The 112,981-nt window shown below is 64.2% G+C and carries 111 protein-coding genes, 1 tRNA gene and 5 pseudogenes; 69 read left to right on the plus strand and 48 right to left on the minus strand.

Annotated features, from left to right (window positions below):
• From odhB to X743_RS154730, 5 genes are all read left to right on the plus strand, one after another.
• The coding region (gene odhB / locus X743_RS154750) for a 2-oxoglutarate dehydrogenase complex dihydrolipoyllysine-residue succinyltransferase (RefSeq protein WP_031257747.1) at positions 1-977 on the plus strand (977 nt) is incomplete at its 5' end.
• Positions 978-1,015: 38 nt separating this feature from the next.
• Positions 1,016-1,522, plus strand: a complete 507-nt coding sequence (locus tag X743_RS154745; RefSeq protein WP_245264219.1) for a hypothetical protein — start codon at positions 1,016-1,018, stop codon at positions 1,520-1,522.
• Entirely contained in the window at positions 1,519-2,274 is a 756-nt protein-coding gene (locus tag X743_RS154740; RefSeq protein ID WP_023765896.1) for an SDR family oxidoreductase, read from the plus strand. Before X743_RS154745 ends, X743_RS154740 begins: the two co-directional genes overlap by 4 nt.
• A 23-nt stretch (positions 2,275-2,297) precedes the next feature.
• Positions 2,298-3,704, plus strand: coding sequence for a dihydrolipoyl dehydrogenase (gene lpdA / locus X743_RS154735; RefSeq protein ID WP_023765897.1), 1,407 nt, complete (start codon positions 2,298-2,300; stop codon positions 3,702-3,704).
• 699 nt (positions 3,705-4,403) lie between these two features.
• A complete protein-coding gene (locus X743_RS154730) occupies positions 4,404-4,880 on the plus strand; it encodes a DUF2867 domain-containing protein (protein WP_023765898.1) in 477 nt (158 codons plus the stop codon).
• Positions 4,881-4,883: 3 nt separating this feature from the next.
• On the opposite strand, the gene X743_RS154725 is transcribed toward X743_RS154730, so the two are convergent.
• A complete protein-coding gene (locus X743_RS154725) occupies positions 4,884-5,954 on the minus strand; it encodes a TraB/GumN family protein (protein ID WP_023765899.1) in 1,071 nt (356 codons plus the stop codon).
• 241 nt (positions 5,955-6,195) lie between these two features.
• A pseudogene (locus X743_RS01000000168940) lies at positions 6,196-7,156 on the minus strand (tyrosine recombinase XerC).
• Positions 7,157-7,392: 236 nt separating this feature from the next.
• On the opposite strand from X743_RS01000000168940, the gene rimM reads away from it, so the two are divergent.
• Both rimM and trmD read left to right on the plus strand, forming a co-directional pair.
• A complete protein-coding gene (rimM, locus tag X743_RS154720) occupies positions 7,393-7,992 on the plus strand; it encodes a ribosome maturation factor RimM (RefSeq protein ID WP_023765900.1) in 600 nt (199 codons plus the stop codon).
• Positions 7,989-8,687, plus strand: coding sequence for a tRNA (guanosine(37)-N1)-methyltransferase TrmD (gene trmD, locus X743_RS154715; protein WP_023765901.1), 699 nt, complete (start codon positions 7,989-7,991; stop codon positions 8,685-8,687). Before rimM ends, trmD begins: the two co-directional genes overlap by 4 nt.
• Here the strand turns inward: trmD and X743_RS154710 are convergent.
• Complete coding sequence (locus X743_RS154710) at positions 8,669-9,421, minus strand: sulfite exporter TauE/SafE family protein (RefSeq protein WP_023765902.1); 753 nt, start codon at positions 9,419-9,421, stop codon at positions 8,669-8,671. The genes trmD and X743_RS154710 overlap by 19 nt on opposite strands.
• Before the next feature lie 328 nt (positions 9,422-9,749).
• On the opposite strand from X743_RS154710, the gene rplS reads away from it, so the two are divergent.
• The 6 genes from rplS (at position 9,750) to X743_RS154680 (ending at position 14,173) form a co-directional block, all read left to right on the plus strand.
• Positions 9,750-10,301 (plus strand): 50S ribosomal protein L19, encoded by a 552-nt coding sequence (gene rplS, locus X743_RS154705; protein ID WP_013892267.1) that lies wholly within the window; start codon positions 9,750-9,752, stop codon positions 10,299-10,301.
• Positions 10,302-10,458: 157 nt separating this feature from the next.
• Entirely contained in the window at positions 10,459-10,872 is a 414-nt protein-coding gene (locus X743_RS154700; protein WP_023765903.1) for an organic hydroperoxide resistance protein, read from the plus strand.
• The gene (locus tag X743_RS154695; protein ID WP_023765904.1) at positions 10,869-11,411 is read left to right on the plus strand and encodes a MarR family transcriptional regulator; all 543 of its coding nucleotides are present in this window, start codon (positions 10,869-10,871) and stop codon (positions 11,409-11,411) included. Before X743_RS154700 ends, X743_RS154695 begins: the two co-directional genes overlap by 4 nt.
• Before the next feature lie 178 nt (positions 11,412-11,589).
• A complete protein-coding gene (locus X743_RS154690) occupies positions 11,590-12,387 on the plus strand; it encodes a transporter substrate-binding domain-containing protein (protein WP_023765905.1) in 798 nt (265 codons plus the stop codon).
• 285 nt (positions 12,388-12,672) lie between these two features.
• Positions 12,673-13,482, plus strand: coding sequence for an amino acid ABC transporter permease (locus X743_RS154685; protein ID WP_023765906.1), 810 nt, complete (start codon positions 12,673-12,675; stop codon positions 13,480-13,482).
• Between the two features lie 55 nt (positions 13,483-13,537).
• Positions 13,538-14,173, plus strand: coding sequence for a class I SAM-dependent methyltransferase (locus X743_RS154680; protein ID WP_023765907.1), 636 nt, complete (start codon positions 13,538-13,540; stop codon positions 14,171-14,173).
• Between the two features lie 47 nt (positions 14,174-14,220).
• On the opposite strand, the gene X743_RS1000000172060 is transcribed toward X743_RS154680, so the two are convergent.
• Positions 14,221-14,766 (minus strand): hypothetical protein, encoded by a 546-nt coding sequence (locus X743_RS1000000172060; protein ID WP_156934425.1) that lies wholly within the window; start codon positions 14,764-14,766, stop codon positions 14,221-14,223.
• Between the two features lie 541 nt (positions 14,767-15,307).
• Here X743_RS1000000172060 and leuC point away from each other — a divergent pair.
• Positions 15,308-16,717 carry a 3-isopropylmalate dehydratase large subunit gene (gene leuC, locus X743_RS154670; RefSeq protein ID WP_013892274.1) on the plus strand — a complete coding sequence of 470 codons (1,410 nt, stop codon included), beginning with the start codon at positions 15,308-15,310 and terminating at the stop codon, positions 16,715-16,717.
• 39 nt (positions 16,718-16,756) lie between these two features.
• On the opposite strand, the gene X743_RS154665 is transcribed toward leuC, so the two are convergent.
• Positions 16,757-17,074: a hypothetical protein gene (locus X743_RS154665; RefSeq protein WP_023765910.1), complete on the minus strand. Its 318-nt coding sequence runs from the start codon at positions 17,072-17,074 to the stop codon at positions 16,757-16,759.
• Positions 17,075-17,219: 145 nt separating this feature from the next.
• Between X743_RS154665 and X743_RS154660 the strand changes: the two genes are divergently transcribed.
• Positions 17,220-18,416 (plus strand): GGDEF domain-containing protein, encoded by a 1,197-nt coding sequence (locus X743_RS154660; protein WP_023765911.1) that lies wholly within the window; start codon positions 17,220-17,222, stop codon positions 18,414-18,416.
• Positions 18,417-18,491: 75 nt separating this feature from the next.
• On the plus strand, positions 18,492-19,703 hold the full coding sequence (locus X743_RS154655) for a GGDEF domain-containing protein (RefSeq protein ID WP_023765912.1): 1,212 nt from the start codon (positions 18,492-18,494) through the stop codon (positions 19,701-19,703).
• A gap of 87 nt (positions 19,704-19,790) precedes the next feature.
• Here the strand turns inward: X743_RS154655 and X743_RS154650 are convergent, their stop codons facing one another.
• Positions 19,791-20,153: a hypothetical protein gene (locus tag X743_RS154650; RefSeq protein WP_023765913.1), complete on the minus strand. Its 363-nt coding sequence runs from the start codon at positions 20,151-20,153 to the stop codon at positions 19,791-19,793.
• A 346-nt stretch (positions 20,154-20,499) separates the two neighbouring features.
• On the opposite strand from X743_RS154650, the gene X743_RS154645 reads away from it, so the two are divergent.
• The 7 genes and pseudogenes from X743_RS154645 to X743_RS01000000168945 all read left to right on the plus strand — a co-directional run bounded on the left by X743_RS154645 (position 20,500) and on the right by X743_RS01000000168945 (position 25,984).
• Positions 20,500-20,925, plus strand: coding sequence for a hypothetical protein (locus tag X743_RS154645; RefSeq protein ID WP_023765914.1), 426 nt, complete (start codon positions 20,500-20,502; stop codon positions 20,923-20,925).
• A gap of 243 nt (positions 20,926-21,168) precedes the next feature.
• Positions 21,169-21,588 (plus strand): succinate dehydrogenase, cytochrome b556 subunit, encoded by a 420-nt coding sequence (gene sdhC / locus X743_RS154640; protein ID WP_023765915.1) that lies wholly within the window; start codon positions 21,169-21,171, stop codon positions 21,586-21,588.
• Between the two features lie 2 nt (positions 21,589-21,590).
• Complete coding sequence (sdhD, locus tag X743_RS154635; protein WP_023765916.1) at positions 21,591-21,986, plus strand: succinate dehydrogenase, hydrophobic membrane anchor protein; 396 nt, start codon at positions 21,591-21,593, stop codon at positions 21,984-21,986.
• A 1-nt stretch (position 21,987) separates the two neighbouring features.
• Positions 21,988-23,823, plus strand: coding sequence for a succinate dehydrogenase flavoprotein subunit (gene sdhA, locus X743_RS154630; protein WP_023765917.1), 1,836 nt, complete (start codon positions 21,988-21,990; stop codon positions 23,821-23,823).
• 2 nt (positions 23,824-23,825) lie between these two features.
• A complete protein-coding gene (locus tag X743_RS154625) occupies positions 23,826-24,263 on the plus strand; it encodes a DUF3052 family protein (RefSeq protein WP_023765918.1) in 438 nt (145 codons plus the stop codon).
• A complete protein-coding gene (locus X743_RS154620; protein ID WP_023765919.1) occupies positions 24,264-25,043 on the plus strand; it encodes a succinate dehydrogenase iron-sulfur subunit in 780 nt (259 codons plus the stop codon).
• Between the two features lie 238 nt (positions 25,044-25,281).
• Positions 25,282-25,984, plus strand: a pseudogene (locus X743_RS01000000168945) (DUF480 domain-containing protein).
• A gap of 81 nt (positions 25,985-26,065) precedes the next feature.
• On the opposite strand, the gene X743_RS154615 reads toward X743_RS01000000168945, so the two are convergent.
• On the minus strand, positions 26,066-26,491 hold the full coding sequence (locus tag X743_RS154615) for an OsmC family protein (RefSeq protein ID WP_023765920.1): 426 nt from the start codon (positions 26,489-26,491) through the stop codon (positions 26,066-26,068).
• Between the two features lie 224 nt (positions 26,492-26,715).
• On the opposite strand from X743_RS154615, the gene X743_RS154610 reads away from it, so the two are divergent.
• The 3 genes from X743_RS154610 (at position 26,716) to X743_RS154600 (ending at position 27,944) form a co-directional block, all read left to right on the plus strand.
• On the plus strand, positions 26,716-26,943 hold the full coding sequence (locus X743_RS154610) for a hypothetical protein (RefSeq protein ID WP_023765921.1): 228 nt from the start codon (positions 26,716-26,718) through the stop codon (positions 26,941-26,943).
• The gene (locus X743_RS154605) at positions 26,940-27,296 is read left to right on the plus strand and encodes a YciI family protein (protein ID WP_023765922.1); all 357 of its coding nucleotides are present in this window, start codon (positions 26,940-26,942) and stop codon (positions 27,294-27,296) included. Before X743_RS154610 ends, X743_RS154605 begins: the two co-directional genes overlap by 4 nt.
• A gap of 120 nt (positions 27,297-27,416) precedes the next feature.
• Positions 27,417-27,944, plus strand: a complete 528-nt coding sequence (locus X743_RS154600) for a hypothetical protein (protein ID WP_023765923.1) — start codon at positions 27,417-27,419, stop codon at positions 27,942-27,944.
• Positions 27,945-27,983: 39 nt separating this feature from the next.
• Here the strand turns inward: X743_RS154600 and X743_RS154595 are convergent, their stop codons facing one another.
• Entirely contained in the window at positions 27,984-29,243 is a 1,260-nt protein-coding gene (locus X743_RS154595; RefSeq protein WP_023765924.1) for a ubiquinone biosynthesis hydroxylase, read from the minus strand.
• 98 nt (positions 29,244-29,341) lie between these two features.
• On the opposite strand from X743_RS154595, the gene tesB reads away from it, so the two are divergent.
• From tesB to X743_RS154560, 7 genes are all read left to right on the plus strand, one after another.
• On the plus strand, positions 29,342-30,202 hold the full coding sequence (gene tesB, locus X743_RS154590) for an acyl-CoA thioesterase II (protein WP_023765925.1): 861 nt from the start codon (positions 29,342-29,344) through the stop codon (positions 30,200-30,202).
• 321 nt (positions 30,203-30,523) lie between these two features.
• Positions 30,524-30,862, plus strand: a complete 339-nt coding sequence (locus X743_RS154585) for a P-II family nitrogen regulator (RefSeq protein WP_023765926.1) — start codon at positions 30,524-30,526, stop codon at positions 30,860-30,862.
• Positions 30,863-30,893: 31 nt separating this feature from the next.
• Entirely contained in the window at positions 30,894-32,237 is a 1,344-nt protein-coding gene (locus X743_RS154580; RefSeq protein WP_023765927.1) for an ammonium transporter, read from the plus strand.
• Between the two features lie 328 nt (positions 32,238-32,565).
• Positions 32,566-32,844: a hypothetical protein gene (locus tag X743_RS154575; RefSeq protein WP_023765928.1), complete on the plus strand. Its 279-nt coding sequence runs from the start codon at positions 32,566-32,568 to the stop codon at positions 32,842-32,844.
• 211 nt (positions 32,845-33,055) lie between these two features.
• On the plus strand, positions 33,056-35,737 hold the full coding sequence (locus X743_RS154570) for a DNA translocase FtsK (RefSeq protein WP_023765929.1): 2,682 nt from the start codon (positions 33,056-33,058) through the stop codon (positions 35,735-35,737).
• A gap of 134 nt (positions 35,738-35,871) precedes the next feature.
• Positions 35,872-36,552, plus strand: coding sequence for an outer membrane lipoprotein carrier protein LolA (locus tag X743_RS154565; protein WP_013892296.1), 681 nt, complete (start codon positions 35,872-35,874; stop codon positions 36,550-36,552).
• Positions 36,553-36,954: 402 nt separating this feature from the next.
• Positions 36,955-37,761: an exodeoxyribonuclease III gene (locus X743_RS154560; RefSeq protein ID WP_023765930.1), complete on the plus strand. Its 807-nt coding sequence runs from the start codon at positions 36,955-36,957 to the stop codon at positions 37,759-37,761.
• A 1-nt stretch (position 37,762) separates the two neighbouring features.
• On the opposite strand, the gene X743_RS154555 is transcribed toward X743_RS154560, so the two are convergent.
• Complete coding sequence (locus X743_RS154555) at positions 37,763-38,218, minus strand: Crp/Fnr family transcriptional regulator (protein ID WP_023765931.1); 456 nt, start codon at positions 38,216-38,218, stop codon at positions 37,763-37,765.
• Between the two features lie 122 nt (positions 38,219-38,340).
• On the minus strand, positions 38,341-39,024 hold the full coding sequence (locus X743_RS154550) for a response regulator transcription factor (RefSeq protein WP_023765932.1): 684 nt from the start codon (positions 39,022-39,024) through the stop codon (positions 38,341-38,343).
• A gap of 144 nt (positions 39,025-39,168) precedes the next feature.
• Here X743_RS154550 and X743_RS154545 point away from each other — a divergent pair, with 144 nt between their 5' ends.
• On the plus strand, positions 39,169-39,705 hold the full coding sequence (locus tag X743_RS154545) for a L,D-transpeptidase (protein ID WP_198028439.1): 537 nt from the start codon (positions 39,169-39,171) through the stop codon (positions 39,703-39,705).
• A gap of 112 nt (positions 39,706-39,817) precedes the next feature.
• On the opposite strand, the gene X743_RS154540 is transcribed toward X743_RS154545, so the two are convergent.
• Positions 39,818-40,063, minus strand: coding sequence for a hypothetical protein (locus X743_RS154540; protein WP_023765934.1), 246 nt, complete (start codon positions 40,061-40,063; stop codon positions 39,818-39,820).
• 165 nt (positions 40,064-40,228) lie between these two features.
• On the opposite strand from X743_RS154540, the gene gcvA reads away from it, so the two are divergent.
• Entirely contained in the window at positions 40,229-41,161 is a 933-nt protein-coding gene (gene gcvA / locus X743_RS154535; RefSeq protein ID WP_023765935.1) for a transcriptional regulator GcvA, read from the plus strand.
• 15 nt (positions 41,162-41,176) lie between these two features.
• Here gcvA and X743_RS154530 read toward each other — a convergent pair whose 3' ends face one another.
• The 7 genes from X743_RS154530 to tsaD form a co-directional block, all read right to left on the minus strand.
• The gene (locus X743_RS154530) at positions 41,177-41,920 is read right to left on the minus strand and encodes a glycosyltransferase family 25 protein (protein WP_023765936.1); all 744 of its coding nucleotides are present in this window, start codon (positions 41,918-41,920) and stop codon (positions 41,177-41,179) included.
• Positions 41,921-41,935: 15 nt separating this feature from the next.
• A complete protein-coding gene (locus tag X743_RS154525) occupies positions 41,936-42,352 on the minus strand; it encodes a DUF1761 domain-containing protein (RefSeq protein ID WP_023765937.1) in 417 nt (138 codons plus the stop codon).
• A gap of 127 nt (positions 42,353-42,479) precedes the next feature.
• On the minus strand, positions 42,480-43,205 hold the full coding sequence (locus X743_RS154520) for a methyltransferase (protein WP_198028436.1): 726 nt from the start codon (positions 43,203-43,205) through the stop codon (positions 42,480-42,482).
• Complete coding sequence (locus tag X743_RS154515; protein WP_023765939.1) at positions 43,160-43,585, minus strand: EVE domain-containing protein; 426 nt, start codon at positions 43,583-43,585, stop codon at positions 43,160-43,162. The genes X743_RS154520 and X743_RS154515 overlap by 46 nt, the downstream gene beginning before the upstream one ends.
• A gap of 35 nt (positions 43,586-43,620) precedes the next feature.
• Positions 43,621-43,917, minus strand: coding sequence for a YciI-like protein (locus tag X743_RS154510; RefSeq protein WP_023765940.1), 297 nt, complete (start codon positions 43,915-43,917; stop codon positions 43,621-43,623).
• A 48-nt stretch (positions 43,918-43,965) separates the two neighbouring features.
• Positions 43,966-45,003 carry an NAD(P)H-dependent glycerol-3-phosphate dehydrogenase gene (locus tag X743_RS154505; RefSeq protein ID WP_031257751.1) on the minus strand — a complete coding sequence of 346 codons (1,038 nt, stop codon included), beginning with the start codon at positions 45,001-45,003 and terminating at the stop codon, positions 43,966-43,968.
• Between the two features lie 26 nt (positions 45,004-45,029).
• Entirely contained in the window at positions 45,030-46,115 is a 1,086-nt protein-coding gene (gene tsaD / locus X743_RS154500) for a tRNA (adenosine(37)-N6)-threonylcarbamoyltransferase complex transferase subunit TsaD (RefSeq protein WP_198028440.1), read from the minus strand.
• A gap of 155 nt (positions 46,116-46,270) precedes the next feature.
• On the opposite strand from tsaD, the pseudogene hemC reads away from it, so the two are divergent.
• From hemC to X743_RS154470, 6 genes and pseudogenes are all read left to right on the plus strand, one after another.
• A pseudogene (gene hemC, locus X743_RS154495) lies at positions 46,271-47,191 on the plus strand (hydroxymethylbilane synthase); the annotation flags it as partial.
• Positions 47,192-47,270: 79 nt separating this feature from the next.
• Positions 47,271-47,987 (plus strand): uroporphyrinogen-III synthase, encoded by a 717-nt coding sequence (locus X743_RS154490; RefSeq protein WP_023765944.1) that lies wholly within the window; start codon positions 47,271-47,273, stop codon positions 47,985-47,987.
• Positions 47,988-48,097: 110 nt separating this feature from the next.
• On the plus strand, positions 48,098-49,603 hold the full coding sequence (locus X743_RS154485) for a COG4223 family protein (protein ID WP_023765945.1): 1,506 nt from the start codon (positions 48,098-48,100) through the stop codon (positions 49,601-49,603).
• A gap of 10 nt (positions 49,604-49,613) precedes the next feature.
• Entirely contained in the window at positions 49,614-51,212 is a 1,599-nt protein-coding gene (locus X743_RS154480) for a heme biosynthesis protein HemY (RefSeq protein ID WP_023765946.1), read from the plus strand.
• Between the two features lie 30 nt (positions 51,213-51,242).
• Positions 51,243-51,722: a TerB family tellurite resistance protein gene (locus X743_RS154475; protein ID WP_023765947.1), complete on the plus strand. Its 480-nt coding sequence runs from the start codon at positions 51,243-51,245 to the stop codon at positions 51,720-51,722.
• An 18-nt stretch (positions 51,723-51,740) separates the two neighbouring features.
• Complete coding sequence (locus tag X743_RS154470; RefSeq protein ID WP_023765948.1) at positions 51,741-52,457, plus strand: glutamine amidotransferase; 717 nt, start codon at positions 51,741-51,743, stop codon at positions 52,455-52,457.
• Positions 52,458-52,518: 61 nt separating this feature from the next.
• On the opposite strand, the gene X743_RS154465 is transcribed toward X743_RS154470, so the two are convergent.
• From X743_RS154465 to X743_RS154430, 8 genes are all read right to left on the minus strand, one after another.
• The gene (locus X743_RS154465; RefSeq protein ID WP_023765949.1) at positions 52,519-52,827 is read right to left on the minus strand and encodes an NIPSNAP family protein; all 309 of its coding nucleotides are present in this window, start codon (positions 52,825-52,827) and stop codon (positions 52,519-52,521) included.
• Between the two features lie 48 nt (positions 52,828-52,875).
• Positions 52,876-54,114, minus strand: a complete 1,239-nt coding sequence (locus tag X743_RS154460; protein ID WP_013892320.1) for an MFS transporter — start codon at positions 54,112-54,114, stop codon at positions 52,876-52,878.
• 158 nt (positions 54,115-54,272) lie between these two features.
• A complete protein-coding gene (locus X743_RS154455) occupies positions 54,273-55,373 on the minus strand; it encodes an aminotransferase class I/II-fold pyridoxal phosphate-dependent enzyme (protein WP_023765950.1) in 1,101 nt (366 codons plus the stop codon).
• A gap of 121 nt (positions 55,374-55,494) precedes the next feature.
• On the minus strand, positions 55,495-55,959 hold the full coding sequence (locus X743_RS154450) for a MucR family transcriptional regulator (RefSeq protein WP_023765951.1): 465 nt from the start codon (positions 55,957-55,959) through the stop codon (positions 55,495-55,497).
• Between the two features lie 212 nt (positions 55,960-56,171).
• Positions 56,172-56,876 carry an ROK family protein gene (locus X743_RS154445; RefSeq protein WP_023765952.1) on the minus strand — a complete coding sequence of 235 codons (705 nt, stop codon included), beginning with the start codon at positions 56,874-56,876 and terminating at the stop codon, positions 56,172-56,174.
• Between the two features lie 14 nt (positions 56,877-56,890).
• Complete coding sequence (gene zwf, locus X743_RS154440) at positions 56,891-58,267, minus strand: glucose-6-phosphate dehydrogenase (RefSeq protein ID WP_023765953.1); 1,377 nt, start codon at positions 58,265-58,267, stop codon at positions 56,891-56,893.
• Positions 58,268-58,289: 22 nt separating this feature from the next.
• Complete coding sequence (gnd, locus tag X743_RS154435) at positions 58,290-59,306, minus strand: phosphogluconate dehydrogenase (NAD(+)-dependent, decarboxylating) (protein WP_023765954.1); 1,017 nt, start codon at positions 59,304-59,306, stop codon at positions 58,290-58,292.
• 48 nt (positions 59,307-59,354) lie between these two features.
• Positions 59,355-61,769 (minus strand): glucan 1,4-alpha-glucosidase, encoded by a 2,415-nt coding sequence (locus X743_RS154430; RefSeq protein WP_023765955.1) that lies wholly within the window; start codon positions 61,767-61,769, stop codon positions 59,355-59,357.
• A 208-nt stretch (positions 61,770-61,977) separates the two neighbouring features.
• On the opposite strand from X743_RS154430, the gene X743_RS154425 reads away from it, so the two are divergent.
• From X743_RS154425 to X743_RS154405, 5 genes are all read left to right on the plus strand, one after another.
• A complete protein-coding gene (locus X743_RS154425; RefSeq protein WP_023765956.1) occupies positions 61,978-62,991 on the plus strand; it encodes an ABC transporter substrate-binding protein in 1,014 nt (337 codons plus the stop codon).
• Positions 62,992-63,034: 43 nt separating this feature from the next.
• Positions 63,035-64,504 (plus strand): sugar ABC transporter ATP-binding protein, encoded by a 1,470-nt coding sequence (locus X743_RS154420; protein ID WP_023765957.1) that lies wholly within the window; start codon positions 63,035-63,037, stop codon positions 64,502-64,504.
• Position 64,505: 1 nt separating this feature from the next.
• Complete coding sequence (locus X743_RS154415) at positions 64,506-65,486, plus strand: ABC transporter permease (RefSeq protein WP_023765958.1); 981 nt, start codon at positions 64,506-64,508, stop codon at positions 65,484-65,486.
• 3 nt (positions 65,487-65,489) lie between these two features.
• Positions 65,490-66,437 (plus strand): ABC transporter permease, encoded by a 948-nt coding sequence (locus tag X743_RS154410; RefSeq protein ID WP_023765959.1) that lies wholly within the window; start codon positions 65,490-65,492, stop codon positions 66,435-66,437.
• 125 nt (positions 66,438-66,562) lie between these two features.
• Entirely contained in the window at positions 66,563-68,635 is a 2,073-nt protein-coding gene (locus X743_RS154405; RefSeq protein WP_023765960.1) for a 3-hydroxyacyl-CoA dehydrogenase NAD-binding domain-containing protein, read from the plus strand.
• Between the two features lie 115 nt (positions 68,636-68,750).
• On the opposite strand, the gene X743_RS154400 is transcribed toward X743_RS154405, so the two are convergent.
• From X743_RS154400 to X743_RS154360, 9 genes are all read right to left on the minus strand, one after another.
• Positions 68,751-70,259 (minus strand): aldehyde dehydrogenase family protein, encoded by a 1,509-nt coding sequence (locus tag X743_RS154400; RefSeq protein ID WP_023765961.1) that lies wholly within the window; start codon positions 70,257-70,259, stop codon positions 68,751-68,753.
• Positions 70,260-70,279: 20 nt separating this feature from the next.
• The gene (locus tag X743_RS154395; RefSeq protein WP_013892333.1) at positions 70,280-70,624 is read right to left on the minus strand and encodes a cupin domain-containing protein; all 345 of its coding nucleotides are present in this window, start codon (positions 70,622-70,624) and stop codon (positions 70,280-70,282) included.
• A 22-nt stretch (positions 70,625-70,646) separates the two neighbouring features.
• A complete protein-coding gene (locus X743_RS154390) occupies positions 70,647-70,988 on the minus strand; it encodes a cupin domain-containing protein (RefSeq protein WP_023765962.1) in 342 nt (113 codons plus the stop codon).
• A 79-nt stretch (positions 70,989-71,067) separates the two neighbouring features.
• Positions 71,068-71,418 (minus strand): cupin domain-containing protein, encoded by a 351-nt coding sequence (locus X743_RS154385; RefSeq protein WP_023765963.1) that lies wholly within the window; start codon positions 71,416-71,418, stop codon positions 71,068-71,070.
• A gap of 230 nt (positions 71,419-71,648) precedes the next feature.
• Positions 71,649-72,923 carry a glycosyltransferase gene (locus tag X743_RS154380; protein WP_023765964.1) on the minus strand — a complete coding sequence of 425 codons (1,275 nt, stop codon included), beginning with the start codon at positions 72,921-72,923 and terminating at the stop codon, positions 71,649-71,651.
• A gap of 13 nt (positions 72,924-72,936) precedes the next feature.
• Complete coding sequence (locus X743_RS154375) at positions 72,937-74,010, minus strand: ABC transporter ATP-binding protein (protein ID WP_023765965.1); 1,074 nt, start codon at positions 74,008-74,010, stop codon at positions 72,937-72,939.
• Positions 74,007-74,798, minus strand: coding sequence for an ABC transporter permease (locus X743_RS154370; protein ID WP_023765966.1), 792 nt, complete (start codon positions 74,796-74,798; stop codon positions 74,007-74,009). Before X743_RS154370 ends, X743_RS154375 begins: the two co-directional genes overlap by 4 nt.
• A gap of 186 nt (positions 74,799-74,984) precedes the next feature.
• A complete protein-coding gene (locus tag X743_RS154365) occupies positions 74,985-75,827 on the minus strand; it encodes an ABC transporter permease (protein WP_031257755.1) in 843 nt (280 codons plus the stop codon).
• A gap of 226 nt (positions 75,828-76,053) precedes the next feature.
• Positions 76,054-77,118, minus strand: a complete 1,065-nt coding sequence (locus X743_RS154360; protein WP_023765968.1) for a spermidine/putrescine ABC transporter substrate-binding protein — start codon at positions 77,116-77,118, stop codon at positions 76,054-76,056.
• Between the two features lie 251 nt (positions 77,119-77,369).
• Here X743_RS154360 and X743_RS154355 point away from each other — a divergent pair, with 251 nt between their 5' ends.
• From X743_RS154355 to X743_RS154340, 4 genes are read left to right on the plus strand one after another with little or no spacing between them, the layout of a single operon-like run.
• Positions 77,370-78,308, plus strand: a complete 939-nt coding sequence (locus X743_RS154355; RefSeq protein ID WP_023765969.1) for a GntR family transcriptional regulator — start codon at positions 77,370-77,372, stop codon at positions 78,306-78,308.
• 10 nt (positions 78,309-78,318) lie between these two features.
• Positions 78,319-79,602, plus strand: coding sequence for a glycosyltransferase (locus X743_RS154350; protein ID WP_023765970.1), 1,284 nt, complete (start codon positions 78,319-78,321; stop codon positions 79,600-79,602).
• Positions 79,603-79,607: 5 nt separating this feature from the next.
• Entirely contained in the window at positions 79,608-80,978 is a 1,371-nt protein-coding gene (locus tag X743_RS154345) for a glutamine synthetase family protein (RefSeq protein WP_023765971.1), read from the plus strand.
• A gap of 2 nt (positions 80,979-80,980) precedes the next feature.
• Positions 80,981-82,279 (plus strand): FAD-binding oxidoreductase, encoded by a 1,299-nt coding sequence (locus tag X743_RS154340; RefSeq protein ID WP_023765972.1) that lies wholly within the window; start codon positions 80,981-80,983, stop codon positions 82,277-82,279.
• A 216-nt stretch (positions 82,280-82,495) separates the two neighbouring features.
• Here X743_RS154340 and X743_RS154335 read toward each other — a convergent pair whose 3' ends face one another.
• Positions 82,496-83,266 carry an IclR family transcriptional regulator gene (locus X743_RS154335; protein WP_023765973.1) on the minus strand — a complete coding sequence of 257 codons (771 nt, stop codon included), beginning with the start codon at positions 83,264-83,266 and terminating at the stop codon, positions 82,496-82,498.
• A gap of 120 nt (positions 83,267-83,386) precedes the next feature.
• Here X743_RS154335 and X743_RS154330 point away from each other — a divergent pair, with 120 nt between their 5' ends.
• The 7 genes from X743_RS154330 (at position 83,387) to X743_RS154300 (ending at position 91,197) form a co-directional block, all read left to right on the plus strand.
• Positions 83,387-84,244: a CoA transferase subunit A gene (locus X743_RS154330; protein ID WP_023765974.1), complete on the plus strand. Its 858-nt coding sequence runs from the start codon at positions 83,387-83,389 to the stop codon at positions 84,242-84,244.
• A complete protein-coding gene (locus X743_RS154325) occupies positions 84,241-85,047 on the plus strand; it encodes a CoA-transferase subunit beta (protein WP_023765975.1) in 807 nt (268 codons plus the stop codon). Before X743_RS154330 ends, X743_RS154325 begins: the two co-directional genes overlap by 4 nt.
• Position 85,048: 1 nt before the next feature.
• Positions 85,049-86,254, plus strand: coding sequence for a 3-oxoadipyl-CoA thiolase (gene pcaF, locus X743_RS154320; protein WP_023765976.1), 1,206 nt, complete (start codon positions 85,049-85,051; stop codon positions 86,252-86,254).
• Between the two features lie 151 nt (positions 86,255-86,405).
• Positions 86,406-87,437, plus strand: a complete 1,032-nt coding sequence (locus tag X743_RS154315; RefSeq protein WP_023765977.1) for a BMP family protein — start codon at positions 86,406-86,408, stop codon at positions 87,435-87,437.
• A gap of 252 nt (positions 87,438-87,689) precedes the next feature.
• The gene (locus tag X743_RS154310) at positions 87,690-89,201 is read left to right on the plus strand and encodes an ABC transporter ATP-binding protein (protein WP_084555512.1); all 1,512 of its coding nucleotides are present in this window, start codon (positions 87,690-87,692) and stop codon (positions 89,199-89,201) included.
• Positions 89,201-90,256, plus strand: a complete 1,056-nt coding sequence (locus tag X743_RS154305) for an ABC transporter permease (RefSeq protein ID WP_023765979.1) — start codon at positions 89,201-89,203, stop codon at positions 90,254-90,256. Before X743_RS154310 ends, X743_RS154305 begins: the two co-directional genes overlap by 1 nt.
• The gene (locus tag X743_RS154300; RefSeq protein ID WP_023765980.1) at positions 90,253-91,197 is read left to right on the plus strand and encodes an ABC transporter permease; all 945 of its coding nucleotides are present in this window, start codon (positions 90,253-90,255) and stop codon (positions 91,195-91,197) included. The genes X743_RS154305 and X743_RS154300 overlap by 4 nt, the downstream gene beginning before the upstream one ends.
• A 63-nt stretch (positions 91,198-91,260) precedes the next feature.
• Here the strand turns inward: X743_RS154300 and X743_RS154295 are convergent, their stop codons facing one another.
• The gene (locus X743_RS154295) at positions 91,261-92,028 is read right to left on the minus strand and encodes an SDR family oxidoreductase (RefSeq protein ID WP_013892353.1); all 768 of its coding nucleotides are present in this window, start codon (positions 92,026-92,028) and stop codon (positions 91,261-91,263) included.
• Between the two features lie 288 nt (positions 92,029-92,316).
• On the opposite strand from X743_RS154295, the gene X743_RS1000000170640 reads away from it, so the two are divergent.
• On the plus strand, positions 92,317-92,472 hold the full coding sequence (locus tag X743_RS1000000170640) for a hypothetical protein (protein WP_023765981.1): 156 nt from the start codon (positions 92,317-92,319) through the stop codon (positions 92,470-92,472).
• A gap of 154 nt (positions 92,473-92,626) precedes the next feature.
• On the plus strand, positions 92,627-93,568 hold the full coding sequence (locus X743_RS154290) for an LLM class flavin-dependent oxidoreductase (RefSeq protein WP_023765982.1): 942 nt from the start codon (positions 92,627-92,629) through the stop codon (positions 93,566-93,568).
• Positions 93,569-93,677: 109 nt separating this feature from the next.
• Here the strand turns inward: X743_RS154290 and X743_RS154285 are convergent, their stop codons facing one another.
• A complete protein-coding gene (locus X743_RS154285; RefSeq protein ID WP_023765983.1) occupies positions 93,678-94,352 on the minus strand; it encodes an isochorismatase family cysteine hydrolase in 675 nt (224 codons plus the stop codon).
• A 286-nt stretch (positions 94,353-94,638) separates the two neighbouring features.
• On the opposite strand from X743_RS154285, the gene X743_RS154280 reads away from it, so the two are divergent.
• From X743_RS154280 to X743_RS1000000173295, 4 genes and pseudogenes are all read left to right on the plus strand, one after another.
• Complete coding sequence (locus X743_RS154280; protein ID WP_023765984.1) at positions 94,639-95,430, plus strand: ATP-binding cassette domain-containing protein; 792 nt, start codon at positions 94,639-94,641, stop codon at positions 95,428-95,430.
• Between the two features lie 57 nt (positions 95,431-95,487).
• Complete coding sequence (exbB, locus tag X743_RS154275) at positions 95,488-96,435, plus strand: tonB-system energizer ExbB (protein ID WP_023765985.1); 948 nt, start codon at positions 95,488-95,490, stop codon at positions 96,433-96,435.
• 12 nt (positions 96,436-96,447) lie between these two features.
• Positions 96,448-96,991: pseudogene (exbD, locus tag X743_RS1000000173290) on the plus strand (TonB system transport protein ExbD).
• Positions 96,988-97,902 carry an energy transducer TonB gene (locus tag X743_RS1000000173295; protein WP_023765986.1) on the plus strand — a complete coding sequence of 305 codons (915 nt, stop codon included), beginning with the start codon at positions 96,988-96,990 and terminating at the stop codon, positions 97,900-97,902. Before exbD ends, X743_RS1000000173295 begins: the two are co-directional and overlap by 4 nt.
• A gap of 67 nt (positions 97,903-97,969) precedes the next feature.
• Here the strand turns inward: X743_RS1000000173295 and X743_RS154265 are convergent, their stop codons facing one another.
• From X743_RS154265 to X743_RS154240, 6 genes are all read right to left on the minus strand, one after another.
• Positions 97,970-98,293, minus strand: coding sequence for a hypothetical protein (locus X743_RS154265; RefSeq protein WP_023765987.1), 324 nt, complete (start codon positions 98,291-98,293; stop codon positions 97,970-97,972).
• Between the two features lie 195 nt (positions 98,294-98,488).
• Positions 98,489-98,740: a hypothetical protein gene (locus X743_RS154260; protein ID WP_023765988.1), complete on the minus strand. Its 252-nt coding sequence runs from the start codon at positions 98,738-98,740 to the stop codon at positions 98,489-98,491.
• A gap of 26 nt (positions 98,741-98,766) precedes the next feature.
• Positions 98,767-99,825, minus strand: coding sequence for a SagB/ThcOx family dehydrogenase (locus tag X743_RS154255; RefSeq protein ID WP_245264221.1), 1,059 nt, complete (start codon positions 99,823-99,825; stop codon positions 98,767-98,769).
• Between the two features lie 408 nt (positions 99,826-100,233).
• Positions 100,234-101,004: a helix-turn-helix transcriptional regulator gene (locus tag X743_RS154250; protein ID WP_023765990.1), complete on the minus strand. Its 771-nt coding sequence runs from the start codon at positions 101,002-101,004 to the stop codon at positions 100,234-100,236.
• Positions 101,005-101,332: 328 nt separating this feature from the next.
• Positions 101,333-101,408: transfer RNA gene (locus X743_RS154245), tRNA-Ala, on the minus strand.
• A gap of 214 nt (positions 101,409-101,622) precedes the next feature.
• A complete protein-coding gene (locus X743_RS154240) occupies positions 101,623-102,135 on the minus strand; it encodes a hypothetical protein (RefSeq protein ID WP_245264222.1) in 513 nt (170 codons plus the stop codon).
• A 151-nt stretch (positions 102,136-102,286) separates the two neighbouring features.
• Here X743_RS154240 and X743_RS154235 point away from each other — a divergent pair, with 151 nt between their 5' ends.
• Both X743_RS154235 and X743_RS154230 read left to right on the plus strand, forming a co-directional pair.
• Positions 102,287-102,583 carry a YggT family protein gene (locus X743_RS154235; protein ID WP_013892367.1) on the plus strand — a complete coding sequence of 99 codons (297 nt, stop codon included), beginning with the start codon at positions 102,287-102,289 and terminating at the stop codon, positions 102,581-102,583.
• A gap of 7 nt (positions 102,584-102,590) precedes the next feature.
• Positions 102,591-102,902 (plus strand): DUF167 family protein, encoded by a 312-nt coding sequence (locus tag X743_RS154230; protein WP_023765992.1) that lies wholly within the window; start codon positions 102,591-102,593, stop codon positions 102,900-102,902.
• A 108-nt stretch (positions 102,903-103,010) separates the two neighbouring features.
• Here the strand turns inward: X743_RS154230 and X743_RS154225 are convergent, their stop codons facing one another.
• Genes X743_RS154225 through X743_RS154215 form a run of 3 tightly spaced genes read right to left on the minus strand, consistent with a single transcriptional unit; the run spans position 103,011 to position 105,767 of the window.
• Positions 103,011-103,892, minus strand: coding sequence for a MurR/RpiR family transcriptional regulator (locus X743_RS154225; RefSeq protein ID WP_023765993.1), 882 nt, complete (start codon positions 103,890-103,892; stop codon positions 103,011-103,013).
• A 31-nt stretch (positions 103,893-103,923) separates the two neighbouring features.
• Positions 103,924-104,994, minus strand: coding sequence for an ABC transporter ATP-binding protein (locus X743_RS154220; protein ID WP_023765994.1), 1,071 nt, complete (start codon positions 104,992-104,994; stop codon positions 103,924-103,926).
• Positions 104,995-104,996: 2 nt separating this feature from the next.
• Complete coding sequence (locus tag X743_RS154215; protein WP_023765995.1) at positions 104,997-105,767, minus strand: SDR family oxidoreductase; 771 nt, start codon at positions 105,765-105,767, stop codon at positions 104,997-104,999.
• 184 nt (positions 105,768-105,951) lie between these two features.
• Here X743_RS154215 and X743_RS154210 point away from each other — a divergent pair, with 184 nt between their 5' ends.
• The 4 genes and pseudogenes from X743_RS154210 to X743_RS154195 all read left to right on the plus strand — a co-directional run.
• Positions 105,952-107,184, plus strand: coding sequence for a sugar ABC transporter substrate-binding protein (locus X743_RS154210; protein ID WP_023765996.1), 1,233 nt, complete (start codon positions 105,952-105,954; stop codon positions 107,182-107,184).
• Positions 107,185-107,542: 358 nt separating this feature from the next.
• Positions 107,543-108,412 (plus strand): sugar ABC transporter permease, encoded by an 870-nt coding sequence (locus X743_RS154205; RefSeq protein WP_023765997.1) that lies wholly within the window; start codon positions 107,543-107,545, stop codon positions 108,410-108,412.
• Positions 108,409-109,233, plus strand: a complete 825-nt coding sequence (locus X743_RS154200; RefSeq protein WP_023765998.1) for a carbohydrate ABC transporter permease — start codon at positions 108,409-108,411, stop codon at positions 109,231-109,233. The genes X743_RS154205 and X743_RS154200 overlap by 4 nt, the downstream gene beginning before the upstream one ends.
• Positions 109,234-109,316: 83 nt before the next feature.
• Positions 109,317-110,783, plus strand: a pseudogene (locus X743_RS154195) (M81 family metallopeptidase); the annotation flags it as partial.
• A gap of 104 nt (positions 110,784-110,887) precedes the next feature.
• On the opposite strand, the gene X743_RS154190 reads toward X743_RS154195, so the two are convergent.
• On the minus strand, positions 110,888-112,942 hold the full coding sequence (locus tag X743_RS154190; protein WP_023766000.1) for a M3 family metallopeptidase: 2,055 nt from the start codon (positions 112,940-112,942) through the stop codon (positions 110,888-110,890).
• Positions 112,943-112,981 lie beyond the last annotated feature (39 nt).

A 112,981-nucleotide genomic window follows, 5' to 3' on the forward strand; every position in this document is an offset into this window, starting at 1 on the left:
GGACCACCAAGCAGGCCGCGGCCGAAACCGCCAAGGTTGCCGGCGATGCCGGCCCCGTCGAGCCGCGCACCATGCCGCCGGCGCCGGCCGCCGCCAAACTGATCGCCGAGAACAATCTGTCGGTCGACCAGCTTTCCGGCTCGGGCAAGCGCGGCCAGGTGCTGAAGGGCGACGTGCTCGACGCCATCTCCAAGGGCGCGCCGTCGCAGCCGGCCGAGACGCCGAAAGCGGCACCGGCACCGGTTGCCGTACGTGCGCCATCCTCCGGCGACGATGCCTCGCGCGAAGAGCGCGTGCGCATGACCAAGCTGCGCCAGACCATCGCGCGCCGGCTCAAGGAAGCGCAGTCGACCGCCGCCATGCTGACCACCTTCAACGAGGTCGACATGTCGGCGGTGATGGCGCTGAGGACCAAGTACAAGGACGTGTTCGAGAAGAAGCATGGCGTGAAGCTCGGTTTCATGGGCTTCTTCACCAAGGCCGTCACCCACGCGCTGAAGGAAATTCCCTCGGTCAACGCCGAGATCGACGGCACCGACATCATCTTCAAGAACTACGCCCATATCGGCGTTGCCGTCGGCACGGAGAAGGGCCTGGTCGTGCCGGTCGTGCGCGATGCCGACCAGATGTCGATCGCCGAGATCGAGAAGGACATCGGCCGGCTGGGCATCGCCGCGCGCGACGGCAAGCTGTCGGTGGCGGACATGCAGGGTGGCACGTTCACCATCTCCAATGGCGGCGTTTACGGGTCGCTGATGTCGACGCCGATCCTCAACGCGCCGCAGTCGGGTATCCTGGGCATGCACAAGATCCAGGACCGGCCCGTCGTGGTCGGCGGCCAGATCGTGATCCGGCCGATGATGTATCTGGCGCTCTCGTACGATCACCGCATCGTCGACGGAAAGGAAGCGGTGACCTTCCTGGTGCGGGTCAAGGAAAGCCTTGAGGATCCGGAACGGCTAGTGCTCGATCTCTGAGGTAGTCGCATGGCGGCTCGCGGCCGGGACGGCCAATGATGGCCCATTTGCTTGGGTCCTGTAAGCTGGTGACGCTGGCAACCGGCTTGGCTTTGGCTCCAGCAAATGCCCAGGCCGCCTGCCCGATCGAACTCGCCGTCTACGGCGACGCTCAAAGCGGCAGCGAAATAGACTTCACCCCGACCGGCACCTCTGCCACCGTCACCAACACATTCCGCGTGATCCTCGACAACAATGTGGTGCTGAACGGCATCGTCATGTGGAACGAAGGCGTTGCGCGGCCGAATGGCGCGCTGATGTACAAATGTCCGGAGGGCGATGCCACCGGGGATGAACTTGCCGCCTGCACGCTTTGGCACGGGGTCATCTACACGTCCGACGACAAGGGCGGCATTGGCCTGCTGCCGGCCGAGGGTGTCGAAGCGCCGAAGATGCTGATCCTGCCCGATCTTGGCCCAGCGCTGCGCCAGTCCAGCGCGTATGGCGGCGGCGGGTTTTCGAAAGTGCCGTGGGATGTGTTTGCCTTGAAGGGATGCCAGGAATGAGTGAGGCGCAAAAGGTGCTGCTGGTCACCGGCGGCAGCCGTGGCATCGGCGCCGCGATCTGCCGGCTCGGGTCCAAGGCGGGTTACCGCGTCGCGGTCAACTACGCCACGAACCGGAATGCCGCCGACGCGCTCGTTGCCGAGATCAGGGCCGCCGGCGGAGAAGCGTTTCCGGTCAAGGGCAATGTCGGCGTGGAGTCCGATGTGGTGGCCATGTTCGGCGCCGTCGACCGCGCCTATGGCCGGCTCGATGCCTTCGTCAACAATGCCGGCATCGTCGATCTCAAGGCGCGGGTCGACGAGATGTATGTCGCGCGGCTGGAACGCATGATGCGCGTCAATGTCGTCGGCGCGTTCCTGTGCGCCCGCGAGGCGGTGAAACGCATGTCGACCCGCTATGGCGGTTCGGGTGGCGCCATCGTCAACATCTCGTCGGCGGCCGCGACTTTGGGCTCGCCCGGCGAATATGTCGACTATGCCGCCTCCAAGGGTGCCGTCGACACGCTGACCATCGGGCTCGCCCGCGAGGTGGCGCTGGAAGGCATCCGCGTCAACGCGGTGCGGCCGGGCATCATCGACACCGAAATCCACGCCTCTGGCGGCCAGCCGGACCGGGTCGAGCGGTTCCGCGACATGCTGCCGATGAAACGGGCCGGCACGGCGGATGAAGTCGCGCATGCCGTTCTCTATCTCTTGTCCGACGCCGCGTCCTATACGACGGGCGCGATCCTGAATGTCAGCGGCGGCCGCTGAGCCCCAATCAAGAAGGAACCATCATGGCTTATGACGTCGTAATCATCGGATCGGGACCGGGCGGCTATGTCTGCGCCATCAAGGCGGCGCAGCTTGGGCTGAAGGTCGCGGTGGTCGAGAAGAACGCGACCTTCGGCGGCACCTGCCTCAACATCGGCTGCATCCCGTCCAAGGCGCTGCTCCATGCCTCCGAAATGTTCGCAGAGGCCGGCCATTCCTTCGATACGCTGGGCGTCGAGATACCGGCGCCGAAGCTCAACCTGAAGAAGATGATGGCGCACAAGGACACCACGGTCGCGTCCAACGTCAACGGCGTCGCCTTCCTGTTCAAGAAGAACAAGATCGATAGTTTCCGCGGCACCGGCAAGGTGGTCGCGGCCGGCAAGGTCTCGGTGACCGGCGAGGACGGCAAGGTCGAGGAGATCGAGACCACGAACATCGTCATCGCCACCGGTTCGGACGTCGCCGGCATTCCCGGCGTCAAGGTCGATTTCGACGAGAAGGTCATCGTGTCGTCGACCGGCGCGCTGTCGCTGGCGAAGGTTCCCGACCATCTGGTGGTGGTCGGCGGCGGCGTCATCGGGCTCGAGCTCGGCTCGGTCTGGGCGCGGCTTGGCGCCAAGGTCACCGTGGTCGAGTTCCTCGACACCATCCTCGGCGGCATGGACGGCGAGGTCTCCAAGCAGTTCCAGCGCCTGCTCTCCAAGCAAGGTTTCGAGTTCAAGCTCGGCGCCAAGGTCACTGGCGTCGCCAAGGCAAAGAAGGGCGTCAGCGTCACCTTCGAGCCAGTCAAAGGCGGTAATGCCGAGACGATCGATGCCGACGCGGTGCTGATCGCCACCGGCCGCCGCGCCTATTCCGACACGCTCGGCCTGAAGGAAGCGGGTGTCGAGGTCGACGAGCGCGGCCGGGTCAAGACCGACGGTCATCTCAGGACCAACGTACCCGGCATCTACGCCATCGGCGACGTCATCGCCGGGCCGATGCTGGCGCACAAGGCCGAGGACGAGGGCGTGGCGGTGGCCGAAACCATTGCCGGGCAGGCCGGCCATGTGAACTATGACGTCATTCCGAGCGTCGTCTACACCAGCCCGGAAATCGCCTCGGTCGGCAAGACCGAGGAGGAGCTGAAGAAGGCCGGCATCGACTACAAGGCCGGCAAATTCCCGTTCACAGCCAACGGCCGGGCACGCGCCATGCTGCACACCGACGGTTTCGTGAAGATCCTTGCCGACAAGACCAGCGACCGCGTGCTCGGCGTGCATATCGTCGGCTTCGGCGCCGGCGAGATGATCCACGAGGCAGCGGTGCTGATGGAGTTCGGGGGTTCGTCGGAGGATCTCGCCCGCACCTGCCACGCGCATCCGACGATGTCGGAAGCGGTCAAGGAAGCGGCGCTGGCCACGTTCTTCAAGCCGATCCATATCTAGCTAAAGGTCTTTTCGGCCGCTACCGCCAAAACAAAACGGCCCGCCTTTCGGCGGGCCGTTTGTATTCGATATCGAGCCGATTACTGAGCCGGTGCTGGCGCAGGGGCGGGCGCGGGAGCCGGAGCCGGAGCAGGTGCCGGAGCTGGCGCTGGTGCCGGAGCGGGCGCAGGCGCAGGCGCTGGTTCGGCTGGCTTCATCGGTTCAGCCGGCGCGGGCGCCGGGGCCGGTGTGCTGGCCGCTGGCGGTTCGGCGGGTGCCGGGTGTTCGCCACTTCTTCCGAAAACATAATAAGCGACAATCGCCAGGATAACCACGACCAGCGCAATCAGCCAGGGACTGCCACCGCCGCCGCCACTCGGCCTGGGAGTGTCGTTTGATGGATTCGCCATAAAAGTGTCCTCCGTGGATGAAAATGATCAATCAACAGCCATCAACGCGCAACCGTTGAATGGGTTTCACGCTAACGGAGGAAACCGCCGGAAACGCGGCGCCTGTGGCCCTCCGCTGCCGTCCGACTCAATTGACAGCGGTGACAGTATAGCCGGCTTTGCGGAAATCCTCGACCAGTCGCTCAGGACTGGAAGATGGCGCCTCCCGCCAGCTTTATTTCGAGCACTGGTGCCTCGCCGGACGGCGGCGTTTCGCCACGCAGCAAGCCAAGCCAACGGATGCTATCGTTGGTTGTTAGGGATTGCCGGTATGACGATCACTGCACAGACTATTCCCGATCCCGAACGCGCTCTTGCCGGCGCTCAGTTCGCCGACCGATACGTGCTGACAGCCGATGGTCTTGCCCTGACCGCCATTGGCGCGGCCGAACGCGTCCTGGGGCGGACACCGCGATGGGTCGACCGGCTTACGCGGCTACGCAACCTCGCCGTCAGGCCATTTGGGCTGAAAACGGGGGCAGCACCCGACGCACCGCCGGAAACCAGGATCGGCATATTTCCGCTCATCAGCCAGGCACATGGCAAGGTCGTCCTTGGCCTGGACGACCGGCATCTCGATTTCCGCATCCTGGTGGAGGTGAACGACCTCGGCGCTGGCCGGCAGGAGGTGGCGGCGTCGACGATCGTGAAGACACACAATCTGTTTGGGCGGACGTATCTCGCCATCATCATGCCGTTCCACCGCATCATCGTTCCGGCGATGCTGGCTCAGGTCTTGATCAAATAGGGCTTAAAGCCCCACGGCAGTGACGGTATAGCCAGCTTTGCGGAAATCCTCGACCAGTCCCTGCGGACCGGGGAGATGCAGGGCGCCGACCGCCATGAACGCATTGCCCTTGGCCAGGATCGGCCCGGCGTGGTCGACCATCACCTTGTTGCGGCTGGTGATCATGGTTTCCTCGAAGGCGGCATAGCCTGAGGCATCATTCTGCTCTTCCGGCATGGCGGCGCGGAACAGCGGCCAGAACATGCCGGTGTCGCCACGCTGGTAGAGCACGATCATGGTTTCGTTGATATCATTGACCTTGTCGCCCAGCTTCAGCGTGTCGACCAGGCCTTTCATGTGAAAGGCGAGCGGCAAGGATGCCATGGCGCGCAATTGGCTCTCGGCCGTTTCCAATCCCTCCACCGGCTTGCCGGCAGCCTTGGCGCCTTCGGCCAGCTTGACATCGAGCACCGGTGCGCCGCCGGACTGGCGGGCGAGCTCGCAAGCCGGAAGCGCCATCATGGCCGACAGCATCCACGGCTTCATCTTGGCGACGGTGGCCGGCGGGATGCCGCGTGCGTCGAGCGCGGCGTTCATGGCGGCCGCTTCGTCCGGCTTCAGCAGGGACGACAGCGTCGTGGAATCCGTGAACATCATCAGGTCCGGCTCCTTCAGCATCGCCGTCATCATCTTCTGCTTGTCGAGCACGTCGGTGGTTTCGATGATGATGGTGCCGGCGGCGTCAAAAGCCTTCTGCGCGGCCGGCGGCAGCGTGGTGACGCGCGGATCGGTCATGTGCATGGTGCCGAACAGGAAGGATGGCCGTTCGCCCGGCTTTTCGAGCTTCCACAGCAGGCCCTTGCCGTTCGGCGTGGCTGCGGCTTCGGCCTCGATCTTCTGGTAGGCGGCCGGGTCGGTCTTCTGCAAGGCCGACACCATGTCGGCGCCGATGCAAGTCGGGATCTCGGCATGCGCCCTGCCGGCCGCGAACAGCAGGACAGCGAGGAACGACAGGAAAAACAGGATGTTGAGCGCGACGAGCAGTTTCAGCGAGACGTGCGCTGCGCGGTCGGCGATGGCAATGACGCGTTTCATGACACTGTTGGTAAGCGCAAAAAGCGGCAAAACGGTTAACCTGTTCCGAGAAATTGTCCTCACCGGCTATCGTTCTCAGCACAGAAGCCTTGGCGAGTATGTGCCGACGTCGATGGGCCTCATCCCTCCAGCGATTAGCGGAAACGTCCATTTCTCGCCTGCTTCGCCCAGGGGTGACGAAGTTTAGAGCTCTCGGTCAATTCCGAACGATGAAATCTCAAGTCTCCGCCCGTTAAATGCGTCACGCCCTGGGATGGGCGGATTCGTAGATCTCCAGCAGCCTCGTCGTGTCGACGCCGGTGTATATCTGCGTCGTCGACAGGCTGGCGTGGCCGAGCAGTTCCTGGATGGTGCGCAAGTCGCCGCCGCGGCCGAGCAGATGCGTGGCGAAGGAATGGCGCAGCGCGTGCGGCGTCGCGGTGTCCGGCAGGTTGAGCGCCGAGCGCAACTTGGCCATGTCGCGCTGGATGATGGCCGGGTTGAGCGGGCCGCCGCGCGCACCGCGAAACAACAGCCCCTTCGGGTCGAGATGATGGGGGCAGAGTCGGCGGTATTCGGCGATTGCCCTGAGCGCCACTGGGAGCACCGGCACCAGCCGCGTCTTGCCGCCCTTGCCGGTAACACGCAGCACGGTGTCGGCTTCCGACGCCAGATCGGCGCCGGCGAGGCCAAGCGCTTCCGAAATGCGCAGGCCGGAGCCATAGAGCAGCGTCAGCACGGCGGCGTTGCGGGCGGCGATCCAGGGTTCTTCGGCCAGTTGGCCTTCCACCGACACCACATGTTTGGCGTCGCTCGCCGTCAGCGGCTTGGGCAGGGATTTGGGCTGGCGCGGCGCACGCAAGGCCGCCGCTCCGGCGGCATTGGCGAGACCGCGCCGTTCGAGGAAGCGCAGCAGCGAGCGGATGCCGGCGAGACCCCGGCCAAGCGTGCGGGCGCCGGCGCCGGCGTTGCGGCGGGCAGCGAGAAAGCCGCGCAGGTCGGCCGGGCGCAGATTGGCGATGTCGGAAATGCCGGGCGAGCCGCCGCAATGGCCGGTGAGGAAATGCAGGAATTGGCGGGGGTCGCGCCCATAGGCTTNGGGTGTCGCGCTCATAGGCTTCCACCGTCTCGGGTGACAGCCGACGTTCTCGCGCGAGCATCTTCAGCCAGCCTTCGCGCGCCGCCTGCAGATCGGGTTTTGCCGGGATGAGGAATTCCTGCATGGTGTCGTTCCGGTTCGCTGCCATTTTCGGGCACCCGGGTTAGGAAGCGGTGAAGAGGCCGTCATTGAAATCGCAGCCCTGTGGGGCTAGGAGACAGTCGATCGGTGGCAAATCCAAACCTTGGTGATTGGCTCCTGAACCGCCTTGCGTACTGGTCACCGTAACGGAATGGATCCTCGGGTCTGCGCAGTCGCTTCGCGCCTGCTCCGCCCGTGGATGACGAAGGTAAAAGCGCCATGAGCAAGCCCCAGAACCCCGTCCAGATGGCCGTGATCGGCGCCGCCCATGGCATCAAGGGCGAGCTCAGGGTGAAGACCTTCACCGGCGAGCCGATGGCGCTGGCCGACTATGGGCCGCTCTATGCCAGGGATGGCCGCGCCTTTCAGATCATCGACATCAGGCCCGCCAACACCGTCGTCGTGGTACGCTTCAAGGGTGTCGCCGACCGCAATGCCGCCGAGGCGCTTGCGGGCACCGAACTGTTCGTCGACCGTTCGATGCTGCCCGACGACGGCGAGGAGGACGAATTCTACCACGCCGACCTGATCGGGCTGGAGGTCCGCGACGATACAGGTGCTGCGCTCGGCAAGGTGGTCGCGGTGCACAATTTCGGCGGCGGCGACATTCTCGATGTGACGCTGGGCGGGCGCAAGGGCGTGCTGATCCCGTTCACCCAGGCCGCCGTGCCGCAGGTGTCGATCGCCGAGGGTTTTGTCCGCGTCGACCCGGCGGCGGCCGGGCTTGTCGAGGATGAGGATGGCGAAGCGCCGCGCGAGGAGGATTTCGACCCGAAGGGCAGGCCGCGCGGGCCGCGCGATGCCGGGGGCAACCGGTGACGTTCAAGGCTTCGGTGCTGACGCTCTATCCCGAAATGTTTCCGGGCGCGCTCGGCCTGTCGCTGGCCGGGCGGGCGCTCGAGGCTGGCACCTGGTCGCTGGAAGCAATCCAGATCCGCGACTTCGCCACCGACAAGCATCGCACCGTCGACGACACGCCGGCCGGCGGCGGCGCCGGCATGGTGATGCGCGCCGATGTCCTGGCCAAAGCGATCGACCATGCCTCTCCTGAAGGCGATTTGCGGCCACGACTGCTGATGAGCCCGCGCGGCAAACCGCTGACGCAGGCGCGCGTGCGCGAACTCGCCTCCGGGCCGGGCGCCGTCATCCTGTGCGGCCGCTTCGAAGGTGTCGACCAGCGGGTGATCGACGCGCGGGAACTGGAGGAAGTCTCGATCGGCGATTTCATTCTCTCAGGCGGCGAGCCGGCGGCGCTCGTGCTGCTCGACGCCGTGGTGCGGCTTTTGCCCGGGGTCATGGGCAATGCGGTGTCGGGCGAAGAAGAGAGTTTTGAGAACGGCCTTCTCGAACACCCGCATTACACGCGGCCCCAGGAATTCGAGGGTCGGGAGATTCCCGAAGTGCTGATTTCGGGCAATCACAAGAAGATCGCCGCCTGGCGGCGGGCGGAGTCCGAGAAACTGACGAAAGAGCGCCGGCCCGATCTGCTCGGCGTTCAGTCTTTGCTGAAATAGTAGAAGGCGAGGAACAGGCCGACGGCGATGACGAAGCCGCGCACCACGTTCTGCGGCACGCGCTTGGCGATCCACACGCCGGCATAGCCGCCGAGCGCCCCGCCCGGGATCATGACGATCGCCTGCGGCCAGGCGACGACGCCACCCGAGACGAAGACGACGATGGCGACAGCCGCGATGACCACGGCCAGCATGTTCTTCAGCGCGTTCAGCCGGTGGTAGTCGCCGGCCTGGGTCAGGCCGAGCGTCGCCAGCATCATGACGCCCATGCCGGCGCCGAAGAAGCCGCCATAAATGGCGGTGGCGAACTGCGCCAGCGAACCGGCAAGTGACCCCACGGACGCCTCATGCCCTGGTTTCGGCGCCGGCTTCAGCCAGGGTCCGGCGGCGAAAAGCGCCGTCGCCGCCAGCAGCAGCCACGGCACCATGGCGCGGAAGGACGGGTTGGACAGCGCCAGGAGGATGAAGGCCCCGGCCAGTGCGCCGGCCGCCGAGATCAGGCACAGCAGCAGGGCGCCGCGCCAGAAATGCTTGATGTCGGTCCAATAGGCGAGCGTCGAAGTGATGTAGCCCGGAAATTGCGTGACCGAGGAGGTCGCGTTGGCGACGATCGGCGGCACGCCGACCAATGTCATGGCGCCGAAGGTGATGAAGGTGCCGCCGCCGGCGACCGCGTTGGCGGCGCCTGACAGGAAGCCCGCCAGGAAAAGCAGGGTGGCGTCGAGAACAGACATGGAATGCCGCCGTGGAAAACTGTGTTATGTCAGGCTTAGAAAGCCCCGGTGACCAGCGCAACCCGGCACGGCCGGTATTACAATGGGGCCATGCCGGCAAAAAAGTCTCTGGCGCGGGCGTGACAAAGTGCTGAAATAGCTGTATGTGCCCGCCCGTACCGGCAAGAAAAATCTGCCGGGCCCGTCAACAATGACGGTGTAGTCGCCCCTGTCCGATGTCTGAAGATGGATGTCTTCTCGACAAAGGACATAGCCGAGCGGTCATTGGAACTGCAAGGCGAGTGTCGGACGCTCTGACTGTCGGAAGAACAAGAAGTGGATTATTGAGATGGATCTCATCCGTCAGCTCGAGGCCGAACAGGCCGCCAAGATCGAAGCCAAGCGCAAGCTTCCCGAATTCCAGCCCGGCGACACCGTGCGCGTCCAGGTCCGCGTGACCGAAGGTACCCGCACCCGCGTCCAGGCCTATGAGGGCGTCGTCATCGCCCGCGCCGGTTCCGGCTTCCAGGAAAATTTCACCGTCCGCAAGATCTCCTACGGCGAAGGCGTCGAGCGCGTGTTCCCGGTCTACTCGCCGATGGTCGAGGGCGTCGAGATCGTGCGTCGCGGCAAGGTGCGTCGCGCCAAGCTCTATTACCTGCGCGACCGTCGCGGCAAGTCGGCCCGTATTTCGGAAAACACCGGCGTGCGCGCCCGCAAGCTCAACGATGAGGAGCGCGATGCGCTGAACGCCGAGAAGGCCCGCATCGAGGCCGAGAAGGTCGCCGCTGCCCAGGCGCTGGCCGCCGAGACGGCCGCCAAGGAAGCCGCCGAGAAGAAGGCAGCCGCCGAGGCCGAAGCAGCAGCCAAGGCCGCCGCGGAAGCGACCCCGGCCGAATAAGGGTTTCGAAAAGTACATTCGAAAAGGCGGCTTCGGCCGCCTTTTTTCGTTTCACCAGACCGTGAACGCTTTCGGCCCCGGAAATCGGATGCGGGGCGTTGACGGCATATTATCTTGTGTACTAAACAATCGTGCACAAGATAATTGGAGATTTGATATGGCACTCTATACGACACAGGCTCACGTCACCGGCGGCCGCGCCGGCCATGGCGAGACCAGCGACGGCCTGCTCAAGGTCGATCTGGCAATGCCCAAGGAGCTCGGCGGGCCGGGAGGCGCCACCAATCCCGAACAGCTTTTCGCCGTTGGCTACGCCGCCTGCTTCGAAAGCGCCGTCCGCTTCATCGCGCGCAAGCAGAAGCTGCCGCTCGAGGATGCCGCGATAACCTCTACCGTCAGCCTTCTTCCCAATGGCGAAGGCTTCAAGCTCGGCGTCGCGCTCGCGGTGGAGACGAAAGGCCTTGATCAGGCGGCGGCGGAAGCGCTTGTATCAGAGGCGCATAATGTTTGCCCCTATTCGAACGCCATCAGGGGCAACATCGACGTAGCGCTTTCGGTAAGGGCGGCATGACGGCAAAGACCACAAAGAGCGCGAGCGACGTCCCGGCGGCAGCCGCCGGGACGATCCCTGTTCCACGGCTCGACCAGCAGCTCTGCTTCGCGCTCTATTCGGCGAGTGGGCTGATGACCAAGGTCTATCGGCCGCTGCTCGAGCCGCTCGGTCTCACCTATCCGCAATATCTGGTGATGCTGGCGCTGTGGGAGCGCACGCCAAGCACGGTTGGCGAGCTGGGCGTGGCGCTGGGCCTGGATTCCGCCACGCTGACGCCGCTGATCAAGCGGATGGAAGCAGGCGGCCTCGTTACCCGCCGGCGCGATGCCGCGGACGAGCGCCGCGTGCTGGTGGAACCGACGGCCAAGGGCCAGGCGTTGCGCGCGCGCATGAAGGACGTGTCCACCGCATTGGCTTGCGCCGTGCCGCTGGAGCCGGGCGACGTGAAAGCCTTGCACGCGACACTCACCCGCCTCGTTTCAAGCATGCGTGGCGCCATGGCCGATGACCGGCCGGCGGACGCGGAAGCGGAAGCGTTGACCTCTGCCTTGGTGTAACCAGATCATCCCGAAATTCCTGGCCCGAAATTCATCGATTGAGGGCATCGGAATCCCTTTTCGCCTGCACTGACGCAGCGGATCGTCTTGCATGGCGCTTGCGGCAAGCTAAAGTCGGCGCGAATTTTCCTGCAAGCCCGGCCGATGTCCGGGCGCTTTCAATTTTCGGGAGTGTGTCATGACCAAATCGAAACTGCTGCTGGCCGGCCTGCTTGCCCTGATCCTGACACCCGTTGCCGCTTTCGCGCAGGCGCTGCCCGATCTCGGCGGCAAGAAGGTAGTGGTGGTGACCGAGAACGCCTATCCGCCGCTGCAGTTCATCGATGCCAAGACCGGCAAGCAGATCGGCTGGGAATATGACGCGATGGACGAAATCGCCAAGCGGCTCAATTTCAAGGTCGAGTACCAGAACACCTCCTGGGACGCGATGATCCAGGCGGTTTCCGACAACCAGTACAACATCGGCATGACCGGCATCACCATCAAGGACGACCGCAAGGCGAAGGTCGATTTCTCCGACCCCTATATGCGCTCGGAGCAGTTCATGCTGGTGCGTGGCGATGAGAGCCGCTTCACCGATGCCAAGACCTTCGGCGCCTTCAAGGACGGGCTGATCGGCGCGCAGGCCGGCACCACGCCCTTCTACACCGCCGTCTACAGCGTGCTCGATGGCAATGAGCAGAACCCGCGCATCAAACTGTTCGAGACCTTCGGCGCCACGGTGCAGGCGTTGAAGTCCGGCGACGTCGACGTGGTGCTGACCGACGGCACCGCCGGCAAGGGCTATGTCGATGCTTCCGAGGGCAAGCTGAAGCTGATCGGCGGCCCGCTCGGCACCGAGGATTTCGGCTTCATCTTCCCGAAGGGGTCGGACCTGGTGAAGCCGGTCAACGCGGCGATCGCGGCGCTGAAGGCGGATGGCACGTTCGATGCGCTCAACAAGAAGTGGTTCCTTGATTACAAGATGGGGCAGTGATTTCCCGCTGACTTTGCGCTTGAACGCCCCCCTCTGCCCTGCCGGACGTTCGTCGTTCGGAAAGCCAAGCAATTGGCTTTCCGTCCGCTCCGCGGACCACTTCCTCAACCCCCGCAAGGGGGGAGATCGGATGTCTTTTCCGATTTCGCTAATCAGCAATGTTGTAAGAAGAGTGCCGCCGACGAGGCTGCCAATCTCCCCCCTTGAGGGGGAGATGTCCGGCAGGACAGAGGGGGGCGCCTTGGCGCCTGACCTTCGCGATATCTGCCTTGTCAGCATCGCCTGATGGCACCTCTGTCCTCCTCCAAGCCCGACTTCCCCTGGTGGCTTGCGGTCGCCGCCGTCCTGGCTCTGGCGGCCGCCATGTTCATCGCCACCAGCAACCTTTATGCCCAGGTCTTCGCCACGGTCGCCAAGGGCATCGGCGTCACCATCTTCGTCACCGTGGTCGCCTTCGCGCTAGCGTCCGCCATCGGTCTCGGTATTGCGCTGATGGGATTGTCGGGCTCGCGCTGGCTACGCCAGATCGCCCGTTTCTACGTCGAGATCATCCGCGGCGTACCTATCCTGGTGCTTCTGTTCTGGATCGCCTTCGCCGGCGCGCCGGCCTTCGTCGCGGCCTGGAACGCGCTGACCGCGCCGCTGCAGAATGCTGGCCTGTTCGGCGAGCTTCTGGTGCGCGACGTGTCGCTTTTGTGGCGCGCAGTCATGGCGCTGACCATCGGCTACTCGGCTTTTATCTCGGAGGTTTTCCGCGCCGGTATCCAGGCTGTCGAAAAAGGCCAGATCGAGGCGGCGAAGGCGCTCGGGCTGAGCCGCGCGCAACGCTTCCGGCTGATCGTGTTCCCGCAGGCGATCCGCACCATCCTGCCGCCACTCGGCAATGATTTCGTCGCCCTGGTCAAGGATTCCTCACTGGTCTCGGTGCTCGGCGTCGCCGACATCACCCAGATGGGCAAGGTCTATGCCGCCGGCTCCTTTCGCTTCTTCGAGACCTATTCGATAACAGCCTACATCTACCTCATCCTGACCGTCGGCCTGTCGCTGGCGCTGAGGGCGCTGGAACGGCGGCTGCGCCGCCAGCACGAGGAATAGTTTTTGGGCAAGGACGGCGTTACGATCATCCCGACATATCTGGTTGGGAGGTTTCATGATCGTCGACAAGGCCAATGCCGCGCTGGATTCCGTCTACGGCGCCGACACGCCGGAAGCGCTTGAAGAGGCCTACGCCGCATGGGCCGCGACCTATGACAGCGAGACCGCCTCGCTCGGCTACCTGCTGCCGTTCCTGATCACCGCCTGGGTGGCGCGCCACGTCCCGGCTGATGAAGGGCCGCTGCTCGACGCCGGCTGCGGCACCGGCCTGTCGGGGCCGTCGCTGAAGGCGTTGGGTTACGGCGACATTGCCGGGCTGGATCTGTCGGACGACATGCTGAAGATCGCCGGCAGCCGCAATGCCTATGGCGAGCTGAAGCAGGCGATGCTGGGCGGTCCGCTGCCATGGCCGGATGGCCATTTCCGCGCCTTCTTCTCGACTGGCGTCTTCACGATCAGCCACGCGCCGGCCTCGGGCCTGCACGAGCTGGTGCGTATCACCAGAAAGGGCGGCCACGCCATCTTCACCGTGCGCGACCAGGTGTTCGAAAACGGCGGTTTTCAGGCGGTGTTCGATGAACTGGAGCGGGCGAGGAAATGGCGGCCTGTGGAGCAAAGCCCGTGGTTTCGCTGTTATGCGATCGCCGAGCCGGATGCATTGGTGAAGACGTTTGTGTTCGAGGTTTTGTGAGTACCGTCTTCAAGAGGGCGGCGCTACGCGAGACGACAACAAACAAGTCATTTTGCTGCCGCTTCGGGGGGTAGATTCAAATCCTTTGCAAGCTTCCGGTACTCGAGGGGAATTTTGACCTTCTCATACTCAGTCCGCCATTCTTCATAGCGCAAGGTGCTTTGTTCCTTAAAGCTGCGAATTGATCCGCCCCACATGGCTCCCATTCCGGACGAGATCATCAATCCCAGAATGGAAGCGACTACGAAATTCCGCTTGAATGTCGGAGACTCGACCTCTTCGGTGGTCGCAGCGATCGCCCGCAATGTCTGCTCTTTTGGCAATATGTATACGAGCAGACCAGACAACAGCGTTATTATTGCTGGTAAGAACGCATTGGCCGAGGGCTCACGACTTGAGCCGAGGAGCAATCCCAGCACGCTTCCGCTTACCGAAAATACCAATGATACTTTGACAACGCTGCGGCTACGGACAAGTAAAAATACGAACAAGCAAGAAATTAGCGAGACAATAATAACGGGAACAAGCGCAAGAAAGAAAGCGTTGAGGAAATGAATCCACGTCGCTGCTAAAAAATTAAGGACATGTTTCACGCGTTCCCCCAATTATGCGTTACGGTGAAATCAAATAATAGCTAGTCCGCTTTCGTGTTGGCATGATCTGTCGTTAAGCCGCCGTCCCCGTCCCCAGAATCAGGAGGAGGATCACACGAAAAATTGTCGCCTACCTTTCTACATTCTGCGTGCGCAAAGTTGGCGACTAGGAGAAATATTGCCAACCCTGAAGCCCACAAATAATCTTTGGCGCGCATTTCGAAGCTCCACCATTCTTTAGCAAGCGCTCAATCTTATATTTAAGCCCAAAAGATCGCAAGCCAGGCGTCGCACCCCGGGGGATTATTGCCGTTCAGCCAAAACATTGATATGAGCCACGCCATGGAAGAGCTTTTTGGCGATCCGGCCTACACAGGGTTCGTGCTGCAGGACAGAAAACGCCTGCCGTCGCGCTTTTCCGCGCGCGTCAGCGGCGCGCTGACCAGCCGACTTAGCTAGGCCGACCTGTCCAGGTCGTTGCGCCGGACCCGACCTGCCGGCATCTGCTCCTTTCCATTCTCATATCGACGGATTTACGCACATGAGCGCACCGCGCACCCTCTACGACAAGATCTTCGACGACCATGTGGTCGACCGCCAGGACGACGGCACCTGCCTGCTCTACATCGATCGCCACCTCGTCCACGAAGTGACGAGCCCGCAGGCCTTCGAAGGCCTGCGCCTGAGCGGCCGAAAGGTCCGGCATCCGGAAAAGACACTGGCCGTGGTCGATCACAATGTCTCGACCTCGCCCGAGCGCAAGTTCGGCATCAAGAACGAGGAAAGCCGCATCCAGGTCGAGGCGCTGGCCAAGAACGCCAGGGATTTCGGCGTCGAATATTATTCCGAGAACGATATCCGCCAGGGCATCGTCCACATCATCGGTCCCGAGCAGGGCTTTACCTTGCCCGGCATGACGATCGTCTGCGGCGACAGCCACACCTCGACGCACGGTGCTTTTGGCGCATTGGCGCACGGCATCGGCACCTCCGAGGTCGAGCATGTGCTGGCGACGCAGACGCTGATCCAGCGCAAGGCCAAGAACATGCTGGTGCGTGTCGACGGCGTGCTGCCGGAAGGCGTCACCGCCAAGGACATCATCCTGGCCATCATCGGCGAGATCGGCACCGCCGGAGGCACCGGCTATGTCATCGAATATGCCGGCGAGGCGATCCGCTCGCTGTCGATGGAAGGGCGCATGACGATCTGCAACATGTCGATCGAAGGCGGCGCGCGTGCCGGCCTGATCGCCGCCGACGAGACGACCTTCGCCTATGTCAAGGACAAGCCGCGCGCGCCGAAGGGCGCGGCCTGGGATGCGGCACTCGAATACTGGAAGACGCTGCAGTCGGACGAAGGCGCGCATTTCGACAAGGTGATCGTGCTCGACGCGGCCAAGCTGCCGCCGATCGTCTCCTGGGGTTCGTCGCCCGAGGATGTCGTCTCGGTGCAAGGTATCGTGCCGAACCCGGCCGACATCACCGATGAGAACAAGCGCACCTCCAAGCAGCGCGCGCTCGACTATATGGGCCTGACGCCGGGGACGAAAATCACCGACATCGCGCTCGACCGCGTCTTCATCGGCTCCTGCACCAATGGCCGTATCGAGGATCTGCGCGCCGTCGCCAAGGTGGTCGAAGGCAAAACGGTCAGTGCGCATGTCGATGCGATGATCGTGCCGGGCTCCGGCCTGGTGAAGGAACAGGCGGAAGCCGAGGGTCTCGACAAGATCTTCCTCGCCGCCGGCTTCGACTGGCGCGAGCCGGGCTGCTCGATGTGCCTGGCCATGAACGACGACCGGCTGAAGCCGCATGAGCGCTGCGCCTCGACCTCGAACCGCAATTTCGAGGGCCGGCAGGGCTTCAAAGGCCGCACCCATCTGGTGTCGCCGGCGATGGCGGCGGCGGCGGCGATCGCCGGCCACTTCGTCGACATCCGCGATTGGAAATAATCCCAACTTCAACAGAACCCGAGCCGCACGGGCTCGGGTTCAGGGTTTTCCGTCGCGGCGGACGAGCTCGTGGAACTCCTCCCGGCGTCCCGGCTGGTCGGCAGCGACCACAAGCGCCAACTGCTGCTCTTCGAAGAGCCTGAACCATTCGTCCCATTCGACGAGTTCATAGCCTCCGGCATTGATCGGCCGTTCCGGCTGGTCTTGATCCTGGTAGGCATGCTGGCCAAAGACCAGCCTCAACATGGGCTGTGTTCCCGCTTCGGGCGATATGTCGACGATCGCGGGAAAACCGGCTCGTCCGGCAGCCCACGAGCGGATTGCTTCGTGGTCGGTCAGTGTAATCATGTCGGCCATGGGCTGCTCCCGATTGTGACCTCAGAACGCTGGCCGCGGGTTGGGGTTCCCTGACAATATGTCGAGACTTGGCTCGGCTTAACCGCTTGTTTGGGCTTGCGCTCTAAGCTCTTCCCCGACGTCAGCGAGGGGAAGTCACCGTCTTTTGGACACCGGTCTGTTTATAGCGCTGCTCAATCCGACGATCGCGCTGGCCCTCGGCGCGGCGTTCCTCGTGCTATGGACCTATCAGCGCCATCGTCCCTATCTGGCCGTGCTGGCGCTCAGTTACTGCGTCTCGGCGCCGGGCTTTCTGTTCCAGTATTTCACCTTGCCAATCGGCATGGTGCTGACCAAGCTGGTGTCCAACATCTGCTTCGCCATTGCCGGTTGCTGCCTGTCCAGCGCCATTGTCGCCCGCTACGGCCGCAAGGTGCCTTATGTCGGGATCGGCGTGCTGGCGCTTGGCGGGCTGGTGTCCTTCTGTTGGTTCCTGTTCGTGGCGCCGGATCTCACCTGGCGTATCCTGGCGATGAATTTCGCCTTCGGAGGCATCAGTCTCCTGGTCGCCGCCGAACTCAGGCCGGTGCGCAACCACGGCCCGACGGAAAAAATCCTGTTCGTGTTGTCGCTGCTGTCGGGCCTCAATTTCTTCGTCCGCACCCTCGTCGTGGTCATCGCGCACGGCCCGTTTGCCAGCTATGACGGGTTCTATGGTTCGTCCTACTGGACGACCGCGCTGCTGTCGCACGCGCTTTTGTCGCTGCTGATCGCGCTCTGCCTGTTCACCGCCGCCGCACTCGACGTGATGAAGGCGCTGAAGACCGAGACGTTTACCGATCCGCTGTCGGGCCTGCTCAACCGCCGCGGTTTCGAGGAGCGCGCCGCGATGCTGCTGGAGACTTGCGCCAGGGCAAAATTCCCGGTGGCCCTGGTGCTGGCCGATCTCGACCACTTCAAGGCGCTCAACGATGTGCATGGCCATGCGGCGGGCGACCGCGTGATCGCCGACTTCGCCGCCAAGCTTCGGGCGGCGGCCGGGACGAGGGGTGCCGCGGGGCGCATCGGCGGCGAGGAGTTCGCCGTACTCCTGCCGCTCAGCGATCTCGCGTCGGCGCGATTGTTCGCCGAGGCCGTGCGCACGCTTTATTCGGCCGGCAGCGTCGACGGGCTTCCTCCGGGCACCAAGGTCACCGCCAGTTTCGGCGTGGCGGCGCGCAGCGGCGGCGAGGCGCTGGAGCCCCTGATGCGCCGCGCGGACGAGGCGCTCTACAAGGCCAAGAAGAACGGCCGCGACAGTGTGCGCCTGTCTTACGAGCGACCGGAAACGGTGTTCGTGGCGGAGCCGCTCAAGGCGAGCTGATCACGCGCGCCCGGCCTCGCGTTAACGTCTTTTTCGCCCGTCGATGCTTAGGTGGGGCTCGGGGTTTGAAAGAAAATGAGCGGCGCCAACTTCATCCTGTTGATCAATCTGTCGGTTGCCGGCCTGCTGGCGGCAGCCTTCATGGCGGTCGCATTGCATGATGCCGGCCGCGCGCCGGCGCGCTGGTTTGCCTTCGGCTACCTGCTGGGCATGGTCTATTCGGCCATCGAATTCAGCATTCCTGCCTTCAGCGATGCGCGGCTCCCGGTGGTCGCCGCCTTCGCGGTTTTCCTTGCCGCCACCATCGCCTTCAATGGCGGGCTGGCCCGCAAATACGGCGTGGCGCCGCCATGGTCGCCGATGCTGGTCTTCCTGTTCGCCGCCACCGTCGCCGTCTATTTCGTGCAGGACCTGCCGCGCCAATCGCTGGTCCGCATGATGGCCTACCAGCTTCCCTATGCCGTCATGCAGTTCGTCGGGCTGGCCATCGTCTGGTCGTCAAGACAAAGGCGTGGCCGGCTCGATCTCATATTGATGGGGGTGCTCGCGGCCAGTGGCCTGCAGTTCGCCTCCAAGCCGTTCATCGCCCATGCGCTGGGCGGCTGGGGCGCCAATCCGCAGGCCTACCTGCAAAGCAGCTACGCGCTGGTGTCGCAGTCGCTCGGCACCGTCTTCGCGCTGGCGCTGGCGCTGCTGACGCTGGCGATACTCGCTCGCGATGTGCTGGCCGAAGTGATCTCGAAGTCGGAGATGGATATGCTGTCGGGGTTGCTCAATCGCGGGGGCTTCACGCGCCAGGCCGAGCTGGCGGTGCTTGGCGCCGTGCGGCAAGGCGTGCCGGTCGCCTTGGTGATTGCCGATCTCGATCATTTCAAGAGCATAAACGACGGTTTCGGCCATGCGTCCGGCGACCGGGTGATCGAGACCTTCGCCGGCCTGCTGCGGGAGGCCGCCGCCGGCCACCACGCCGCGGGCCGGATCGGTGGCGAGGAGTTCGCCATCATCCTGACGGGAACCAACCTTGCCGGCGCCCGGCTGTTCGCCGAGGGCACGCGCAGCGCGTTCGGCACGCTGCCCATCGACGGGCTGCCGGCCGACAATCGCTGCACGGCGAGCTTCGGGGTTGCCGAACTTCATCCGGGCGAAACCATTGCCGATCTCATGCGGCGTGCCGACGAGGCGCTTTATCTGGCGAAGAATGCCGGACGCGACTGCGTGCGTGTCTCAGCCGGACCGGGAGGCGAGTGGCCGGCTAATGCAATGGTCGTGAGTTCCAGATCAGGGTGACGTTTGGTTGGACCGTCATCCTGATCCAACTCTTTTCTGGAGCATGATCTCTTCCGAAAACCGGTTCCCACTTTTCGGAATCACGCTCTAGCGGCAGGGGCTGAGTTCGGGCATCTCGCCTTCGGAAAGCCCGTACATGTAGCTTCTGCCCTTGACGAAGACCGGCGGCCGGTAGCAATCGCTGCCGCCCGATATCTCATCGGCTTCGTCCTGGTAGATCACCTTGGGCTGGCCGGCGCTGGTGTAGTCGGACAGTCGCTTGGCGAGCTTGCCTTCGCCAACGATGATGCGCTTGTAGCCGGCTGAGCTGTCGATGACGAGATTGCCGAGGGAATCGGCGTAGACGCGATCCTGGTGGCGAGCCCCCGCAAGTGCGGGTGTCGCCAGGCCGGCGACCAAGGCGGCCACGATGAGCGCCGCGAGGCGCGATCTGCCAGAGTTGGAACGCATGACGTCCTCCTGATGGTTAGAGGCCCCTGATGGGTAGAGGCCAAAGCGCGTCGCGACGCGCCTTAATCCTTGTTTGGATGCATGCCGTTGTCCCAAAACCGCTGACGCGTTCTTGGACGACATGCATTGGCTCCTCGAATCAGAAATTAACCTTTTCTTAACCTTTGTTAAGAGGCCGGCGCGTTTGCCGGCGATGTCTCGTCAAACATGGTTAATTTCCGACTTGAGGGAAAACCCCGTGGCCATCATTCGGCCATGCTTGACCGCACCATCGCCGCCAGCCATCGGGTCGACCTTGATCTTGGCAAAAGCATCGCGGCTAGCTTGCCGCAGGGGAGGACAGCATATGGCGTTGCGGCGGACGGTTTGGGTGTCCTTTCTCCCGTTGCTCGCCATCGTTGCCGCCTGTGTGCCGCAGGATAACGCGCCGAAGGCGGCCAACACCGTCTCGCCCGCGCCGGCTCAGCAATCCATGGCAGCCGTGGCGCCTCCGACATCGCCAACCAAGATCACCACCGACCTTACCGCGCCGCGATCCGCAGTGGGTACGGCAACCTATGGATGCGGCAATGGCAGCGCGATCACCATTCAGAATCTCGGCTCGTCGTTGCGTGTGATCGGGCCGGACGGCGGGACCGAAGAATTCGTGGCGTCGCCCGCCAACCAGTCCAGCCGCTATCAGGAAGCCGCCACGCATAACGCAATCGTGATCGACGGGCGCGAGGCGCTGGTGATGAAGAGGGGCTCGACGCCGCGGACCTGCAGGCGATAGACCGCACGGCTAACGAGTTGTGTATGCTGCACTGCAGCGACATCGAGCGCGGCGCGGGCCACCAGCCCCTAATCGATTGAAGCCCGAGCCTGCCGTTTTGTCAGACTAAATGACGTTTCCAAAACGATTTTCTGGCTTTGACGCGGTGCAAAAAGAGCATTAGAAACCCGCTGTCCGAAGTCATACATAAGGGGGGCAAATGCCGCTTTCCATCGCGGCTCCGGACGTCGAACTGGGGGAGCCATGAGCAGATCACCAGCCACCCGCGCCAATGCCAGACGTGAACGGCCGCTGTCGCCGCATCTGACGGTCTACCGGCCGCCGATCACCATGATGATGTCGATCATCCATCGCATCACCGGCGGTGCGCTCTATTTCGGCACGCTGCTGGTCGCGATCTGGCTGATGGCGGCGGCAAGCTCGCAAGGCGCCTTCGACTGGGTCAACTGGGCCTTCGGCACCTGGCTCGGCCGGCTCATCCTGTTCGGCTACACCTGGGCGCTGATGCACCACATGCTGGGCGGTGTGCGCCACCTTGTCTGGGACACCGGCGCCGGTCTCGAAAAGCACACGGCGTCGAAGATCGCCTGGGCGACGCTGGCCGGCTCGATCCTGCTCACATTGCTGATCTGGGTCGCCGGCTACATGGCGCGGGGAGCCTGATCATGAGCACTGGCAAGACCGACATGCGCACGCCGCTGGCCAGGGTCCGCGGCCTGGGTTCCGCCCGCGAAGGCACCGGGCATTTCTGGCGCCAGCGGCTGACGGCGATCGCCAACATTCCGCTGATCCTGTTTTTCACCGGCTTCCTGATTGCGCTCAACGGCGCCAGCTATGCTGAGGTGCGCGCAGCGCTCGCCAATCCACTGGTGGCCCTGGTGATGGCACTGGTGCTCATTTCTCCCCTTTATCACATGCGTATCGGCATGCAGGTGATCATCGAGGATTACGTGCATGCCGAAGGCATGAAGCTGGCGCTCATCGCGCTCAATACTTTTTTCACGGTAGTGGTCGGCGTCGCCTCGATCTTCGCCCTGCTCAAGCTGGCATTCGGAGGCTGATTTGGCCAAGGACGCGAAATCGGCCAATACGGCAGGTTACACTTTCGTCGACCACAAATTCGATGTGGTGGTCGTCGGCGCCGGAGGGGCTGGCCTGCGCGCCACGCTCGGCATGGCCGAACAGGGCCTGCGCACGGCGTGCATCACCAAGGTGTTCCCGACCCGCTCGCATACGGTGGCCGCGCAAGGCGGCATTGCCGCTTCGCTCGCCAATATGGGCCCGGACAACTGGCAATGGCATCTCTTCGATACCGTCAAGGGGTCGGACTGGCTGGGCGACATCGACGCGCAGGAGTACATGGTCCAGCAGGCGCCCGCCGCCGTCTACGAACTCGAGCATTACGGTGTGCCGTTCTCGCGCACCGAAGAAGGCAAGATCTATCAGCGGCCGTTCGGCGGCATGATGATGAATTTCGGCGAAGGCCCGCCCGTGCAGCGCACCTGCGCCGCCGCCGACCGAACCGGCCATGCCATGCTGCACACGCTCTATGGCCAGTCGCTGAAGCACAACGCGCAGTTCTTCATCGAGTATTTCGCGCTCGACCTGATCATGGAGCCGGACGGCACCTGCACCGGCGTCGTCGCGTGGAATCTCGACGACGGCACCATCCACCGGTTCTCGGCCAAGATGGTGGTGCTGGCGACCGGCGGCTATGGCCGCGCCTATTTCTCGGCGACGTCGGCACACACATGCACCGGCGACGGCGGCGGCATGGCAGCCAGGGCCGGCTTCCCGCTGCAGGACATGGAGTTCGTGCAGTTCCACCCGACCGGAATCTACGGTGCCGGCTGCCTGATCACCGAAGGCGCGCGCGGCGAGGGCGGCTACCTCGTCAATTCCGAAGGCGAACGCTTCATGGAGCGCTACGCGCCGTCGGCCAAAGACCTTGCCTCACGCGACGTGGTGTCGCGCTGCATGACGCTGGAAATCCGCGAGGGCCGCGGCGTCGGCCCGAAGAAGGACCATATCTTCCTGCATCTCGACCATCTCGACCCGGCCGTCCTGCATGAGCGGCTGCCCGGCATTTCGGAATCGGCCAAGATCTTCGCGGGCGTCGATCTGACCAAGGAGCCGATCCCCGTGCTGCCGACGGTGCACTACAATATGGGTGGCGTGCCGACCAACTATTGGGGCGAAGTGCTGAGCCCGACGGCGGAGAACCCGGACCGGGTGTCGCCCGGGCTGATGGCCGTCGGCGAGGCGGGCTGCGCCTCGGTGCACGGCGCCAACCGGCTGGGCTCGAACTCGCTGATCGATCTGGTCGTGTTCGGCCGCGCGGCGGCGATCCGGGCCGGCCAGGTCATCGACCGCAATTCGGCTATCCCTTCGCCCAACGAAGCCTCTGTCGAAAAGATCATGGACCGCTTCGACCGGCTGCGCCACGCCAATGGCTCGACGCCGACGGCGGTGCTGCGGGAGAAGATGCAGAAGGCGATGCAGGAGGACGCGGCGGTGTTCCGCACCCAGGAATCGCTGGACAATGGCTGCAAGCGCGTCTCGCAGATCTGGGGCGAGCTCAAGGACATAAAAGTGTCCGACCGCTCGATGATCTGGAACTCCGACCTGGTCGAGACGCTTGAGCTGGAAAATTTGATGGCCAATGCCATCACCACGGTCTATGGCGCCGCGGCGCGCAAGGAGAGCCGTGGCGCACACGCCCGCGAGGATTTTTCGGCGCGCGACGACGTGACCTGGCGCAAGCATACGCTGGCGCGGCTCAACGAAGCCGGCGAGGTGACGCTCAGCTATCGGCCGGTGCACACCGAATTGCAGCGCAAGGAAGCCGACGGCGGTATCAACCCGGCCAAGATCGCGCCCAAGGCCAGGGTGTATTGACCATGGCGCTGGCGGCAGCGGGATATTCCGGCACGCCCCTTCCGGCCAAGCTCGGCCTGAAGGACGGTATGACCGCCGCCTTCATCGCGCTGCCTGTGGAACTCGATGCGTTGGCCGGCGCCGTCGATTTTGCCGAGGTCGACCGGCTTGCCGAATGGTCCGACATTTCAGGCAGCCATCAAAGATACGACGCCGTCCATGCCTTCACCCGGCAGCGCGCCGAGATCGAGGATCGCCTGGGCGATGTCGAAGCGGCGATCAAGCGCGACGGCATGGTCTGGGTGTCCTGGCCGAAAAAGGCGTCGAAGGTGCCGACCGACGTCACCGAAGGCGTTGTCCGCACTGAAGCGCTGAAGCTCGACCTTGTCGATGTGAAGGTCGCCGCCGTCAATGAAATCTGGTCCGGGCTGAAGCTCGTCATCCGAAAGGACCTGAGGTAAATGGTCGAACTGACGCTCCCCAAGAACTCGAAGATCCAGCAGGGCAAGACCTGGCCGAAGCCGGAGGGCGCCACCAATCTGCGGGAATACCGCATCTACCGCTGGTCGCCCGACGATGATGAGAATCCGCGCATCGACACCTATTTCGTCGACATGGACGATTGCGGGCCGATGGTGCTCGACGCGCTGCTGTGGATCAAGAACAAGATCGACCCGACGCTGGCCTTGCGCCGCTCCTGCCGCGAAGGCATTTGCGGCTCCTGCGCCATGAACATCGACGGCTCCAACACGCTGGCCTGCACCAAGGGCTGCGACGACATTTCCGGCGCCGTGAAAGTCTACCCGCTGCCGCACATGCAGGTGGTGAAGGATCTGGTGCCCGACCTCACCAATTTCTACGCCCAGCACGCCTCCATCGAGCCGTGGCTGAAGACGGTGTCGCCGGAGCCGGCCAAGGAATGGCTGCAGAGCCATGAGGACCGCGAGAAGCTCGACGGGCTCTACGAATGCATATTGTGCGCCTGCTGCTCGACCTCGTGCCCGAGCTACTGGTGGAACGGCGACCGCTATCTCGGCCCCGCAACCCTGCTGCAAGCCTATCGCTGGCTGATCGACAGCCGCGACGAAGCCAAGGGCGAGCGCCTCGACAATCTCGAGGACCCGTTCCGTCTCTATCGCTGCCACACCATCATGAACTGCGCCCAGACCTGCCCCAAGGGGCTGAACCCGGCCAAGGCAATCGCCGAGATCAAGAAGATGATGGTGGAGAGACGGGTTTAGGCGGAGGTTAGTCTCGACGAAATTGTCGTCTGTAGCGATCCGTCACACCCCCCTCTGTCCTGCCGGACATCTCCCCCGCAAGGGGGGAGATTGGCCGTCATCTCGACTTTCGCTACTTTCCACCGTTGCAAGAGTGGATCGACAGCGCTGAAGCTGTTGATCTCCCCCCTTGCGGGGGAGATGTCCGGCAGGACAGAGGGGGGTGCTGTCCCTCGACCTCAAAAAGGATACTCATCCAATGAGCGAAGACCTTCCCATCCTTTCCCCCGTCGAAGCCCGCGTGCTCGGCTGCCTGATCGAGAAGAAGGAGCTGACGCCGGATGTCTATCCGCTGACGCTCAATGCAGCCCTTGCCGCCGCCAACCAGAAGACGGCGCGCGAACCTGTGATGGCGCTGGAGCAGACAGAGGTGCACCGGGCATTGAAGCTGCTTGAGCAGAANGACGGCGCGCGAACCTGTGATGGCGCTGGAGCAGACAGAGGTGCACCGGGCATTGAAGCTGCTTGAGCAGAAGGGGCTGGTGCGGCAGATGTTCGGCTCTCGCGTGGAGCGCTATGAGCATCAGATGGCGCAGCGCTTCTCGCTGACGACGCCGCAGACCGCCTTGCTCGGCCTGCTCCTGTTGCGCGGGCCGCAAACGGCGCATGAACTCCTGGCGCGCGCCGAGCGCATGGCGCGGTTTTCGTCGATCGAGGCGCTGCGGGGTGAACTCGATATGCTGATCGGCCGTCGCCCGCCGCTGATCCAGGAAATCCCGCGCGGGCCAGGCCAACGCGAGGACCGCTACGTGCATCTCCTCGCCGGCCCGGTGGACATTGCTGCCCTTTCGGCGCAGCGGAGCGCGCCAGCCATGCCTGCCTCCGACCTGGAGGCGAGATTGGAGGCGCTGGAGCAGGAAGTCGCCGCACTACGCGCCCGGCTTGACGCGCTGGGCGGTTGAGGGTTCGCCGCTCAGGGCGCCGGCGCCCATAACGAAAACGCCGGCTCTCAGGCCGGCGTTCGTCACTTCCGGTCGGCCTGCTCAACCAAGCCGGGCGTCGAGCGATACGTTGATGGCGCCGAGCGCCTTCGAGACCGGGCATTCGGCCTTGGCTTTCTCGGCCAATTCCTTGAATTTAGCCGCGTCGATGCCGGGCACCTTGCCGACCAGCGTGATGGCGCTGCCGGTGATGCCGGTGCCGGGAACCAACGTCACCACGGCCTTGGCGTCGAGTTCGGCGGCGGGCGTGCCATTCTCGGCCAGGAAGTGCGAAAGCTGCATGGCGTAGCAGCCGGCGTGAGCCGCCGCGATCAGCTCTTCCGGATTGGTGCCGGATTTGCCGCTCTCGTCCTCGAAGCGCGCCTTGAACGAATAGGGCGTGCCCTTGAGCGTCCCGCTCTGCGTGTCGAGCGTGCCCTGGCCCTCTTTCAGATTGCCTTTCCAGACGGCGTTTGCAGTGCGGTCCATGAAGTCCTCCTTGGTCGTCGTGAATTTGTCCTGGGTGAGCCCAGCGTCCGGCCAACTATAGCGCGGGTGTGTGCGAAGACCACTCCCGCTGTTTGGACATTTGCGCGCTGTTGGCTGCGGCGGGTTCGAACTTTTTGGAAAAAAGTGCGTGCAAAAATGTCGACTTCCATCCGGCCCGACCGTCCTGCGGGCGGCCACGGAGTTGTGGCCGGATGGAGGTTCACATGGATAATCTGTTTTTCGCGCTGTGGAACAACCCGGGCCACAAGGCTCAGCGACGGCAGGACTTCTGGCTGGATCCGCCGGCGTCCGGTTTCGGCAGGCTGCTGGCGGCTGTCGCCATCATCGCGGTCGCGGCGTGTTTGCTCGACCATGCGGCAGCGGTCGACGGCAAGGCTGACACGCTCGTGGCGGCATCCTATGATTCATCCCAGCACGGGAGTTCGAAATGAAATATGTCTGCCTGGTCTATGGTGAGGAGAAAGACCTCTATGCGCTGACCCCGGAGGGGATGGCCAAGCTCGATGCCGATTCGCTGGCCTATGACAGGTCCCTGGATCAAGCGGGCAAGCTGATCATCGCGCAGGCGCTGCAATCGGTGAGGACGTCGAAGTCGGTGCGACGGCGAGAGGGCAAGCGCCTGATCACCGACGGCCCTTTCGCCGAAACCAAGGAGCAGCTGCTCGGTTTCGTGATGATCGAAGCCGACAATCTCGAGCAGGCGCTGGACATCGCCGGCGACATTCCGCTGGCTGAACTGGGCACCATCGAGGTGCGCGCGATCTACAATGTGCCGGGATCATAGGCAGGATTGTTTGCCTGCGGCCCAACGGAATAGGTGCCTGGCTGAGCGGCCGAGATTTCTTCGCCGTTGAAGCAAGCCGAGAGTTCTCCTATCGTCGCCGGGATCTTGGGGGAATCCGACATGCCTTTCCTGATTGCCGTTCTCGGCGTGCTCGGAGCGGCGGCGCTCTGGTGGTACCGGATGAAGGCCATGAACGAAGCCGCGCGTGACGTTGCCGATGTGATCGGCCGGGTCCAGGGCTCCGTGCGTCGCAAGAAACTGCGCAAGCAGGCGGCCCTGTCGCCGCTGACGGCGATCGACGACCCGGTGGTGGCGGCGGCAACGCTCATCACCGCGATCGTCTCCGAGGACGGGCCGGTGCTGCCGCAGCGCGAGGCCGTCATCCGGTCGGTGATCTCGGAAATCGCCGACAAGAAGAAGACCGACGAGGCGGTGATCTACGCCAAATGGGCGGTCTCGCAGATCGACGACACGACGATCGTCATCGACAAACTGGCGCCGTTCCTGCGCGAGCGTCTTGACGTGTCGGAACGCAACGATCTCCTGCAGATGGTCAACCGCGCCGCCCAGGGCGGCGAGAAGCGCCTCGAGATCGCCGACCAACGCATTTTGCGGCTGCGGCAGAAGCTCGGTTTCGAGGTCAATTAGGCTTGACCGCACACCCTGGTGTGTCCGCCCGTGAGACGGTCAGATCGCTTCGCCCTTCAACAGGCGCGGCGTGCCGGCGGACAGTCCCGACGCCTGGCGGATGAAGAAATCCTTCAGGCGCGGCATGCGTTCGACGAGGCCGAGGCCGATGTCGCGGACGGTGCGCAGCGGGGCGATGTCGTTGGAAAACAGCCGGTTCAGCACATCCGTCGTGACGCCCATCTGCACCGTGTCGAAACGGCGCCATTGCTGGTAGCGCTCGAGCACGTCGAGCGCGCCGATGTCCTGGCCGAGCCGGTCCGCCTCGACAATCACCTCGGCGAGCGCCGCCACATCCTTGAAGCCGAGATTGAGCCCCTGGCCGGCGATCGGGTGGATGCCGTGGGCTGCGTCGCCGGCAAGCGCGATACGCGGGGCGACGAAGGCACGTGCGATGGTGAGGCCGAGCGGCCAGGCGCGCGGTTTGTCGGCGACGCGGATTTCGCCGAGCTTCAGGCCGAAGCGCAGTTCGAGTTCGTGCTCGAAGACGAGATCGTCGCCTTCGACGAGCGCCTTGGCATCCTCCGCGCGTTCGACCCAGACGATCGACGAGCGGTTGGTGCCGTCCTCGTCGGGTTTCAGCGGCAAGGTGGCGAAGGGGCCGGCCGGTAAAAAGTGCTCTTCGGCGCGGCCATTGTGCGGACGTTCATGCGCCACGGTGCAGACGATGCCCGACTGGCCATAGTCCCACTTCACGGTCTTGATGCCGGCCATGTCGCGCAGCTTCGAATTGACGCCGTCGGCGGCAACCAAAAGCCGTGCCGTCAGCGCGGCACCGTCGGCCAGATGCACAGACATGCCGGCGCTATTGGTTTCGAAGCCTTGCACGGCAACGCCTTCGATGATGTCGATGCCGAGCTTTTCGGCCCTGGCCCGCAAGGCGCCGTTCAGCGCCCGGTTGGCGACCATATGCGCGAAAGGCTCGCCAGGGGCCACTTCGCCGCCGAAGGTCAGGAAGATCGGGCGCACCGGATCGGCGCTGCGCGAATCGGTGATGATCATCTCGGTGATCGCCTGCGCCTGCGGCGCGATCTCGGCCCAGACGCCGAGCTGGTCGAGCATGCGGCAGGCGGCCGCGGCGATCGCCGAGGCGCGGCCATCCCTTTGCCAGGCGCCGGCGGGCGCGGCATCGACCAGCGCCACGGCAAGGCCCGGGCGGGCCTGCTTCAGCGAGACGGCGGTGGCCAGGCCGACATAGCCGGCGCCGGCCACGAGGACATCGAGCCCGGATCTGGTCTTGGCGTCCGCCTTGCGTTCCATGTCTTGGCTCCTTGCGCTTCGACCGGGGCTTGCGCCCTTGACGGCTCGTTCTTCCTGTCGGAAACCGCCATAGCAATTTTGAGGCGAGGTCACAAAACATGACGGCGGCCATGGACGAGCTTCTCGGCATTCTCGACCTCGAGAGGCTGGAACACAATCTGTATCGTGGTCGCAGCCCCCAGGTGGAGTGGCAGCGCGTGTTCGGCGGCCAGACCATCGCCCAGGCCCTGGTGGCGGCGCAGCGTACGGTGGAGCCGGACCGCTTCGTGCATTCGCTGCACGGCTATTTCATGCGGCCTGGCGACATCAAGGTGCCGATCATCTACGAGGTCGACCGCATTCGCGACGGCGGCTCCTTCACCACCCGCCGCGTGCTGGCGATTCAGCACGGACAGGCGATCTTTTCGCTGGAAGCCTCGTTCCAGGTCGACGAGAAGGGGCTCGAACACCAATTCGCGCTGCCCGACGACGTGCCGCCGCCGGAAGGTCTGCAGACGCAGCGTCAGCTGCTCGAAAAAGCCGAGCGCGTGCCGGACGCGGTGCGCCGCTTCTGGGCGCGCGAGCGGCCGCTGGAGCTCAGGCCGGTCAATCTCCAGCACTATGAAAGCCGCGACAAGCTGCCGCCCCGCCAGAATGTCTGGATCCGCCTTGCCGGGCCGGTTCCCGACGACCGGGCGCTGCAATCGGTGTTGCTCGCCTATCTCTCCGATATGACGCTGCTCGACACCTCTACCTTCGCGCATGGGCGCGGCCTGTTCGATCCCGATATCCAGGCGGCGAGCCTCGACCATTCCATGTGGTTCCACCGGCCGCACGCGCTCGACGGCTGGCTGCTCTATGCGCAGGACAGCCCGTCGAGCTCGGGATCGCGCGGCTTCAGCCGCGGTACGCTCTATGCACGCGACGGCACGCTGATCGCCTCGATGGCCCAGGAAGGCTTGATCCGGCTCAAGCGTTGAGCACTGCGAGTCTTGTTTGAGCAGGATCTCTGGACAAACGAAAACCGTTTGTCCGCGAAAACCGGCTCCGTGTTTCGGTCCCATGCACAAAGCCGGCGAAATAGGCAATTTCGAAAAATTGCACATTTTTTGTGCATACGCTTAGGCGTGCCTGTGTGCACGAGGCGGCCGACAGCCTCTCAATCCTTTTGTTTACAACGGGTTAATGTTCTGCCTCCGCAATTGGCATGAAGCTTGAATCCTTGTTGGCACTCTCCGGCTCTTTGGGATCGGTGAAGTCGTGCAAACGCGGGTCACCGCAACAGCAAAGGGTGAAACCTTATGAAAATCGTGATGGCAATCATCAAGCCGTTCAAGCTCGACGAGGTACGCGAAGCGCTGACCGCCGTCGGCATCCAGGGCCTGACCGTCACCGAAGTCAAAGGCTACGGGCGTCAGAAGGGGCATACGGAAATCTATCGCGGTGCGGAATACGCGGTCAGTTTCCTGCCGAAGATCAAGATCGAGGTCGCAGTCAGTGGCGACATGGTCGACAAGGCCGTCGAAGCCATCACGGCGGCGGCCAAGACCGGCCAGATCGGCGACGGCAAGATCTTCGTTTTCGGCATCGATCAGGCGGTGCGCATCCGCACCGGCGAAACAGACACCGACGCGCTCTGAGCGGCGAACACGTATTCCAATGGAGAGTTCAATGAATATTTCTTCTACCTTGAAGACGACGGGACGCGCCGCCCTTTTGGGCTCGCTCGCTCTCGCAGCGTTGGGCAGCGTCGCCGCCTTCGCGCAGGAAGCGGCTCCGGCCGCCGCGGCCGCCGCGCCAACGCCAGTGCTCGACACCGGCAACACCGCCTGGATGCTGACCTCGACGGCGCTGGTGCTGATGATGACCATCCCCGGCCTGGCGCTGTTCTACGGCGGCATGGTGCGCAAGAAGAACGTGCTTGCCACCATCATGCAGAGCTTTGCCATCACCTGCCTGGTGACGGTGCTGTGGTTCATGTTCGGCTATTCGCTGGCCTTCTCCGACGGCGGCGGCATGAACAGCTATATTGGCGGCGCCTCGAAATTCTTCCACCACGGCATCACGACCTCGTCGTTGTGGCTGCCGGGGGTTGCGAACATTCCCGAGTTCGTCTTCTCGATGTTCCAGATGACCTTTGCCATCATCACCCCGGCGCTGATTGCCGGCGCCTTCGCCGAACGGTTCAAATTCTCGGCACTGCTGATCTTCATGGCGCTCTGGCTGCTCATCGTCTACGTGCCGATCGCGCATTGGGTCTGGGGCGGCGGCTTCCTCGGCTCAGCTGGCGTGCTCGACTTCGCCGGCGGCACGGTCGTCCACATCAATGCCGGTGTCGCGGGCTTGGTCTGCGCGCTGGTCCTGGGCAAGCGCGAAGGCTACGGCACCACCAACATGGCGCCGCACAACCTGGTCTATTCGGTGATCGGCGCCTCGCTGCTGTGGGTCGGCTGGTTCGGCTTCAACGCCGGTTCGGAACTGGCGGCTGACGGCCTTGCCGGTGCGGCCATGCTCAACACCCAGGTTGCCACCGCCGCGGCGGCGCTGGCCTGGATGTTCGCCGAATGGATCGTCGCCAAGAAGCCTTCGGTGCTCGGCATCATCTCGGGTGCCGTCGCCGGCCTCGTCGCGGTGACGCCGGCTTCCGGCTTCGTCAACCCGACCGGCGCCTTCATCGTCGGCATCCTTGCCGGTGTCATCTGCTACATCTCGGCGGTCAAGGTGAAGCACATGTTCGGCTATGACGACTCGCTGGACGCCTTCGGCGTGCACGGCGTCGGCGGCGTGGTCGGCGCCCTGCTCACCGGCGTGCTGGCCGATCCCGCGATCAACAGCCTGTCGTCGGGCGCTTCGCTCGGCAAGCAGATCTACGGCGTCGCGGTCACCATCGTGTGGACGGCCGTCGCCACCTTCGTGATCCTCTACGTCGTCAAGGCACTGGTTGGGCTGCGCCCGACGACCCAGGAAGAGGTCGAGGGTCTCGACATCTCCCAGCATGGCGAAGTCGTGCCGTAAGGCCGGCTTGGCCAACGGGACCGGCGGATCCTCCTCCCGCCGGTCCCCTGCCTGTTCCACGCAATCGCGGGCGGCAATGCACTTGCACCCTGCAATTGCCTCGAAGAAGATCCCGTCGTGACACTCCCGAAAGGAGTTCACGCCTTGAGGCCCGGATCGTATCCGGGCCTCTTTTTTTGGTGCAGGCATTCTGCCGCTGCCGGGATTCATGCAATCACGTTCGCGTGAACAAGTTTTTCGAAGAAACATCGACCGCCCAGGCCCCGAACTGTGGGGACGAATCGCCGTTCCGACGATCGCTTTTCAAACACAGGGAAGGAATTTTCTCATGAACTTCAAGAATATCTGCCTCGGGGCACTCGCGCTTTCCATGGTCAGTGGCGTGGCAGTTGCCGGTGCTCTCGACGAACCGGACAACATGGCGCCGTTCTTCACCGATTCCAGCATGAAAACCATGAAGCCGATGGAAGAATTCAAGGCCGCCTTCATGGCCATGCCGAAGGAGAAGCAGGACGCCATGATGAAGGAATGCCAGGACGCGGCGATGAGCAAGGCGCATGCCGAGTTCTGCGCCAATGTGAAGGCGCTTGGCGGGGCCAACAAGTAACGCGCTGCCCGATCCCAAAACGAATGGATGGCGGGCCAACGCGCCCGCCATTTTCATGCGGGTGGGTTGGCCGGAAGATTTTCATGCAATGGGAGTGGCTCCACCGGTCTTATAGTTAATGCAGCCTTAACCTTCCCACGCCTAGTCTGGTCTCCGAATCTGCCGGAGTGCGTCATGCGCTCGGGCCGGGCAATCACTGACGGGGAAGAGCATGCGTTCAGGGGCTTCAGCACCGCTCGCGATGGCCGATACGGGGCACGGCATCCAGGCTTTCGCGCGACGCCAGGTCGGCCGGCTTGTCGGCGTCGGCCTGTTCCTGACTGTTGCCTTCGGGATCGCCAGCCTCGCCACCTGGAACGTTGCCGATCCAAGCTTCTCGCACGCGACGAACAACATCGTCACCAACGCCATGGGCTATGCCGGCGCGGTGTTCTCCGACCTTGCCATGCAGTTTTTCGGCCTCGCCGCGGTTGCCGCGCTGGTTCCGGCGGTGATCTGGGGCTACCTCCTGTTTTCGGCGCGCGGCGTCGACAGGCTGCCCAAGCGCGGTCTGTACTGGTTCGGCTTCGCGCTGCTTTGCGCCGCGATCGCCGGCTGCATCGTCCCGCCCAAGACCTGGCCGCTGCCGACCGGCCTCGGCGGCGTGTTCGGCGACATGGTGCTCAAGATTCCCGGTGTCCTCATCGGCGGCTATCCGACCGGGCTGATCGCCAGCGTGCTTGCCGTGCTTTTGGCCGCGCCGGCGCTCTGGCTGTTCGCCTACGGCGCGGCGCTGACCGGACGCAAGAACGGCTTCGCCGTCATGGAAGAGCCGGCCGCCGCTGACCCGCGCGAGGACGAGCTTTTGTTCGACAATGACGAGGATGAGGGCGACGAGGGCATATTGGCGCTCGGTGCGATCACCCATTGGTGGCTCTCGTTGCGTGCATGGATGCACCGCCGCGCCGTGCGCCGCCAGCGCGAGCGGGACGAGTACGAGCCGGAGATGGAGCCGCGCGCCAGCGCCTGGCGCCGTGCCGCCGAACGGGTCGAATCGGCCGAGTTCGCGGAGCAGCGCATGAGCCAGGACGGCCGCGCCCGCGTCGAGCCTGAATTCTTCGCCGCCATGGTCAATGACCGCAGCGTTTCCGTCGATCCCGACGATGACGACATCTTCGACCGCGACGACCGGGACATGGATTTCGACGACGAGCCCGTCGCGCCGCGCCGCGCCGCGCCCACGGCCAAGGTGCAGCAGTTCCGTTCCGATGCCGCCACCCGCGTCGAGGCGCCGGCGNCCCGCGTCGAGGCGCCGGCGCCGCGCCCGGCCCCGGGCGCTCGCGTCCAGCGCGAGGCGCAGACATCGATGATCGGCTCGGACACGTTCGAGATGCCGTCGCTGCATTTCCTGTCCGAACCGAAGAACGTTGCGCGAGACCCAAGTCTCTCCAAGGATGCGCTGGAACAGAATGCGCGCCTGCTCGAAGGCGTTCTGGAAGATTTCGGCGTCAAGGGCGAGATCATCGCCGTCCGCCCGGGTCCCGTCGTGACGCTCTACGAGCTCGAACCGGCGCCGGGCATCAAATCGTCGCGCGTCATCGGCCTTTCCGACGACATCGCCCGCTCGATGAGCGCGATCGCCTGCCGCGTCGCCGTGGTGCCTGGCCGCAACGCCATCGGCATCGAACTGCCGAACGCCAAGCGCGAGACGGTGTATCTCCGGGAAATCATGGCCAGCCGTGATTTCGAGACCACCAAGGCCAAGCTGGCGCTGGCGCTGGGCAAGACCATCAATGGCGAGGCGGTCATCGTCGACATCGCCAAGATGCCGCACGTGCTGGTCGCCGGCACCACCGGCTCGGGCAAGTCGGTCGCCATCAACACCATGATCCTGTCGCTGCTCTACCGGCTGACGCCGCAGGAATGCCGGCTGATCATGATCGACCCGAAGATGCTGGAACTCTCCGTCTATGACGGCATCCCGCATCTGCTCACGCCGGTCGTCACCGATCCGAAGAAGGCGGTCGTGGCGCTGAAATGGACCGTGCGCGAGATGGAGGACCGCTACCGCAAGATGTCCAAGGTCGGTGTGCGCAACATCGACGGTTTCAACGCACGCGTCCAACAGGCCGAGAAGAAGGGCGAGAAGATTTCGCGTACGGTGCAGACCGGCTTCGACCGCCAGACGGGCGAGGCGATCTACGAGACCGAGGATCTCGATCTCGAGCCGATGCCCTATATCGTCGTCATCATCGACGAAATGGCCGACCTGATGATGGTCGCCGGCAAGGATATCGAAGGTGCTGTGCAGCGCCTGGCGCAGATGGCGCGTGCGGCCGGCATCCACGTCATCATGGCGACGCAGCGTCCGTCGGTCGACGTCATCACCGGCACCATCAAGGCCAACTTCCCGACCCGCATCTCCTTCCAGGTGACGTCGAAGATCGACAGCCGCACCATCCTTGGGGAGCAGGGCGCCGAACAGCTGCTCGGCATGGGTGACATGCTCTACATGGCCGGCGGCGGCCGCATCCAGCGCGTGCACGGCCCCTTCGTCGCCGACGAGGAGGTGGAGAAGATCGTTGCGCATCTGAAGCTGCAGGGCGTGCCGGAATATCTCGACGCCATCACCGAGGATGACGACGAGGATGATGACGAACCGTCCGGCAAGGGCGGATCGGGCGGCGGTGGCGGCGGCAATTTCGAGGATTCCGACGACCCCTACGACCAAGCGGTCGCCGTGGTGCTGCGCGACGGCAAGGCGTCGACCAGCTATATCCAGCGCCGTCTCGGCATCGGCTACAACCGCGCCGCCTCGATCATCGAGAAGATGGAAAAGGAAGGCATTGTCGGACCGGCCAACCATGCGGGAAAACGCGAAATCCTGGTGCCGACCGAAGACGACAAATTCTGACAAAGGGGCGTTCGCGGCAACTTTGAACTTTCTGGCGCGTTCATGGCACGAAGCAGCGTTCGCCCGGTCAAACTTAAGCCCAACTGGGGGTCCACCACAGCCACCAAATCAGGAATCAGACGAGAGTGACCGATATGAAAAATGATCTTTCAGTGCTCAGCGATCTTGCCCCGACACGCCGCCAGCTGCTCGGCCTTGGCCTTGCCTTCGCGGGTGCAGCGGCCATCAATTTGGTGCCCGGGTTCCAGCTGCTGGCCTCGGCGCAGGCGGCCGTGCCGGCGGCCGCGCAGAAGATCGCCGACCATTTTTCCGCGGTCAAATCGATGAGTGGCGAATTCGTCCAGTTCGGCCCCAAGGGCGAGCAGACCGGCGGCAAGTTCTTCCTGGAACGGCCGGGCAAGATCCGCTTCAACTATGACGGCTCGTCGAATTTCAAGGTGATTTCCGACGGCAAGTCGGTGGTCATCCTCAACAAGAAAATGAACACGTCCGATCTCTATCCGCTGTCGAAAACGCCACTGAAGCTTTTGCTCGACGACCGCATCGACCTATCCGGCGACCGCGTCAAAAGCGTCAAGCAAGAGGATGATCTCACCACCATCCAGCTTTCCGACAAGTCGGTGTTCGGCAATGCGCGCATCACCATGATGTTCGATCCAAAAACCTATGATTTGCGCCAGTGGACGATCACCGATGCGCAGGGCAAGGACACCACGGTGATGATCTTCAACACCAAGGAAGGCGTCAGCTTCGCCCCGGATACCTTTGCCATCGACTATACGGCGAACCGCGAGCTGAATACGAAGACAAGATAAGTTCTCTTTGGGCGCTAGCGCTGCCCCTCATCTGGCTGCCGCCATCTTCTCCCCGTGAACGGGGAGAAGGACGCTGGACCGCCGATTTCGCCAATNGCCCCTCATCTGGCTGCCGCCATCTTCTCCCCGTGAACGGGGAGAAGGACGCTGGACCGCCGATTTCGCCAATTGCAAGCGTTGAAAGAAGGCGCCGCGGCCCGGCCAGCTTCTTTCTCCCCGTTTACGGGGAGAAATGCCCGGCAGGGCAATGAGGGGCGGCGCTGAGATTGGCGGTTAGCACCCGCTTGTTTTTATATCGCGCGGCTGGCAGTAGTTCGGGAACCAACTTCATAGGGCACAATGTCCTGTCCGGCCGTCCTAGAGCTGGCGGGGCTTGCTCCGCCCCGGACTGGATTCCCGCGCATGCCCTTTTCCATCGCCACCTGGAACATCAACTCCGTGCGCCTGCGGATGCCGATCGTCGAGCGCTTGCTGGTCGAGCAGGCCCCCGATGTGCTCTGCCTGCAGGAAACGAAAGTTCCTGATGAGCTGTTTCCCGAAAAGGCGTTCCGCAAGCTCGGCTACGAGCACATCGCCTTCCACGGCCAGAAGGGCTACCACGGCGTGGCGACGGTGGCGCGGCGGCCGATCGCGGTGGTCGAGAAGCGCCGTTTTTGCGAGATCGAGGACAGCCGGCACCTTTCGGTGACGGTGCGGGCCGGCGGCAAGACGATCCTGGTGCACAATTTCTACGTTCCGGCGGGCGGCGACGAACCAAACCCCGAGATCAACAAGAAATTCAAGCACAAGCTCGATTTCGTCGCCGAAATGAACGCCATCCGCGCCGAGCATGACGAGGTGTCGGCTTCGGTCCTGGTCGGCGACCTCAACATCGCGCCGCTCGAACATGATGTCTGGTCGCACAAGCAATTGCTCAACGTGGTCAGTCACACGCCGGTCGAGACCGAGAACTTCGAAGCGATGCGGCTGGCCGGCAATTGGGTCGACCTGATGCGGCTCAACGTACCATCAGAACAGAAGCTCTACACCTGGTGGAGCTATCGCGCGCAGGACTGGGAAGCGTCGAACCGGGGCCGTCGGCTCGACCATGTCTGGTCGTCGCCGAACCTGGTGCCAAGTTTCACCGGCTACGAAATCCTGCGCCTGGCGCGCGGTTGGGAACGCCCGTCGGACCACGTGCCGGTGATTGCGCGGTTCGATCTGGACTAGCTCACTCCGAAAAGCGCGGCGCCAGTTTCTCGATGCGGCGGATCATCGCCTGGAATTCCTCGGATATGCGCTCATGCAGCTTCACCGCGACTTCCGGATATTCTTCCAGGATGCGGCGGAACATCTTGCGGCTGAGCCGGATCACTTCCGAGTCGATCTCGGCCGACGCGCTGGTCAGCCGGTTGGTGTCGGCGATCAATGCCAGTTCACTCAGGATGGTGCCGGGGCCGGCCGTGCCGATCGGGATGCGCGCGCCATTCTGCTCGCGGTAGAGCACGATGCGCCCGCTGACCACGATATAGGCTGAATCGGCCTCGTCGTCCTCGCGGTAAAGCTTGTGGTTGGCTTGCAGCACGGTGTTCTCGGCGCCGAAGGCGAGCAGGCGCAACTGTTCCTGCGTGAAGCCCTCGAAGAGCCTCACGGCGGACAGGATGCGGATGTCGTCATCCAACGCCATCTCTAGCTGCGTCCCCGAACGGTCAGTCCAATCCCTCCTTCACGAGCAGACCCTGAATCCCCTCCGACAGGATCGCACCCGAAAGCGGTCCCGCCCAGACCGCTCATTGGATAATGAAATGTTTAAGGAACCAGCTTGTAGCCACCGCTTTCTGTCACAAGAATTTCCGCATTGGAAGGATCGCGCTCGATCTTCTGGCGCAACCGGTAGACATGGGTTTCCAGCGTGTGCGTGGTGACGCCGGAATTGTAGCCCCAGACCTCCTCGAGCAGCACGTCGCGCGTCACCACCTTCTGGTCGGCGCGATAGAGATATTTGATGATCGAGGCTTCCTTTTCCGTCAGCCGCACCTTGGCGCCGCGCGGGTCGATAAGCAGCTTCTGGCTGGGTTTGAAGGTGTAGGGGCCGACCGAGAAAGTGGCGTCCTCGCTCTGCTCATGCTGGCGCAGCTGCGCGCGGATGCGTGCCAGAAGCACCGCGAAGCGGAACGGCTTCGTCACATAGTCGTTGGCGCCGGCCTCGAGACCGAGAATCGTGTCCGAATCGGTGTCGTGGCCGGTCAGCATGATGATGGGCGCCTTGTAGCCGCCCTTGCGCAGGATCTTCACCGCCTCGCGGCCGTCCATGTCGGGGAGGCCGACATCCATGATGAGCAGATCGATGAGGCCGCCGCGCGCCGTGTTGACGCCTTTTGCCGCAGTCGCTTCCTGCAGCACGTCGAATTCCTCGTAGAGGGACAATTGCTCGACCAGTGTGCCGCGCAGGTCGTCATCGTCGTCGACGATCAGGATGGTGCGTGAAGTCATGGATCAATCCGTTGTTTTGAAAAGTGAATTCAGTTGACCGCTGCGTATTTATGCGGAAGCTGGCCGGCACAACAGCCGATCACAGTGATTTGTTCCGTGGCACGATCATACAAGAAAAAACGCGATCGCAATGCAGCCGGCGCAATTTTGGTAAAACGGCTGCGTGTGCTGACCGTGCGGGCGAGGCCCGGGCACCCAACCCAGGGCCTGCTGCAGGCCGGAAACACGGTGTTTGCCTGCGCGCTGGGGCGTAGCGGCATCTCGGCCGACAAGCGTGAGGGCGATGGCGCCACGCCGCTCGGCTCGATGCGGGTGCTGTCAGGCTATTTCCGGGGCGATCAGTTTGCCGGCGCGCGCCGGACCCGGCTGGCGATGACGCCGATCGGGCCCGATCTCGGCTGGTGCGAGGTGCCTGATGACCGCAACTACAACCGTCCGGTCAAGATTCCCTATGGCGCCAGCCATGAACGCATGCGGCGCGACGACCGGCTGTATGACGCCTGCCTGGTGCTCGACTGGAACATCGCGCCGCGCCGCCGCGGGCGCGGCAGCGCGATCTTCTTCCACCTGGCGCGGCCAGGCTTCACGCCGACGCAAGGCTGCGTCGCGGTGACGGCGCGGACCATGGCGCGGCTTCTGCCACTGCTGTCGGACAGGACGGTGGTCAGGGTGGTGAGGTAGGCAGTAGGCAGTAGGCAGTAGGCAGTAGGCAGTAGGCAGTAGGCAGTAGGGTTACGTGTCGATGCCGTCTAATTTCCCTACTCCCTACTCCCTACTCCCTCCTCCCTACTCCCTACTCCTTTCGCCTGGGCTGTTGCCAGCCGATGTCGAGAAGGCCCAGCCGGCCCATCTCGCGGTCCATTGCCCGGGCGATGTCCTTGCGGCCGGCGCCGATATCGCGCAGTTGGCGATCGGACAGGTCCTCGACGTTCTGGTGCGGAAGATTGATCGCGACCCTGGCTTGACGCAGCCAGGCACGGATCGCCGCCAGCCGGGCCGGGCGGGCGGCATATGCAGGATGAAAAGCGGCGTGAGACATGATGGCATCCGTTCGTCCGGACATCAAATCCGGTTTGATGGTGTTTCGATGATCACATCATGCCCGATTGAAATCTTGGGAGGAAACGAGTAGTTTTTGCTCGATCATCAAGTTTTCTTTGAGGATTGAGAGCGCCATGGACCGCTTCGCCGAGATCCCCCGCTGATGGCGACCCTGCTGCCGGGAACGCGGGCGCTGAGGACGCTGGAGGCGGCGGCCAGGCACCTCAATTTCACCCGTGCCGCCGACGAGCTTGGCCTGACGCCGGCCGCGGTCAGCCATCAGATCAAGGAAATCGAGGATCAGCTCGGCATCGTGCTTTTCACGCGCACCAGCCGCACGATCCGGCTGACGGAGGCCGGCACGGTGCTGTTCGAGGCCGCGACCGATGCGCTCGACCTGCTTGGCCGGGCCGCCATGCGGGCGCGCAAGATAGCGCGGGGGACGGAATTTCTGAAGGTGACGCTGGACGCCCAGTTCGCGACAAAATGGCTGATGCGGCGGGTCGAGGATTTTCGCAAGCAGCGGCCGGGCATCGAGCTCCGGTTCGACATCGCCTACGGGCTGCGCGATTTCGATCTCGACGATGTCGATGTCGGCATCCGTTTCGGCGCCGGCAAATATCCGGGTCTGTGCGCGCACCGCCTGTTCGACAACGTCATCATTCCGGTGTGCAGCCCGGGCCTTCTGGCGTCCGGGCCGCCCTTGCGCGAGCCGCGCGATCTCTTCCACCACACGCTTGCCCATATCGAGTGGGCGCGCCAAGGCGTGACATGGCCGAACTGGCGCATGTGGATGGCGGCGGCCGGTGTCGACGATTTCGACAACAGCCGGACAATCGTCTTCGTCAATTCCTCGGATGCCATCCAGGCGGCGATCGACGGCAACGCCGTCGCCCTCGCCGATTTCGCCATGGTGGCCAACGACCTGTCCGAGGGCCGGCTGGTGCGGCCTTTCGAGCTCGGCATCAAGGTCGCGCCCGAATTCGCCTATTTCCTGGTCTATCCCCAGGCCATGGCCGACGACCCGCGCATCGTCGCCTTTCGCGACTGGATCCTGGAGGAAGTGGCCAGGACGCGCACGACGGACAGGGTATAGGCCGTCAACTCCCGCTCACGACCGGGCGTTGTGGCCGAAGATCATGCGGGTGTATTTCTTCCACTTCCATTTCACGCTTTTGTACAGGCGCGGATAGTTTTTCCCCGAAATAGACGTCTGAAAAGCTCCGTTCTCGCTGCCTTGTTCGACAATCGGCCGTTCGAACCACAGCATTTCAACGCCGAGTTGGTCGTCCATCCGTTCGACCTGGTGATCGATCGACGTGGATATCTTGTTTTGGTTGATCCAGGCACAGCGGGCTTCGGCGACCGGGCGGGTGATGAGATAGGAATCGGTGCATCTGGCATGCAGCGCGGGGTAGAGCCTTTGGCCCTTCCGCAGGTTCCAGCTCGGCGTGTAGTAGTTGCTGCCATTGCCGAGATAGATGACGGCCTTGCGGTCGGGGCTGCCGAGTTCGGCCAGTCCCTGGCGGAACTTGGCGACAAAGTCGCGAGCGAGGAAAACGTCGTCCTCGAACACCAGGCAATAGGGCAGGTCGGTCTCGAGGAAATCGCGCCAGATGCCGACATGCTTCAGCGCCAGCGAGACGGCAGGCGGGTGGACAAAGCCGGGCGCGACCAATTCGGCGCGGATCTCCGGGGTGACGTCCGGGCGGTCCCATTCGGTGTAGAAGTAGACCGGCACGCCGCGCCGCTCGAACTCGCGCACGATATGCCGGCGCCGGTCGTCATAGCCTTGCTTGACGTGACAGACGCGGGTGAACACCAGGTCGCGCGGAAATCCGGACTCATCCGCCATCGTCAACCCGCCGTCTCAGCTTGCCACGGCGCCGAACCAGCCGATCACCGCACCGATGATCAGCAAGACACCCAGCCAATGGCCGCCGTCGATGAGGGTCAGGTCCCAGCCGAAATTCTCATAGCGATGGTTGACCGAAAGTGTCGTCGCGACGAACCCCAGCCAAAGCACGAAGCCGAAGACGAGGCCGGCAAGCCATGTCGGCTCACCACCGGTCATCGCGCCGACAACCAGGGCCATGATCGTGGCCATGACCAGTTCGGCGATGAAGCTGACGACGAAGGGCAGCGGCGATTTCTTAATCGTCGCCGGATCGAGCTTGGCGGCTTTGAGCCACGGCTTGCTCAACGTCATGTACCATGCCGCGCCGAACAACCAGGCGACGATAGCGGCCACGATCACCGCCAGCCAGTTCACTGCCGAAAAATCCATCAGCTTCCCCCTCCAGAGCGTTTCACCGTTTCATGGAAACGGCGAACCGCTCCAACTCTTTATTTTGGACGCAATTCCAGACGGAAAAACCGCTCACACTTTTCCTGGAATTGCTCCAGATACAAATTCATGGAAACGCCTGTTCGGCGACGGCGTCAAGCAGTCGCCAGACGGTGGTGCGCTTTACCTCGGCGTCCTCGAGTGCCCGTGTCACCGGGACCTCGTAGAACGCCAACGGCTCCAGCCCCGATCGCGGCAAATAGGAGCGGCCGGGATCGCCGATCAGGATATCGGCCCCACGCCGTTTGAGAGCCGAGAACCAAGGCATCAGCCGGTCGGCGAAAGGCTTGTCGTAGAAGACATCGCCGGCGAGGATCACGTCCCAGCCCGCATCGGTGCCGACGCAGTCCGTGCCGAGGAATTGGACCTGGACATCATTGGCCTCGCTGTTGAGACGGATCGCCGTGGCGCAGAACGGATCGATGTCGGTGGCCATCACCCCGGCGGCGCCCACCTTGGCGGCGGCGATGGCGACGAGGCCGGAGCCCGAGGCAAAGTCGAGCACGCGCTTGCCCCGCACGGTACCGGGATTGTCGATGACATGGCGGGCGAGGCCCTGGCCGCCGGCCCAGGCAAATGCCCAGAAGGGCGGCGGCAGGCCGATCTCGACCAGTTCGTCCTCGGTCCGCTGCCAGAGGTCGTGCGCCTCGTCGGCGAGGTGCAGAAGAACCTCCGGCACATGCGGCGGCGCCATTAGTGCCGTGTTGTCGAGGATGAATTTTTGCGCGCTGTTTGGCGTGAGTACCGTCACGGAGCGGGCGTCAGGCCGCCCATGCGGCAGACTTCCTTCCATTCGGCCGGGGTCACCGGCTGCACGGAAAGCCGTCCGAGCCGCACCAGCGCCATGTCGGCGAGTTTGGGATTGGCCTTGATCTCTCCCAGCGTCGGCGGGTTGGGCACCTCCTTGAAGGCGCGGATGTCGACGCACTCCCAGCGCGGGTCGTCGGTGGTGCTGTCGGGATGGGCGAGCGCGCAGACCTCGGCGATGCCGACCACGTTCAACCCCTCATTGGAGTGGTAGAAGAAGCCGAGGTCGCCGATCTGCATGGCCTTCATATTGTTGCGGGCGGCATAGTTGCGCACGCCGTCCCATTGCGTGCCGGCCTTGCCCTTGGCCTTCAACGCCTCGAAGGAGAAGACCGAGGGTTCGGATTTGAACAGCCAGTAGTTCATTCTTTTTGCTCCTCCTTGCGCACCAGCGAGCAGGATTACCTAGCCGCCGGCTTGTTGAAGGTCCAGTTCCACTGGCGGATTTCGACGCTTTCGAACAGGCCGGCCTTGGCGTAGGGATCGGCTGCCGACAAAGCCTGAGCGGCCGCGATATCCGGAGCCTCGATTACGGCGAGAGTGCCGTTCGGCTTGCCGTCGGCGTCAAGAAAAGGACCGGCGAAGGCGAGCTTCCCTTCACCGTTCAGGCCTTCGATGAAGACGACGTGGGCGGGCCGCGTGTCAAGGCGCACCTGCAGGCTGCCGGGCTTGTCCTTGCAAATCAACGCAAACAGCATGGTTTTCTCCTGGTCTCGGGATCAAGGTTGGGGAATCAAGGTTGGGGATCAATCGTTGGTTTCGGTCTTTAGCGGCCGGGTCATCAGCGCCGTTACGGCTTGCCGCACGGTGATGGTGCCGTCCAGTATGGCGGCGACGGCGGCGATAATCGGCGCATCGATGTTGCGCTCGGCGGCGATGCGCGCGGCGATGGCCGCCGTCGGCACGCCCTCGGCCAGCGGCAGTCCGGAAAGTTCCTTGCCTTGCCCAAGCGCCAGCCCATAGGCGAAGTTGCGCGACTGGGCGGACGCGCAGGTGAGCAGCAGGTCGCCGAGACCGGAAAGCCCCATCAAGGTCTCGGGCCGGGCGCCGAAGGCGGCACCGATCCGGCGCAGTTCGACAAAGCCGCGCGTCACCATGGCGGCCTGGGCGCTGGCGCCGAGCCCGGCGCCGGTGACGGCACCCGCGGCGATGGCAAAGACGTTCTTCAAGGCGCCGCCGATCTCGACGCCGATCAGGTCATCGTTCGAATAGCAGCGCAGGTTCTCGGCCGAGAAGCGGGCGGCAAGGTCGGCTGCCAGCGCCTCGTCGCGTGCCGCCACCACCACCGCCGTCGGCAGGCCGCGGGCAACGTCGGTGGCGAAGCTCGGGCCCGACAGAACCGCGACGGGGTTTCCAGGGAGTATCTCCTCGACAATCGCCGACAGCAAGGCGCCGGTGTCGCGCTCGATGCCCTTGGCGCAGAGAACAAGCGGAATGCCGGCCGGCATGTTCGGCCTGGCGGCTGTCAGCATGGCACGAAGCGATTGCGCTGGCGTCACCGCCAGCACGCAATCGGCACCGTCGAGTGCCGCTTGGATGTTGCTCGTCGCCACGATGCCGGCCTGGAGCGCGATGCCCGGCAGATAGCGTGGATTTTCGCCGCGATCGATCGCGGTGACGGTCTCCGGGTCGCGTGCATAGAGGCGGACGAAATGGCCGGCGCGCAGCATGGCCAGCGCCAAAGCGGTGCCCCAGGCCCCGCCGCCGAGCACGGCAACGCGCCAGCCACTTGGCACTGGGTCGCCGCCGCTCACGCCCCTCTCGGTCAGGTCCGTCTCGGTCATGCCCCTCTTGGTCATGCCCCTCTTGATCATGCCTTGGCTCCCCGCCGGCCGGAGCCGACCATCGGCGCCGAGATGCTGTCCAGCGGCCAGCGCGAACGGGGTACGAAATCGAAGCCGTTCTCCTGCGCCATGCCTTCGCGCAGCCGCTCGATACCGGCCCAGGCGATCATCGCCGCATTGTCGGTGCAAAGCTTCAGCGGCGGCGCGACGAAGGTGAAACCGGCTTGAGAGCACAGCCGTTCCAGCGTCGTCTTGATGGTGCGGTTGGCGGCGACGCCGCCGGCGACCACCAGCGCGGGCGTGTTCGTGCCCGGAAATGTCTCGCTGAACCGTGCCAGCGCGCGCGAAACGCGGTCGGCGAGCGCATCGGCGACCGCGGCCTGGAACGAGGCGCAGATGTCGGCGACGTCCTGGTCGCTCAGCGGCTCGATGGCGGTCGCCGCCTGGCGCACGGCGGTCTTGAGGCCGGAGAAGGAGAAATCAGGCTGCGCCGACCCCTTCATCGGACGGGGAAAGGCAAAGCGGGCCGCATTGCCGGCCTGCGCCGCCTTCTCGACGTTCGGGCCGCCGGGATAGGGCAGGCCGAGCATCTTGGCGGTCTTGTCGAAGGCTTCGCCGAGCGCATCGTCGATGGTGGTCGCCCAACGCTGGTAGTCGCCAACGCCGCGCACGGCCAGGATCTGCGTGTGGCCGCCGGAAACCAGCAGCAGCAGATAGGGGAAATCGAGCCCGTCGGTCAGCCGCGCCGTCAAGGCATGGCCTTCGAGGTGGTTTACGGCGATCAGCGGCTTGCCCGCCGCCGCGGCGATCGCCTTGGCCGTCATCAAGCCGACGATCAGGCCGCCGACGAGACCGGGACCGGCGGTGGCGGCGATGGCGTCGATATCGGCCAGCGCCACACCCGAATCGGCAAGGGCGGCCTCGACGATGCCGTCCAGCGCCTCGACATGGGCGCGCGCGGCGATCTCGGGCACGACACCGCCGAAGGCGGCATGCTCCTCGATCTGGCTGAGCACGATGTTGGACAGGATTTTCGGCGCGTCATAGCCTTCAAGCGCCACGACGCTGGCGGCGGTCTCATCGCAACTCGTCTCAATGCCCAGAACGCGGATCAATTCGTCGCTATCCCAAGAGTTGTTTATCAGGCCTTTCCCCGTTAGGAGAAAGCCCGAAAGGCCTCGGTCATTCCAACTGCATTTCTGCGACGCCAAGTGGCTCCACTTGGCTGCAAAATGCTCTGGCCGGGGGTTATCACGGACCGCGCGCCATGCAAACAACCTTGAAAATCGGAACACGCGGCAGCCCGCTGGCGCTGGCCCAGGCCCATGAAACGCAGGCGCGGCTGATGGCCGCGCATGGCTTGCCGGCGGAAGCGTTCGAGGTGGTCGTCATCTCGACCAGCGGCGACCGCATCCAGGACCGGCCGTTGTCGGAGGCCGGCGGCAAGGGCCTGTTCACCAAGGAGATCGAGGAGGCGCTGCTGGCGGGCGCCATCGACATCGCCGTGCATTCGTCGAAGGACATGCCGACGCAACTGCCCGGCGGCCTGGAACTCTCGGCCTTCCTGCCGCGCGAGGACGCGCGCGACGCCTATGTCGGCAAGGCGGCGAAGACGATCGCCGACCTGCCGCGCGGCGCGACAGTCGGCTCGTCGTCGCTCAGGCGGCAGGCGCTGATCCGCCGTATGCGGCCGGATCTCGACGTGGTGATGTTCCGCGGCAATGTGCAGACGCGGCTGCGCAAGCTGGATGAAGGGGCCGCCGCCGGCACCATCCTTGCCTATGCCGGGCTGAAGCGGCTCGGGCTCGACCATGTCGTCACCGACCTGATCCCGCTCGACGTCTTTCCGCCGGCGCCGGGCCAGGGTGCGATCGGCATCGAGACCCGCATCGGCGATCGCGCTGTCGAAAAGATGCTGGTGGCGATCCATGACGTGCCGACCGGACAGGCGCTCGCCTGCGAGCGCGCCTTCCTGGCGGCGCTCGACGGCTCCTGCCGCACGCCGATCGCCGGCTACGCGGCGATCGAGGGTGGGAAGCTCTCTTTCGCCGGCCTGATCATCTCGCCCGACGGCACGCAGTCGCACATGATCGAGCTGCAGGGGCCAGCGCAGGATGCCGCCCGCATCGGCACGGAAGCCGCCGGGACGGTGCGGGCCAAGGCCGGTGAAAAGTTCTTCGACGGCTGGNCGCCCGCATCGGCACGGAAGCCGCCGGGACGGTGCGGGCCAAGGCCGGTGAAAAGTTCTTCGACGGCTGGCTCTGAAAATGCCTGGCGTCCTGGTGACCAGGCCGGAACCGGGGGCTTCGCGTACGGCGCGGCGGGTCCTGGAGGCGGGTTTCCAGCCGATTCTCCTGCCTTTGACCGAAACGGCGGCTTTGCCTACCGATGCCGGTCAGGTTCCGGCTGATGCTCTCGCCGTTGCCGTCACCAGCGCCAACGCCGTGCGCCATGCTTCGGAAGAAATCATCGCGGCGCTCGCGGCCTTGCCTTGCCATGCCGTTGGAAAGCGGACAGCCGAAGCCGCGCGCGACGCAGGGTTCCTGTCGGTGCGCGAGGGTGCGGGCGATGCCGAGGCGCTGGCCGAAAACATGGGCGATACCTTTTCCGGCAAGACGATCGTCTATCTCTGCGGACGCGTGCGGTTCCCGGTGTTCGAACAGCGGCTGGAAGCCGCTGGCGTCCAGGTCCACGCCGTCGAGACGTACGACACTTCGGCGGTGCGATGTTCCGACAAGGACGTCCTTGCGCTGACGTCAGGCCAACCGGTCGATGCGGTGCTGCTCTATTCCGCCAAGGCGGCTGCCGCGATGCAGGATTTGGCTGCAAGGCCCGCCTTGAAACTACTGTTTGAAAAAACACGGTTTTTGGCGCTTTCCCAGCGCATCGCCGCTGCTCTTGACTATAGCGCCGGCAAAGCAATCGAGATTGCCGCGACGCCCGACGAAGACGCGCTGCTGGCACTTTTGCGGGCGCCCCGCTGACCCGCGTCATCACACCGCCCCTTTTCACCGCTTGGTGATGTGCTAGACCCTTTCTGAACCATCACGCGCCGCCAGGCGTTGAGACGAAGCGAATTTTGCGGAGCCCAGGCATGGTCAAGACGCCGAAGATGCGACACTCGAAAGGACGCCGCGACCCGGTGACCATCGATCTCGAGCCGGGTGCCGTCTCGCGCATCGTCGACGAGGATGCCGGCAAGGACGCAGCAGTCGGGGACGCAGAAGCCGGGAATGCGGCCCAGACCGACGAGGCGAAGGCGGAGGAAGCCGCGAACGCCTCGCAGCCGGAGGCGCCCGAAGAGCCGGTGCATGCCGACCAGGTCGATCTCGAACCCTGGGAGCATGCCGATGCCGCCGCGGGACAGTCCGGGGCGGATACGGCGGCAAGGGTCAAGGCCGCCGAGCCGGAAATGCCTTATCCCGGCTCGGACACGCCATCCGACCGTGGCAACCCTTCTTCCGACTACAACTTTGAGGACGCAACCACCAAGACTGGTGAAACCAAGGCAGCCGGGGGAAAACCCGACGCAAGGAGCGGACCAATGGCAGCGCAGCCGAAGCGTGGCGGCCTCAACGGCCTCGCCGCCGGCATCATCGGCGGTGTCATCGCGCTGGTCGGCGCCGGCGGCCTGCAATTCGCCGGTCTGCTCGGCGCGCCGGGTTCCGGCGCCGGCGTCTCGCTCGATGGCGTCAACAGCGACATCGCCTCGCTGAAGAGCGAAATCACCGGCCTGAAAGAAGCCGGCGGCAACAACGATGCAGCGGCCAAGCTGGTCGGGCTTTCTTCGGGCCTGGAGCAGGTTAAGGCCGATGTCGCGGCGCTGAAATCGGCGGTTGAATCCGGCGGCGCCGGCGACAATGCCGGGCTCGCCGCGCTCGGCGACAAGGTCAAGCAGATCGAAACCGCGGTCGCGGCTCTCGGCAAGGCCGGCAGCGCGGCGCCGGTCGATCTCGGCCCGCTCAACGAAAAGCTGGCCGATCTCGATGCGCTGGTGAAATCGACAAGCGAAGCGGCGAAGACCCAGGACGGACGGCTCGCCGCGCTCGAACAGTCGGTGTCGCAGCTCTCCGGCAAGGTCGACGCCCAGGCTTCGCAGCCGAAGATCGCGCTCGCCATCGCCGCTTCGGCGCTGAAGGCGGCGCTCGACCGTGGCGCGCCGTTCTCGGCCGAACTCGATACGCTGGCCGCGATTTCGCCCAACGCGCCTGAACTCGCGACCTTGCGACCCTATGCCGAAAAGGGCGTCCCGACCCGAGCCGAGATCGCATCGCAGGTGGATGCTGCCGCCAATGCCATGGTCGCCGCCGCAACGCCGGTCGATCAGAATGCCGGCTTCCTCGACAATTTGATGTCGAGCGCCGAATCGCTGGTCAAGGTCCGGCCGATTGGCGCCGTCGAAGGGGCCGGCGCGCCGGAAACGGTCGCGCGCATGGAGATGGCGGTCAACCAGGGCGACTACGCCAAGGCGCTCAGCGAATACGACACGCTGCCGGCAGCGGTGAAGACCGCCGGCGCTGACTTTGCCGGCAAACTGAAGGCCCGCGTCGAGGTCGAAACCCAGGTCGACGCGCTGATCTCCAGCGCGATGAAGGCATGAGGGCAACACAATGATCCGCCTGTTCGCCTTCCTCGTCGTCGTCTTCGCGCTCGGGCTGGGCTTTGCCTGGCTGGCCGACCGGCCGGGCGACATGGTCATCACCTTCAACGGCTACCAGTACCAGGTCAGCCTTATGGTCGCGGCGGTGGCCGTCGTGGCGGTCGTGGCCGCGGTGATGATCGCGTGGTGGCTCGTCAAGTCGCTGTGGAACAGCCCCTACACCATCTCGCGCTATTTCCGCGTGCGCCGCCGCGACCGCGGCTATCAGGCGCTGTCGACCGGCATGATCGCCGCCGGCGCCGGCGACGGTGCGCTGGCGCGCAAGAAGACCAAGGAAGCGGCCAAGCTGATCCGCTCCGACCAGGAACCGCTGATCCATCTCCTGGAGGCGCAAGCGTCGCTGCTCGAAGGCGACCATGAAGGCGCGCGGCAGAAATTCGAGAGCATGCTGGACGATCCCGAGATGCGGCTGCTTGGCCTGCGTGGCCTCTATCTGGAAGCCGAACGCCTGGGCGACCGCAACGCGGCGCGCCATTATGCCGGTCGTGCCGCGGTGATGGCGCCGCAGCTCGCCTGGGCCGCCGAATCGACGCTGGAGGAGTTGACCGCGCGCGGCGACTGGGACGGCGCCCTGAAGTTGGTCGATGCGCAGAAGTCGACACGGCAGATCGAACGCGACGCCGCCAACCGCCGTCGTGCCGTGCTGCTGACCGCCAAGGCGCAGTCGCTCGCCGACAGTGACCCCAACGCGGCAAGGACAGCGGCGCTGGAGGCCAACAAGCTGCGGCCGGACTTCGCCCCCGCCGCCGTCGCCGCCGCCGCCGCGCTGTTCAAGCAGAACGACGTGCGCAAGGGCTCGAAGATCCTGGAGACGGCATGGAAGGCCGAGCCGCATCCGGAGGTCGCCGAGCTCTATATCCATGCAAGGCCGGGCGACGCCGTGCTCGACCGCCTCAACCGGGCGAAGAAGCTGCAGGAGATGAAGAAGAACCACGCCGAATCGTCGATGACGGTGGCGCGCGCCGCGCTCGACGCGCAGGATTTTTCGACCGCCCGCCGCGAGGCCGAGGCAGCGATCCGGATGGACCGCCGCGAGGGCGCGTATCTGCTGCTCGCCGACGTGGAGGAGGCCGAGACCGGCGACCAGGGCAAGGTCAGGCAACTGCTCTCCAAGGCGGTACGGGCGCCGCGCGATCCGGCCTGGGTCGCCGACGGCGTCGTTTCAGAACGGTGGGCGCCGGTATCGCCGGTCACCGGCCGGCTCGATGCCTTCGAGTGGCGTGCGCCGATGGAGCGGCTTGGCCAGCTCATAGATAGCCGTGATGAGGCTCCGGACACCGTGCCGGTCATCGAGGCCCTGTCCAAGCCGGTCAGCGAAACGCCGGTCGACGCGATCGAACCTGCCACCACGGGCAGCGAGGCGACGGACAAGGCGGCCGAAAGCCGCGAAGACCACGTCACGCCGGTTACGGCCGCGGCGTTCGCGGCGGTGCCGGCCGATGCCGAGGGCGTGGAGCCGGCGGAAGAATTGACGCGCTTGCCGGACGATCCCGGCGTCGATCCGGACGACGAGGCAGAGAAGTCGCCGCGCCGCTTCCGGCTGTTTTGATTTGGCCATCGGGCGGTTGGGAATGAATTGATGTTCGAACGTGTTCTGTCGTTTCTCAGGGACTTGCCGGCCAGTTCCGGCACGCATGCCAGCACGGACGATCCGCGCGTCGCCGCCTCGGCGCTGCTCTACCATGTGATGAATGCCGACGGCGTGCGGCAGGATGTCGAATGGGAGCGGTTCAAGGCGGTGCTGGCGCAGAGCTACTCGATCAGCGGCGCCGAACTCGAGGCGCTCGCCGCCGCCGGCGAGCGTGCCGACAACGAGGCGATCGACCTCTATGCCTTCACCAGCGTTCTCAAGCGCCACCTCGACGCGGACGGGCGCAAGGCCTTCATCGGCCTGATGTGGGAGATCGTCTATGCCGATGGCGAGCTGCATGAACTCGAGGACAACACGGTGTGGCGCGTCGCCGAACTGATCGGCGTCGAGCGCCACGACCGGGTCGAGGCGCGCCGCAAGGCGGCGGCGCAAGCGCCCGGCGCGCGCGGAACCTCCAGCGACGAATAGACGGGATCCCGCCTGCCGATGCCGCGCCAGACGAGCCCGAAGCCAAAAATCCTGATTGTGCTGCACCAGGAGAATTCGAGCCCCGGACGCGTCGGCCACATGCTCATCGAAGAGGGTTTCGACCTCGATATCCGCCGGCCGCCGCTTGGCGACGCCTTGCCGGAGACGCTGGATGGCCATGCTGGCGCCGTGGTGTTCGGCGGACCGATGAGCGCCAATGACGAGGACGAGTTCGTCCGCCGCGAGACCAGCTGGCTGGACATTCCGCTCAAGGAAAACCGGCCGCTGCTCGGCATCTGCCTTGGCGCGCAGATGCTGGTCAATCATCTCGGCGGCAAGGTCGAGGGTCACGGCGAAGGGCTGGTCGAGATCGGCTGGTATCCGCTCAAGGCGACCGAAGCCGGCAAGAAGCTGATGCACTGGCCCGAGATGGTCTACCAGTTCCATCGCGAAGGCTTTTCGCTGCCGAGCGACGCGATCTTGCTGGCGACGGCGGAGACCTACCCCAACCAGGCCTTCCGCTATGGCGACAATGCCTGGGGCATCCAGTTCCACGGCGAACTGACCAGGGTGATGATGCAGCGCTGGGTGGTGCGCGGCGCGCATCGCTTCGAGCTGCCCGGCGCGCAGCCGGGCCGCGATCATTTGGGGGGCCGGCTGATCTGGGATTTACATCTGAAGCGCTGGCTGGACGAGTTCCTGCGCATGGTGTTCGGCAGGCCAGCGGTACGGTAGCTCGGTTTTCTTGCAATTCCGGACGAGGACGGTTTTCGCGTTTTCCGAAACATCCACTTTTCTAGGCTTCGAGCACCGGCCGCATGAAGCTGCGCTCATAGCTGAGAATGCTGCGATTGCGTTTTTCCGTTTCGAACACTTCCTGGCATTCCGGATCGGCAGCCATCCGTTTGCGGTAGTCCTCGTAGTCGGCAAGGCTCGGAAAGCTGAACATGGCATAGGCGATATTGCTCGCCCCTTCGCTTGGTAGGAAATAGCCGTGATGGTTTCCACCGAGACGATTGACCAGACCGATCCAGCGACGGCCATATTCTTCAAACTCGGCAAGCTTGTAAGGATCGATGACATATTTCAGGTAACAAGTGATCATGGGAGTTCCTGTGACAGGGTGACGAATCTTGCCGACGGTTAGCGCGCGTCAGTTTCGCCCGTTGAGGTGGCGAACCCTGCGCAGTTGCGGGAACAGATACGCCCACAGGCCGGCGACCGCGATGGCGCCGACGCCGCCGATCACTACCGCCGGAACCGTGCCGATCAATGCCGCCATGGTGCCGGCACGGAATTCGCCGACTTCGTTGGAGGCGCCGACGAAGACCTGGTTGACGGCGTTGACGCGGCCGCGCACTTCGTCCGGCGTCCACAACTGGATCAGCGTTTCCCTGATGTAGACGCTGAACATGTCGGTGGCGCCCAGCAAGGCAAGGGCGACGATGGACAGCCAGGTGATGGTCGACAGGCCGAACAGCACGGTGCAGGCGCCGAATGCGGCGACGAAGCCGAGCATGATCTTGCCGGCATTGTCGCGAAGTGGGTGCCCGGCCAGCCAGACCGCCACGCAGATGGCGCCGATGCCGGGCGCCGAGCGCAACAGGCCGAGGCCCCAGGGGCCGAGTTCAAGAATATCGCGCGCATAGACCGGCAGCAGCGCCGAGGCGCCGGACAGGAGCACGGCGAAGAGGTCGAGCGAGATCGCGCCGAGCACGATCTTCTCGCTCCAGATGTAGCGGAAGCCGGCAAACAGCGTTTCCATCGTCGGCTTGTCGGTTGCGGTCTGCTGGGCGGGCTTGGGAATGGTGAAGATCAGCAGGCCCGCCACCAGCATCAGCGCGGAGGCGACAGCGTAGGCGGCTTCCGGCGAGACGCCATAGAGCAGGCCGCCGGCGACCGGGCCAACGATCGTTGCCGTCTGCCAGGCGGACGAGTTCCACGCAATCGCGTTGCCGAAATCTTCCGGAGGCACCAGATTGGCGAACAGCGACGAGGAGGCCGGTCCGTAAAAGGCGCGCGCCATGCCGAACAGCGCCAGAACGACGAAGATCGGCAGCGGACTGACGAGGCCGCGCAGCGTGAAGTACAGGAGAACGAGCGCACAGCTTGCCTCGACCACCGTTGCCAAGGCCATGATCAGGCGGCGGCCGAAGCGATCCGCGACGACGCCGGTGACCAGCACCAAAAGCAGCGACGGCAGGAACTGGACGATACCGACAATGCCGAGATCGAAGGGATCGCGCGTCAAATCATAGATCTGCCAGCCGACGGCGACGGACACGATCATGGTGGCGAAGGTGGTGAGGAAGCGCGCCGTCCAATAGCTGAGGAAGGCTTTGTGCCGGAACGCGGCGTAACGCTGCTCCGGGGAAGTTTGTAGGGATGTCATCGAGTGAGGCCCCGTTGCTATGACATTGACCGGCGGGGCACTTCCCGGATGGGCGCTGTTCCGATCAATGAAACTTATCAAAGTTCGGCGGGCATATGCGTTAAAATCAGGCCTGGATCAAGGGACTTTCGCCTTGGCCGATCCATCGCACAAGGAAGTTACTGTCGCAGCGCGGCCGAAATGGCATCGAGCCCACCCCTCAGTTCGGCCTCGGTCGGCCAGCCGAAACCAACGCGAAAGAAGCGCTTCGGCATCTCGAACCAGTGACCGGGCCCGACATAGGTGCCGTGGTTTTCCAGCAGGTTCACATAGAACCGGTCGAGGTCGAAGCCGGGGTCGACATTGAGGCGCGGGAAGCCGACGACACCGCCTTCGGGCCTGATCCAGTCTACCAGCGGCTCGCGGTCGATCCAGGCCTGGACGATGTCGCGTCGCCCTGCCATCTCGGGCAGCAGCGTCGCCAGGAAGGCGTCCCGGCGCTCCAGCATGCCGCGTGCGATACCTTCGTCGATGACGCTGCCGCAAATGCCGATCTGCTCCTTGGCGGCAAGGAACGTCTCCTGAAGGGCCGCATCCCTGGTGATCAGCCAGCCGATGCGGATGCCGGGAATGCCGAAGGCCTTCGACAGCGACGAGACGCTGATGGCCTTGCGGCTCAGCGAGGCCGCCGACGGCAGCCGCTTGCCGTAGGAGAGATCGCGATAGGTCTCGTCGACCAGCAAATGGCAGTTGCTGGCTTCGGCTAAAACCACCAGAGCGTCGAGTTCGGCGCGGCGCATCATCGTGCCGGTCGGATTGTGCGGGCAGGTGACGCTGATCAGCTTCGTGTTCGGCCGGATCGCCGCCTTGACGGCCTCGACATCGATGGCAAAGCTGTTCTCGAACGCGAGGTCGACAAAGCCGATGGCGCAGCCGATCGCCCTCGGGGTCTCGATGTTGGTGGCATAGTTGGGCCTGACGACGACGAGGTGATCGTCCGCCGACAGAAGCGAGGTAGAGATGATGAACAGTGCGCCGGCGGCGCCGGCGGTGACCAGCACATCGTCGGGCGAAACGCCGGCATCCTGCGCCGCAATCAGCGCACGCAAGTCCTTATCGCCGCGATGCTCGCCATAGAAGAGCGTCAGGTCGGGCAGCGACAGGCCGATGTCGGAGAGCTTCTGGTCGGCGATCGAACTTTCGGAGAGATTGTAGCGGATACGGTCGTAGCCGTACTCTTCCGGCGCCTCTTTCTCGATCACCATCCTGGTGTAGTTCATGGCTTCCCCCAGATCACCCTGTCTAGCCTATCCAAGCCACAAAAACATGAAGCCTGCCAAGGCGAATTCGCCGGCAGGCTTCTGTTCCAGTCGTCCTAACGATTGGCTCAGGATGAAGGGGTCAGGCCGAGACCTTGGCCTTCCGAGCTTTGCCCTTGACGGGTACCACTACGGCCGCCTTGCGGCCAAGGCCGATCGACTTCGCCAGCAGCGAACGCGAGGCGGCGTAGTTGGGGGCGACCATCGGGTAGTCCGACGGCAGGCCCCATTTGGCGCGATAGGCGTCCGGGCTCAGGCCGAAATGCACGCCGAGATGGCGCTTCAGCGATTTGAACTTCTTGCCGTCCTCGAGGCAGATGATGAAATCCGGCATCACCGACTTCTTGGGGTTGACCGCGGGGACCAGGGGCGCCGCCACCGTAACCGCCGGCTTGCCGAGGCTGCTGATCGAGGCGGCGACACTGGCAATGAGGTCGGCCAGGCCGGAGGCGGGCAAGCGGTTCTTCTCGACGTAGGCGGACACAATATGAGCGGTCAGCTCGAGAAGGTCGATGTCTTTGCGAGCGTCGTTGCTATCGTCGGTCAATCTTTCCTCCGTCTATGGCGCGCAGCCTCGAAAATCGGGCTCGTTTTCGAAAGGACAGTGCGCAAACCCTAAGTGCTGAAGCGACTTTCGTGGACCCCTTGGTCGCGCCGCAGTGTAGTTCGGCGAAACTCCTAGTCGGCAAATCTGCTTAATGCAATGACTGACGTGGCGTCACACGTGATTTTGAACAACTATACTAAAACGTAATAATATCAGACGATCAAGGCCTCGTCTCGCCACAGACGAAACCCGCCTTCGAAAGCGCGTGTGTTGTCGCCGCGCCTGCTGTCGGTGGGCAGCTCGTCGAGCTTGTCGACATTGCCGCCGCCGATGACGATATAGTCGGGCTGCAAGGCGGCGCGGAGCCGGCCGACGACGTCGAACACATATTTGCGCCACTTCTTCTTGCCGTGCTTTTCCAGGCCGCGTTCGCCGACATAGTCCTCGAAGCTCCTGCCTTTCCTGTAAGGAAGATGGGCGAGTTCCATCGGCTGGCCGACATTGTCGAGGACCATCGCCGCGCCAAGGCCGGTGCCGAGGCCCAGGAACAGCATGCGCCCGCCTTCATAGCTGCCGATGGCCTGCATGAGCGCATCATTGACCACCTTGACCGGCTTGCCGAACTGCGCGGCGAAATCGAGGCCTGCCCAACCCTTGCCGAGGTTCATGGGGTCGAGCACCGGCTTGTTGTGACGCACCGGGCCTGGATAGCCCATCGAGATGACGTCGTAGGACAGGCCCTCGGCGAGCTTTTTCACCACGTCGATCATCTGTCGTGGTGTCAGGTCCGGGCCCGAATCGGCCAGGCGTTCCGCTCCGCCGGCGCTGGTCAGGATCTTGACGTGCGAGCCTCCGATATCGATCGAAAGCACGATCTTGCCGGTGTCCGCAGCCTTCTGCTTTGCCGCCTTGGCCATCGCTTCCCCTCCGCTCATGCTACCGGGTCGATCCAGCCATTTGGCGGACCGAAGTCGGCCATGGCGTCCGCCGGTCCCCATGTCCTGGGATCGTAAAGGTGCGGCGGGGTGGTGTCGCCGAGCACCGGGCCGACGATGCGCCAGGCGAGCTCGGCCGCGTCCTGGCGCGTGAACAGCTGGCCATTGCCGTTCATGGCGTCGCCGATCAGCCGTTCGTAAGGCGGCATGTCGCCCTTGCTGTCGTCGAGCGCGGTGAGTTCCACCTGCTCGCCGACCATGTCGTCGCCGGGCGCCTTGCGCTGGGCGCCGATGGCGATCACCACCTGCGGGTCGATGCGGAAGCGCACGTAGTTCTGGTCGGCGGGCTTGATCGGGTCGAAGACGTCGAGCGGCGGCCGCTTCAGCCGCACCACCACCTCGGTGACATGCACCGGCATGTTCTTGCCGGCGCGGATGAAGAACGGCACGTCCTGCCAGCGCCAGGTGTCGACGAAAAAGCGCACCGCCGCGAAAGTCTCGACCGGCGAATTCGGCGCCACGCCGGGCTCGGCCAGATAGCCGGTGAACTGGCCGCGCACGACGTCGTCCTTCGTCAGCGTCCTGATCGCCCGCAGCACCTGCACCTTCTCGTCGATCAGGTCGTCGGCCGAGCGGCCGACGGGCGGCTCCATGGCCAGCAGCAAGAGAATGTTGAGCAGATGGTTCTCGATGACGTCCCTGATGCAGCCGACGTCGTCATAGAAGCGGCCGCGCCCTTCGACGCCGAAATCCTCGGCCATGGTGATCTGCACGCTTTCGACGTAGTTGCGGTTCCAGATCGGCTCGAGCAGCGAATTGGCGAAGCGGAAATAGAGCAGGTTCTGGATCGCTTCCTTGCCGAGATAGTGGTCGATGCGGAAGATCGACTGTTCGTCGAACACCAGGTGCAGGACCCGGTTCAGCCAGCGCGCCGACTGCAAATCGTGGCCGAAGGGTTTTTCCACCATCAGCCGCGCGCCGTGCGCCGTGCCCGACTGCTCCAGCCCTTGCACGACGGTCTCGAACATGGTCGGCGGCACCGCCATGTAGTGCAGCGGCCGCTGGGCGCTGCCGAGCGCGCTCTTCAGCTTTTCGAAGGTCGCGCCGTCGCGGTAGTCGCCGCTGACATAGCGCAGCAAATTGGCGAATTTGGCGAAGATCTTTTCGTCGATCTTGCCGAGCGCGTTGACGATGCCGTCGCGGGCGCGGGCCTGCAACTGCTTCAAATCCCAGGCGTCGAATGCCACGCCGATCACCGGTTCGGTGAGCGTGCCCTTGGCGACCATCTGGTAAAGCGCTGGAAATATCTTCTTGTGGGCGAGGTCGCCGGTCGCCCCGAAGAGCACCAGTGTGTCGGACCGTTCCTGGCTCATGCCTGTGTCTCCCCTGCCGCCGTCACTTGCCGGCCTTCGGCTTCTCGACATGGCCGCCGAAGGCATAGCGCATGGCGGACAACAATTTGTCGGAGAACTCGGATTCGCCTTGCGAGGAGAAGCGGTCGAACAGCGCCGAGGACAGCACCGGCGCCGGCACGCCGGTGTCGATCGCCGCCTTCAGCGTCCAGCGTCCCTCGCCGGAATCCGAGACCCGGCCGCCGAACTGCGCCAGGCCCGGATCGCTCTTCAGCGCGCCGGCGGTGAGATCGAGCAGCCAGGAGCCGATGACGCTGCCATGGCGCCAGACCTCGGCGACCTGGGGAAGGTCGATGTCGAACTGGTAGTATTGCGGGTTTTCCAGCGGGCTGGTCTCGGCGTCGGCGGTGCGCTGCCGCTTGCCGGCATTGGCCGATTTCAGGATGTTCATGCCTTCGGCATAAGCGGCCATGACGCCATATTCGATGCCGTTGTGCACCATCTTGACGAAGTGGCCGGCGCCGCTCGGCCCGCAATGCAGGTAACCGAACGGCGCCGTGCCGGCAGCCTTGTCCGGTGAAGGCGCGCCGGCATCGGCGCCCGGCGCCAGCGTGGCGAAGACCGAATCGAGGTGCTGCACCGCGACGTCGGGACCGCCGATCATCAGACAGTAGCCACGCTCCAGGCCCCAGACACCGCCGCTGGTGCCGACATCGACGAGATGGATACCCTTGGCGGCCAGTTTCGCGGCCTGGTCGACGGCGTCATGATAGTAGGAATTGCCGCCGTCGATGACGATGTCGCCGGGCTCCATCAGGGCCGCGACCTGATCGATGATCTTGCCGGTGATGGCGGCCGGCAGCATCAGCCAGACGCAGCGCGGCTTGGCGAGCTTGCCGACGAATTCCGCCATCGAGGCGGCCCCAAGGGCGCCGTCGCCGACCAGGGCCGCGACGCTGGCGGGGTTGATGTCGTAGACGACGCATTCATGGCCGTCGCGCATCAGGCGGCGGACCATATTGGCGCCCATCCGGCCCAGTCCCATCATTCCGATCTGCATGGTTTCGTCCCTGTTTGCTGGAGATTTGGGGTTTGTCGAGGAAGGATTTTAGCGGCTATCCTGCTCGCCTGATGTGACGGAGAAGTCGACATTCTCCCAATCGCCGGTCCCGGGCCAGAAAAAAGTGAAGGTCAGCGTGCTTCCGCTGGGCAGGGCGACGGGCAGATCGACAAGGTGGATGCCGAAAGCATTCTCTTCGGTCTTGCTGTCCTGGGCGGTCGTCCAGTTGTCGATGCTCCAATGGACCGTGGCCGGAGCCAGCAGCTCGACACGCAACGTCTTGCCCCCAGGCAGCGCACGGATCTTGTTGTTGAAGCGCCATGTCCTGAACGGCGATACGGTCCTGTCCTCGATGTAGCGCTTCACGCCTTGCGGCGGCATGTCGAAGACCGCGCCGTCGCGCAGCGAGCGCAACAGCTTGATGTGCTCCGAATGGGCCCAGACCAGCGGCATGGCGCTGTCCGATGGCCTGCCGCGCAGCAGTTCGCGCTCGGGCATGTCGGGGCCGTCCCAGACCTGCTCCGGCAACAGGCCACCCGTTCCGGCGGATCGTTCCAGCGTGTCGAGCAGGCCGGCGGCCTTGTCCTTGCGGCCCGCCGCCAGTTCGTAGTGAGCGCGCTCGCCGGCGAGCAGCGGCCATGGCCGGCCCTGGCCGGTGCCGTCGAAGGGCGAGCCATCTTCGTGCTCGCCATAGCCGTCGCCATTGTAGCGGTACCAGAGCGGCCCTTGCGGCAATGCGCAGCGCAATTGCGCGTCGATGACCTTGACGGTGTCGATGATGCGCGGATCGTCGGCGGCCCGGAGGCCAAAGCGGACCAGCGCCAGCGCATCCGGGCTGACGATCTCTTGCGCCGGCCGATCGGTATCGCCAGGTGGCCGGTTCTTGATCGGGACAAAGCCGTCCTTCGGCGAGCCGGCCTCGGCGCTGTCGGGTGGCGCGATGCGGACATAGTAGCCGTCGACGCCGGCCACCTCGCTGGTGGCCGTGGCGGTGACATAGGTCCAGCGCTCGACCTGGTCATTCCAGACGTCCGCGGTCTCGCGCAGATAGGTTGCCGCGTCCGCCTCGCCGCAGGCGTCGAGCAGGTCGGCGGCGGCAAGCAATGCGGCGATCTCGACGGCGAGCGTGAACGGGCTGTAGCCGGCGTCTTCTTCCCAGCGGTCCTCGCCGGTGACGGGTCCGTTGCGCACGACATAGGTTGCGGCGCGTTCGATCATCGGCTGGAAGGTGGCGAGCCTGGTACGTGGCAGGTGCCCGGCGCGGTGCAAGGCATCGGCCAGCAGCAGCGGAAAGGCGCATTCGTCCATCTGGATGCCGGGCCAATAGGCGGATCCGTCGAGCCAGGCGTTCTGCGGCCAATGACCGTCCGGCTGCTGGATGGAGGCGAGATAGTCGAGGATGTGCAGCGCCGAGGCGGCATCGCCTGCCGCGAGAAATCCGCCCGCCGTCTCGACAAGGTCGCGCGGCCAGACCAGATGATAGCCGCCGAGGTCGTCGTCACCCTTGTTGAAGCCCCAGGGGATGGACAGGCTGGCGACCGCCGCGCCCGGCAGGGCGATCGAGCGGTGCGTCGCCAGGACAGCGGTGCTGGTTCGATAGCTGTTGACCCCGGACGCCGCTCGCCGGTCCAGAGGCAGCAGCCCGGCCTGCCATTTGCGCCAGTTCTGGACATAAGACTTTGCTGCCGGCTCAAAACCTCGCTTCAGGCTGGCGAAGGCGTTTTCCGCAGCCTCATCCGGCGTCGCGCCAAAACCCAGCGCCAGCACGGCCTTTGTCTTGGCCGATGTAAAGCCGATCTCGCCGGTCAGCGCGACATTGCCGTTCTCGGCGCGCTGGCAGGCCGGATCGAGCCTGCCGGCATGGTTCAGTTGCTGCCAGCCGTCGGAGAAGCCGACATAGCCGGCCGAACAGTCTCGCCAGGACAGCGACGAAGCCAATGCCAGGCAAGAGCCGCGCCCCGAGGCGAACAGCACCGGTTTTCCCTTGTGGGCGCCGATCCAGGCGGTGTTGCCCATGCCGGCATTGACCAGATGCGGCGCCAGCAAGGCGTAAACGCGGTAGTCGCCAGGCGCGCCCTTGAGCGGCGTGTAGGTGATTTCCTGCAGCAGTGCGGGGCGCGCCGGGTCGGCAAGGATGCGCTTTTCGATGCGGTAGGCGCCATCGGTGGCGGTGTTGACCAGCCTGTAGGCCGGCACGCCGTCCTCGAACGGCTCGATGGCGTGCGCGGCATCGCGCTTTTCCTCCGAGAAATAGCCGTCGGGACCGGTGACGAGCAGGCCGAGGTCGCGGGTGCAGGCGCTGTCGAGCCGCGGACAGTAGATTTCGTTGAGGATGCCGTGGCTGATGGTGAACCAGATCTGGCCGGCCGGCGAAAGCGAAGTGCCGACGCCACTCTTGGCGCTTGACGTCCAGCGCGCCGGAATTCCCGGGGCGCCCTGGGCAATTTTTGGCGTCACTGGCATTCTGTTTCGGTCTCCTGACCCACTCCCTAGACAGGACCCGGAGCCATTTCAATCATTGCACCGCAAGTTGATCGGCACGCCCCGCTGATTGCAGTTGACAGCCCGCCGGCCTTCTGCACTTTTGTCTGACAATAGATAAAAAACAGGTACGCAAGCGCGACAGTCACCAACAGCCCTCAAGACCAGCAACTCTCGGGAGGAGTATGACATGAAGAAGCTATTTGTCCTCGGCACGCTCGCAGCGGTGCTCACCGCCGGCACGGCACTTGCCGACACCAGCGGCAAGAAGATCGCATTCTCCAACAATTATGCCGGCAATTCATGGCGGCAGGCGATGCTCGACAGCTATGGCATCGTCACCAAGAAGGCGGTCGACGACAAGGTCGTCGGCGCGGCCGACATCTTCACCACCGCCGACAAGGAAGTGCCGACGCAGGCAGCCCAGGTGCAGAACCTGATCCTGCAGGGCTACGACGCCATCGTCATCAACGCGGCTTCGCCCGACGCGCTCAACGGCGCCATCAAGCAGGCCTGCGACGCCGGCATCGTCGTCGTCTCCTTCGACGGCATCGTCACCGAGCCTTGCGCCTACCGCGTCGTGGTCGACTTCAAGGACATGGGCAAGCAGGAAGTCGAGCAGATGGCCAAGTTCCAGCCCAAGGGCGGCAATTTGCTGGAAATCCGCGGCCTGGCCGGCACGTCGATCGACGATGCCATCCATGCCGGCATCCTCGAAGGCGTCGCCGCCCATCCCGAGTTCAAGATCGTCGGCTCGGTGACCGGCGACTGGGACCAGACGACGGCGCAGAAGGCGGTGGCGACCATCCTGCCGTCGTTGCCCGATGTCGTCGGCATCGTCGACCAGGGCGGTGACGGCTATGGCGCCGCGCAAGCCTTCGCCGCCGCCAACAAGCCGCGCCCGACCATCATCATGGGCAACCGGCAGGACGAGCTGAAGTGGTGGAAGGAACAGAAGGAGAAGGACGGCTATCAGACCTGGTCGGCTTCGATCGCGCCGGGCGTGTCGACGCTCGCCTTCTGGGTGGCGCAGCAGGTGCTCGACGGCCGCAAGGATATTCCGCACGATCTCCTGGTGCCCTATCTGGCCTTCACCCAGGACGATTTCGAGGCAGCCCTGCCGAAGATCAAGGAGGGCGGCGTCGCCACCCACGAATACACGCAGGAAGAAGCGGCGGCGGCCATCAAAGCCAACATCAAGTGAATGCGGCGTTGGCGTCCATACTGGCGAGCGGATATTGTTGAGCATGCCTGAAGGGAACGCCGATATCATCAGACTGAACGGCGCCGAAAAACAATTCGGCGCCGTTCGCGCGCTGGGCGGGGTGGATTTCCACGTCGGGCCTGGCGAGTGCGTTGGCCTGGTCGGCCACAATGGCGCCGGTAAATCGACCCTCATGCACATGGTGGCGGGCACGTTGACGCCCGACAGCGGCAAGATCGGCGTGCATGGCGCCGTCGAGGACAATTACTCGGTGTCGCGCGCGCAGCAGCTCGGCATACGCTGCGTGTTCCAGGAACTGTCGCTGTGTCCCAATCTCAGCGTCGCCGAAAACACGCGCATCAACCACGCTTCGCTCACCGGCTTCGGCTGGCGGCGCAAGGCGGCCGAGCTGATCTCCGCCAAGCTCGACGAGATTTTTCCCGGCCACAGCATTTCGGCATCGGATATCGTTGCCGACCTGTCGATCGGCCGGCGCCAGATGGTCGAGGTCGCCCGTGCCTTCACGGTCACGCAAGACCGGCTCGACCTCGTCATCCTCGACGAACCGACATCCTCGCTCGACGCGCATACGGCCGGCCAGCTGCTCGCCTTCGTGCGGCGTTTCGTGGCCAGCGGCAAAAGCTGCATCCTGATCTCGCATGTTCTGGGCGAGGTGCTGCGCAATGCCGACCGCATCGTGGTGATGCGCGACGGCAAGGTGGTGGCGTCGGACGCGGCGGATGCCTTCGATCGCGACCGGCTGGTGACGGTGATGGGCGGGGCGGAGGCGCGCCGCAAGATCGCGGCGCAAGCCGCTGCCGCAAAGCCCGAAGCCAGTCCGCTGCGGGTGCAGGCGCGGCCCGCCGCGCAGAAGGACGGCACCGACCTTGTCGCCCGTGCCGGCGAAATCATCGGCCTTGCCGGGCTGGCCGGACACGGGCAGACCGACCTGCTGCTGTCGATCTTCAGTGCGGCCTCACGCGCCAAGAAGGGCATCGAAGTGACGGCGCCGGTGGCGCTGGTGGCCGGCGACCGCCAGTCGGACGGCATTTTTTCGCAGTGGTCGATCGCTGAGAATATCGGCATCGGTTCGCTTGCACGCCTGCGCAACGGGCTTTTGATTTCGCCGCAACGCGAGGCCGAACTGGCGCGGTCCTGGCAAAAGAAGATCGGCATTCGCACGCCGGACATGAACAACAACATCTTTTCGCTGTCGGGCGGCAACCAGCAGAAGGCGCTGTTTGCCCGCGCTCTCGGCTCGGATGCGCAGATCGTGCTGATGGACGACCCGATGCGCGGCGTGGACATCGGCACCAAGCTCGAAGTCTATGACCTCGTGCGCGAAGAGGCCGGCCGCGGCCGCACCTTTCTCTGGTACACGACCGAAACCGAAGAGCTCGACAATTGCGATCACATCTACGTCTTCAAGAACGGCCGCATCGTCGCCAATCTGCGTCGCGACGAGTTGACCGAAGAGAAGATCATCCAGTCCTCCTTCGGCGATGCGGCCTGAGATGACGGCGGCGACACTCGAAAACGGTCTCAAGGCGTCCGCGGCGCGCGGCAGCGCGGCACGCGCGCGCCTGCTGCGCGGGTTGCTGCCGGCGCTGTCGCTGGCGCTGGTGCTCATCGCCATCGCCTGGCTCAACCCGCGCGCCATCAGCTATTTCGGCTTCAGCCTGATGCTGAACCTGGCGATCCCGATCGCGCTGGCGACGATCGCGCAGATGTTCGTCATCGCGGGCAACGAACTCGACCTGTCGATCGGCACCTTCGTCGGTTTCGTCGGCTGCGTCACCGCGACCTGGCTGAAGGACGCTCCGCTGATCGGCGTCGCCATACTGCTCGGCTCGATCGGCATCTATGCGCTGCTCGGGGCGCTGATCCATCTGCGCAATTTGCCGTCGATCGTGGTGACGCTCGGCATGAGCTTCGTCTGGCAGGGGCTGGCCATTCTCGTGCTGCCCAAGCCGGGCGGCAAGGCGCCGGACTGGCTGCTGGCGATCATGTCCTTCAAGCCGCCTTTCGTGCCGTTTCCGATCATCGCGGCGCTGCTGATCGGGCTCATCGTCCATTTCGGCCTGATGCGGACCTCCTATGGCGTGATCCTGCGCGGCTCCGGCGGCAATCCGGCCGCGCTCAAGCGCGCCGGCTGGTCGCTGCTCAAGACCAAGATCGTGCTGTTCGCGCTGGCCGGCCTGTTCGGCGTGCTGTCCGGCATGGCGCTGATCGGCATCACCACCTCGGCCGATGCCAATATCGGCAATGGCTACACGCTGCTGGCGATCGCCGGCGTCATCCTCGGCGGCGGCGAGTTCGTCGGCGGCCGGGTGTCGCCGATCGGCGCGGTGATCGGCGCGCTGACGCTGGCGCTGGCCGCTTCGCCGCTGCTCACCTTCATGCACATTCCGCCCGACTGGCAGGTTGCCGCCAACGGCGCCATCCTCATCATCGTGCTGGCGGCGCGGGTGCTGATCAGCCGCAGGGAGAGGTAAGCGATGGCATGGGTGAAATCGCTGGCCGGCAAACCGTGGATCTGGTCGTTCGTCGGCGCGCTCGTGGTGTGGCTGGCGACGATCGCCTTCACCGGCGGCTATGGCGGCGGCGGCATGGTCACGGCGGCGCTGTCGCTCGCCGTGTTCACGGTCATCGTCGGTGTCGGCCAGATGTTCGTCATCACGCTCGGCCCGGGCAATGTCGACCTGTCGCTGCCGGCCAATATCGGTCTTGCCAGCGCGGTCGCGATGAAGGTGATGGGCGGCAGCGATTCCATGATCGTGGTCGGCCTGCTGGCGGCGCTCGCCTGCGGGGCGGCGATCGGCGCGGCCAACTACCTGCTGATCTGGGCGCTGCGCATCCCACCGATCATCGCCACGCTGTCGGCGAGCTTCATCATCCAGTCGATCGATATCAGCTATGGGCGCGGGCTACAGATCAAGCCGCCGCCGGGCTTCGCCAATTTCGCCAACTGGCAGATCCTGGGCGTTCCGGTGCTGGCGATCCTCACCGTGCTGTTTACCATCGGTGCGGCCATCGCGTTGCAGCGCATGATCTATGGCCGCTCGGTGTTGGCGATCGGCCAGAACATCCGCGCCGCCTGGCTCGCCGGCGTCAATGTCGGCCGCATCCGCTTCCTCACCTACACGCTGTCGGGCGCGCTCGGCGGCATCGACGGCGCGCTGCTCGCCGGCTATTTCCGCGGCGCCAATGTCGATATCGGCAATGAATATCTGCTGGCCTCGATTGCCGTGGTGGTCATCGGCGGCACGTCGGTCGCCGGCGGCAAGGCCAATGTGCCGGGCGTCTGGGGCGCGGCGCTGTTTTTGGTACTTCTGCTGACCATGCTCAACACCTTTGGGGTCAGTGCCGGCGTGCGGCTGCTGCTGACGGGGCTGATTATCGTTGGCGTGATCACGGCGGCGGGTGGGGAGAGGGCGGTTCGGTAGTATTTTGCGCCTTCGCCGCGCTACAGCCCTTCCGGACAAGCATTGTGCCAGTGCGACGCGCGGTTCCCATTCGCGGCGCGGCCTAGTAAACCCTCCCGATCGCAGCCGGTCTCGGGAGGTTCAGCTTGTCCAGTTTTGTCAGTGTCACCAGGGACAATGATGTCGCCGTCGTCACCATCGAAAATCCGCCGGTCAACGCGCTGAGTTTTCATGTCCGTGAGCCACTGATGCAGGCGCTGGTTGCCCTGCGCGACGATGCTTCGGTCGCGGCAATCGTCATCGCCTGCGCCGGCCGGACGTTCGTCGCCGGCGCCGACATCACGGAGTTCGGCAAGCCGATGCAGCCGCCGGAGTTGCGTGCCATCGTCGCCATGCTGGAAACCATCGCCAAGCCGACCGTTGCCGCCATCCACGGCACCGCGCTCGGCGGCGGCCTGGAACTGGCGCTCGGCTGTCATTTCCGTGTCGCTGACGCGCACGCCAGGCTTGGCCTTCCCGAAGTGAAGCTCGGGCTCTTGCCGGGTGGCGGTGGCACAGTGCGGCTGCCGCGCCTGGTCGGCCCGGTGAAGGCATTGAAGATGATCGTTTCGGGCACGCCGATCGGTGCGGAGGAGGCGCATGCCGCCGGTCTCATCGATGCCATTTTCGAAGGCGATCTGCCCACACATACCGTGAACTTCGCCAGGGAGTTGGCCCGCAAGGGTGGTCCCTTCACGCCGGTGCGTGATCGCGATGACCGCCTCAAGGAAACCGACCTGGCGGCCTTCGATGCCGAAGTGGCCGATCTTGCCAGGAAGGCGCGCGGCCTCGAGGCGCCGATCGCCTGCGCGCAAGCGGTGCGCAATGCCGTCACGCTGCCCTTCGACGAAGCGCTGGCGGCGGAACGGGCGCTGTTCGCTGGACTGGTCGCCAGCGATCAGTCGCGCGCGCAGCGGCACCTGTTCTTCGCCGAACGTGAGGCGGCAAAGGTTCCCGGCAAGGACATCGTCAAGCGCAGGATCGCGCGTGTCGGCGTCATCGGCGCCGGCACGATGGGCGGCGGCATCGCCATGGCCTTCGCCAATGGCGGTTTTTCGGTCACCTTGCTGGAGACCAGCGAGGAAGCGCTGCAACGCGGGCTGGCTACGATCGAGAAGAACTATGCCGTCTCCGTTTCGCGCGGCTCCCTGGCCGAGGACGCCAAGCGTCAGCGGCTCGCCCAGTTCAAGGGTGCCACAGACTATGCCGATCTCGCCGACTGCGACCTGATCGTCGAGGCGGTGTTCGAGGACATGGCGGTGAAGAAGGAGGTGTTCGGCAAGCTCGATGCGGTGGCCAGGCCGGGCGCGATCCTTGCCACCAACACCTCCTATCTCGACATCAACGAAATCGCCGCCTCGGTCTCGCGGCCGCAGGACGTGGTCGGCCTGCATTTCTTTTCGCCGGCCAATGTCATGAAGCTGCTGGAAATCGTGCGGGCCGACAAGACCGCGCCGGATGCGCTGGCGACCGTCGTCGACCTGGCGCGGCGGATCGGCAAGGTGGCCGTCGTCGTCGGCGTCTGCCACGGCTTCGTCGGCAACCGCATGCTGGCGGCACGGGGTTCGGAGTCGGAAGAGCTTCTCCTGGAGGGTGCGACACCCAGCCAGATCGACAAGGCCTTCACCGATTTCGGCTGGCCGATGGGGCCGTTCCAGATGGGCGATCTCGCCGGCCTCGACATTGGCTGGCGCAACCGCAAGGCGCGCGGCCAGACGGCCGTCATCGCCGACACGCTGTGCGAGCAAGGGCGCTTCGGCCAGAAGACCGGCCGAGGCTTCTATCTCTACGAGGCCGGCGCGCGGTCAGGCATTCCCGATCCCGAGGTGGAGGCGCTGATCCGCGACAAGGCGGCCGAGCGCGGCATCGAACCGCGCGCGATCGGTGCGGACGAAATCATCGAGCGCACGCTTTATCCGTTGGTCAACGAGGGCGCGAAGATTCTCGAGGAAGGCATAGCTGCCCGTGCATCCGACATCGATGTTGTCTGGGTCAATGGCTACGGTTTTCCAATCGGCAAGGGCGGCCCGATGTTCTGGGCCGGCCTCGAAGGCGCGGCCAGGATCGTCGAGCGGCTCGAGCATTGGCACCAACAGACCGGCAAGGATGTGTTCAAGCCGGCCCCGCGGCTTAAAGCGATGGCTGAGACCGGCTCCTGGGAGGCCGGCGCGACGGGCTGATCACACGGCGGTCGATGAGCGATTTCGTCCGCACGACTGCCGTGGTCTCACGGGGTATTGGTCGAAGCGATCGAAGCGTAAATGCGCTTGGCGCGCCCTTGCCACGCCGTAGCTTTCACACGTGCTTGCGGCCGCCGGCCTCGCGGAACCAACTGTCGGGGTAGGGATACCACCATTCCTGGATCACCGGCTTGTGGTCGATGATGACCATCTTGGAGCGGCGGAAGGCATCGAGCCCCTGGCGGCCGAGTTCTCGGCCGAGGCCGGAAGCCTTCCAGCCGCCGAAGGGCAGGGCGTCATTGTCGATCAGCGGGTTGTTGACCCAGACCATGCCGGCCTCGAGCCGTTCGGCGGCCTCATGCGCCTCGGCGAGATCAGTGGTGAAGACGGAAGCGCCAAGCCCGAACGGGCTGTCATTGGCAAGCCGTATCGCCTCGTCGAAATTTTTCACCCGGCAGATCGCGGCGACCGGGCCAAAGCATTCTTCGCGCACGATCGCCATCTCCGGGGTGACGCCGGTCAGGATCGTCGGTTCGTAGAACCAGCCGGTGTTGTGCGCCGGCGGGATGCGCCCGCCGGTGACTGCGGTGGCGCCGTTGCGGATGGCATCGTCGACCAGCCGCATGACCTTGGTGCGAGCGGCCTCGCTGACCAGCGGGCCGATCTCGGTCTTGTCCATGCCGTTGCCGATGCGCAGCGCACGCGCCCGTTCAGCGAAAAGCGCGACGAAGCGATCATGAACGGCGTCGACGACGAAGAAGCGCTCTGCCGAGGTGCAGACCTGGCCGGTGAGATGGAAGGCGGCGGTGACGCTGCCGGCCGCCGCAACCTCCAGCGGCGCGTGCTCGCTGATGATCAGCGGATCGCTGCCGCCGGCCTCGATGACGCAAGGCTTCATGCGCTCGGCGCAGGCGACCGCGACGGCCTTGCCGGCGGCGACCGAGCCGGTGAAGGCAACGGCATGGGTGCGGTCGGAGGCAATCAGCGCCTGCGCCGTGGCCGCTCCGCCGGGCAGGCAGGAGACCAGACCTTCGGGCAGCGAGCGGAACACGGTCATGTAGTCCAGCGTCGACAGCGTCGTCGCCTCGGCCGGCTTGATGATGCAGGCGTTGCCGGCGGCGAGCGAAGCCGCCACCGTCCAGCACATCAGCAGGATCGGGAAATTGTAGGGCATGATGTGGACGGACACGCCGTAAGGTTCGTATCGCGCATACTGGAACGAACCAGCCTGCGTTGTGCCGGCGATCTTGCCGGCATCGTCGCGCGCCATCTCGGCATAGTAGCGGAAGATCGGCGCGCAATTGGCGATCTCGCCGATGGCTTCCGGATAGGGCTTGCCCATCTCGCGCACCATCAGTTCCGCGCAACGCGTGAAGTCGGCCGCCTCGATGGCGTTGGCGACGGCGTGCAGGTGCTTGGCCCTGCTTTTGGCGTCGAGCTTCTTCCAGGCGGCCTGCGCCTTGGTCGCGGCGGTTAGCGCGGCGTCGATCTCGCCGTCGCTGGCCGCGGCGATCGCGCCGACGGTTTCCAGCGTCGCGGGGTCGATCACCGGTTTTGCCGCGGCAGTCATCGGCCGGTAGTCCGGATTGACGAAGAAGGTCGGCCGGTCAGGGGAGAAGTTCATGGACATCCTCTCGGATCCGATCAGCGGATCATGTAGACCTTCTTGATCGTCTCATGGACGGTGCAGACGCCCTTCCAGTCCTGCGGGAAGAAGGCGGCCGTGTCCGGCTCGATCTCGATGACCTCGCCGGATTCATGCACATAGGTGCAGCTTCCTTCGAGGAAGTGGCAGAATTCGTCGCGGGTCACATGGCAGTGCCATTTGCCTGGTGTGCAGACCCATAGACCGCATTCGGAGCGGCCTTCCGGCCCTTTGTAGAGCAGCTTGCCCGAGGTGTGGGATTGCCCCTCGATCATGGTCGGGATGACGCCCCAGTCGACGAGGTCGGTGACGGCGAGCGGCGATTGCATGATTGGCGTGGTCATAGGGATGTCCTCGAAAGAGTGCTCAGCGGCACATGAAAGCCTTGGTCAACGTTTGGGTGATGATGGAAATGCCGGCCCAGCCGGAGGGAAAGAACACCAGTGTGCCGGCCTCGACCGGAATCTGTTCGCCGTTCTCATGGACGTAGGTGCCGTGCCCCGACAGGAAGTGGCAGAACTCGTCCGACGCAAAGGTCACCTTGCGGGTGCCCGGCGTGCACGACCACAGGCCGCATTCGCTCGAACCGTCCGGGTTTTGCGACAGGATCCTGCCCGACGCGCGTGGCGCGCCGGCAAGCGTGTTGGTGCCCGCGCCCCAATCCTCCAGTTCCACGGTCGAGGCCTTCGGCCAATGCGGTGTCGGCATGTCTTGCTCCTGTGCAGCGGATTCTTGCTTGAGCATGATCTTGTCCGAAAACCGGTTCCCACTTTTCGGGATCATGCTTTCACGCCAGCATGTAGACGTTGCGCATGGTCTCATGCACCGTGCATTCGCCCGTCCAGCCGGCGGGGAACATGACCACGGTCCCGGCCGAGACTTCTATCATTTCGCCGACATCCGAGCGGTAGGTCGCGTGGCCGGCGACGAAATGGCACAATTCGTCGCGCGGGATCGAGAGCCGCCAGCGGCCAGGCGTGCACACCCAGATGCCGGATTCCGGCTGGTTGTTGGGCCCCTTGTGCAGGAGTTTGCCGGTGGAGTGCGAAGTGCCTGCCAGCGCATCCGACTGAATGCCCCAGTCGACGAGGTCGGTCCGGGTGGAGGCTTGGTGGAGGTGCGGGGCGGAGGAGGTCATGGCTGTGCTCCATAATCAAACGCGATCCGTTGCCGCTCTACGAGGCCCCCCTCTGTCCTGCCGGACATCTCCCCCCTCAAGGGGGGAGATTGGCAGTTTCTGCGGCGGCGCATTCCTTACGACCTTCGTGATTGGCGAAACCAATGGTGACAGCCGATCTCCCCCCTTGAGGGGGAGATGGCCGGCAGGCCAGAGGGGGGCGCCTTGGCTCGGCATATCAATCATCTCGATCACAGCAGCGCCTCCAGCAACCCCGCCGCCTTCTCAGGCCCGTTCTGCGCGTGCATCTGCGTGGATGTTTTCGCCAGCTTCGCTTTCATGGCCGGATCGGTCAGGCAAGCCTCGATCTTTGCGACCAGCTCCGCATGGGTCCAGTCGTAGCGCGGCATGCCGAAGCCGTGGCCGGTTTCCTCGACGCGGGTGGCGTTGTCGTGGCCGTCCCAGACATAAGGCATGATGATCGCCGGTCTGCCGAAATAGAGGCACTCGGTGAACGAGTTGTTGCCGCCATGGTGAATAACGGCATCGACCTGCGGGATGACCGAGGGCTGCGGAAACCAGCTGTCGACGATGACGTTGCCGGGCACGTCCGTGTACTGGTCCTTGTAGCCGCCGACATTGACCAGCGCGCGGTAGCGTGTGTTGCCCAGCGTCGCGATGATGCGCTTCAACAGCTCGACATCGCCGGCGCCGAGGCTGCCGAAGGAGACGTAGAGCAGCGGCCCGTCATTGTTCTTCGCGAAGGTCGGCACCGTATAGGGCTTCTCCTGGCGCACGCAGCCTTCGAGATACTGGAATTTCACCGGGTCGAGCGGATGGCGGCGCCTGAACTTGGCCGCCTCGGGATAAAGCAGCAGGTTCAGATGGGGCGAGGCCTCGAAGAACTGGCCGATCGGATAGGGCGCCTCGTTGTTGGCGGTGAGGAAGGCGTTGAAGTCGTCATGGATCGGCTTGATCACCGCGTTGAAATGATCGCGGTAGCGCTGGTGTCCGGCATGGTCGTTCTCGCCGCAGCCTGAGAGATGGGGCGGGATGTCCTCGTCCTCGATCTCGTTTTCCGAACAGGAGATGACCCGCACCCACGGCCTGCCGTACTGCTTGATCGCCGGGAACAGGATGACGTTGTCGACGCAGATGACATCAGGCTTGATCTCAGCCAGGACGCGCGGCAGGTCCTTCTGCGCCCATTTGGCGCTGTCGACGATCGCGGTCCAGCAATCCTTGACGTAATTGTCGACCTGGTCGTAGGGCGATTTGCGGAAATTCGGGATGTGGCCGTTGATGAAATCCTCCCAGAATTTCGCCATCTGCTCTGGCGGCATCGGCTCGGACAGGTTCACCGGATGCGCCTCGAAGCCGTAGCCCTTGTAGACGTCGACGAAGCCGGGATCGGACAGGAACACGGCTCTGTGGCCGCGCGCCTCGACGGCTTGCGCGATGCCGACGGAATTGAGCGCCGGGCCGTAGGCGGCTTCTGGAAAAAACGCGATCGTCTTCTGCGCCATCAGGCTTCTCCTGTTATTCTGCAAAAATTCTGACGTCGGCGGCGTCCCAGCCGAGTTCGACCTGGTCGCCTGACGAAACCGGCCGGCGATCGGCGGCGTCTGCGGTGACACGCACCAGGAACGGTTTGGACGACAGCGGCGTGCGGACATGCAGCTGCAAGTCGAGCCCTTGATAGGCCAGCGCCTCGACCGTTCCGGTGGTGCGGTTGGCGGTGTCTGCTGACGGGAACAGTCGGATGCGTTCGGGCCGCACCGAGGCCACCGCCGATGCACCGGTCGAAAGCGCTGCCGGAAGTTTGCCGGCGATGCGCGAACCATTCGCGGCCATCACGCCGTCGGCGGCGGCCTTGCCCGGCACGAAATTCATCACGCCGATGAAATCGGCGACGAAGCGATCCGCCGGATGCTCGTAGATCGTATGCGGCGTGTCGCATTGCAGCAGCTTGCCGTCCTTCAGCACCGCCATGCGGTCGGCCATGACAAGCGATTCCTCCTGGTCGTGGGTGACGATGACGAAAGTGATGCCGACCTCGTGCTGCAGGCGCTTCAATTCCAATTGCATGGCGCCGCGCAGCTTCTTGTCGAGCGCGCCGAGCGGCTCGTCGAGCAGCAGCAGCCTTGGCCGCTTGACCAGGGCACGGGCGAGCGCGACGCGCTGCTTCTGGCCGCCGGACAATTGCTCCGGCTTGCGGTCGGCGAAGGGGACGAGTTCGGTGGTTGCCAGAATGGCGTCGACCCGGGAGCGGATTTCTCCAGCCGGCAAACGCTCCATCTCCAGGCCATAGGACACATTGGCCCGAACACTCATGTGCGGGAACAGCGCGTAGGACTGGAACATCAGGTTGACCGGCCGCTTGTTGGGTGGGGTGCGGACAATGTCGCGGCCGTCGAGCAGGATACGGCCGCCATTTGGCGTCTCGAAGCCGGCCAGCATGCGTAGCAGCGTGGTCTTGCCGCAGCCGGAGGGCCCGAGCAGCGCGAAGAACTCGTTCTCGCGGATATCGAGCGAGATGCCATCGACGGCGGTGACGCGGCCAAAATTCTTCGACACATGATCGATGGCCAACAGCGTGCGCGGTTCGCTCATTGGCCGATAATCCCACGGTTGAGCCGCTGCGACAGGGTGAGCGCGGTGATCGAGACCGCCATGACGATGGTGGCCAGCGCGTTGATCTCCGGCGTGATGCCGAAGCGAATCATGGCGTAGATCTGCATTGGCAATGTCGTCGAGGCGCGTCCGGCTCCGGCGGTGAAGAAGGCGATGATGAACTCGTCGACCGACAGCGTGAAGGCAAGCAGGGCTCCGGCGACCACCGCCGGCAGGATGACCGGCAAGGTCACGCGCCGGAAGGTGGTGAGCGCGGAGGCCCCGAGGTCGGCTGAGGCTTCGACGATCGACCAGTCGAAACTCTTCAGTCTTGCCCGTACCACGGAGCAGACGAAGGCGAGGTTGAAGACGACATGGGCGAGGATGATGGTGTGCAGGCCCATGGTCAGGTTGAGCATGGAAAAGAACGACAGCAGCGCGATCGCGAGCACGATGTCGGGGATGATCATCGGTGCGAAGATCAGCGCTTCGAGCCCCTTGCCATATTGCCGGCGCATCTCGACGCCGATCGCCAGCAGCGTGCCGAGCAAGGTGGCGATGGCTGTCGAGACCAGCGCCACGATCAGCGTGTTGAGCGCGGCGGACAGGATCGCGGAATTGCCGGACAGCGAGACATACCATTTCAGCGAAAAGCCCGACCATGCCGTCGGCAGACCGCCCTCGTTGAAGGACAGCGCTACCAGGACGGCGATCGGGATGTAGAGGAAGGCGAAGACGAGAACGAGGACCGTCCGCATGCTGAGAGTGCGAGTAAAGGATTGATTCATCTCGTACCTCCGGTTGCTTGGAGTCGAGTGAACGAGCTGCGTCCTTCTCCCCGTTCACGGGGAGAAGATGCCGGCAGGCAGATGAGGGGCAGCGCTGAGCATGGCAAAGACTGGCGCCACCCCTCATCCGCCCCTTCGGGGCACCTTCTCCCCGTAAACGGGGAGAAGGCAAGGATTGCGCCGCGCTCAGCCATCGGAATTGCCTTTCGCCTCAGCCGCACGCCCCGAAGCGCGATTGGCAGCGATCGCTTGCACCATCAGCACCAGCAGCATGATGGCGATCAGCGCCATGGCCAACGCCGCGCCGAAGGGCCAGTCATTGGCGGTCAGGAACTGGTCGTAGACGAGGTTGCCGATCATCTGGAAGCGGCCGCCGCCGAGCAGAGCCGGGGTGACGAAATTGCCGATCGAAAGCACGAAGACGAAGACCGCGCCGGCGGCGATGCCGGGCAAGGTCAGCGGCAGGATGACACGGCGGAATGTGGTCATGGCGGAAGCGCCAAGATCGCGCGAGGCCTCGGCGAGTTCCGGGTTGAGGCGCGACAGCGGCGCGTAGCAGGCGAGGATGACGAAGGGCAAATAGTTGTAGACCAGGCCGGCGATGACGGCGCCTTCGGTGTAGAGCATCGATGGCGGCTCGCCGGTGTAGCCGAACCAGCGCAAGAGCTGCGTGATCAACCCTTCGCGGTTGAGCAGGACGATCCAGGCATAGGTGCGGATCAGATAGTTGGACCAGAACGGCAGCACGGCGAAGAACAGGAACACTGGCTGCCACCGGCGCGGCGCGGCCGCGATCGCGTAGGCGGCGGCATAGCCGATCACCACCGCGATGAGGGTCGCGGTCCCGGCGATGCGCGCCGATTTGAGGAAGATGCCGGCATAGAGCGGGTCGAAGACCAGCCCGAAATTCTCCAGCGTGAAAGTGTAGTCGATGCCGCCATAGATACCGCGCCGGAAGAAGGCGAGCGCCAGCACCAGCGCGCAGGGAATCACCATCAGCGCGGTCAGCCAGACCAGCGCCGGCGTCATCAGGAGGGCGCTGCGGGAGGGGAGGTGTTTCACGAAGCGCCCCCCTCTGCCCTGCCGGGCATCTCCCCCTCAAGGGGGGAGATTGGCTGTGGCATCGCCTTCGTCAATCTCCAATGCTTAAGGGCGAGCGGAACATCAGAACTGCTGATCTCCCCCCTTGAGGGGGAGATGGCCGGCAGGCCAGAGGGGGGCGCCACGGAACGCACGCTTAATTCAAGACTAACGCCTACTGCGCGGCCTTGATCTCGCTGACGATCTTGGAATAGTCGCGCTGGGCTTCGCCGACGTCACGCAGCTGCTCGAACTTGACGAGGTCGGCCACCGGCATCGCCATGTTCGGGAACTTCGCCAGGAAGTCGGCCGGCAGGCTCTCCATCGCCGGCTTGTTCGGCACCTTGTAGTCGATGTTCTGCGCCGCCCAGGCGTGGTTCTTGGCGTCGAGCATGAAGTTGATGAACTGGAAGGCGGCGTCCTTGTTGGCGGAAGCCTTCATCACCACCATCGTGTCGACCCAGAGGTCCGAGCCTTCCTTGGGAATGACGTATTTGATCTCGGGCTTGTCGGCGATGCCGTAGTTGCACCAGCCGTCCCAGGCCTGCACCATCAAGGCCTCGCCGGACACCAGCTTGGAATAGAAGGTGGTGTCGTCATAGGCGAGCAGGGTCTTCTTGGCCGAGATCAAGAGGTCCTTGACCTCGGCCATCTTGGCCGGGTCGGTCTCGTTGACGGAAAACCCCTTGTCGAGCTGGCCGGCGGCGAGCAGCCAACGATCGGTCGCCAGCATGGTGGTCTTGCCCTTCAAAGCATCGGAGGGCGCCAACAGGTCGCTCCAGCTCGTGGGCGCGGTCTTCACCAGGTCGGAGCGGTAGCAAAGGCCCGTGGTGCCCCAGGTGTAAGGCACGGAGAAAGTGTTGCCGACATCGTGCGGCAGCTTGGTCGCTTCCGGGTAGAGGTTGGCGAGGTTGGGGATCTTGGCATGGTCCATCGGCTCGGTCAGGCCAAGCTTGTTCAGCACTTCGGCGAAGGGCGAGGAGACGAAGACCACGTCATAGCCCTTGCCGCCGGCGGCAATCAGCTTGCCCATGATTTCTTCATTGGTGGCGTGCACCACCACTTCGCCGGAAACGCCGGTCGCGGTCTTGAAGGCGGCCATGGCATCGGGCGCCATGTAGCCGTCCCAGTTGGAAATGACGAGGTCGGCGGCGACAGCCGGCGCCGACAGCGCCATGGCGAGGCCGAGAGCGATTGAAGAGACCTTGAGCGCACGGCGCCGCGGGCTGGTAGCGGTCATGGCAGACTCCCATTCGGGTTGATCGTCGAATTCTGTGTTGGACCCGGCGCGATCTGTCTCGCGGCTCCGATCCTGTTCCCTCGGTCTTTTTCCTGCCGATTGTCCGCACAGTACTATTGCAGAAAAAAGTACGTCAATCCATAATTTGACAAGTGACCGAGGAATCTGGGCGACCGAGCAATCCAGCCGATTGCGTCCGGGAAGCCGATCGGTCAAATCATGCAAGTCACGTCCGCCCAACGAGAACTGTCATGCAAGCCGCAGCCCGACGACCTCGCACCAACCATCTCGACCTGGCGCAGCGCATCCTGGATGTGGCGCGCCAGCGCGGCTTTGGGCCGGGCGCCCGCCTGCCCGAGCAGCAGATCGCCTCGCTGTGCAATGTCTCGCGCACGCCGGTAAGGGCGGCGCTCAGCCTGCTCGCGGAGCGGGGTGTCGTGCGCTGGGAGGCGGATACAGGCTATCATCTGGCCGTAGACCTCGCCGCGCAGCCGGCCATATCGGCCGAACTGCCCATTACCGAGGAAGACGAACTCGCCGAGGCGATCCTGCGCGACCGGTCAGCGCGCAGGCTGGACCAGACGGTGACCGCCGCCGGGTTGATGCGACGGTACAGCGCCGAGAGAAAGACGGTACTAAAAGCGCTTAATAAACTGACGGAAGAGAATCTGCTCGATCGTGCGCCGGGCCAGTCCTGGCTTTTCCGCCGCACGCCTGATGATCCGGAGGCGCAAGGCGAAAGCTACGAGTTCCGCTTGCTGCTGGAGCCGGCGGCGATCCTGACGCCCGGCTTTCGGCTGGATGGCGCGCGGGCGGCGGCGTTACGCCAAGGCATGGACGCGCTGTCGGCGCTGCCGGATGCCACGTTCGATACGCGCGAGTTCCAGCGGCTGGACATCGATTTCCATGGCATGATCGCCGAGGGCAGCGCCAACCGCTTCGTCGCCGATGCACTGGCCGATCATCTCAGGCTGCGCCGGCTGCCCGGCATCTATGCCGGCGTCAACGTGTTCAGGCTGCGGCAATCGCTGCTGGAACATTTGAACATACTCGACCATCTCGAAAGCCGGCAGTATGAGGTGGCTGCCGATCTGCTTCGCATTCACCTGCGGCTTTCCCGCAACCAGCGACCGCAAGCGGCCAGCCGCGGGGCGCCCGCGCTGTTCGGCATGATCAGCCGGCCGGAATGACGAGGATTAATTGACGCGTAAAGCCAGCCCGACCATCGCGCTGTTTCCCGAAGCAAGCTTCGGCGCGGCATTGAATTGCGTCGGTATCGCGCAGGCGTTGCGCGCCAAGGGTGCCCGGCCCGTCTTTATCTGCCATGCCGGCTTCTCCGGCGTCTTTGCCGACTATGGTTTCCAGGAATACCAGCTGCCGACCGACGAGCCGCTGAGCGACAGCGAGCGCCAGAGCTACTGGCAGGCTTTCGTGCGCCGGCACCTGCCGCATTTCCGGCTGAGCCCGATCGACCAGCTCGAAACCTATGTCGCGCCGACATGGCAGGCGATCGTCGACACCGCTGTCAATGCCGAGGCGCCTTTGCGCCAATTGCTGGGGCGGCTGAAGCCGGATGCGATCGTGCTCGACAATGTCATCATGTTCCCGGCCATTGCCGCCCCCGGTTGTCCATGGGTGCGTGTCGTCTCCTGCGCCGAGACGGAACTGCCGGACGCTGAAGTGCCGCCCTACCTTTCGGGAATGGGTGCCGATGACCCGCAACGCGCGGCGTTCGAGGCTCGCTATCTCGCCGCCTCGGCGCCGGCGCATGATCGGTTCAACCGTTTTCGCGTGGATGCCGGCCTGGCGCCGCTGCCGAAAGGCCTGTTCCTGGAGACGTCGCCCGACCTCAATCTGCTGCTAACGCCGGCAATCGTGCGCCGCGAGCGCGCCGCGCCGCTCGATCCGGAGCGCTTCGTCTATCTCGAAGGTTGCGTGCGTTCGGAAGGGCCGTTCGAGGTGCCGGTGTTCCCGCGCAACAAGGGGCCGCTGGTCTATGTCAGCTTCGGCAGCCTCGGCGCCATGGATGTCGGGCTGATCGAGCGGATGCTCGCCGTGTTCGACAGGCTGCCGACGCGCTTCATCGTCAATGTCGGCGGGTTGCGCGACGCCTATCGCGCGGTGCCGGACAATGTCTATCTCGACGCCTGGTTTCCGCAGCCCTCGGTGGTGGCGAAGTCCGACCTGTTCATCCACCACGGCGGCAACAACAGCTTTTGCGAGGCGCTGCGCTTCGGCGTGCCGTCGCTGATCATGCCCTATTGCTGGGACGGACACGACAATGCGCGCCGCGCCGAGGAGACCGGCACCGGCGACCATATAGGCCGTGACGGCTGGACCGAAGGAGTATTGGAGAAAGCCATTCTCGGCCTGCTGGCCGATGACGCCATGCGCGCCCGCCTGAAGGGGAATGCAGCCCAGATGGCCCTGAAACCCGGAACGGACGTGGCCGCGCAAGCCATACTCTCCCTGATACGGACATGAACGAAATGCCTGACAAGAACACGAATACCGCGACAAACGATCCCAAGGCCTGGCTGGCCCAGCACGGCATCAATGAGGTCGAATGCCTGGTGCCCGACATGAACGGCGTGCTGCGCGGCAAGGCCCTGCCGACTGCGAAGTTCCTCAAGGCGTTGGAAGACCGCGCTCTCTATCTGCCGAGCAGCGCCTTTCTGGTCAGCATCGACGGCCGCTATTCCGGCTCGATCGACGAGGGTTTTGCCTATTCGGACCCGGACATGCGCATGGTGCCCGACGTCTCGACGCTCAGCCTGGCGCCCGGCGCCGCCGCGGGAAAGGCCTATGTTTTCGCCGATGCCTTCCACATGGACGGCAGGCCATGGATGGCCTCGCCGCGCCATGTCCTGCGCGCCGTTATCGACCTCTACCGCCAGCGCGGCTGGCGCGCGGTGGTGGCGCCGGAGCTTGAATTCTATCTCACCGCGCCCAACCCCGATCCGGACAAGCCGCTGACCGCCCCGATCGGCAGCAATGGCCGCGCGGAGGGCGTGCAGCATCCCTATGACATGGCCGCGCTCGAGGAGTTCGAGCCGGTGATCCGCCGCATCTACGATCATGCGGCGGCCGCCGGACTGCCGCTCGACACGCTGATCCATGAATCGGGCACGGCACAGCTGGAGATCAACTTCCTGCATGGCGACGCACTGCCGCTGGCCGACAAGGTGCTTTTGTTCAAGCGGCTGACGCGCCAGGCGGCGCAGCAATGCGGCATGCACGCCACCTTCATGGCCAAGCCGATCGCGGCGCAGGCGGGCAGCTCGATGCATCTGCACATGTCCGTCATCGCCGAGGCCGGCAACACGCTGTTTGCCGGCAATGACGATGCCGATACCGAGATGTTCGGCCATTTCATCGGTGGGCTGCAGAGATACGTGCCGGAGATCATGCCGCTGTTTGCGCCCAACGTGAATTCATTCCGCCGCATAAGGCCAAACCACAGCGCGCCGGCCAACATCGAGTGGTCGCACGACAACCGCTCCTGCGGCCTACGCGTGCCGGCCGGCGGGCGCGCGGCGCGGCGGGTGGAGAACCGCTTGCCGGGTGCCGATTCCAATCCCTATCTTGCGATCGCCGGTTCGCTGCTTGCCGGCTATCTCGGCATCGAACAGAAACTGGCGCGCTCGGCCGAAGCGTCGGGCAATGCCTACAAGATCAAAAGTACCCTGCCGAAGACCATGGAGGAGGCGCTGGATCGTTTCGAGGCCTGTGAGCCGGTGCGGAAATTGCTCGGCGAGGATTTCTTCCAGACCTATCTGCGCGTCAAGAGTGTCGAGCTCGACCTGTTCCAGGGCGTGGTGACGAGCTGGGAACGCGACCACCTGCTGCTGAAGGTGTGATCATGGCATCTTCAACGGGTTTCAATTCCGGCCTCGATATCGGCCAATCCTATTATGTCGCCACCGCCAATCCGGCGCCGGACCATCCGGCTCTGGTCGGCGATGTCGAAGCCGATCTGGTGGTCGTCGGCGGCGGCTGCACGGGCCTGTCGGCGGCCCTTCACGCCGCCGAGCGCGGCCTGAAGGTGGTGCTGCTCGAAGGCGGCAAGATCGGCTGGGGCGCGTCTGGCCGCAATGGCGGCCAGATGATTCCGGGCCTGCGCAAGGGTGCCAAGGGGCTGGTCAAGCTCTACGGGGCTGAGCGGGCAAAGGTGCTGTTCGATCTCGCCTTCGAGGCGCGCGGCCTGGTGCTCGACATAATCGAGCGCCATGCCATCGACTGCGATCTCAGGCTGACCGGCCATCTGGTCGGCGCGGTCAACGGTTCCGACCTCAGGGATCTGGAAGAAGAAGCCAAGTGCCTCGACAGTGTGATGAAGTTCCGCGACGTCGAGATCCTGTCGGCTGCGGAGGCCCGGGCCAAGGTCGACACGCCCTATCACGGCGCGATGTACGAGCCGCTCGGCGGCCACATGCATCCGCTGAACTACACGCTCGGCCTTGCCCGCGCAGCCCTGGCCGCCGGCGTCGTCATCCATGAGAATTCGGTGGCCGTGAAGCTGGAGCGCGAACCTTCGATCCGGGTCTCGACATCGAAGGGATCGGTGCGGGCCAAGCATGTCGTGCTGGCGGGCGATGCGCTGCTCAACGGGCTGGAGCCGCGCGTCAACAGCCGCATCATGCCTGTCGGAAACTACATCGTCGCCACCGAGCCGCTGGAAGGCGCGCGCAACGTCATCCCGGCCAATGTCGCGGTGTCCGACACGCGCTTCGTCGTCAACTACTACCGCATGTCGGCGGATGGGCGGTTGCTGTTCGGCGGCGGCGAGCGCTACACGCCATCGCCGCCGGCCGATATTGCCGGCTTCGTACGGCCGCACATGGAAGCCACGTTCCCGCAGCTCAAGGACGTTCGCATCGATCATGCCTGGGGCGGGCTGGTGTCGGTGACCACATCGCGACTGCCGCATGTCGGGCACTATGGCGAGGTCTATTTCGCCCACGGCTATTCCGGCAAGGGCGTCATCTTGTCGACGCTGTCGGGCAAGCTGCTCGCCGAAGCGATCACCGGCGACGTGTCACGGCTCGATTTGTTCTCGACGCTGACCCCGATGCCGTTCCCCGGCGGCACGGCGCTGCGCGGGCCGCTCTATGTGCTGGGCATGCTGTGGTACGCGATGCGGGACCGTATCAAGCATTGAGGGTTGTGAAATGTCGGCGGGCCAGCACCCCCCTCTGTCCTGCCGGACATCTCCCCCGCAAAGGGGGAGATTGGCAGGTTCGGCGCTGCGCTCACCTTACAACAGTGTAGATTGGCGAAACCCGAGATAACAACTGATCTCCCTCCTTGCCGAGGAGATGGCCGGCAGGCCAGAGGGGGGTGCTGTCCCGCCGACGTTGAAGGTTGGCAAGTCCTCTTAAACGACGAAAAAATCCTCAATCCGCTTTCTGGCCTCAAGCAGCGCCGGCAGGATTTCCCGCTCCATCTCCGCGACAGAAAACCGCGCCGATTGCGTCGAGACGTTGATCGCCGCGACCGTGCTCCCTGAGCGGTCGCGGATCGGCACGGCTATCGAGCGCAGGCCGAGTTCCAGTTCCTCGTCGACGATGGCAAAGCCCTCGGCCTTCGCCTTGCCGATGGCCTCGACCAGCAATTTCTTGTCGGTGATCGTCTTCGGCGTGCGTCTCTCGACGGTCGCCTGGCGGAGGAACGCGTCCAATTCCCCTGGTGTCAGGCCGCCCAGCAGGATGCGTCCCATCGAGGTGCAATAGGCCGGCAGCCTGGTGCCGACATCGAGCGACACGCTGAGGATGCGGCGGCCGGGAATGCGGGCGACATAGACGACGTCCGGGCCCGACAGGATCGCCGCCGAGCAGGCCTCGTTCAGCTGTGTCGCAACAGCGCGCATGATGGGCGCGGCGAAGCTCCACAGCGAGCCGCCGCCGAGCCAGGTGCGGGCGACGGTCAGCAGGCGCGGCGACAGCGAGAACACGCGGCCATCCTGGGTGGCGTAGCCGGTCGCAACCAGCGTCAGCAGGAAGCGGCGGGCGCCGGCACGGGTCAGGCCGGCCTCCTCCGCCATTTCGGTCAGCGTCATGCCCTGGGGGTGACGCGCCAGGATTTCCATGACGGCGAGGCCGCGCTCGAGCGAGCCGACATGGTCACGGGAAACGGTCTCTTCGTCCATCGGGCCTCCATGGAAGGGTACCGCTGCCGGGATTGACTCCGCGTCTTCGACCAGCTTAAAAAGTATCACATATTAAACATATGTTCGCAATACGAACTTTTTGTACGTGGAGCCGATGCGATGGTCAAGTTCCTGCCGCTCAAACGGGCCATTGCGGAGAACCTCAACAATGGCGACTCCGTCGCCTTCGAGGGCTTCACCCATCTGATCCCGACGGCGGCGGCGCATGAGGCGATCCGCCAGGGTTTTTCCGACCTGACCCTGATCCGCATGACGCCGGACCTGATCTACGACCAGATGATCGGCATGGGCATGGCCAAGAAGATCATCTTCTCCTATGTCGGCAATCCCGGCGTCGGCCTGCTGCGGCGCGTACGCGATGCCATCGAGAATGGTTTTCCGAGACCCATCGAGGTCGAGGAGCACAGTCATGCCGGCATGGCCAATGCCTATGAGGCGGGTGCTGCCGGTCTGCCCTGCGCGATGTTCCGCGGCTATCGCGGCGCGGGCCTTGCGGAGGTCAACCCGAACATCAAATCCGTCACGTGCCCGTTCACAGGTGAGGTGCTGGCCGCCGTTCCCTCGATCCGGCCCGACGTCACCTTCATCCATGCGCAGAAGGCCGACCGGAAAGGCAATGTGCTGGTCGAAGGCATCATCGGCATCCAGAAGGAAGCCGTGCTGGCAGCCAGGCGTGCGGTTGTAACGGTGGAGGAGGTGGTCGACAATTTCGACGACCTGCACCCCAATCTGACCGTGCTGCCGCGCTGGACCATCGCGGCGATATCGGTCGTGCCGGGCGGCTCGCATCCGTCCTACGCGCATGGCTATTATGGGCGCGACAATGCCGCCTATCTCGAATGGGACGAGATCGCCGCCGACCGGGAAAAGTTCCAGGCCTGGATGCAGGCGAACGTCATCGAAAAGAGCGCCGACGATTTTGCTGGACGTGTCGAGCATCTGAGGAAAGCGGCATGAGCGACACTCCATTGGCCTTGGGCTTCACCCCCAACGAGATGATGACCATTGCCGCCAGCCGTGCGCTCACAAATGACGATGTCTGCTTCGTCGGCATCGGTGCGCCGTCCGCCGCCTGCAATGTGGCGCGGCTGACGCATGCGCCCGACATCACGCTGATCTACGAAAGCGGCACGATCGGCACCGCGCCGGATGTGCTGCCGCTGTCGATCGGCGATGGCGAATTGTGCGAGACCGCGGTCACTACCGTCGCGGTGCCGGAAATGTTCCGCTACTGGCTGCAGGGCGGCCGCATCTCGATCGGCTTCCTCGGTGCGGCGCAGCTCGACAAGTTCGGCAACATCAACACCACCGTCATCGGCGATTATTTCCACCCGAAGACCCGGCTGCCTGGCGGCGGCGGGGCACCGGAGATCGCGACCTCGTCGAAGGAGATCTACATCACCATGGCGCAGAGCAAGCGCGGCATGGTCGAAAAGATCGACTTCTTCACCTCCTTCGGCCATGGCGAGGGCGGCGATCATCGCAGGCGTCTCGGCATCGACACGGCTGGGCCAACCTTGCTGATCACCGATCTCGCGATCTGGAAGCCCGATCCGGTGACCAAGGAGTTCACCGTCGTTTCGCTGCATCCGGGTGTCTCGCGCCAGCAGGTGCAGGAGAGCTGTGGCTGGGTGGTTAAGTTCGCCGAGGCGCTTGACGAAACGCCACCGCCAAGTGAACTCGAACTCAAGACATTGCGCGACCTGCAGGCCCGCACCAAGGCGGCGCATGAAGGAACCGGAAAAACAAGGACTGCATGACATGGCCGAGGCCTATATCTGCGATTACATCCGCACGCCGATCGGCCGCTTCGGCGGTTCGCTGTCCTCGGTGCGATCAGACGATCTCGGCGCCATCCCGCTGAAGGCGCTGGTCGAGCGTAACGCCGGCATCGACTGGCAGGCGATGGACGACGTCGTCTACGGCTGTGCCAACCAGGCCGGCGAGGATAACCGCAACGTGGCGCGCATGGCGCTGCTCTTGGCCGGCCTGCCGAAGGAAATCCCGGGCTCGACCGTCAACCGGCTGTGCGGCTCCGGCATGGATGCGCTGACCATCGCCGCACGCGCGATCAAGGCCGGCGAGGCGGAGCTGATGATCGCCGGCGGTGTCGAATCGATGAGCCGCGCACCCTTCGTCATGCCGAAGGCCGACACGGCGTTTTCGCGCAATGCCGAGATTTACGACACCACGATCGGCTGGCGCTTCGTCAACCCGCTGATGAAGAAGCAATATGGCGTCGATTCCATGCCGGAAACCGGCGAGAATGTGGCGGAAGACTTCGCCGTCTCCCGCGCCGACCAGGACGCCTTTGCCGTGCGCAGCCAGGACAAGGCAGTCGCCGCACAGGCCAATGGCCGGTTGGCGAAGGAGATCAGGGAGGTAACCATCCCGCAGCGCAAGGGCGATGCGGTGGTCGTCTCGAAGGATGAGCATCCCCGCGCCGGCACCACGGTGGAGACGCTGGCCAAATTGCCGACGCCGTTCCGGCAAGGCGGCACGGTGACGGCCGGCAATGCGTCCGGCGTCAATGACGGGGCGGCAGCGCTGATCGTCGCCTCCGAGGCCGCCGTGAAGAAATACGGCCTGACGCCGATCGCCCGCATCCTTGGCGGGGCCGCCGCTGGTGTGGCACCACGCATCATGGGCATCGGCCCGGCGCCAGCAACGCAGAAGCTTTGCGCGCGGCTCGGCCTGACGCCGCAACAGTTCGATGTCATCGAGCTCAACGAAGCCTTTGCCTCGCAAGGCATCGCCGTATTGCGCCAGCTCGGCATCGCCGAGGATGCACCGCACGTCAACCCGAATGGCGGCGCCATCGCGCTCGGCCATCCCCTGGGCATGTCGGGCGCCCGCATCTCCGGCACCGCTGCGCTGGAGCTGCGGGAACGCGGCGGACGCTACGGCCTGGCCACCATGTGCATCGGCGTCGGCCAGGGCATCGCCATCGCGCTCGAACGGGCCTGATCGCAGGTTTCTTGGCCGGCCAGAATCAAGACCGGATTGGGCGCGCCATCAAATTTGACCATGTGGACAAAAGTCCGGACCCGTTCCATAGTTGCCCGTCTGATTTTTAGAACGGCCGGCTCGACACGGTTGTCGAACAGAGGGGACTGCAATGGATAACCGGAAGAACAAATCTCATTCCGCCCGCGAAGGTCTGTCGCGACGCAATGTGCTTGAGCTCGGCGCGCTTGGCCTGGCCGCGGTCATGCTGCCGGGTGCCGCCTTCGCCAAGGACAAGAAACTGAAGGTGGCGGCGATCTTCGCCACGCCGATCGAGGAGCCATGGGACAACCAGATCCATGTCGCCTTGCAGAAGGCCGAGAAGGAACTCGGCATCGAATACAAATGGTCCGAGAAAGTGCAGACCGCCGATTTTAGCCGCGTCATGCGCGAATATGCGCAAGGCGGCTATCAGCTGGTGCTGGGCGATGCCTTCGCCGCCGAGCGTGAATCGCGGCGCACCGCCAAGCAGTTCCCGAAGACCGCCTGGCTGTTCGGCTCGGGCGCCGGCCCCGCCGATCCCAATTTCGGCGTCTTCGACAACTGGATCCACGAGCCGGCCTATCTGTCAGGCATGATCGCCGGCAAGATGTCGAAGTCGGGCACCATCGGCGCCGTCGCGGCGATGGGCATCCCGGAGGTGAACCGGCTGGTCAACGCCTTCTTCGCCGGGGCCAAGGAGGTCAATCCGAACATCAAGAAGAAGGTCGCCTTCATCGGTTCCTTCTTCGACCCGCCGAAGGCCAAGGAAGCCGCTGTCGCGCAGATCGATGCCGGCGCCGACGTCATCTACGCCGAGCGCTTCGGCGTCATCGAAGCGGCTGTGGAAAAGAAGGTGTTCGCCATCTCCAACATGTCCGACCAGTCGAGCCTTGGCCCGGACACGGTCATCACCGGCCCGGTCTGGGACATGTATCCGACGGTCGAACAGGCGATCAAGCTGGTCAAGGCCGGCGTCTTCACCGCGCAGGACTATGGTGACTTCTCGCGCATGGCCAAGGGCGGATCGTTCCTGGCGCCGTATCACAAGTTCGACAAGACGCTGCCGGCCGACGTGAAGGATCTGGTCGAGAAGAAGAAGGCCGAGATTCTGGAGGGCAATTTCCGGGTGGATGTGGACGAGAACACGCCGGTTTCGGATTGAGTTCTGGTCTTTAGGGGTTGGTGCTAGGCGCCCCCCTCTGTCCTGCCGGACATCTCCCCCTCAAGGGGGGAGATTGGCAGCTTTGTCGGCGGCACCCTTATTCGGCGTGGAAAATTGGCGAAAGCCGAAAGTGACATCCGATCTCCGCCCTTGAGGGGGAGATGGCCGGCAGGCCAGAGGGGGGCGCCTCGCGCATCCCCATCAATCAAAGCTGGATCACAAAGCCAAGTCTGATCAGGAGTATCCTTGTCCTTGCCCGCCCCACTCATCGAAATGCGCGGCATCACCAAGCGCTTCGGCGCCGTCAAGGCGAACGAGGCTGTCGACTTGAGTGTCGCGCCTGGTGAAATCCTCGGGCTGCTGGGCGAGAACGGCGCCGGCAAGACGACGCTGATGAATGTGCTGTTCGGCGCCTATGCGCCCGACGCCGGCGAGATCCTAATCCAGGGCCGGCCGGTGCGCATCACCAGTTCGGCCGATGCGCTGGCTTCAGGCATCGGCATGGTGCATCAGCATTTTCACCTCGCGCCACGGCTGACGGTGCTGGAAAACCTGCTGATCGGCATTCCCGGCAAGGCGGGGCGGACCGACCGCGCCGGCGGGCTGGCGCGGCTCGCCGAAATCGGCCGCCAGCATGGGCTGACGCTCAATCCCGACCTGCCGGTCTCGGCGCTGTCGGTCGGCGAGCAGCAGCGGCTCGAAATCGTCAAGGCGCTGTTTCGCGGCGCCAGGCTTTTGATCCTCGACGAACCGACGGCGGTGCTGGCGCCCAGCGAGGTCGACGGGCTGTTTTCGGCGCTGCGCTCGATGGCGGCGCAAGGGCTCGGCATCATCTTCATCTCGCACAAGCTCAACGAGGTGCGCGCGCTCACTCACCGCTGCACGGTGCTGCGGCATGGCCGTGTCGCCGGGCGCGTCGACGATCCCGCCAACATAACGTCGGCCGCCATGGCGCAACTGATGTGCGGCCACGAGATCGTGCCGCCGGCGCGGGGGCCATCGACGCCTGGTGCTGCGGTGCTGACGCTCGACGGTATTTCCACCGCGCGGCATTCGGGCACGGCGCTGCGCGACGTGTCGCTTGCTGTGCGCGCTGGCGAGATCCTCGGCATCGCCGGCGTGTCGGGCAATGGCCAGCGGGCGCTGGCCGAGGTGATTTCGGGCGTGCGCGCGCCCGACGCCGGCCGGATGACGATCGCCGGCAGCGAGGTCACGCGGTTCTCGCCGCGCGAGGTGCAGGCTTTCGGTCTCGGCCGCATCCCGGAAGACCGCATGACCACCGGGTTGGTCACCAATTTGCCGCTCGCCGATTCCATGGTGCTGCCGCGCATCGGCACGGCGGCGTTCAGCAGCAAGGGCCTGCTCAAGCCGGATGCGATCCGCGCCTTCGCCGAAGCCCAGATCAAGGCCTATGATATCAGGTGTCCTGGGCCGATGACGCGCGCCGGGGCGCTGTCTGGCGGCAATTTGCAGAAGGCGCTTTTGGCGCGCGAGCTCGCCTTCGACCCGAAGGTCTTGATCGTTTCGCAGCCGACACGCGGCCTCGACATCGGTGCGGCTCGTTTCATCCACGAAAAGTTCCTCGACATGCGGGCCAAGGGCTGCGGCATCATCGTCATCGGCGAGGATCTCGAGGAACTGCTGGTGCTCTGCGACCGTATCGCGGTGATGTATGAGGGCCGCATCGCCGGCACGCTCGACAGCGCCGATGCAACGATCGCGCGGCTTGGGCTGATGATGACCGGGGCGGAGGGGCATAGCTGATGTTTCGCCTGGAAGTCCGGACCTCGACGCCCGCATGGTTCAACCTCGCCTTGCCGCTGCTGGCGATCGGCGCGACGTTCATCCTGTGCAGCGGCCTGATCGCGCTGGCCGGTGCCGGCGTGATCGAGGCCTATGGCGTGATGTTCACCGCCTCGCTCGGCGACAGCTATGCGATCACCGAAACCATGGTGCGCGCGGCGCCGATGATCTTCACCGGGCTGGCTGTGGCCGTCGCCTTCCGGGCCAAATTCTGGAACATCGGCGCCGAGGGGCAATTGCTCGCCGGCGCGGTCGCCAGCTGCTTCGTCGGCGCGATCCCGATGCCGGGGCCACTCGCCATGGTCTTGATGGCGGTGGCGGGCGCTGCCGCAGGTGCTGCGGTCGCGCTGGTGCCGGCGACGCTGCGGGTCAAATTCAAGGTCGACGATGTCGTCTCCTCGCTGCTGCTCAACTCGGTCATCTATTACGCGCTGATGGCGCTTATCGAAGGGCCGTGGAAGGATAGTTTCAGCGGCTATCCGATCTCGCCGCCGATCGAGGATTCGGCTAACTTTCCGGTGCTGATAGAGGGCACGCGGCTGCATCTCGGCGTCATCGTGGCGCTGATCGCCGCGCCTTTGATCTGGTTCCTGATCGTGCGCACGACGCTCGGCTTCCGCATCCGGGTCACCGGCGAAAACCCCGAAGCGGCCCGCTACGGCGGCATCCATGTCGAGCGGGTACTGATCTCGACAGCGCTGCTGTCGGGTGCGCTGGCCGGGCTCGCCGGCGTCGGCGAGGTTGGCGGCGTGCATTTCCAGGTGATGAGCGACATCTCGCCGGGCTACGGCTATTCCGGCATCGTCGTTGCCATGCTGGCGCGGCTCAACCCGCTCGGCGTCGCGCCGGCGGCGATCTTCCTGGCCGCCGTGATGACCGGGGCCGAGGCGATGTCGCGCGCGACCGGCGTGCCGGCCTTCCTCAGCGATGTCATCCAGGGCACCGCGCTGCTGGCCATGCTGGTGGCGCTGCTGTTCACCGCCTACCGCATCCGCCGCGTCGGAGTTGTCCGATGAGCGCGGTGTTCGAACAGATTTTTCAGGTCGGCTTCCTGGCCGCGATCATCCGCATTGCCACGCCTTTGGCGTTTGCGACGCTCGGCGAAATGTTCTCCGAGCGGGCCGGCGTGCTCAATCTCGGCATCGAGGGCATCATGCTGCTTTGCGCGATGACCGGCTTCACCGCCACCAGCTTCAGCGGCAGCCTGTGGCTCGGCGTGCTGGTGGCGGTGCTGACGGGCATGCTGATGGGCGCGCTGCACGCGCTGTTCACTGTGGCGCTGGGCTTGAGCCAGCATGTCTGTGGCATCGGCGTCACGCTGTTCTCGTCTGGCCTTGCCTATTTCCTCTACCGGCTGATCTTCGGCCAGCAATCGGTACCGCCCAGCATCAAGGGTTTCCAGACGCTGCCGATCCCGCTGCTGTCGGATGTACCGGTTCTTGGCCCGGCGGTGTTCAACCAGTTCGCGCTGGTCTACATGGCGATCTTGGCCATCCCGCTCGCCGCCTTCGTGCTCCACCGTACGCCATGGGGCCTGTCAGTTCGCATGGTCGGCGAGAACCCGCGTGCCGCCGATTCGGCCGGCGTCAGTGTCATTGCCACCCGCTTCCAGGCGGTCATTCTCGGCGGGGCGCTGATGGGACTGGCCGGCGTCTTCCTGTCGATGGCGCAGTTCAACGCCTTCACCTTCGGCGTCGTCTCCGGACGCGGCTGGGTTGCGATCGCGTTGGTCGTCTTCGGCCGCTGGGATCCGTGGCGCTCGGCGGGCGCGGCGCTGCTGTTCGCCTTCGTCGATGCCTTGCAACTGCGCATGCAGGCGAGCGGCCTCGGGCACATCCCCTACGAAGCGTTCCTGATGCTGCCCTTCATCTTCACCATCGTTGCCATGGCCGTGATGTCACGCAACGCGGTGGCGCCATCGGCGCTGTTGAAGCCGTTTCGCAGGGAGGAGCGTTAGACGAGTAGGGGGTCCTTTCCTCTCCCTCCGGAGGGGGGAGAGGAAGGGCGCCAGGCTGTCGCCTCACATCGCCGTAAAACCATTGTCGACGAACAGATGCGTGCCGTTGACGAAGCTCGATTCGTCGCTGGCGAGGTACAGCGCTGCCTTGGCGACCTCTTCCGGCTCGCCGATCCGGCCCTGCTGCGCGGCCAGGGCGGCGTCGGAGACATCGATGCCGAGCCTGCCGAGATCGGCGACCTCGCGCAGGCCGTGCGGCGTGCGGATGAAGCCGGGGCAGACGGCGTTGCAGCGGATGTTGCGGTCGCGGAATTCGACGGCGATGGCGCGGGCGAACATGTGGCAGGCGCCCTTGGTGGTGTCGTAGAGCACCTCCATCGGCGTCGCGGCCACCGCCGAGATCGACGAGGTGCAGACAATCGAGCCGCCGCCGGCCGCGATCATGCCGGGCAGCACAGCGCGCGTCATCAGGAACATCGAGCGGACATTGACGGCGTGCAGCCAGTCCCATTCCTGGACCGTTGTCTCCAGGAAGGGTTTGATGACGATGGTGCCGGCGTGGTTGAACAGCACGGTGACGGGGCCGAGCTTTTCGGTCGCCCCTTTCACCGCGGCCTCGACCTGCGCTTCGTCGGACACGTCGGCGACGAAATGCTCGGCTATGTGTCCCCGCGCACGTATCGCGGCCGCTGTGGCGGCTGCCGCCTCGCGATTGCGGTCGATGATCGCGACCTTGGCGCCTTCGGCGGCAAATAGTTCCGAGGCCGCTCCGCCCATTCCCGTGGCGCCGCCCGAAATGATGGCGACCTTGCCGGCCAGTCTCGTGCCCATTTTTCAGTTCCCCATGGTTGATGGTCTTCGTGTGCTCGGGCGATGCTACCGTGCGCGCAGCGGGCGGCCAATGGACGAATTGGGCACAGCGGGAACAAGGACATAGGTCCGTTCGGTCGCTTCGCGGCAATGCGAACGCCCCGCCGATCCATCGCGCTGACGAGCGCTCTCAGCAATCCGCAACCAATCTGTCGTCCGAAATAGGAAAATAATTCTGCTTTTGGCCAAAAAATAGCAATCGACAAAGTCTACAAGTTTTATAGATTAACCGGCGAGACGGAGGTCGATATGTCCTATATCCAGAACGCTCAGACTGACAGCAGCGGCCAGAGAGTGGCCAATGCCCAGACCTTTCGCCCGGCCTATGCCGGCGCTTTCGCCTATCTCGTCTTTGCCCTTGCGTTCGTGTTCACTGGGGCGGTCGTTCTCGGCCTTATTCCCTGAGCTTCAGGCTGGCCCCGAGACATTAGACTGACGGGGCTAGTTGCCCCATATTTTCAGGCAATCGGAGTTGAATGAACCGGATTCCCGGCGCGCTTGCGCGCGGCCGGGATTCGAACTTCACCGCATCCATGATTCCAGAGATGGAGGAGATGAAATGCCGATCGAATTCACGCATGTACCCGGCAAGACCGCCGATGCCACGGCGCCCTTCTTCTATGATTTCGCCGAGACGGCGACCAAGCTCGGGCTGATCGAGGACAGCGGCTTCCGCAGGATCGTCGTCGACGATTCGGCGGGGCTGCTGACCAATATGGACCTTGCTTCCCAGGTGCTTAACCGCACCGCTTCGCTGGAAGTGGTGCTCACCCACTGGGCCGGCGTGATCGAACCGACGGTGGCGGCCCGCCAGCTGGCATCGATCGACAGGGAAAGCGGTGGACGGCTGGCGCTCAGGATGATCAGCGAGCCGTTGAACGATGACGATGCCGAGGCACGTCCGGTCGGACATGGCGTCGTCTGGCAGCGCATCGACGAATATCTGGTGCTCTTGAAGCGGCTGTGGTCGAACGACCGGCCCATCGACCACGAAGGCGCCTTCTACAGCATCAAGGGCGGCTATGTGCCGCGCAAGGGCCCTCACGGCGCCGACCTCGTCATCCGCATGGGCGGACAATCCGGAACGGCGCTCAAGGTGGCCGGCCGGCATGCCGATGTCTTCGAACTGGCGCCGGGCTCGATCGATGAAATCAGGCAATTGATGGAGCGGGCGCGCGGTGCTGCCGCCGAACATGGCCGCGCCGGCAAGCTGCGCTTCGCGCTTCCGGTCCGGATTCACCGGGGTGCGTCCGCCACGGGCCACAAGGCGGTCGACCTGTCCGGGCCACCGGCTCAGGTCGCGCTGTCGCTGCTTGCCTATGCGGCTCTCGGGATTGATGAGTTCATGATCGTTGGCGTGGACACGCCGCGCGAGATCGCGACGGTCGGCCGGGAAACGCTCGCCTTGCTGCGCAATTCACTGGCGCGTCGCGAAGATGATGCGTTCCAGCCCGGCGCGTATGCGTCTCGCAGTGGTCCGGAGACCCGTGCCGCGGGGTGAAACATCCTGTGGAATCAAAGCCATTCCGCGGCGTCGCGATCCTTCACACCCCCCTCTGACCGGCAGGCCAGAGGGGGGTGCTGTCCCGCAGGCATCGATCTTAAATGCTCTAACTTACCTTGCTGGATAATTGCGACAGGCCGTCGATGATAGCGGCTGAATCCGCCAGCGCGCCGAAGACGCCGTCCTCGACCGTCACCATGTGAAGCGCCGCCTCGTGCGCTTGCCGGTCACCACTGGCGCAGGCGTCCGAGATCGTCAGGCACTGAAAATTGCGGTCGCAGGCCTCGCGCAGCGTGGTGTGGACGCAGACATCGGTCGTGCATCCGGAAAACATCAGGTGCGTGATGCCTTGGGCGCGCAGCACCAGCTCGAAATCCGTGTAGGTGAAGGCGCTGTTGCAGGTCTTGTCGGCGATGATGTCGTCAGGCGCGACATCGATCTCCGGAACGATCTGGAACCCCGGACCCGAGCGCAGCAGGATGTCGGTGCCGTCGAGACCGGAGCGCTTGCGGCGCCATTTCTCGTAGGGCGTCATGTCGGCCATGTCGGCGCGGTATCCTTGCCTGGTGTGGATGATGGTGATGCCGGCTCTGCGCGCGGCTGATATCAGCCGGTTCACGGTCGGCAGGATCGCCCGCAGCGGTGAAGGGTCATATCCCTGCCTGGCGAAATAGCCCGTCGTCGACAGGAAATCCTGCTGCAGGTCGATGACGACGAGCGCGGTGTTTTCGGCGACGAGCATGCCGTCATAGGGGAAGTCGAAGGGCGTTGCCTTGATCATCGGTGGCTCCCTGTTTTCGACCAACCATAATGGTTCAATGCGCCGACACCAGACGCTGGGCTTCATTGCGCGTGTTTGCGCCTCTCCCGCTTGGTCTGCGTCCGCTGATCATCCGGTGCACCTCCTGTTTTCTGAGGATCCGTTCGCGATATCGGCTGTCACGACGATTTGTTGACCGTTGTAGTCATCTTCAATCTTGACTAGTAATGTCATGTTTCATAGTCAACCGGCACCTGCCTGCCGCGGCCAGAAATTGGACGTCCGGCGGCCGCACTGGAGAAGAGCCATGACGGTGGCTGGAGCCGAGACTGCCTTTCAGATCGACGCGGTGCGTTTTGCCGTCGGCGAGCGGACGTTGCTCGGCCCGGTTTCGCTCGAACTGCAGCGCTCGCGCGTCTATGGGCTGATCGGCCACAACGGCTCTGGCAAATCGACGCTGATCAAGCTTCTGGCACGCCAGCAGCCGGCAAGTTCCGGCGCCATCACCTTCGCCAAACGGCCGCTGCCGCAATGGGGCGCGCGTGAGTTCGCCCGTGCACTTGCATACCTGCCGCAGACGACGCCGGCGGCGACCGGCCTCACCGTGCGCGAGCTGGCGACGCTGGGGCGCTATCCCTGGCATGGCGCGCTCGGCCGCTTCGGTTCCGAGGACAGGCGGCATGTCGAGGAAGCGCTTGGCCTGACCGACATGGACGGTTTCGCCGACCGGCTGGTGGATGAATTGTCGGGCGGCGAGCGCCAGCGCGCCTGGCTTGCCATGCTGGTGGCGCAGAATGCAGGCGTCATGCTGCTCGACGAGCCGATCTCGGCGCTCGACATCGCCCATCAGGTCGAGGTGCTGGGGCTGGTCCGGGAGCTCAGCCGCAAGCGCGACCTCTGCGTCGTCGTGGTGCTGCACGATCCCAATATGGCGGCGCGCTATTGCGACGAACTGATCGCCTTGAAGGACGGCAAGCTGCTGACGCGCGGCACCCCCGGCGAAATCATGCGGGGCGACGTGCTGAAAGGCATTCTTGGCGTGGAGATGGGCGTGTTCGCGCACCCCGTCACCGGCCAACCCGTCGGCTACGTGCAGTAGGCCGAGGCGGCGGGAAACAGGAAGCGGCTCGCCGCTGTGAAAACAAGGAAGAAGCTCTTGTCGAGAAATGGTTTGTTGGCGGCGTTGGTCGCAGTCATCCTGTCGGCTGCCAGTGCAGCGGCCCAGGAGCAACCGGCCGGCACCGCCCCCACTGTCGAGGCGCCTGCTGCCGCAGCACCCGTTGCAACAGCCGCGCCCACCTCACCGGCTGCCGCACCGGCCATGATGGCACCCGCGCAACAGCAGCCAGCTGGCGCGCCGAATGCGACAGCCGGATCTTCGGCGGCAATGGAGTTGACCTTGCCGCACGACCTGTCGCCATGGGGCATGTTCATGGCCGCCGACATTATCGTGAAAGGGGTGATGATCGGACTGGCCTTCGCGTCCCTCGTCACCTGGACGATATGGCTGGCGAAATCGCTGGAGATTCTTGGCGGCAAGCTGCGCATCAGCCGCGCCGTCCGCGCGATCGGTGATGCCGCAACGTTGAAGCAGGCGAGCCGCGCGCTCGATCGCAGTGGCGGTCCCGGCGCGCTCCTGGTGCGGGCGGCGGAGGAAGAGGCCGCGCTCTCGGCCGGCGCGCTCGACCATGTCTCGGGCGATGGGCTGAAGGAGCGGGTCACCTCGCGCCTGTCGCGCATCGAGGCGGCGGCATCGCGGCGCATGTCGCGCGGCACCGGCGTGCTGGCAACGATCGGCTCGACCGCGCCTTTCGTGGGTCTGTTCGGGACCGTCTGGGGCATCATGAATGCCTTCATCGGCATATCGCAGGCGCAGACCACCAATCTCGCCGTGGTCGCACCCGGCATCGCCGAAGCGCTGCTGGCCACCGCGATGGGGCTCGTCGCGGCGATACCGGCGGTCGTCATCTACAACGTCTTCGCGCGCTCGATAGCCGGCTACCGGCAGATCCTGGCCGATGCGTCGGCGGGCGTCGAACGGCTGGTCAGCCGCGACCTGGATTTCCGCACTGTCGCGCCCGCGACGGCGATGGCGGCGGAGTAGCGGGAGCATAGGATGGGAACCAGAATCCGCCAGACCATGGATGACGATCTCGAGGAAAGCCATGAGATCAACGTCACGCCGTTCATCGATGTCATCCTGGTGCTCCTGATCATCTTCATGGTCGCCGCACCGCTGGCGACGGTGGATGTCAATGTCGACCTGCCGGGATCGACCGCAACGCCCGCGCCACGGCCGGAAACGCCGCTGTTCCTGACCTTGAAGGATGACCTGACACTGGCGATCGGCAACGACACCGTGCCGCGCCCGGTCTTCGCCGCGACGCTGGACGGCAAGACCAAGGGGGACAAGCAGACGCGCATCTTCCTGCGCGCCGGCAAGGCGGTCGCCTATGGCGAGCTGATGGAAGCGATGAACCTGTTGCGCGGCGCCGGNCATCTTCCTGCGCGCCGGCAAGGCGGTCGCCTATGGCGAGCTGATGGAAGCGATGAACCTGTTGCGCGGCGCCGGTTATCTGAAGATCGCGCTGGTCGGCCTGGAGACCGTGCCCGCGGCCGATGCGCCGGCACCCGCCGCCACCGGAGCGGCAGCGCCATGACACAAGCGGCCGCCATGCCCACGGCTGAGCTGTCGCGCCTTCGTTGGCGCGACCTTGGCTTGTGGGCAGGCGCAGCCGCGCTGGTGCTCGGTGCTCATGTCGCGGTCGCCTATGCGGTGCAGAGCTTCAGTCCGATCGAGACGGATGGCGGGCCGCCGCCGGCGCTGATGATAGAGATGTCGCCGATGGTGATCACGCCTGCGGAACAGGCCGCGATGCTGGATGCGGCGGTACCCGACCAGGCCGAGCCGGTCGAGGAGACCGAAAAGGCCGTCGAAGCCGAACCCGAGAAGGCGGCCGAGCAGCCGCAAACGCCGCCACCCGACGCAACCGAGCCGGCCCAGCCGGAGCCCGTCGGCCAGCCGCCGTTGGAAGAGGTCGTTCCCGACGTTATCGAGACGGTCGCGCCGGAGGTCGTCGTTCCGCTGCCGCAGCCAAAGCCGCTCGAGCAGCCCAAGGAAAAGAAACCGGTCTCAGTCAAAGCGAAAAAGCCGGTCGAAAAGCCCAAGCCACGGCCAAGGAAGGAAAAGGCGGAGCCGGCAAGGACGGTGGCCGCCGCAAGCGCGAACAGCAGGCCGGCGGCCAAGGCAGCCGCGCCAAAGTCGTCGGCCGGGTTTTCAGGTATCACCCCGGCCAAGTGGGAGACGCGGCTGACGGCATGGATCAATCGGCACAAGCGCTATCCGAGCGCCGCGAAATCGAGGGGCTCGCAAGGCAATACCAACGTAACCTTCACCGTGGACGGGTCCGGCCGCGTGATATCGGCACGTGTCGTGCGCTCGTCCGGCGACGCCGAACTCGATCGGGCCGCGCTTGCCGTACTGCAGGGGGCCACCGTTCCGGCGCCACCACCGGAGCTCGGCTCGCGCGTCAGCCGCACGGCGCCTTTCGTGTTCAGTCTTCGGAACTGAAGCAATCCGGGAACTGAAGCAATTCCGGGAAACTGATGCAATTCCGGGAAAAACCGGAGCCGGCTCTCTACCGAAGGCTCATCGACCGGCACAGCGCTTCGACCTGCTCCAGGTAGAAGCGGCATTTCGTGCGCAGGGTCGCGAGGTTCGGATCGCCGGGGCCATTGATCTCGACGGTCTGCATCATGAAGTCGAAATGGGCATGGAAAGCGTCCGCCGCGCCCCAGAGGCTGTCGGCTTGCCAGGTGTCGGCCACTGCCATGGAAATCAGTTGACGGGCTTCGCCGCGCGCGGCATCCGGCGATGCCGGCCGGCTGGAAATCAGGGCATGGAGCCGGCCGAAGACGCTTTCGCTGGCGTCGGCGGCCCTGATGGCGGCGATCATGTTCATTTGCGGGTCCCCTCAATTGTCTGCGTATGTTGGCAGTCTCGGCCTCGGCTTGCTCGAACCAGTAGACTATTCCGGCATGGTCAAAGTCGGCGGCGGCCGTCTCAGGAGCGGCAGCAGGCCTTGCAGCGCACAAAGTGTCTCCCACCGGTTCGGCGACGAGCCCGCCGGTGCGCACAGGGCTGGCGAGTGCATCCGCTACGCTCTCCTTGGCTGCGCGTGGTTTTCCTTTGCACGCGGGGTGGGATGCATCGGGTTGCCGCTGAGTTGCGCATGCCTTGCCGGCCGCGCGCCGCGCAGGACATCGAAGGCCTCGGCATAGGCCATGCCCAGCAGATAAGAGATCATGGGAAAACGGCTTGCTTCGGCCATCTGCACCAGCTCATTGGTCATCGACGCGATATATTGCAGGCTATCGATCTCCGACTGACGTAGGGACTGATTTGCCACGTGGTGCTCCTGTCATATTGAGGCGGCTAATTAATTGACCGACCCGCCGAATGCGGGCCTGGTTCCGGGGTCGAGAGGGTCAAGGCATAGATCGGTGCGTCGGTGAGGCGGTCGAGGCCAAGAAGACGCTTGATCGCCGTATGGCTGAGCGCGGCCGTGGGGCAGGCCGACAAACCGTGCCTGGTTGCCGCCAACATCATGTTCTGGCCGATATGGCCGGCTTCGATCAGCACGACGCGATAGGCGTTGGCATCCTCATATTTCCACATGGTGCGCTCGAGGCTGGCGCAAAGCAGGATGAGGCAAGGCATGGCATCCGCCCATTCCTGCCCGCCGACCAGTTCGGAGATCTTCGGCAGATGATTGGCCGAGATCCTGCCGAGATCGTGATCGGCGGCGGAATAGTGATAGACGCCAGGCTCCAGGCCCTCGACGCCCAGCGCGATCACATAGGCTTCATAGGGGTTTCGCGCGCCGCCAGAAGGGGTCATGCCCAGCGGCAGGGCGCCAACGCAATTGCTGGTTTCGCCGGTGATGCCCATGCCCGCGAACAGGCAGTCGGAAAGCTGTTTTGCAGTGATGGTGGGCGCGGCCGCCGTGCGATTGGTGCGGCGCTGCGCCATCAAGGCCAGGAGTTCATTGTCATCCAGCGCGCTCGGCAGCGCAATGGCGCCTGCGGCGTTCTTGAGCAGGAGATCGGGCTGTGCGACGTGACCGGCGCGTTCGATCTGTCTAGCCTCGGCCTGTTCGATGGTCATGAACTCCGAGTCCTGGACGCAGAAATGCATCAGCGCGGTCGGGAGCCCCCAGTTCCATTGCCCGGAGAACTGTGTCTCCTGCTCGGCCAGCGGCGAGCCGGCGGGGACTAGGGCGGAAAAATCAAGCAGTTGCGGGACGACGGCATTCAGCTCGGCCTTCGACCATCCGTGGGCACGCGCGATCTCCGCCGTGGAGGCCCACTCGTCCCAGGACGCGAGGAGGCCGATCACCTCGGGGCTGCATTCGAAGACACTTCTGGTCAGGAAATTGCAGGCCGTGACCTTGTTGGTCCCGGGGTAGAAGACAAGCGTTTTTGAAGAGCGCATTTTCATGATGCTGAATGCCGTTTGTGGAAGCGAGGCACTTTGTGGAAGCAAGGCACCGACAGGCCGACGGCCCGTCGGACACCGAGCGACTTCAGCGCTTGTTGTAGTGCATGCCCTGCGAGAAGAAGACCGTCTGCGTGCCTGCGGCGACCGTCAGCTTCGGGGCATTGTTCACTTTCTTGGCCATTTTCGTCCCTTTCCCGACCCCAATGGGATCTGATGAGAGATCCCCACGACGGGATCCGCGAGAAGAAAGGTAAGGTCGAAAGAGTTAACAGTTTGTTAAAATTATAGTAAAGCCAATGTTGTCTGAAATATCTTTCTTGCCCGTAAAGTCTAAAAAATCGATTTTTCTCGGATATGGAGTAGCCTGTCGGCAACATACGCTTTTTCGGGGTATCCTTATTCTTATTTAGCGTAACCAGGAGACTGGTCTTGCCAGTCGCGGGCAAGGCTGACGACCAGCTGATCGATGGCCGGATCGTCAAACCCGACGACATGCGCCATGCGGATCGCATGCCGTGCCGGGATGCCGGACAAATCCTGCCGCATGATGACCGATACGAACGCCGGTCCGGCCTCGGTCAGAAGCATGGCCTTGCCGATCAGCACCGGTTCGGAGATGGGAGCCCATTGCACGGAGATCAGCGACGGTTCGCCGGTCTGGCGGCGGTTGACGCCGCTGAAATAGATCCAGTTCAGGCGCGAGATGGCCACGCCATAGTGGTTGCCGCGCGCCCGCGCCCAAGTCGAGCCACGGCGCTCCGACCATCCGGTGACCCTGCGGAACGTGACCAGTTCGGCCTCGCGGCGTACGAAGGTCACCGACCGCATCAACAGATCGGGACGGGCCGGAATCGAAAAATAGGTGAAATAGGTGCCTCCCGCGATCGATGGGGCGGGCGGGCGGATCATCTGTTTGAACAGGATTTCGGAAATCGGCGGCAGGCCGGCTACCGTGGGTTCGGGCGTACCCGGATCCCGGTACAGTTCGGGTTCGTTGATGCGGAAGTAGTCGCAAATCAGCTTGGCAGTGGCCTTGTTCGGAACGGTCTGCCCCTGCAGGTAACGTTCGAACTGTGTGCGGTTGATACCTAACTCACGGCATACCGCGCTAACGGAGGCATGATCCTTGCAGAGCCGTCTGAGATTTGCAGCGAGATTCTCGCGAATGGACACGTCTTTGCTTTCGCAGGCGAATTCTTCATTTCGATTCGGATTCCATATAGCGTCTTCGGGTCGCCACCACCGAAACGCCTTCTCACAACACACAGAAAAAACTGATTTGAAAACGTCAGTCTAATGGGGCGGCTTGCAAAAAAAATAGCGCCGATCCCGCAGCGGCCATCGCCATAAGTCCAATTGACAATCGTCTTGCCTTGGAAACCGCGGCAAATTGCCCATGGCCTTTTTTGGGGGCATCGGCGCCGAGGCGCCGCATCGCGATACATGGGATGCTGCTGGCGCCTTGGTGGCGCAGCAAAAGGGGGAAAACCGATTATTCCGCTGGTGGAGCTGAGGAGGATCGAACTCCTGACCTCGTCATTGCGAACGACGCGCTCTCCCAGCTGAGCTACAGCCCCGTCCAACGGATGGCGCATTTATCGGGCGTGGCGGTTTTCTGTCAAGGCGGCGTTTTGCCGAAATTACCGGCCGCTCGACATCAGGTCGCCGCCGGTGGAACGCCGCCTTGCTGGTTTCGCGTATTCGCCCATTCGTCGGCACGCAACAAGCGGCCATCCGCCGCTTCCGGCTCACCTCGGCGGCGGTGAAGGAGAAGCCACTTGGCGCCGCCGGTCACTTCACGGAAAAATCGACCGTTTCCTTCACCGTGCCGTCGACAGCGATCTGCACCTGATAGGTACCGACCGGCCAGCCGGCATCCGGCTTGGTCATCGAGGAGTCGACGTGGTTGTCGATCGTGCCGATTTCGAAGTTGACTTCGTCGATCTTGTAGTTCGCCGGCGCAACACCGCCGGAATCGACCGAAATCCAGCTCACGGTGAGCTTCGATCCCGAAGCCACCTCGTCCGTCAGGTCGGCGGAGAGGAAAATCTTCGCCGTATCCGGTGAAAATGTCGCCTGGGTCTGCTCCGCATGCTCGGTGGCCGACAGCACGATGTTTTGGAATCCTTCGGCCTGGGCCGGCAAGGCGAATGCCCCAACCGCCACCAAGGCGGCTGTTCCCAACCCTATAGCCATCGACCGAATGCGCATGCATTTTCCTTTGAAACAAACCGGGGTCTGCGCCGACTCATGTCGCGCGTGCCCTCGGCCGCTTTGTAGAATTCGAGGACCGGGTTTGTCCATGAAGCCTCGGTGCCGTGACCGGACCATTTTTGACACACCGGCATCGAGCCGAGCGAAAAACGGTTATGGTTCGGCATTGGCGCCCATGCAAAGCCAGCCCTTGCCCGTATCGCATGCAATGGCTACATGTCGGCAACAATTGGAGACCGGCATGCTCGCCCTCATTCAAACAATCGTCATGGCGCTCGACCTCTACTGGTGGGTCATCATCGCCTCGGCGATCTTTTCCTGGCTCTACGCCTTCAACGTCGTCAACTCACGCAACCAGTTCGTCGGCAGCATCGGCAACATGCTCTACCGGCTGACCGAGCCGGCGCTGCGGCCGATCCGCCGCTTCATGCCGGACCTTGGCGGCATCGACATCTCGCCGATCATCCTGCTGCTGATCCTGTTCTTCCTCAGGCAGTTCATCCTCACCACGGTGGCGCCGCTGCTGCTGGGCGCCTGACGACCGCATGAGCGCGCCGTTCCGCACCCGCGACAACGGCATCGATCTGTTCGTGCGGCTGACGCCGAAATCTTCCGTGGACAGGCTCGAAGGCGTCGAAACGGCGGCGGACGGGCGAAGCCACGTGAAGGCGCGGGTCCGCGCCGTGCCGGAAAACGGCGCCGCCAATCAAGCGCTGGAAAGACTGGCCGCCAAGACGCTGGGCGTGCCTGTTTCGGCCGTTTCGGTTGTCGCTGGCGGTACGGCCAGGCTGAAGACGCTGCGAATCTCAGGCGATCCCGAGGCGCTGTCACGGAGCATTGAAGCGCTCGGCGGCTGATCCAAGATCCACCGCTTGCGCGGCATGGAGACCCTTGATCTGTCTGCGGGACAGCGCCCCCTCTGTCCTGCCGGACATTCCCCCACGACGGAGGAGATCGGCAGGCTCTCAATCGCCGAGCGGCAAACGCGGGTCGTCGACCTTCAGCGTGTTCACGCTCTGCTTGATGCGGCGCAAATTCTCCAGCACCTTCGGGCCGCGCGTCTCGGCCACCGACGTCACGATCATGTCGACGATCGCCAGCAGCGCATAGCGCGACGATGTCGGCTTGTAGATGTTGCCGTCCTCGAGCGGCTGCAGATGGATGACCGTGTCGGCGACCTTGGCCAGGGCGGAGTCCGGCGCGGTGATGGCGATGGTGGTGGCGCCATATTGCTGGGCGACCTGTACCGCTTCGATGACCGAACGCGCATAGCCTGAGACGGAAAAGGCAACCAGCGTGGTTTCGGGCGTGGCAACGGCGGCGTACATGCGCTGCAGCTGGCCGTCGATCTGCGCCAGTACCGGTAGGCCGAGCCGGAACAAGCGGTTCTGCATCTCGGTCGCCATCATCGAGGAGATGCCGCCGGAGCCGATGCACAGAACGTTGCCCGACGTCGCAAGCCGTTCGGCGACGGCGACCAGCGTCGTCATGTCGAGGTTCTCGCTGGCGCGTTGGATGGCTGAGATCGCCGCTTCGGTGATGGCGGAAGCGATGCGCTGCTCGCGCGCGTCGCGGCTCAGCGGCTCGGGCGAAAGATACTGGCCGCCGATGGCGATCGCCTGCGCCAGGTAGAACTTGAAATCGCGCAGGCCTTCGCAGCCGAGATTGCGGCAGAAGCGGGTCACCGTCGGCTCGCTGACGCCGACGCGCCCGGCGATCTCCGAAATCGCCGCCTTGGAGGCGAAGTCGAGATCGGACAGCACCAGGCCTGCCAGACGGCGGTCCGACTTGGTGCCGTCCTGCGATATCAGCTGCAGCCGCGTGATGATGTCGGCCGGCGTCTTCATGCGCGTGTCTTCGTCATTGACGCTTCCGTCGTCATCTCAGCGGCAGGCCCGTCGCGGTGTCGAACAGATGGATTTTGCCGGGATCGACGGAGACCGGCAGCAGATCGCCAGGCCTGACCGGCACCCTGTCGCGGAACACGGCACGCACCGTGTCAACACCAATGGAACCATAGACATGGGTCTCGGAGCCGGTCGGCTCGACGACATCCACCTTCAGCGTCATGGCGTCCGCCGTTTCACCGATCATGAAGTGCTCGGGCCGGATGCCAGCCTCGACCGCGCTGCCGGCCGGCAGCGGGTTGCCGGCAAGCGCAAGCCGGCCGCCGCCGATCGACTCGAACCAGGTCCTCTCAGGCGTCGTCTTGAGAGCCCCGGAGACAAAGCTCATCGACGGGGAGCCAAGGAAGCCGGCGACGAACTTGTTGGCCGGCCTGTCGTAGAGTTCGAGCGGCGCCCCGACCTGCTGGATCCGGCCGCGGTCCATCACGACGATGCGGTCGGCCATGGTCATGGCCTCGATCTGGTCGTGGGTGACGTAGACGATGGTCGATTTCAGCCGCTGGTGCAGAGCCTTGATCTCGACGCGCATCTGCACGCGCAACTGCGCATCGAGATTGGACAGCGGTTCGTCGAACAGAAACACCGACGGCTCGCGCACGATGGCGCGTCCCATGGCGACGCGCTGGCGCTGGCCGCCCGACAATTGCCGGGGGTAGCGGTCGAGGTAGGAGAACAGGTTGAGGACGCCGGAGGCCTTCTTGACCTTGTCGTCGATGGCCGTGCGCGTCTCGCCGCGGATCTTCGGGCCGAAGCCGATGTTGTCGGAGGCCTTGAGATGCGGAAACAGCGCGTAGGACTGGAACACCATGGCGATGTTGCGCTGCTGCGGCGGCAAGTCGTTGGCACGCACGCCGCCGATCAAAAGGTCACCGGAGGTGATCGTCTCCAGGCCGGCCAGCATGCGCAGCAAGGTCGACTTGCCGCAGCCGGATGGGCCGACCAGCACCACGAACTCGCCGCTCTTGATATCGAGGCTGATGTTCTCGAGGATCTTGTGCTGGCCAAAGGATTTCGACAGGTCGCGAAACTCGACGTCGGTCATGGTCACGCTCCCAGTATGTCGTCGATGAAGGGCAGGCAGCCGGCGGTCAGTCCGGCATCCACGGGCATCACCACGCCTGTTATGCCCGATGCGCGGTCCGAGGCAAGGAAGGCCACCGCCTCGGCTACTTCCGAAGCGTTGACGATGCGGCCGAGCGGGTAGAGCCGCTGCAATTTGCCGAGGATCTCCGCATCCTTGGCAAGGCGATGGTCCCAGGCGGCGGTACGGATCGATCCCGGGCAGACGACATTGGCGCGCACGCCGCTGCGGCCAAGCTCGACTGCGATCGATTTGGCATAAGCGTTGATGCCGGCCTTGGCGGCGGCATAGGCGGGATTGCCGAAATGCGCGATGGCGTTGACGGAGGAGATGAAGACGACACTGCCCGAACCGCGCGCGGCCATAGCCTTGGCAATGGGGTCGGCGAACATCATGACCCCGGTCAGGTTGAGGTCGAGCTCGTGCTCGATCTTGTCCGCCGTCAGCGCTTTCAGCGTTTCGGCACGTGTCCAACCGGCATTGTTGATCAGGATGTCGGGCACGCCATCCTTGTCGAGCACGGCAGCAATGGCCTTCTCCACCGACGCCCGGTCGAGAAGGTTGAAAACATGGCGCGAGGCAAGGTTCGGGCTGGCCAGCGCCTCGTCGGACTGGTCGCAGCCGACCACCCGCGCGCCCCGCTCGGCCAGCAGTGCGACGATCGCCGAGCCAAGGCCACCGCCGGCGCCCGTGACAACGACAGTGCGGCCCTCGAATTCGGCTTTCGAAACCACGGCGCTTGCTCCTCCCGCAGGTCAGGCAGATGTCGGCAGGCTAATGAAGGGAATGTAATTAAGCAACATATTAATCCTCTTGCATGCGGCCTATTCATCGATAATGTAGGAAAGTCACATAAATCTTGCGCCAGCGATCAGTCTCAAGGAGCGCATAGGCGCGGACAAAAATGGGAGAGATCAGATGAACGTTGCGAAATGGACTGTCGGCCTGATGGCCGGAATGAGCATGCTGGCCTTCGCGGCGCAGGCGAATGCGGGTGAAGTGCGGGTCACCGTCGCCGAATACAGCGCCAAGACCGGCCCCTATTTCGAGGAAGTGAAGAAGGAATTCGAGGCGAAGAATCCCGGCATCACCGTCAAGTTCGAGGTCGTGCCGTGGGATGTGCTGCTGCAGAAGCTGACCACCGACATCACCGCCGGCACAAACGCCGATCTGTCGATCATCGGCACGCGCTGGCTGATCGACTTCGTCCAGCAGGACGTCGCCGAGCCGCTCGACGGCTACATCACGCCCGAATTCAAGGACCGCTTCATCGATACGTTCCTGTCGCCCTCGATCATGAACGGCAAGACCTACGGCCTGCCGATCGCAGCCTCGGCGCGCGCCATGTATTACAACAAGGAACTGTTCGAGAAGGCCGGCATCGCCAAGCCGCCGGCAACCTGGACCGAGCTGCAGGAAGACGCCCGCAAGATCAAGGCGCTGGGGACCGGCGCCTTCGGGTTCGGCCTGCAGGGCAAGGAGATCGAGACCGACGTCTATTACTACTACGCGATGTGGTCTCAAGGCACCGAGATACTCAACAAGGACGGCACGTCGGGCCTTGGCACGCCGGGCGCGCTCGAAGCCGCCAAGCTCTACAAGTCGATGATCGACGAGGGGCTGACGGAACCGGGCGTCACCTCCAACAACCGCGAGGACGTGCAGAACCTGTTCAAGCAAGGCAAGGTCGGCATGATGATCACCGCGCCCTTCCTGTCCAACCAGATCAAGGACGAGGCGCCGACGCTGAAATACGGCGTCGCCGCCATTCCGGCTGGTCCGACCGGCGCACGCGGCACCTATGGCGTCACCGATTCCATGATCATGTTCAAGAACTCCAAGAACAAGGACGAGGCCTGGAAGCTGATGGACTTCCTGTTCACCACGGAGCAGCGCGCCAAGTTCACGCAAGGCGAGGGCTTCCTGCCGGTGAACAAGGAAGAGGCCAAGATGGATTACTACGTCAACAACGCCGACCTGGCCGCCTTCACCGCGCTCCTGCCCGACGCCCGCTTCGCGCCGGTCATCCCGGGTTGGGAAGAAGTCGCCCAGATCACGTCGGACGCCATGCAGAAGATCTATCTCGGCGGCGACCCCGAGGCAGGCCTGAAGGACGCGGCGGCGAAGGCCAATGCGGTGTTGAAGAAATAGGGGCAGTGCTGAAGAAGTAGGGGCAGTGCTGAAGAAATAGGGGCTGCTGAAGGAATAGGGCGTATCTCCCTGCGCCCGTGGCGCGCCCCAGACTCAGGCGGGGCGCGCCACTCAATCTTCAGCAGAAAAATCGTCTACGTCGGCGCCGCCCCAGCCAGGCTCCTTCGCTCTCCCCCGGTCGACGGGGAGAGGAAGAGCCCCTTCCGCAACTGTCGCGGAGGACGGGCAGGCAGATGAGGGCGACGCTTACGATTGCAAGCAATTCTGAAGCGGTGTCCTGAAAAGAACGAGGCCGGACCAAGTCAATCTGTTAAGCCAGCGAAATCCAATCTCCCGCAACGCGGTACAAAGCCAACCGATGCAAAATCGCTTCCTGCCCTATCTCCTGACCTTGCCCAGCCTGTTCCTGGCGGCGGTCGTCATCTTCTGGCCGGTCTGGGACCTGATCCAGATCTCGACGCATGACGTCAGCCGCTTTGGCCAGTTGCGCGATTTCTCGGGCCTGACCAATTTTGCCGCGCTCACGGCCGATCCCGATTTCATCGCCGCGCTCTGGCGCACGGGGCTGTGGACCGTGCTGGTGGTCGGCGGCGCGCTGTTGCTGTCGGTTCCGGTGGCGATGATCCTCAATACCGATTTTTATGGCCGCGGCATTGCCCGCGTCATCATCATGCTGCCCTGGGCGGTATCGCTGACCATGACGGCGGTGGTCTGGCGCTGGGCGCTGAGCGGTGAAAGCGGCATGCTGAATTCGGCGCTGATAGGGCTCGGCCTGATCGACCACAACATCCAGTGGCTGGCGCAGGCCGAGACAGCCTTTCCGATGCAGGTGCTGATCGGCATACTGGTGACCGTGCCGTTCACCACGACGATCTTCCTCGGCGGGCTGTCGTCGATATCAGACGATCTCTACGAGGCGGCGGCTCTCGAAGGGGCGACACCCCTTCAGCAGTTCCGCGAGATCACCTTTCCGCTGTTGAAGCCATTCATCAACATCGCCATCGTGCTCAACACCATCTATGTCTTCAATTCCTTCCCGATCATCTGGGTGATGACGCAAGGCGGGCCAGCCAACTCGACCGACATCCTGGTCACCCATCTCTACAAACTTGCGTTCCGCATCGGCAAGCTGGGCGAGGCCTCCGCCGTGTCGCTGGTGATGTTCGCCATATTGCTCATCTTCACCATGATCTATGTGCGGCTGGCCATGCGGGAGCAGCGCGCATGACGAGTAAACTCAAACGCACCGTCATTGCATGGCTGCTGCTGGCGCCCTTGATCGTGGTGACGATCTTTCCCTTCGCGGTGATGTTCCTGACCGCGGTCAAGCCGCGGCAGGAGGTGCTGTCGCCGACATGGTGGCCGAGCGAGTTCCGCTGGTCGAATTTCTCCGACATGTGGGTAGCGACCGGCTTCGGCCAGGCGCTGGCCAATTCGCTCTACGTCTCGGTCATCGCCACGGTCGGCGCGATCCTGATCTCGGTGCCGGCGGCCTATGCCATGTCGCGCTTCCGCTTTGCCGGTTACGGCGCCTTCCGTCAGTTCCTGCTGATCTCGCAGATGATCTCGCCGATCGTGCTGGTGCTCGGCCTGTTCCGGCTGATGGCCGCCTGGGGGCTGGTAGAATCGACGACGGCGCTCGGCTTCATCTACATGGCCTTCAACGTCGCCTTCACGGTGTGGATGCTGCAGAGCTATTTCGACACGATTCCGCGCGATCTCGAGGAGGCGGCCTGGATGGAGGGTGCCAGCCGCTGGCTGACGCTGCGCAAAGTGTTCTTGCCGCTCTGCCTGCCGGCAATCGCGGTGACAGCCATCTTCACCTTCATCAACGCCTGGAATGAGTTCGTCGTCGCGCTCACCATGCTGCGCAGCCAGGAAAGCTATACGCTGCCGATCCAGGTGTTCTCGCTGGTCGCCGGCCGCTACACGATCGAGTGGCATCACGTCATGGCCGCCACGCTGCTGGCGACGCTGCCGGTGGCGATCCTGTTCATCTGGCTGCAGCGCTACCTGGTCCGGGGTTTGGCGCTCGGGGCCGTCAAATAGCAATCCCAGCAATTCCAGGAAAAGTGTGCAGCGGTTTTCCGTCCGGAATTGCGAAAAACAAAAAAGTCTACCCTGGAGCTTCCATGCGCATCTTCACCGCTTCGCTGGCGACGGAAACCAACACCTTCTCGCCGGTGCCGACAGACCGGGCCTCGTTCGAGATGGCCTTCTATGCCGGGCCGGGCAAGCATCCGGAGACGCCGACGCTGTGCTCATCGCCGATCGTCGCCTTGCGCCGGCGCGCGGCCTCCGAGGGGCTGACGGTGATCGAAGGCACCGCCACCTGGGCCGAGCCCGGCGGCCTGGTGCAGCGGCAGACCTATGAGGCATTGCGCGACGAGATTCTCGGCCAGCTCAAGGCGGCGCTGCCGGTCGATGCGGTCATCCTCGGACTGCACGGCGCCATGGTGGCGCAAGGCTACGACGATTGCGAAGGCGATCTGCTCGCGCGCGTGCGGGCAATGGTCGGGCCGGACGTGGTGATCGCCTCCGAGTTCGATCCGCACAGCCATCTGACGCCCAAGCGCGTGGCGGCCTCCAATATCATGGCCTATTTCCTGGAATTCCCGCACACCGATTTCTACGAACGCGGCGAGCATGTCGTCGAGCTTGGGCTGGCCGCGGCGCGCGGCGAGATCAAGCCGGTCATCTCGACCTTCGACTGCCGCATGATCCAGGTTTTGCCGACCAGCCGCGAGCCGATGCGCTCCTTCGTCGACCGCATCAAGGCGCTGCACGGCAAGGATGGCGTGCTGTCGGTCTCGGTCATCCACGGTTTCATGGCGGCCGATGTTCCCGAAATGGGCACGCGCATCCTGGTGGTCACCGACAATGACAAGGAAAAAGGCGATGCGCTGGCGGAACGGCTGGGGCGGGAACTCTATGCCATGCGCGAGAAGACGGCCATGACGATGCTTGATACCGCCGACGGCATCGATCGCGCCTTGGCAGTGCGGGCCGAAAGACAGGACAGGCCGGTGGTCATCGCCGATATCTGGGACAATCCCGGCGGCGGCGTTGCCGGCGATGGCACCGTCGTGCTGCGCACCATGCTGGAACGCGGCTTGAAGAACGTCGGCGTGGCGACGATCTGGGACCCGATCGCGGTGACCTTCTGCCAGGCTGCCGGCGAGGGCGCCGTCATCGACCTGCGCTTCGGCGGCAAGGCTGGGCCCTTGGCGGGCGAGCCGATCGACGCGCGCGTCAAGGTGCTGAAGGCGGTTCCGGAGGGATGGCAGAGTTTCGGCCCAAGCCGGGTGACGCTCGGACCGGCCGCACTCGTCCGCATCGAAGGCACCGAGGTCGACATCATCCTCAACACCAACCGCACGCAAACCTTCGAGCCGGACATTTTTTCCAACATCGGTGTCGATCCGATGAGCAAGGACGTGCTGCTGATCAAGTCGACCAACCATTTCTACGCCGGCTTCGAGCCGATCGCCGCCGAGATCATCTATGTCTCGGCGCCGAGTTCGTATCCTAGCAATCCGGCGGTGACCGATTACAAGAAGCTGACGCGGCCGGTGTGGCCGAGGGTAAAGGATCCTTGGAAGCAGCCAATCTCCCCCCCTGTGGGGGAGATGCCCGGCAGGGCAGAGGGGGNCCCCCCTCTGGCCTGCCGGCCATCTCCCCCACGAGGGGGGAGATCGGCTAATCACACCAAACCCCGCTTCACCATCATCGCTTCGGGCGAAGGCATCTTGCCGCGGAACGCCGTGTAAAGCTCTTCCGGGTCCTTCGAGCCGCCGGCGGCGTAGATGTTTTTCCGCAGCCGCTCGGCGAGCGCCGGGTTGAAAGGATCCCCGGTCTCCTCGAAGGCGGCAAAAGCATCGGCGTCGAGCACCTCGGACCACATGTAGGAATAGTAGCCGGCCGAATAGCCTTCGCCGGCGAAGACATGGCCGAAATGCGGGGTGCGGTGGCGCATCGCGATGGTGTCCGGCATGTCAAGCTTCTCCAACGTTTCGGCTTCGAAACGAAGCGGCTCCGCCGGGGCATCGGGCCGGGCGTGATAGGCCATGTCCATCAAGGCCGAAGCGGTGAATTCGACGGTGGCGAAGCCGGCGCCGAAGGTGCGCGCGGCCAGCATCTTGTCGAGCAGCGCCTTCGGCATCGGCTTGCCAGTCTTGACATGCAGCGCGTGCTTTTCCAGCACCGCCGGCACCGTCAGCCAGTGCTCGTAAAGCTGCGAGGGCAGTTCGACGAAATCGCGGCTGACCGAGGTGCCGGCGACCGACGGCCACGTGACATCCGTCAGCATGCCGTGCAGCGCATGGCCAAATTCGTGGAACAGCGTCTTCGCCTCGTCGACCGACAGCAATGCCGCCTCGCCCGCTGGCGGCTTGGCGAAGTTCATGATGTTGTAGATCACCGGCTTCGAGCCGTGGCCGAGCCGGTAGCCGGACTTCAGCGCGCTCATCCAGGCGCCGGAGCGCTTCGAAGGCCGGGCGAAATAATCGGCAAGGAACAGGCCGCGCTCGCTGCCGTCGGCATTCTTCACCACGAAGACACGCGCGTCGGGATGCCAGGCGGCAATGCCCTTCTTCTCCTCGAAGGTTATGCCGAACAGTCTTGTCGCCACGTCGAAGCAGGCATCAATGATGCGGTCGAGCTGCAGATACGGTTTTAGTTCCGCCTCGTCGAAAGCGAACTTTTCGGCGCGCAGCTTCTCCTGGTAGAAGCGCCAGTCCCAGGCGGCGAATTTCTCGTTGCTGCCGGCTTCCGCCGCCAGCCGCTGCAGTTCGGTCTGGTCGGCGGCGGCCTTTTCCAGCGCCTTTTCCCAGACCGGATCGAGCAGCGCGTGCACCGCCTTCGGCGTCTTGGCCATGGTGTCGTCGAGCTTCAGCGCGGCGAAGGAGGCGTAGCCGAGCAGCCCCGCCTTTTCGGCGCGCAGCTTCAGCATGTCGCGCACCACGGAAGTGTTGTCGGTGGCGCCGCCGTTCTGGCCGCGCATGGTGAAGGCGCGGAAGGCGATCTCGCGCAGATCGCGGCGTTCCGAGAAGGTCGTGAACGGCTCATAGATCGAGCGCGACAGGGTGACGGCGTAGCGGCCTTTCTGGCCGCGCATCTCGGCGGCTTCCGCCATGGCGCTCTTCAGGAAATCCGGCAGGCCGGCAAGGTCGGCCTCGTCGAGGAACAGCGCCCAGTCACGCTCGTCGGCCAGCATGTTCTGGCCGAAAGTCGTGCCGAGCGAGGACAGTTCCTCGCTGATCGCCGCCAGCCGCTTCTTGCCCTCGGCGTCGAGCCTGGCGCCGGAGCGGACGAAGCCTTTCCAGGTCTTTTCCAGGACCCGCAGGGTTTCGGCGTCGAGCTTGAGGCTCTCGCGGCGCTGGTAGAGGTCGTCGATGCGGGCAAACAGCCTCTCGTTCATCGAGATCGCCGAGAAGTGCCTGGACATCTTCGGCGAGATGTCGCGCTCCAGCGCCTGGATCGCCTCGTTGGTGTGGGCGCCGGCCCGGCACCAGAAGATCGACGAGACGTGATCGAGCGCCTCGCCGCCGAGTTCCAGCGCGGCAAGCGTGTTCTCGATGGTCGGCGCCTCCTTGTTGCCGGCGATCGCTTCGATCTCCGCCTCATGCGCCTTCAGCGCGGCGTCGAAGACCGGGGAAAAATCGCCGTCACCGATATGGGCAAAATCGGGCAGGCCAAGCGGCCCTTGCCACGCGGTCAGCGGATGAGCGGCGAGATCGACGGTTTTCGTGGAGGGCATGAATGGTCTTTCGCTGGTGGTGGCAAGTGGGGGGTGGCA

The sequence above is a fragment of the Mesorhizobium sp. LNHC232B00 genome, assembly GCF_000502435.1.
GTDB classification, from domain to species: Bacteria; Pseudomonadota; Alphaproteobacteria; order Rhizobiales; family Rhizobiaceae; genus Mesorhizobium; species Mesorhizobium opportunistum.

Coding starts and splice junctions, on each gene's coding strand:
- X743_RS154745 (WP_245264219.1), top strand. CDS start 1,016: ATGGCCCATTTGCTTGGGTCCTGTAAGCTGGTGACGCTGGCAACCGGC.
- X743_RS154740 (WP_023765896.1), top strand. CDS start 1,519: ATGAGTGAGGCGCAAAAGGTGCTGCTGGTCACCGGCGGCAGCCGTGGC.
- lpdA (WP_023765897.1), top strand. CDS start 2,298: ATGGCTTATGACGTCGTAATCATCGGATCGGGACCGGGCGGCTATGTC.
- X743_RS154730 (WP_023765898.1), top strand. CDS start 4,404: ATGACGATCACTGCACAGACTATTCCCGATCCCGAACGCGCTCTTGCC.
- X743_RS154725 (WP_023765899.1), bottom strand. CDS start 5,954: ATGAAACGCGTCATTGCCATCGCCGACCGCGCAGCGCACGTCTCGCTG.
- rimM (WP_023765900.1), top strand. CDS start 7,393: ATGAGCAAGCCCCAGAACCCCGTCCAGATGGCCGTGATCGGCGCCGCC.
- X743_RS154710 (WP_023765902.1), bottom strand. CDS start 9,421: ATGTCTGTTCTCGACGCCACCCTGCTTTTCCTGGCGGGCTTCCTGTCA.
- rplS (WP_013892267.1), top strand. CDS start 9,750: ATGGATCTCATCCGTCAGCTCGAGGCCGAACAGGCCGCCAAGATCGAA.
- X743_RS154700 (WP_023765903.1), top strand. CDS start 10,459: ATGGCACTCTATACGACACAGGCTCACGTCACCGGCGGCCGCGCCGGC.
- X743_RS154695 (WP_023765904.1), top strand. CDS start 10,869: ATGACGGCAAAGACCACAAAGAGCGCGAGCGACGTCCCGGCGGCAGCC.
- X743_RS154690 (WP_023765905.1), top strand. CDS start 11,590: ATGACCAAATCGAAACTGCTGCTGGCCGGCCTGCTTGCCCTGATCCTG.
- X743_RS154685 (WP_023765906.1), top strand. CDS start 12,673: ATGGCACCTCTGTCCTCCTCCAAGCCCGACTTCCCCTGGTGGCTTGCG.
- X743_RS154680 (WP_023765907.1), top strand. CDS start 13,538: ATGATCGTCGACAAGGCCAATGCCGCGCTGGATTCCGTCTACGGCGCC.
- leuC (WP_013892274.1), top strand. CDS start 15,308: ATGAGCGCACCGCGCACCCTCTACGACAAGATCTTCGACGACCATGTG.
- X743_RS154665 (WP_023765910.1), bottom strand. CDS start 17,074: ATGGCCGACATGATTACACTGACCGACCACGAAGCAATCCGCTCGTGG.
- X743_RS154655 (WP_023765912.1), top strand. CDS start 18,492: ATGAGCGGCGCCAACTTCATCCTGTTGATCAATCTGTCGGTTGCCGGC.
- X743_RS154650 (WP_023765913.1), bottom strand. CDS start 20,153: ATGCGTTCCAACTCTGGCAGATCGCGCCTCGCGGCGCTCATCGTGGCC.
- X743_RS154645 (WP_023765914.1), top strand. CDS start 20,500: ATGGCGTTGCGGCGGACGGTTTGGGTGTCCTTTCTCCCGTTGCTCGCC.
- sdhC (WP_023765915.1), top strand. CDS start 21,169: ATGAGCAGATCACCAGCCACCCGCGCCAATGCCAGACGTGAACGGCCG.
- sdhD (WP_023765916.1), top strand. CDS start 21,591: ATGAGCACTGGCAAGACCGACATGCGCACGCCGCTGGCCAGGGTCCGC.
- X743_RS154625 (WP_023765918.1), top strand. CDS start 23,826: ATGGCGCTGGCGGCAGCGGGATATTCCGGCACGCCCCTTCCGGCCAAG.
- X743_RS154620 (WP_023765919.1), top strand. CDS start 24,264: ATGGTCGAACTGACGCTCCCCAAGAACTCGAAGATCCAGCAGGGCAAG.
- X743_RS154615 (WP_023765920.1), bottom strand. CDS start 26,491: ATGGACCGCACTGCAAACGCCGTCTGGAAAGGCAATCTGAAAGAGGGC.
- X743_RS154610 (WP_023765921.1), top strand. CDS start 26,716: ATGGATAATCTGTTTTTCGCGCTGTGGAACAACCCGGGCCACAAGGCT.
- X743_RS154605 (WP_023765922.1), top strand. CDS start 26,940: ATGAAATATGTCTGCCTGGTCTATGGTGAGGAGAAAGACCTCTATGCG.
- X743_RS154600 (WP_023765923.1), top strand. CDS start 27,417: ATGCCTTTCCTGATTGCCGTTCTCGGCGTGCTCGGAGCGGCGGCGCTC.
- X743_RS154595 (WP_023765924.1), bottom strand. CDS start 29,243: ATGGAACGCAAGGCGGACGCCAAGACCAGATCCGGGCTCGATGTCCTC.
- tesB (WP_023765925.1), top strand. CDS start 29,342: ATGACGGCGGCCATGGACGAGCTTCTCGGCATTCTCGACCTCGAGAGG.
- X743_RS154585 (WP_023765926.1), top strand. CDS start 30,524: ATGAAAATCGTGATGGCAATCATCAAGCCGTTCAAGCTCGACGAGGTA.
- X743_RS154580 (WP_023765927.1), top strand. CDS start 30,894: ATGAATATTTCTTCTACCTTGAAGACGACGGGACGCGCCGCCCTTTTG.
- X743_RS154575 (WP_023765928.1), top strand. CDS start 32,566: ATGAACTTCAAGAATATCTGCCTCGGGGCACTCGCGCTTTCCATGGTC.
- X743_RS154565 (WP_013892296.1), top strand. CDS start 35,872: ATGAAAAATGATCTTTCAGTGCTCAGCGATCTTGCCCCGACACGCCGC.
- X743_RS154560 (WP_023765930.1), top strand. CDS start 36,955: ATGCCCTTTTCCATCGCCACCTGGAACATCAACTCCGTGCGCCTGCGG.
- X743_RS154555 (WP_023765931.1), bottom strand. CDS start 38,218: ATGGCGTTGGATGACGACATCCGCATCCTGTCCGCCGTGAGGCTCTTC.
- X743_RS154550 (WP_023765932.1), bottom strand. CDS start 39,024: ATGACTTCACGCACCATCCTGATCGTCGACGACGATGACGACCTGCGC.
- X743_RS154540 (WP_023765934.1), bottom strand. CDS start 40,063: ATGTCTCACGCCGCTTTTCATCCTGCATATGCCGCCCGCCCGGCCCGG.
- gcvA (WP_023765935.1), top strand. CDS start 40,229: ATGGCGACCCTGCTGCCGGGAACGCGGGCGCTGAGGACGCTGGAGGCG.
- X743_RS154530 (WP_023765936.1), bottom strand. CDS start 41,920: ATGGCGGATGAGTCCGGATTTCCGCGCGACCTGGTGTTCACCCGCGTC.
- X743_RS154525 (WP_023765937.1), bottom strand. CDS start 42,352: ATGGATTTTTCGGCAGTGAACTGGCTGGCGGTGATCGTGGCCGCTATC.
- X743_RS154520 (WP_198028436.1), bottom strand. CDS start 43,205: ATGGAAGGAAGTCTGCCGCATGGGCGGCCTGACGCCCGCTCCGTGACG.
- X743_RS154515 (WP_023765939.1), bottom strand. CDS start 43,585: ATGAACTACTGGCTGTTCAAATCCGAACCCTCGGTCTTCTCCTTCGAG.
- X743_RS154510 (WP_023765940.1), bottom strand. CDS start 43,917: ATGCTGTTTGCGTTGATTTGCAAGGACAAGCCCGGCAGCCTGCAGGTG.
- X743_RS154505 (WP_031257751.1), bottom strand. CDS start 45,003: ATGACCGAGACGGACCTGACCGAGAGGGGCGTGAGCGGCGGCGACCCA.
- X743_RS154490 (WP_023765944.1), top strand. CDS start 47,271: ATGCCTGGCGTCCTGGTGACCAGGCCGGAACCGGGGGCTTCGCGTACG.
- X743_RS154485 (WP_023765945.1), top strand. CDS start 48,098: ATGGTCAAGACGCCGAAGATGCGACACTCGAAAGGACGCCGCGACCCG.
- X743_RS154480 (WP_023765946.1), top strand. CDS start 49,614: ATGATCCGCCTGTTCGCCTTCCTCGTCGTCGTCTTCGCGCTCGGGCTG.
- X743_RS154475 (WP_023765947.1), top strand. CDS start 51,243: ATGTTCGAACGTGTTCTGTCGTTTCTCAGGGACTTGCCGGCCAGTTCC.
- X743_RS154470 (WP_023765948.1), top strand. CDS start 51,741: ATGCCGCGCCAGACGAGCCCGAAGCCAAAAATCCTGATTGTGCTGCAC.
- X743_RS154465 (WP_023765949.1), bottom strand. CDS start 52,827: ATGATCACTTGTTACCTGAAATATGTCATCGATCCTTACAAGCTTGCC.
- X743_RS154460 (WP_013892320.1), bottom strand. CDS start 54,114: ATGACATCCCTACAAACTTCCCCGGAGCAGCGTTACGCCGCGTTCCGG.
- X743_RS154455 (WP_023765950.1), bottom strand. CDS start 55,373: ATGAACTACACCAGGATGGTGATCGAGAAAGAGGCGCCGGAAGAGTAC.
- X743_RS154445 (WP_023765952.1), bottom strand. CDS start 56,876: ATGGCCAAGGCGGCAAAGCAGAAGGCTGCGGACACCGGCAAGATCGTG.
- zwf (WP_023765953.1), bottom strand. CDS start 58,267: ATGAGCCAGGAACGGTCCGACACACTGGTGCTCTTCGGGGCGACCGGC.
- gnd (WP_023765954.1), bottom strand. CDS start 59,306: ATGCAGATCGGAATGATGGGACTGGGCCGGATGGGCGCCAATATGGTC.
- X743_RS154430 (WP_023765955.1), bottom strand. CDS start 61,769: ATGCCAGTGACGCCAAAAATTGCCCAGGGCGCCCCGGGAATTCCGGCG.
- X743_RS154425 (WP_023765956.1), top strand. CDS start 61,978: ATGAAGAAGCTATTTGTCCTCGGCACGCTCGCAGCGGTGCTCACCGCC.
- X743_RS154420 (WP_023765957.1), top strand. CDS start 63,035: ATGCCTGAAGGGAACGCCGATATCATCAGACTGAACGGCGCCGAAAAA.
- X743_RS154415 (WP_023765958.1), top strand. CDS start 64,506: ATGACGGCGGCGACACTCGAAAACGGTCTCAAGGCGTCCGCGGCGCGC.
- X743_RS154410 (WP_023765959.1), top strand. CDS start 65,490: ATGGCATGGGTGAAATCGCTGGCCGGCAAACCGTGGATCTGGTCGTTC.
- X743_RS154400 (WP_023765961.1), bottom strand. CDS start 70,259: ATGAACTTCTCCCCTGACCGGCCGACCTTCTTCGTCAATCCGGACTAC.
- X743_RS154395 (WP_013892333.1), bottom strand. CDS start 70,624: ATGACCACGCCAATCATGCAATCGCCGCTCGCCGTCACCGACCTCGTC.
- X743_RS154390 (WP_023765962.1), bottom strand. CDS start 70,988: ATGCCGACACCGCATTGGCCGAAGGCCTCGACCGTGGAACTGGAGGAT.
- X743_RS154385 (WP_023765963.1), bottom strand. CDS start 71,418: ATGACCTCCTCCGCCCCGCACCTCCACCAAGCCTCCACCCGGACCGAC.
- X743_RS154380 (WP_023765964.1), bottom strand. CDS start 72,923: ATGGCGCAGAAGACGATCGCGTTTTTTCCAGAAGCCGCCTACGGCCCG.
- X743_RS154375 (WP_023765965.1), bottom strand. CDS start 74,010: ATGAGCGAACCGCGCACGCTGTTGGCCATCGATCATGTGTCGAAGAAT.
- X743_RS154370 (WP_023765966.1), bottom strand. CDS start 74,798: ATGAATCAATCCTTTACTCGCACTCTCAGCATGCGGACGGTCCTCGTT.
- X743_RS154365 (WP_031257755.1), bottom strand. CDS start 75,827: ATGACGCCGGCGCTGGTCTGGCTGACCGCGCTGATGGTGATTCCCTGC.
- X743_RS154360 (WP_023765968.1), bottom strand. CDS start 77,118: ATGACCGCTACCAGCCCGCGGCGCCGTGCGCTCAAGGTCTCTTCAATC.
- X743_RS154355 (WP_023765969.1), top strand. CDS start 77,370: ATGCAAGCCGCAGCCCGACGACCTCGCACCAACCATCTCGACCTGGCG.
- X743_RS154345 (WP_023765971.1), top strand. CDS start 79,608: ATGCCTGACAAGAACACGAATACCGCGACAAACGATCCCAAGGCCTGG.
- X743_RS154340 (WP_023765972.1), top strand. CDS start 80,981: ATGGCATCTTCAACGGGTTTCAATTCCGGCCTCGATATCGGCCAATCC.
- X743_RS154335 (WP_023765973.1), bottom strand. CDS start 83,266: ATGGACGAAGAGACCGTTTCCCGTGACCATGTCGGCTCGCTCGAGCGC.
- X743_RS154330 (WP_023765974.1), top strand. CDS start 83,387: ATGGTCAAGTTCCTGCCGCTCAAACGGGCCATTGCGGAGAACCTCAAC.
- X743_RS154325 (WP_023765975.1), top strand. CDS start 84,241: ATGAGCGACACTCCATTGGCCTTGGGCTTCACCCCCAACGAGATGATG.
- pcaF (WP_023765976.1), top strand. CDS start 85,049: ATGGCCGAGGCCTATATCTGCGATTACATCCGCACGCCGATCGGCCGC.
- X743_RS154315 (WP_023765977.1), top strand. CDS start 86,406: ATGGATAACCGGAAGAACAAATCTCATTCCGCCCGCGAAGGTCTGTCG.
- X743_RS154305 (WP_023765979.1), top strand. CDS start 89,201: ATGTTTCGCCTGGAAGTCCGGACCTCGACGCCCGCATGGTTCAACCTC.
- X743_RS154300 (WP_023765980.1), top strand. CDS start 90,253: ATGAGCGCGGTGTTCGAACAGATTTTTCAGGTCGGCTTCCTGGCCGCG.
- X743_RS154295 (WP_013892353.1), bottom strand. CDS start 92,028: ATGGGCACGAGACTGGCCGGCAAGGTCGCCATCATTTCGGGCGGCGCC.
- X743_RS1000000170640 (WP_023765981.1), top strand. CDS start 92,317: ATGTCCTATATCCAGAACGCTCAGACTGACAGCAGCGGCCAGAGAGTG.
- X743_RS154290 (WP_023765982.1), top strand. CDS start 92,627: ATGCCGATCGAATTCACGCATGTACCCGGCAAGACCGCCGATGCCACG.
- X743_RS154285 (WP_023765983.1), bottom strand. CDS start 94,352: ATGATCAAGGCAACGCCCTTCGACTTCCCCTATGACGGCATGCTCGTC.
- X743_RS154280 (WP_023765984.1), top strand. CDS start 94,639: ATGACGGTGGCTGGAGCCGAGACTGCCTTTCAGATCGACGCGGTGCGT.
- X743_RS1000000173295 (WP_023765986.1), top strand. CDS start 96,988: ATGACACAAGCGGCCGCCATGCCCACGGCTGAGCTGTCGCGCCTTCGT.
- X743_RS154265 (WP_023765987.1), bottom strand. CDS start 98,293: ATGAACATGATCGCCGCCATCAGGGCCGCCGACGCCAGCGAAAGCGTC.
- X743_RS154255 (WP_245264221.1), bottom strand. CDS start 99,825: ATGCGCTCTTCAAAAACGCTTGTCTTCTACCCCGGGACCAACAAGGTC.
- X743_RS154240 (WP_245264222.1), bottom strand. CDS start 102,135: ATGGACAAACCCGGTCCTCGAATTCTACAAAGCGGCCGAGGGCACGCG.
- X743_RS154235 (WP_013892367.1), top strand. CDS start 102,287: ATGCTCGCCCTCATTCAAACAATCGTCATGGCGCTCGACCTCTACTGG.
- X743_RS154230 (WP_023765992.1), top strand. CDS start 102,591: ATGAGCGCGCCGTTCCGCACCCGCGACAACGGCATCGATCTGTTCGTG.
- X743_RS154225 (WP_023765993.1), bottom strand. CDS start 103,892: ATGAAGACGCCGGCCGACATCATCACGCGGCTGCAGCTGATATCGCAG.
- X743_RS154220 (WP_023765994.1), bottom strand. CDS start 104,994: ATGACCGACGTCGAGTTTCGCGACCTGTCGAAATCCTTTGGCCAGCAC.
- X743_RS154210 (WP_023765996.1), top strand. CDS start 105,952: ATGAACGTTGCGAAATGGACTGTCGGCCTGATGGCCGGAATGAGCATG.
- X743_RS154205 (WP_023765997.1), top strand. CDS start 107,543: ATGCAAAATCGCTTCCTGCCCTATCTCCTGACCTTGCCCAGCCTGTTC.
- X743_RS154200 (WP_023765998.1), top strand. CDS start 108,409: ATGACGAGTAAACTCAAACGCACCGTCATTGCATGGCTGCTGCTGGCG.
- X743_RS154190 (WP_023766000.1), bottom strand. CDS start 112,942: ATGCCCTCCACGAAAACCGTCGATCTCGCCGCTCATCCGCTGACCGCG.